We start from the raw sequence: 84,558 nt of genomic DNA, 5'->3' as shown, positions 1-84,558 counted from the left end.
AATGGGGGCTGGCAAGCGCCTACCATTAGCCAAGAGCAAGGGTGTCCGCCGTGAGGAGGAATCTGAAGGAAGCTGGAGGCAAACGCACGGCTTGAGGTATACGAATCCAATTTGAGGCGGTTGCAGTCGGATGAGTCACCAAACCATGACAAAATCCCAAGCTGCCAAAGGCTGTAGCCGTAAACTTGGGCAAGCGCGGGCGGAAAGATGACGCTCTTATCTGGGGAGGCCTGCAGAATACGCGAAGTCACTTCGTAACCATGGCTGAGAAGCCGCGCTGAATCTGCAGGAGTCAGCAGACGCCATAGTACGCAGATTGTTGCAACAATCCGCGAAAGGGCTGAACTTAAAGGAGAGAAGAGAGCGATGCGTTCGCACAAAGAGCAACGACAGCAGCCAACTTCATATGAAGGCTCACGGCAAAAAGTAGTGGTGAAGCCGCAAGGGTATGCCGGAGCGCTGAGTTCTTCGTCGGCACAATTCGACCATTCTTCTCGCGAAGGGCAGAACGACTTGCTGGAGCGAATGCTCGAAGGAAGCAATCGTCGGCTCGCTTACAAGCGAGTGAAACAGAACGGAGGAGCGCCGGGTGTAGACAAAGTGACAGTAGCTGAGCTACAAGCACACTTGTGGGAACGCTGGGAAACGGTGAAAGCCGAACTCCAAGCGGGTACATACAGACCGATGCCAGTCAAACGGGTGGAAATCCCAAAACCTGGAGGCGGGGTGCGGCTGCTAGGTATCCCAACCGTGATGGATCGCTTTATCCAGCAAGCCCTCATGCAAGTAATGACACCCATATACGATCCATACTTCTCACCGCATAGCTTCGGGTTCCGTCCGAGGAAACGCGCTCACGATGCCGTGAAGCAAGCGCAATCTTTCATCCAAGAAGGATACCGCTGGGTCGTAGACATGGACTTGGAGAAATTCTTTGACCGGGTCAACCACGACATCCTCATGTCGAGAGTGGCAAGGAAAGTTTCAGACAAGCGAGTTCTGAAACTGACTCGAGCCTACCTACAGGCAGGAGTCATGATCGATGGTCTAGAGCAGAAAACAGAGGAGGGCACGCCGCAAGGGGGTCCTCTCAGTCCTCTCTTAGCTAACATCTTGTTAGATGACTTGGACAAGGAACTAACAAAAAGAGACCTGCATTTCGTACGTTATGCGGACGATTGTAACACCTTTGTCCGAAGTAAACGGGCTGGGGAAAGAGTCATGGAATCGGTCATACGCTATTTAGAGGGGAAGCTAAAACTGAAAGTGAATCGGGACAAAAGCGCAGTGGATCGCCCGTGGAAGCGAAAGTTCCTTGGGTTCAGTTTCCTGAGTAACAAGGGAGCTACGATACGAATCGCTCCAAAGAAACTGGAACAGCTAAAGGAACGCGTAAGAGAGATTACCTCACGAACTCGAGGGATTTCAATGGAGAAACGCATAAAAGAGCTAAACCGGTATTTAATGGGGTGGATTGGCTATTTCCGTTTAGCATCTGTTAAAACACACTGCGAACGATTGGACGAATGGATTCGTCGAAGACTCCGCATGTGTCTATGGAAGCAATGGAAATTGCCTAAGTCTCGATTGCGAAATCTACGCGCTTTAGGGGTTCCAGAATGGGCGGCAAGGATGATAGCTAACTCTCGGCGAGGATGCTGGGAGATGTCCAGAAACATAAATAATGCCCTTAATCGTTCGTATTGGAACGACCAAGGGCTATTGAGTTTAGCTTCACGTTATCTGGAAATTTGTTAACCTTTAGGAACCGCCGTATGCGGACCCGCATGTACGGTGGTGTGAGAGGTCAGGGGCTAGCCGCCCCTATCTACTCGATTAGCAACGGATAGGCGAAGGGGGAACCTGACATGAAACAAGGAAGCATCATTTATCCGAATGAGCCTTGGACAATAACAGAAGAAACGCCAGCCCTAGTGAATAATCAGCGCAGCGAAACGGTGTTCGCCGTCGCGAATGGCTACATCGGCATGCGCGGCAGCTTCGAGGAGGGCTTTAGCGGTTCGGAAGGTTTGTCGCTGAACGGAACTTATTTGAACGGATTCTACGAATCTACTCCGATTCAATATGGGGAGGAAGCCTTCGGTTACGCCAAAAACAGGCAAACGATGTTGAACGTTGCCGACAGTAAGGGCATTGAGCTGTGGGTGGACGGAGAAAGGTTCGATGTAATGAAGTCAACGGTAGAAGAGTATCGTCGCCAGTTGCATATGCGCCAAGGCACCATGACACGAAGCTTGCGCTGGAAGACTGGACAAGGCAAGCTGCTCGACCTGCATATCGAGCGCTTTGCGTCTTTTGCTGAGAAGCATCTTGCCTTGATTCGTTATCGGGTTACACCGCTCAATTTCTCGGGGCCATTGCGAATCGTCTCCACCATGAACGGGGAAGTGTCCAATCAAGTGACGATGGGCGATCCTCGGACAGGCTCGGGCTTTGCAGGACAAGTGCTGTTGACGAAGGAGTTGAAGGAGAACGGAACGTATGGCGGCATGCTGCATCGCACGAAAAATACCGGATTTACGCTGGTGTCGGGTATGGAGCATGACTTGAATACAGCGTATACAGCCACAACGGTCATGCAGGATCAACGAATGGAGATGACATTCACGGTGGAGGCTGTTCAAGGAGAAGCCGTCATGTTTGATAAATTCATTTCCTATCATAGCTGTAAGGAAGAGACGCAAGCCGACTTATGGCCCCGTTCGATTGCGCTGCTAACCTCTGCCAAGGCGAAAGGCTACGTATGGTATCAGTCGCAGCAGGCGGACATTCTCGCGGAGTTCTGGAGTACTGCAGACATTTCCGTAGAAGGCGATCCGGCACTGCAGCAGGGGCTTCGGTTCAATGCTTATCATTTATTCCAATCGGTCGGCAGGGACGGCGAAACGAATATGGGGGCGAAGGGCATTACAGGAGAAGGCTATGAGGGCCACTATTTCTGGGATACGGAGACGTATGTTCTTCCCTTCTTCTTATATACAAACCCCTCTATTGCCCGTCAATTGCTGAAGTATCGCCACCGAATTCTGCCTAAGGCGAAGGCGCGCGCGGCAGAGCTGGGCTATGCAGGGGCATTGTATGCGTGGCGGACGATCGACGGAGAAGAGACGTCTCCCTATTATCCAGCAGGCTCGGCCCAGCTGCACATTAACGCGGATATCGCTTATGCTGTGAAAAAGTATGTTGAGGCGACGAATGATGACGCCTACCTACTGGAGGAAGGCTTGGATATTTTAATCGAGACGTGCCGATTTTTTGCCGATGCGGGCGATTGGATCGAAGGGAAAGGGTTCTGCCTGAATGGGGTGACGGGGCCTGACGAGTATACGGCCATGGTCAACAATAATACGTACACGAATGTGATGGTGAAAGATCAGCTCGAATTTACAGTACATTCGCTGCGGCGAATGAAAAACGACATTAATGCATGGAACCGGCTCACCTTGTGTCATCAGGTAAGCGATCAAGAATTGAATGAGTGGTCAAGAATGGCTGAGCATATGTATGTTCACCGTGCAAAAGGCTTGATCGGACAAGACGATAGCTTCTTGGACAAGGCTGTATGGGATTTTGACGGTACACCCAAGGATAAATATCCGCTTCTGTTGCACTACCATCCGATGGTTATCTATAAATACCAGGTGCTCAAGCAGGCGGATTTGGTGCTTGCCTTTTATTTGCAGGGACATCGCTTTACGAAAGAAGAGAAGCTAGCCAATTATCGGTACTACGAGCCGCTGACGACGCATGATTCTTCCCTGTCGGCCTGCATTTATGCCATTGTCGCGGCAGAGCTTGGCGAGATCGAGAAGGCGTACGACTATTTTATGCAATCGGCGCGGATGGATCTGGACGATTTCCATGGTAATGTCAAGGATGGCATTCATTCCGCCTCTATGGCCGGCAGTTGGTTGACAATCGTGAACGGCTTTGCGGGCATGCGCCATGACGAGCATGAATTAACCTTCTGTCCGACCATTCCAGCAGCTTGGAGCAGCTACGCGTTCCGAGTACAGTATCATGGCAGAATCGTTGAAGTATCGGTAACCAAAGACGCTGCGACATATACGTTAGCTGTGGGTGAGCCGATTCGGCTGAAACATGGAAATAAACCGTTCGTGCTGGAAGGCTGCATGACAATAAAATTACATTAGAATAGGAATAGGAATTTCATACCACACGAAAATATTTACGCAAATAGACCGTTTCTGGTAAGGAAACGGTCTATTTGCGTTCTATTCGGTTTTGAAGTTCGAGGAAGCCTCTCTTAGCTGCTTGGTCAATGCGTCGATCTCCTCAATCATGGAGGCCAATTGCTGCACCATAGCTGATTGTACTTGAATCGTGGAGGTTACCTGCTCAACAGAAGCAGACACTTCTTCGCCAGAAGCGGACAAGTTCTGAGCCAGCTCCATAACGTCCTCTTTGCCCCGCTTCATGTTGTCCATTTCGTAGGCCATGCCCTTGACTTGATCAGAGATGTCAACAACGTTGTTCAAAATGGCTTCAAACGCCAGCTTCGTATCGTCTACGTATTGATTTTGCTTGGCAGACACATGTTGAAGGCTTCTTACTGATCCATTTGCCTCCTGCGCCAAGCTTATGTTGTCTGTGATGATTTCCTCGATCTCGCTTGACTGCTTGGCACATAGCTCCGCCAATTGTCTTACTTCGGAAGCAACAACGGCGAATCCTTTGCCATGCTCCCCAGCTCGTGCGGCTTCTATCGAGGCGTTAAGAGCGAGCAAGTTCGTTTGTTTTGCAATCTTGCCGATGGTTTCCGTAATGGAGGCAATGCGCAAGGAGCTTTCCTCCAGCTTTGGTTGTGATGGCTGCGATTGAAGCAACTTCCTGTTCACTGTCACCATGGGTATGGATCAGCTGATTCACGACTTCATTTCCACTATGGAAGACTTCAATAATGGAATCCGTCCGCTCCTTCACAGCGGATGACAATTGATTGACAACTGCAATTTTATCTCCGAGATCACCGAACTTATTTACGATTTGCTCGGTATCAAGCGCTTGGGACTCTATAGCTTTGGCGATTTCCATGGTCGTAATCGATGTTTCCTGAATGGATATCGTCGTTTGCTTGGAGGCGGTATCCAATTCATTTGTGCTTGTGTTCAAGTGCTCAATTGAGTGATTCATTTGGGAAATCAGGCTCTTATTTTGTTCGACCATAACGGTGAAACTATCCGCCAAGTCTTTGAATTCACTCTTGTAGTTGCCTGTTGCGGCAACGGTAAGATCGCCGGACGCCAATGTCTTGAACAAGTCGGTTAGTCTTGCGATTGGCCGCGTAATCGTACGTGAGATGATGATACCTATCGTCAAGGATATCAATAGGGCAACAAGCGTAATGATCGATATGTTGGCGAATAGATCATTTAGAGGTTTCTTAATGTTCTTATAGCTGTCTTGCACCACAATTGTCCAATCTGCTTTCGGAATTTTAGAATAACGGATAAAGTATTCCGGATCCTCAATACCTCCTCGGGAGATTTGCCCCTTAACGGGAGACTGAACGACTGAATTAAACTTGTCGGATTCTACCATCTGCCCAATTGCCGAGTTATTGCTTGAGTGGAAGATGGTTCGGCCTTCGCGATCCAAGATTATGGTGCTTCCTTGCCCATTGTCGTCCGCATGCTTCAGTTGGTCTACAAAAAACGAGGTGTTTACGGTCATAATAAACACACCTTCAACATTCGCGCCATCCCCCAGGATAGGTTGTGCGAACACAACCACCTGACTGCCGGTACTTTTGGATACAATCGACTCGCTGATGAACGATTGTCCTTTCATTGCCGCTTGGAAATAGGTTCGATCCATGCGGCTGCTTCCAATGTTGTCCCGGTTCGAACTCGCAATGATGATGCCGTTCTTATCGATGAGACTGCCCGAGCTCGTTTTGAGACTATCAGCCATCAGCTTATTCGCCTTCATGAAAAGCGGATTGCGTTCAGAGAAAAAATCGGCATCCATTAACGAATGCTCCGCCCGAAGCTGCAGCAAGGAGAGGTATGTCTGATTGATAGACGCCAAATAGATGGACTGCTCCTCCAGTTGCACGGACGACCATAACCCTTCACCGATGCGGTTGGCATTCAAAATCATGTTGTTCTTGCTTTCCTTCAAAAGCATGTCGGATCCGTACCAGTACAATATGGAACTTGTTCCGATCAACATGCATACCGCCAAGGTGCTGATTAACAACGGAAGCTTTACTTGCAGTGACATATTCCCGATGTGAATGCCCCACTTCTTATGTGTTACCATCCTCGTCTCACCCCTGATGTACAAGATATGTTCCTATGACCCCTATGTAAATCCGATTTTCCATCTCTGTATATGCCTCCTTCCCAACTATTTGGAAAAATATGATCAGAAGTCTATTAATCTATTCAACGGAAAAATTTAAGTGTTTTTATATAGGTAAATTACGGTAAATGCGCGGGGTGAACACTTGAGTCATAAAGAAATAAAGAAAGGGGCGTCCCTAGTCATCTCAAATGACTATTGGGAGCCCCATTTTGCATGCTATTCGGTTTTAAATTTCGAAGAAGCTTCCTTCAGCTGCTTGGTGAGGCTGTCAATTTCCTCAATCATCGAGGACAACTGCTGCACCATAGCTGATTGTACTTGAATGGTCGAAGTAACTTCCTCAACGGAAGCCGATACTTCTTCGCCAGAGGCGGATAAGTTCTGTGCGAGCTCCATAACGTCATCTTTGTTCTGTTTCATAATATCGATCTCATGGGCCATGTCTTTAATCTGTTTGGTGATATCCATGACATTATTCAGGATCACTTCGAATGCCTGTTTTGTCTGGTCGACATATTGATCTTGCTGAGTGGATACGTTTTGGAGACTGCGTACGGAATCGTTCGCCTCCTTGGTCAAGCTTAGGTTATTCGTAATGATTTCCTCAATGTCGCTTGACTGCTGCGCACACAGTTCTGCGAGCTGTCTGACTTCGGAAGCAACGACACCGAATCCTCGGCCATGTTCACCGGCGCGAGCGGCTTCAATCGATGCGTTCAGTGCTAGTAGGTTCGTTTGCTTGGCGATTTTGCCGATCGCTTCCGTAATCGAAGCAATGCTGATCGAGCTTGCCTCTAGCTTGGTGGTAATGGTCGAAATGGAGCTGACCTCTTTCTCGCTGTCGTCATGGGCCCGGATAAGCTGGTTGATAACTTCATTTCCGGTATGGAAGACGTCAATAATAGAGTCCGTACGCTCCTTAACTGCTGACGACAATTGGTTAACGACTGCGATTTTGTCACCGAGATCACTGAATTGATTAACAATATGTTCAGTATCGAACGATTGAGATTCCATCGCTTTTGCGATTTCCATCGTGGTGATCGAAGTTTCCTGAATGGATATATTCGTTTGTTTGGAAGCAGCGTCCAATTCGTCTGTATTTGTATTCAACTGTGCAATGGAGCGGTTCATGTGGCCAATCAAGCTTTTATTTTGTTCCACCATGACCGTGAAGCTGTCTGCCAAGTCTTTGAATTCACTCTTATAGCTTCCTGTAGCAGCGACGGTGAGATCGCCGGAAGCCAGCTTCTTGAACGATTCTGTTAATCTGCCTATTGGCCGTGTTATGGAAAGCGAGATAAGTAAGCCAGCAGCTACGGACAGCAGCAGAGCGCCGATCGTTATGAGTGATATGTTCATAAATAAATGATCGAGTGGGCGCTTAATGTTCGCATAACTGTCGAACGAGAATACAGTCCAGTCTGCTCCTGGAATCTTCGAATACAGAACATATTGATCGGCATCGTCAAGATTTCCGCGAACAATATCCTTGTTTCCAGAAGCCTGGAAAATCGATTTCAGCTTGTTGGATTTGATCTGTTTTCCAGTCGCAGTCTTATCTTGTGAATGGAAGAGCGTATGGCCTAGGCGGTCTGTAATCATAATTGTGCCTACTTTATCGCCGGCCATTTGCTTCAACTGGTCCACGAAGAACGAGGTGTTGACCGTCGAAATAAAGACACCGTCTACCTTCGAGTCGTCCGCTGATATCGGTTGAGCGAATACGACGATTTGGCTTCCGTTGCTCTTCGAAGTTAAAGCGTCACTTATGGTCGGCGTTCCCTTCATGGCAGCCTGAAAATAAGCGCGATCTGCGCGGCTTTGCCCGATGGCTTCCGGAGTGGAGCTTGCAATGACGATCCCTTTCTTATCAATGAGCTGATAGGATTCCGTGCCCGTACTGCCTTGGAAACTTTGGGCCAGCAGCCTATTTGCTTCGGTGAACAAGGAATTGTCCTTCGAAAAGAAATGAGCATCATCCATAGACGACGCTGCTCGAAGATCCAGCAATGAGCGGTATGTACCATGTATTGAGGCCAAATATACGGACTGTTCTTCCAGCTTTACGGAAGACCATAATCCTTCGCCGATGCGGTTGGCGTTCATAGTCAAACTGTTTTTGCTTTCCTTCAAGAGAATGTCAGAACTGAACCAGTAAAGTATTGTACTCGTTCCAATCAACATAGCTACTACCATCGTGCTGATTAACAGTGGGAGCTTTACCCTCAGCGACATATTAACGATGCGAGAAGTCCACTTCTTCTGTGTTACCATGCTAGTCCACCCCTGCTGTTATATTTTGCGATGCTATGGTCTGCTTTTACGCGGTTGAACGTCTAATCACCTCCTTTCTGAATAGGTTGGAAAAATATGATGTTGTGCTCATTCAATCTATTAAACATATAATTTTAAGTAAATTTCTATAGGTAAATTACGGTAATCAGGGGAGGGAGGGAGACGATCTCATTCAAATGAAAAGGGCTGCCTCGTCTTGGATGAAGATGAAGGCAGCCCGCGAGGGCATTTACAGATTGGTGAGCATTTGAAAATCATATAAGTAGACGCCGGAGGAGAGTTTCGAAGCCAGGTTAGGAATAAGTAGTTTTTTCAGCAATTTTCCATCCGACAATTGGTATTGTTCAATCTTATGTATTTGGTCGGACTCATCATAGCGGAACAGGTAATAGAAAGTGCCATATACGTAGCCCATTGCATCGTTCAGATTGGATGTCCGATGGAACTTGGCAAGGGTGTTGGACTTCACAGAAGCCTTCGTATCCAGTGAGAACGAGAAAATTGTACCGTAGCCGTCTACATAATAGAGCATCTTATCCACGATGCCGATACTATTGGCGCTAAGCGAGAAATATGCATTGTCTGGCTCTTCTCCGTATGTATGAAGCGAATAGGTTGTTGCCGTATGTGTGGACTTATTAATTTCCATAAGCTGAAGATGGATACGATTGTGCTCATCTCGGGTTGAGAAGACCACGTACATATTGTTTGGTGTGGAAACCATCTTCGATTGCACGATAAGAGATCCTGTATAGATGTCCAATAGAGGATATTTCGTTTGTTGAAGCTTGTTCCCCTCTAGCTCCATCACAACTAGATTTAGCCCTTGCAGAGAGGCATGATCGGAGGTTAATGCATAGATATGATTCTCGTCGCTGCCCTGCGCCTCAACAAACTCTGGAATATCCGCGCAATTATGGTGCTGCGCATCTCCCCAGCGGATGGTAGATATATAGTTGTCATGGGTGTCAATCCCTTTGTTGAACAAAGCATAATATAACTTGCTCGAGGTTAAGTAGCCCGACATCTGTCTATACCCTGCACTTACTTTACAACGTGAAGAATATGTATCCTCAGTTCCCTTGCCCTGCTGCACATGAACCTTCTCTCTTGCTTGGATGACAATGCGATTCGAGTCCTGAAGCTGGACAGGGGCATTCCATTCCAATCCATCTCCGTTCCGAGTCTGAATGCTCCCGTCCTTGTCGATAGACAAGAAGTAAGAGTTCCCGCCGCCGATGATTTCCTGGGATAAGGAAGTAGAGTAGTAGACAAGGGCGACGGGAGGGTTATTCAGCTTGGTATTATTGTCTTGTGGAGATGATTGAGAACAAGAGATGAGAAGAGAGGAAATGACTAGGAAGACGGTATAGATAAGGATGCGTAACATAGCCTGATTCGAGGTCTTCAAGCTTCTCATCTCCGTTCCGAACAAATTAATAGCTTCTTACTGTTGTGAACATGGATGAGTCGCGAATATCGACAGGATATACACCGAGTCCGCCATCTCCATCAATATCGATGTTGGCTTTCTCTTTGAAGGCGCACCATACTAACTTGGAGCAGTTCTTGTCGCCGGAGCATGAGGTAAGACGATTCGTAGCAAAATTGTAGGAATACTTTTCACCGATACGGCCATTTGCCCAGTCAGCAGCTTGAGACCGCGCAGTTGCGCCTGCATATTCGTTCTTGAGGGTGAGAATCTTGGAGCCGCTATCTACTCGCTTATCAATGAGCTTTACTTTGCGGACTCCTGTGCTAGGGACAGACTCGACGATATAATCTGGTGTGTAGTAGATGCCTACATGGCCATGAGGGATGCCGATCGTCGAAGCGGTCTCGAAGAACACATCGCCTTTGCTGGAAGAGGCGAGCTGATAAGCTCCTTGACCTTTGTCCCCTGAGGCGATGCTCATTTGCGGTGACAGCCTTTTGGAGCTGAGCTCCTTGTACATCTGTTGGATGATGATGTTGCGTGGCTGATTAGTAACCTGGGAAGCGTAATCAATTTCGGACAAGAGCTGTTCCTTCGTCACATCAGGGTATACCCCTAACACGCGATCCAGCTGTGCTTCTTCATCTTGACCCAACGCGCCAACGGTAGTAGGAACGAACAACGTCAACAGAAGCATAACAAGCAAAATCTTTTTCATTCAAATCCTCCCATCTATCAATTGGTATACTTTCACTCCTATCATACAATCAACTTGGGAAAATATTCAATAATTTTACTAATTATTAATTTTTTTGTATTAAGGAGTTGCATTGAGCCATTGTTCGATGACATTTACGGATTGCGGAGCCCAGGCTAGTTTTAAGTGATTGAGCTTCAAGGTAACATTTCCTGCGACAGTTCCAATTCCATCCGTTGCGGAAGCACTGTTCACGAATACCACTCCATCGCTGGGCCCTGTATGCTCATTGTGTACGTTCGGAATGTTGTTTTCATTGCCAGACAGCAGGTAAGTGGCAATTGTATCTGGTATGCCAGAGCCTATAAGTTTGTTAATGAGCGATCCCTGCTGAATTGCGGTATCGATCCCATCTCCTTTCGTGAAGAATCCCGTACCTCCATAATAGGTTGTATACCAATCTTGCTCAGTTGCCGGAAGCGGGTACGTAGTGTCCCATTTTGCCAACATTTGCTTTTGCCCGGGGAAATAGTTGCCTTGAGAAGTACTGTATATGGACAGCTCGGGATGATTGCGCCAGATGCCATAACATATCATTTGTGTGTGGGGAGAAGGGGCATTGACATTGCCGCCGCATTCCGGAATGATTCCATAATTGAAGGTCCATCCGTGCCTGAATATAAAGTCCGTTCCTTTATTCGGACTGCCAATGAGAATAAGTTTTCGAATATCATTGGCATACGGAGTTCCGCCGCCTTTTGCTACGGAGGAAGCATACATCCGCGAGGCGAAGGCCCCTTTGCTCCAAGCGACAACATCAACTTTGCTGGCACCCGTTGTTTGCTTAATAATATGGATCGCATTCTGGATGTGCTCGGCGGCATAGTAATTGTCCCCATGCTTGTGACCGAATCCGATTGCAAATACTTTATACCCTTGGCTGACAAGCTGCTGCATCAGGCCTGTGCTCGGGCATGAGGAAGCTCCACATGTATTCGGCCCAAACTCATTTGGGTTAGCCCAAGCCCGGTCGGCATTGTCATTAGCGCCATGGACGAGCAGAACGGGTGTGGATTTTGCATTGGTGTCATATTGAGGTGCATAGTACAGCAAGAAGCGGCTTGAATGGGGCTGGCCAACGCCTCCGAAGAAGGTGAGCCGCTGTCCATTCTGATCTCCTCGGCCATCTGGGGGATATTGTTCCGCTGTGAACATGGGATTACTGTCCTTCCAGCGTTCTACCTTGGCCCAGCCATTGGCGACATTTGGGAATGATTGCTCCATGGCCAGCGTTGATCCGCCAGCCTGGGCTTGCGAGAAGGAGATGAGCAGCGTGCACATGAGGAGCGCGACGAAGGTCACCATGAGCTTCTTGCCATGCTTAAAACGGGACATAGCATCCTCCCTTTCCTGGACTGCTTCGAGGCAGTCCTTCATTAGTTATCGGGAGTTCGCGAAGGACCCCCTAAACTTCATTATAAAGAAAACGGTTACAATTTAGTTGCTGAGCATCAGTAATAAGTTCCCTGTACTGGAATTAGTTTTGTGTTCGGAGGAAGAAGAAGGCTCCTTGAATTTCCTGGACGCTCAATCACATAATAAAGTATGGAAAGGGGGAGCTTGATTATCCGTTACTTATACGAGTTTATACAGCACCAAGACGATTTGCCTATCAAATTATTCGTAAACAGCGTGAAGCATATCCATTTCCATTGGCATAAAGAGATTGAAATTATTTATGTTCTTCAAGGCTCGGTGGTCATGTATACGGATCAGCGCCAATATTTCCTTCATCAGGACGATATTATTGTCATCAATAGCATGTCCGTGCACAAGATTGAGCGTACGAACGAGGATAACGTGCTGCTAACGCTGCAATTCGGCCCGGAGTGGCTCGATACGAACGCGTTTATTCATTGCAATTCCAGTACGCAGACGGAGGAGAATCGCGGCAGCTATGATGTCATCCGCCATTATTTGGCGAAGATGGTCTATGAGATCAACAAGAAGGCAAGCGGCTTTCGCAGCTACACCCTGGGGTGTCTGCAGATGCTGTGCGGCCATCTGCTGCGCTATCTCTCATCAGGAACTAACGAGGCTGTCGAGGAAGATACGAAGTCGTATGACTACAAGCGGCTGAATCGGGTGCTCGAGTACATCGATCAGCATTTTAACCAGAAAATTACGCTTCAGACGATGGCGGATCAGGAGCATTTAAGCCTGCATTATTTTTCGCATTTCTTCAGCGACAAAATCGGCATCCCCTTTCAAAAGTATTTGACGCTTGTCCGTCTCGAGAAAGCACAGGCAGAACTGGCTAATACGGCCAAGAGCATCACGGAAATTGCGCTAGACTGCGGCTTTGCTAACGTTAAGCTGTTCAATAAATATTTCAAGGAAAAATACAATAGCACGCCAAGCGCATATCGTGAATCTTTCGCCCTGACCGATCTGCCGGATCCAGATCGAAAGCCGCTAACCTATGAAGAGTCATCCAGCGGAGACTATTACGAAACCGATACGATTCAGGCAATGTCTTCACTGTATCGTTACCTTCATCTCCATTCGGACGAGGGAACCGAGTCTAGGCCCGTTTCCCCGATGGCCGGAACTATATCAGCCGCTGCTTCAACGTCGGTGAACGTAATGGTTCATGCGAATGAGCAGAGCGCGCCTTTCGATAAGCATTGGAACGTCGTCACGACGGCAGGACGGGCGGTCGAGGGATTAAGAGAGGACTGGCGATGCCAGTTCAGCGGGATGCAGCGCCATTTTCCTTTTCAATATATTCGCTTCCACGGCATCTTTAATGATGAAATGATGGTATACAGCGAGGAGGCTGACGGTACGCCGATCTACAATTGGTCCTACGTGGACAAGCTGTATGATTATTTGCTTCAGCAGGGCGTAAGGCCCTTCGTCGAGCTTGGGTTCATGCCGAGTCCCTTGAGAAGATCGAATGAAACCGTTTTTTGGTGGAAAGGCAGCATTTCCCCGCCTAAGGAGCAGGCCAAGTGGGATGCTCTGATTCAGGAATTCGTACGCCACTGCATGAACCGCTATGGCTGGGACGAGGTGAGCCGCTGGTACTTTGAGGTCTGGAACGAGCCTGACTTGTCCGGCGTGTGTTGGGCAGGGACGAAGGAGGAATACTTTGCATTCTATGAATCGACGGTGCAGGCGATTAAGTCCATCTCACCGGAGCTTAAGGTCGGCGGACCTGCTCTTGGCTACGGTTCGTTATGGAACGATACCTGGGCGGAGGAGTTTTTGGCGCATTGCAGCGATCATCAGGTGCCGCTCGACTTTTTCTCCTTCCATGTGTATTCGGAGTACCCCTTCCAGAAGGAAGAGAATGATCGCCTGACCACGATCATGCCGCCGTCCTTTTATATGGAGAGCATTGAACGATTGAAAGACAAGCTCTCGGTTACGCCTTATCGCGATGTGGAACTGTTCATGACCGAGTGGAACTTCTCGCTGTATGACCGCAATCTGGTGCATGATACGGCGTTTATGGCCCCGTTCGTCATTTATCATGCGCTTACAACACTTGGCACTATGAAGGGACTGGCCTTCTGGTCTTTTACAGACGTATTCGAGGAAAGCATCGTTCCGACATCCCACTTCTACGGGGGATTCGGGCTTATTAATCGGGACGGGCTAAGGAAGCCAAGCTACTATGCCTTTGAGCTGCTGCACAGGCTTGGGGATCAGATCATTGCTCGCGGGGACGGTTATTTCGCGACAAGGCGCAGCGACGGCAGTGTCCAGCTGCTTCTGTACCATTACGTGCATGTCGATCAGCTCTTCGCAAGTGGAGATTGGTCGGAGCTGTCCGATACGAATCGATATGCCGTATTCGAGGAGAAGGGAAATAAAAGGTTCCATATCCACCTCGAAGGGCTTGTTGGGAGCTATAAAATGACAAGCTACCAGCTGGATCGCGAACACGGATCTGTGTTTGATGAATGGGTCCGACTTGGCGCCCCTCAATTTCTCACTGAGGAGGAGCTTCATTATTTGGACGCTCGAAGCGGGCCGCTGATGAATACCCGGATGATTTATGGTGTGCAGGGCTGGCAGCAAGAAGTGACCCTTCCACCTCATGGCGTGATCTTGCTTACGTTTGCAAGGCAATACTAGTCGGCCTCAGTGGCAGCAGGAGGCTTCTGTTTTTCTTATTTACAAGTGCCATGAAACGCAAAGTGCACCCCTTCTCGGAGGGGTGTTTTTTGTTGTGTAAACGGTTTCCATTCTGCAAATGCTAATTCGGTTGGGGGTAGGAGAACAAGAAACGTCCCTAATTGCAGCAAAGAAGAACAAGAAAGCGCTCTCAATCAATTCTATACTTAAGACATGACATAACCAATCAATAATATGCTGCGAAGGGGGAATATACATGGATCGTCTCATGAAGTGGATGAACGAAAAATTTGCGCCGCGTTTGGAGGCGTTTACAAACAACGTATGGGTATCTTCCATTCAGGAAGCCATTATGGTTACCCTACCTATGATTTTTATTGGATCGTTTGTTACCTTGATCTCGATTCTGAAAGACTTTATTCCGGGAATGCCGGACTTAACGCCTATAACTACATTCAGCTTCGGCCTGCTGGGGATCTTTATTGCTTTCCTAACGCCCTACACGGTGATGCAGAAGAAAGGGCGCGACAAAATCAAGCTCATTGCCGGCGCGACAGGCATCTCCTTATTCCTGATGCTGCTGAAGCCCGTCACGAATGAAGACGGAACAATTCAGTTCATTATGGAACGTTTCGGGCCTTCTGGAATGATTACCGCGCTGCTTGTCGGAGTTGCGGTGGCCGTAGTACTCAATGTGTTCAACAATTTCTCATTTTTCAAAAAGGATTCGAACTTGCCAGAGTTCATCATGGAATGGTTCGACTTCCTCGTTCCGATTGCGATTATTCTTACGCTCGGATGGGTGCTCGTATATCAGCTGAACTTCGATATCTTTAATCTGATTGTAAGCGTATTCGAGCCAGTTAACGCATTAGGCCAAACGCTATGGGGCTTCCTGCTCTTTAACATGATTGGCGTTGCGTTGTACTCCTTCGGGGTCAGTCCGTGGGTGATCATCCCAATCTTCTATGCAATCTGGATTCCAGCGATTGAGCAGAACGCAGCCCTGGTGGCGCAAGGTCTTGAACCGGTCAACATTAATACGTTTGAAACATTCTTCTCCGGTTGGCTCGGAGTAGGCGGACTTGGTGCGACCCTGCCGCTTATCATCTTGTTCCTGTTTGCCAAGTCGCAGAAGCTGAAATCGATTGGCAGGGCGACGCTTGTTCCATCTTTATTTAACATCAACGAGCCTGTGATATACGGAGCACCGATCGCATTTAACCCGATTTTGATGATTCCGATGTGGATCAACGGTATCATTACACCGATTATCGTATACTTGGCGCTAGACCTTGGATTCGCTCAGATTCCAAGCAAGGTGTTCCAGCTCTGGTATACGCCGATTGGAATCTCCACATACCTCATGTCCGGCTTCAATGGGCTTATCCTGTTGGCAGTCGTACTGGCTATCATCTTTGCCGTATGGTATCCGTTCTACAAGATTTATGACGCGCAAGAGCTGAAGAAGGAGCAGGAAGAAGCGAAACAGCAATAAAACGTAGAAAGTGGGGATATATTATGAATCAAAAGATAAAAGATTGGATGAAGGAACTAACGCTTGAAGAGAAAGCATCGCTATGTGCAGGACTGAACATGTGGATGACGAAGGGGATTGACCGCTTGAACATCCCACCGATCCACATGTATGACGGTACGAATGGCATACGCAAGACGAATAGCGATGAAGAGATGGGAATTGCTACGGAGGGAAATATTCCAGCCACGTGTTATCCAACAGGCTCTGCGATCGGGTCATCTTGGAATACAGAGCTATTGCACGAGGTCGGTGTAGCGCTTGGTGTAGAAGGGAAGGAAATGGGCGTGGAGCTTCTGCTTGGGCCTGGCATCAATATGAAGCGCACGCCACTAGGCGGCCGCAACTTCGAATATTATTCCGAAGACCCTTGTCTGTCCGGTGAGCTCGGCGCAGCCTTCGTAAATGGGCTTCAAAGTCAAGGCGTTGGCGCTTCCGTGAAGCACTTTGCCTGCAATAACCAGGAGTTCGAGAAGATGGTGACAAGCTCGGAGGTTGATGAGCGTACCCTGCGCGAGATTTACTTGAGTGCGTTCGAGCGAATTATTAAGAAGGCCGATCCGTGGACAATTATGTGCTCTTACAACCTGCTTAACGGCTCCTATACGAGCGAGAATGAGCATCTTCTGGATGACATTTTGCGCAAAGAATGGGGCTATGAAGGTGTCGTGCTGTCGGACTGGACGGCAGTCAACGATCGTATTCGCGGTCTCAAGGCAGGACTTGATGTTGAAATGCCTGGACCTGCTCATTACAATACGACTGCGATTGTAGAGGCGGTTCAGAATGGCACCTTGCTGGAAGAGCAGCTCGATAAGAGCGTACGGCGCATTCTTACATTGGTAGAACAGGTAACGGCCAATGAAGAGGAGTCGAATACGGCTGCAATCGATTATCATAAGCTGGCGAGAAAAGCAGCGGCTGAGAGCATTGTGCTGCTCAAAAATGACAACGGCATTCTGCCGATCGACCCTGCTAAAGCTCAATCTATTGCCGTGATCGGTACATTCGCGAAGAAACCGAGAATTCAAGGCGCCGGAAGTGCCGAAGTGACGCCAACGCGTGTCGACATCCCATGGGAAGAGGTGCAGAAGATTGCTGGAGAGTCTGTACAATTCAGCTATGCGGAAGGCTACCCGAAGGATGAGCGTATCGATGAGGCCATGATCGAAGAGAGCGCAGCGCTTGCAGCGAAGTCTGATCTAGCGATTCTGTTCGTCGGACAACCCGAATATGCGGAGTCCGAAATGCATGACCTTGAGAGCATCGATCTTCCCGAGCATCAGGTGAAGCTAATTCAGGCGGTAGCGGCTGCACAGCCGCGATGCATTGTCGTAACGAGCAGCGGTACTGCAATGGCGATGCGCCCTTGGGTGCAGCATGTACCGGGTGTGCTCCACTCCTGGCTGACAGGGCAAGGCTCAGGCCGTGCGATTGCGGAGATTCTATTCGGAATGACGAATCCATCCGGCAAGCTGTCCGAGACATTCCCTGTGAAGCTGTCTGACAATCCATCCCATATGCGAATCCGCGGCGAGAACGGCAAGCTGTTTTACCGTGAAGGACTGTTTGTCGGGTACCGCTACTATGACCGCAAGGAGCTTGCACCGCAATTCCCGTTCGGCCATGGATTGTCCTATACGACCTTTGCTTACTCGGACATGATGGTTTTACAGCATGACCGCCGCGTAACCGTGTCTCTGCAAGTAGAAAACACGGGAGCCGTAGCAGGGAAAGAGGTTGTCCAACTGTATGTTCACGACGAGGAGTGCAAGTGGACGCGTCCAGAGAAGGAGCTCAAGGCCTTTGCCAAGATCGAGCTTCAGCCGCATGAGAATAAGGAAGTCGTGTTCGAGCTGGAAGAGCGGGACTTCGCTTACTACAATACAAAGTACAATCGTTGGGTCGCCGAAACGGGCTATTTCAAGCTTGTTGCAGGCAGCTCTTCCCGGGATATTCGCCTGACGGAGCGCGTATTCTGTGACTTCGGCAAGGAAGAGGTGTCTTTCCACAAGTTCAGCCTGTTAAATGACTGGATCGCTGATCCGCTTGCCAAATCGGTATTGGAAAAGTGCTTCAATGAGATGAATAAGCATGTTATCGACCAGGTGGTTTTGAATGAAGGATTTGTCGGATTCTGGGGAGACTTCCCAGCGATTAAGGTTCTGCAAATGTTCGGCCAGAACTGGCTCGTTCACCGCACTCCAGATCAAGTAATAGAAGAGCTGATTGCCGAAGTGGATCGCGAGCGCCGTCAAGCGGTTCAATAAAGGCAAAATACGCCGCGGTTATTCAGTTAACTTCATAGATAGGAAAAAGGAATCCCCCATGCATGCCATCGGGGGATTTTTCTTCGTTTGCGGAATATCTATAATTTGCTTGCCGCTGTGATCGATTTCAAAAAAACGTTCGTTGAAAAGGATAATAGGGAGGAAATCCATTTGCTGAATAAGCAGGGTGTTGATACTGGGAGTAAGGGGAGTGTGGATGTGAAGACGTGTTAGAGGAGAAGCTGTATGTTGAATGCGTCACATCATCGACTTCCTGTTCACATGCTTGGCAATCTGCCGGTGGCCCGATAACAACAGTCTTTGTAATTGGAGCCAATGTATCTTTTACTTTCGCCTCATCAAGGCAATACGAATGCGCCCAGGCTGCTGGAGGCGTCAAGCGTAGTATGTCTGAGCCGAAGATGACTTCTGGAGTAGGTGCATCGAAGATTGCAATCAGATGCGTATTGTCTTGGTTCGCAACCTCATAATGCCACCAGCCTTGTGGGATATTGGCGACTTGGCCTGGCTTGATTTGATAGTTTAATAATTGATTCGTGAACGGATTAATGAGGCTGACAAGTGCTTCTCCTGCTACACAATAGACCAATTCACTCGCGTTCTGATGAATATGGGGTTCTACCGTATTGCCGCTGCTTAAATAGATATCCAGTAACGAGGCGTTGCCTAGCGTATTTAATTGGCTTACGCCCAATACGTTAATGTAGTTGTTTGCATCTTTGCGAAAGAATAAGGACTGATTCACATCATAAGCAAAATGAGCATCCGGTGAAGCAAAATCAATAGAGTTATTGGTAGCCACTGCTCATAACCTGCCTTTACAAGAATTTATATGCCATATCATATGTATTCGCCTACAAGACGTGAGCCCAAATTCTCTAGTTGGAGTGCAAACCTCAGGTAAGGTAGAATGAAGTGGTAATCTATGGATAGGTGCTAGACGCATTTATAGATACGGCTGACAAGGAAGTTGCGACAACATGGAAAAGGGAGGCATCATGATGACATATGATGTCATATGGAAACTGCTTGAAGGCGAAGGCCTTGAATACTGTACAGTTACTTTGCAGCCTGCAACGGTAATTCAAGGCAAAGTAATCTGTGCCGATGCGGATCGCTGCTTCGTTGAATATGAAGTGAAGTGCGATGCAGAGGGGGGAACTGAGGAAGTCGTGGTGCGTTACCACGAAGAACAGAAGTTAAGAACGCTCAGGCTGGAGCGGGATCATCAAGATCGCTGGACAGTGAATGGGGTAGTTCGAGAAGAACTAACAGGCGCCAAGGATATTGATATCGGTGTAACGCCATCGACCAATGTGCTGCCTATTCGGCGTTTGCAGCTCGAGATTGGCCAATGTGCCGAGGTTATGGCGGCCTGGATCTGTTTCCCCGAATTCACGGTGCAGCCATTGCTGCAATCCTATGAGAAGACAGGTGACAACACCTATATTTATCGCTCCATCGATAGCGGATATACTGCTCGTCTACAGGTGGATGCGAATGGGGTTGCTATGAATTATGAAGATCAGTGGAAGGCATTATAGGCATTCTGCAGGTACAGGCAGGGTGCTGAAGCTGGAACAAGAAGATCAGGATTAACAAGCTTCCTTAGTTTGCCTTGCTTATCGCGAAAATAGAGCAGACCCCATGTCGCTGTATGTGGCGGCAATGAGGTCTGCATACTCTCATTCATTCACTTTACTTGTTCAAGTGCTTCGTTAAATAATTGACGATTCCATCCTTCGCATCTTGCGAATATTCCCAGACCATTGCACCGCCCAGTTCATGCTCCTTAATGTATGCAATCTTAGCCTTCAAGGCCTCCTCATCTTCATAGGAGATGAAGGTATCCCCATTGAACAAGTAAGCGGCCTTAGCGGTCTCATCGAAATAACGCTTGAATCCCTTCTGATTCAAGTATTTCTTCACGATCGTGCTATAGCTCAGATCGATCTTGTCGATGTCGATAGGCTTGCCGATGGAGAAGGCGCCCTTGCTGCCCGGCTCGCTCTTGACCTTCTCCCATCCATAGGAATAGGCTGGAATGCCCAGCAGCAGCTTCTTGCTGTCTACCTCATGGGCCTTGTAGCGCTGAATAATGTCATGGACGCTCTCTTTGGCTTTGCCCTTCGCATCTTTGTACAGATTCGCATTATAGTCGGTGGTATCCGACCATCTTCCAGTTAAGTCATAGCTCATGACATTGATGTAGGAGACGTATTTCTCTATTTCCTTGACGTCGACCTTCTCGAAATACCAATCCTGCGTGCCCGCGGCAAAGGTTAACAAGTACTTCTTATGCACATGCGGGAGTCGGTTCAACTTCTCCCTCAATTCCTTCATCAGCGCTGTAAAGTTGACTGAATCCTCAGGGCGTGCCTTAATTGCCCCCCAGGCATCGAAGGCGGGATATTCCCAGTCGATATCGACACCGTCCAAATCCAGTTCCTTCACCATACTAATAATGCTTTCCGTGAACGAATAGCGATTTCCATCCATCGCAGCGTCAGAGAAGCCATCGGCATTATATCCGCCAACGGCGAGCACGAATCGAGTCTGAGGGTGCTGTTCCTTCAGCTTCGTGATTTGCTGCTTAATCCGCTCATTTTCGTCCTTGTTCTCATGGAAATAGATGTTGTTCTTATCAATTCGGGCAAATGCAATAAAGGCGATATCAATCGCTTGATCCTTCCAGTTCATTTGACTGATATCTTTCCAGATTGGAATATACACCGAAGTGATCTTCTGTTCGGCCTGACTGCTCACATTGTAAGCATAGAGAGACATTCCAACCAGCAGAGCGGAAATAAATAATTTCGTATAGAGACTGACCTTCATTCGCGCTTACCCCTTTCCACCGAACAGAACGGTAGTCATGACCTTGCTGAGATTCAACATTTTCACAAGCAGATAGCTGACAGTGAATACGGCGATAACATTGAACACGAGATTGGATGATGTCTGGAGTAGGGACGCTTCTGTTTCGGCCCTTCTCGATACGAGCAGCTCAATCAATAAATGAATGAGATAAATACTGAAGCTTGCTTTCGAAATCGAGCCAATCATTTTTTGCAGCTTGTAATTGACTCGCTCATGCAGGGTTGGTTCCTTCTCCTTAAACCAAATAAACATGGCCACAGCCATGAAAAAGGTCGTAATGGAATAGTTCCCGTAGAAGGTCTCATCCAATATCCCTAGATGTCTAGAAGCGAAGTAGGTGGCCACAGGTGTTAGGAAGAAGGAGACGATGCCTAAATTGAACAATACCTGCTTCCATTTGTCAGGCAAGCCATATGTAAATAAATAATGCCCCAAGATGAAGTAGCCGAGAAAACCTGTGAACAGCGGAATGTTCAATAGTGGGATATTGATATACTGTCCCGTCAGCTTGACGATAATGTCTGAAATGAATCGGTAGCCGATGCTAATGGCAGCCCACCAGGATAAGTAATAGCGCAAATCCCTCTCACTGCATGTCTTAACAAGCTTGCTGATTAAGGGAATCGTCATATAAATGGCGATGATCGCATACAGGAACCAGAGATGGACGTAGTTGCCGTCCGTCAGCAGCTTATAGCCGAAATCCTGCAGAAACGCGAGTGCATTCATCTTGCTGTTAACGATAACGTATTGATTGTAAAGCGCATAAATCAGTGACCAGCTGACTAGTGCGATGACGAGTGGAAGTACTCGTTTTATATAAAAATCCCTGTATGTGGTAATGTTCACCCGCAGCATCATGGCGCCGCTTATCATGAAAAACACAGGAACTGCAAATCTCGATACGGAGTTGAAAATATTGCTGACCCACCAAGACGATGTGTCGAAATCATTCGTTCTCGTCAGCAAATCTGCAGTAATATGCAGCACGATAACGGCGAGAATCGACAGAATGCGTAGTATATCTACATAAATGATCCGATTGCTCTTCCAAATACTCTCCATATTCTCCCTCCCAAATTGAACATGCGGCTTTTTATTTGTTTTATGGCCGCAATGATGGTTGTGCAGATTCAATTATTAACTAATGGTGGCTACGCCTTTGCGTTCTACGAAGCCCCAGCCCTCATCATTATCGAAGTACTTAATGGTGCCGACAATATTCAAGTACAGCAGTAGATTCCGATAAGTGAGCAGTTCGTATTGACTGAACAAGAACATATAGATATAATCTCGGAGCGAGTAGCTGCTGTCGTATTTCTTGCATAAATACAATGAGGTGATGATTTGAGCGGCATTTACGAGAACAATGATGGAGAACAAGATGAGCATTTGTGTGATACTGCCGCCGAATAGAAGCATGTTAATAAGATAGATAATCGTCGTGAACGCCGTAAGGGTTCCCAGCACAAAGCCATCGATAGCAAAAAATAGACTGACGCCTAGGCTGAACTTCTGTGATAGCTGGGACCAGTAGATCAGGATGCAGTCTACGAAAGCCTTCTGCCAGCGTATCCGCTGTTTATTGAAGTTCTTCAAATTCTCAGGGCATTCCGTATAGCATACTGCTTCAGGTGCGTAAACCAGCTTCTTCTTCAGTTGATTGGCCTTCATGTATTCATGAATCTTCAAGGTAATGTCGATATCCTCGCCAACGGTGCTGCGGAAGCCATTCACTTGAACCAGCACATCCTTGTAAAAGGCGCCAAATGCACCAGAAATAACGACGATCGAGTTGAACACGGATTGGGTTAGCTTCCGGACATAGAACCCGTGAATGTAATTGAGAATTTGGCTCTTGATTAGGCCTTTCCCCATAAACTTCTCTACGATAACGCCATTTTTCTTCTCAGCACCCTGTACAATCTTGACCGTACCGCCAAGTGCAATAATATCCTCATTGTGGAAATATTGATTGACATACTTCAATGAATTGACTTCCAGCATACTGTCCGCGTCAAGTGTAATGACAATATCCGATTGTGCGCAATCAATGCCGGCATTGAGCGAATCTGCCTTGCCGCCGTTAAGCTTATCGATCACGAAAATATGCTTATATGTAGTAGAGCCATAGATGCCCTTGATCGCTTGATACGTTAGTTTGCCGTCGCCCGTACGCTGAACTGGCTTCAAATCAAGAAGCTCATCTAAACGCTGCAAGGTATTATCCTTCGAGCCATCATTAATAATAATGACCTCGAAGTTGTGGTAATTGACACTGTTCATTGCCTCGATGCAATTTTTGATCGTGAGCTCTTCGTTGTAGGCAGGGACGAGTACGCTGATTGACTTTTCGCTCAGGCCATTATTCAATTGCTTCACCTTGCTGAACAATAACGGAACGATCGTATACAAGAGCTGAAATCCCAAGAAGATGAACGTCGTCATATAGAAAAAATACTGCATTAGTTTCACTCCTTCTCTCTCTAATTCGAACGAAACATGGAAAATCTTCCTTGCTTTGTGGTGATAAAGCGAAAAAGTGTGTAGGTGTATGTATGCGCGAGATGAATAAATTTGATGCTGCTTCAACAAAGTAGGGTATCGTGCCGTGATGATGTGGTCTAGGTGGAATAGCAGAGCGGTGTATTCAAATATTGACCAAGCGTTTATTCGTGTTTCCATCATCCTCCAATCTGTTGATTAGGCCGTATTCTACCTAATCACAAACTATCCTAATGATTACCATATGTAAAACCGCTTTAACTTTCAAGAAAACGAATACATCACTTTCAATCGTGAGCAGACGAGCATTTTTGTCATTTTTCGTGGAACAGTGAAATTTAGGAAGTCTTTAACATTGTGAAACATAAATGACATATCAAAAAGAGCCGAGTGCTTAACGCACCGGCCCTTCGTCATGAGATGATAGTGGTTATGGAACAGCTGTTATTCTGTCTTCACAGGTTCTTGCTTCACGCTAACCTCAAGCAGATCCAAGAAGAACATGAATATCGGTACTCCGAGAATCAATCCCCATACGCCGAGGAAATGCTCTGCAATAATAAGAACGGCAAACGTATAGAAAATTGGCAAGTGAACCTTCGCTGACATCAGTTTCGGATTTAAGATATACGCCTCGATCGCATGGATGACGATGACCATAATGACGACGTATAAGACCTTAATCAAGCCACCGATGGTGAAAGCAATCGCACACAACGGAATGAGTGAAATCACAACGCCCATTACCGGGATCAGCCCCAGCAGGAAGATCATGATAGCTAAGCCGAACAACTGCGGGAAGCCGAGCAACCATAAGCAGATTGTGGACAAGATGGTATTCACGATGGCGATAAGGAACTGTGCTTCAATGACCTTGCCAAATGAATATAAGAACTTATTTCCGAAATACTCCAACTCCGAATAAATGAATCCAATCTTGCTCGTTCTGAACTTCTCCGTAAATTCCATGACACGCTTCTTCTCCAGTATGAAGAACAAGCTGAGGACGAAGGAAATGATAGCTCTCGTACCCCATTGTCCAATATCAGAGACCGATTTCACGATAAAGTCGAAGCCCTTGCTCACATAGCTCGCTAGGTCGATCTTCTGCAGCGAGTCTGTAATGTATTGCATGAATTCGAAATCAAAATCGTAATTCATGAAAGCCTTTGAATTATAGAACTGAATAATACTGTTCACAAGCTGCTCAATCTGCGTAATAACTTTCGGGAAGACACTGTATGCTCCACCAATGATGGCGAGCAGCAGCACTGCATAGAGAAGCAGTACGGTAACTTTGTAATTCACCTTTATGATCTTGTTGATCCTCCGATGGAGGAATGTGTGCAGCCTGTCCACTAAGTACGTTAAGATGAACGTTATAAGGATGAGGTGGATCATGCTTCGCATTGCAAAGAGTAAGGCGATAATTACAAGAAGAATAAGGATGCGTTTGACACCAGGACCTTTGAAAAATTCTTTCACTGTTTCCATCGTAAATCTGGGGCTCCTTTGATTGTCACTTGTGAGAGCAGTTCGGTCCCTTGCCATATCTGTTAGAAGAGAACGCTCTTCCTTTCACTGTATTCAAGCATATGACATTCCATACGCGATAGCAAATGTAAGGATTCAATCTTTTACTGAAAAAAGTAAATAACTTTCTTACTTTTTTCTTAAGTAGGCGACATCACTCGGAAATATTGTGAAATTGTAAACTGACAAATGGAATATATTGCGCTAAGATGTGAAGGAGACGAGGCGATTGACATAAGAAGGAGAGGCATAAATGAGCATCCGGTGGAAAAACAGAATAGGGTTTTCGATTATTGTCATCTGCATGTTTGCAATTTTTACGTATCAATATATGGCGTCGAGCAATCAGCTGAGCACAATGAAAGAGATAAAGGAACGAACACTTCAATCAACATTGCTCGCAGATAATATGAAGCTGTCGGTCGTTCAAGTTCAGCAGTGGCTTACCGATATTGGGGTTACGAGAGCGCAGGATGGTATGGACGATGGATTCAACCAAGCCGCTAAGTATGTCTCACAGTTCCAAGCGGATGTTCAGTACTTCAAGCAGCTTCATCCAGAGCTGTCCGGCAAATTAGATGAGATTGAGGGATCGTTTAAGAAATTCTATGAGATGGGCCAACTGATGGCGCATGATTATATTGATAAAGGAACGGAAGCGGGGAACCAGACGATGGGCTCCTTCGACCAAGCTTCTGAACAAATTAACAAGCAGATGGACGACATACGGTCGCAGCAATTGGATCGTATTCAGCAGGCGATGGACGCAGTGGAGCAGGCGAATCGTTCTCATCAGTCTGTCTTATTCACTTTGCTGCTTGCAACCGTTCTCATTGCGATTACGACTGCGGTGGTGTTGACCAGATCCATCGCTCGATCTATGAAGCAGTTGAATGAATCTGCCCGTGTAATCGCAGACGGTGATTTGCGTCACCCTATTATTCGGACTACAAACGATGAGATGGGGCAATTGGCGAAATCATTTGAGAAGATGCGTGTTGATTTATCCCAATTGATTAGTCATGTTCAATCCGCAACAGATATGGTGGCGGATTCGTCAGAGCAGCTTCAGCAGTCGGTATTGCAGACCACGGACGCGACCAATCAATATTCGGAGTCGATGCATCGAATTGCTGAAGGCGCCGAAATACAAATGCGTGCATCTGCCGAGAGTGCAAGAGCAGTAGAAGAAATGGCGCAAGGAAATGCAAGAATTGCTGCAACATCTGCTGAGGTTGCTGATTCCGCTCTATATACAGAAAAATCGGCCTCAGGTGGGGATGAGCTCATTCGTCAAGCGGAACAGCAAATCGCAGCTGTTCATGAGGCGAATCGCAATGCCTCATACACGGTCGAGCAATTAAGCAAGCAATCTGCTGAAATTCAACAGATGGTAAACGTAATGACGACTATTGCTGCGCAGATTCAATTGCTTGCTCTAAATGCCTCTATTGAAGCGGCACAAGCTGGGGAGCATGGCAAGGGATTTGCTGTTGTTGCATCAGAAGTAAGGAAACTGGCAGATCAGTCTAAGCATGCGGCAGGGCAAATCGCAAGCCTTGTAGGTCAAGTGAATGAGAAGATGGATGCAGCGGTTGAAGCGATGGAAGAGAGCACACGAGAAGTTCTCCTCGGGCAAGAGGCAGTGCTGCATGCTAGGCAATCCTTCCATAGTATCACCCAATCGACGGAACAGGTTGCGTTGCAAATTCAAGACGTTTCCTCATCTACGGAAGAGTTGTCGGCAGGATCAGAGGAGGTTGCAGCTGCATTGTCGCAGTTGAGCGATCTTGCACAGCATGCATTTCAAGAAAGTGAGCTGTTATCTTCCGCATCACAGGTTACATCGACGGCTATGGAAGATATGAATCGATCGGTTACGCGATTAAACGGTCTTGCTGGTGAGCTGCAAGCTTCTGTACGTCATTTCAAGCTAAGCTAAGTGACTGGCATCGAATCGGATTTTTACCTATAATGATAGAGATTGAAGGATGAAGTGAGGGATAATACATGAGTGTAACGATAACGAAGGCATCGATGCGTCAGAATGAAGACAAGACTTATATCGGACAAGTAGTTTTCCAGTTAGAACAATTGAAATCACCGTATGAAGTTAGCTTCTTCAGCAAGAACGGGAAGGATTGGGATTACAACCTGCACTTCACAGCCCAGTCTGGTGACGAAGAAGAATTCTACGAGTTGGATGCGAAGCTCGAAGGAGACGACGATTTGTTCGATGAATTGTTGTCTGCAGCATGGGATACGCTTGAAGCACCTGCAACCGACGTATAGCATATTTGGATGAAGGCAGGACATAAGTTGAAGTGGGTAAAGGATGTGAAGCAGCAGCTTCATATCCTTTTATTTTTTTGAATGGAAGGAAGACATTTTATGAGATGGAATGGTATAATACGGAAACGTAAATGGATTCCAAGACATCACAGAAGCAGGCAGGAAGGTAATCATTGTGTGGAGGTGTAGCCTTGAGAAGGATTTGTTGCCTTGGCTTATTTCTATGGCTGACTATATCCTTCGTAATCCCTGTTCAAGCCGCAGATGTACTACACCGATTGACTCACAACGACCAAGATACGCTGCTTATTGGGCAAGTGATACGAAATGAGAAGGCAGGGGTGGCGATTCAAGTCATCTATATCGTGTCAGGTGAGCAGACGAAGCAAGACATTACAGTTACCTATGCTCAGCAAGCGAATGTGTGCTATGCATGGAATGTTGGGGATATGGCGTTATTCTCACTCGATAGGACGGATACAACAGATAGGAACTATAAGATGAAGTGGGGAAGTTATCCGCTTAAGATTGCAGAAGGTAAGGCGCTTTTGAAGGATGCACAGGTAGAGCCGGACATTGCAGCCTTGCAATACTATGTGAATAGCGGCGGAAAGTCATTATCGTTTGTAATTGATGGAGAACGGGTTCTAGGCAGGTACGACAATGGTGAGATTGTTCGAATTGCGCCTAAGCTGGATCATGCGGCCCAGAAGCATACGGAGGATGGGATTGGGCAGCTGATACGCCCTCATGAATATAATCATCAAGTTAAACAGCTGATAGACATGGATCATGTGGAAAATCGGTATACTCGCGTTATTTGGATTGTTGCAGAAATTCTCGGTTTTATCATTGCGGGTGCCCTATTACTTGGGAAGAGATAACGAAAAGCCATCAATAATGTTACCGGTAACCCTTTTGCTCGGCATATCTCGACTCAAAACAACCGGATATCACATGATTCGTAATAGATACCAAGCCAAGTTGAATTGTTCTAGCAGGGCATTGATCCTCTAGCCATCGTGGTATAAGGCTGAAGCCCAATGGATTTCTGCACAACAGATGAGAATGAGTGCATCCAGATGGTTCTTGATATAAAAAAGCCAGCAAGCTGTCTCTGTAACAGAGGAGGCCTGCCGGCTTATCTTGATCGTAGGATAAGTGCAGCAAATCTTAGTAAATCATATCATTGAAGTGAAATTAGAGATTACCACTTCTCTGATACAAGCTTCGCTTGTGTGAAGAGGAGCAGGTAGTCTCTTCCTCCTGCCTTTGAGTCGGTTCCTGACATATTGAATCCGCCAAATGGATGTACGCCTACTAGTGCGCCTGTACATTTACGGTTGAAATACAGGTTGCCGCAGTGCATATGATGGCGCGCATATTCGAGATGCTCGCGGTTCATGCTGTACACTGCACCGGTCAAGCCATAATCGGTATTGTTGAAAATATCGATCGCTTGCTCGAAGTTCGAAGCCTTGCTGATCGCCAGTACGGGACCGAATATTTCTTCCTTCATGATGATTGCTTCTGCATCAACATCTACGTACACTGTCGGTTGGATATAGTATCCGTTGCCATCGGCAATACTGCCTCCAGCTACGAGTCTGCCTTCGCCTTTGCCAACCTCAATATATTTCAGAATACTGTCGTACGCATGCTTATCGATGACTGGACCAATTGGGGCGTTCTCCTCAGCAAGACCTACACGCAAAGCTTGCGTTTTCTCGGTGACGAGTCGAACAACTTCGTCGTATACCGCCTCATGGACAATGGCGCGCGAACCGGCGGAACACTTCTGTCCTTGGAAGCCGAAGGCAGATTGTACGATCGCAGTTGCTGCTTCTTCCACATCTCCGGTTTGATCTACGACGATGCCATCCTTACCGCCCATTTCTGCGATGAAGCGCTTGATCCACAGCTGGCCTGGCTGTGTTTTAGCAACACGCTCATTGATGCGAAGTCCTACATCGCGTGATCCCGTGAAGGATACGAAGCGAGTACGCGGGTGATCAACTAAGAAGTCGCCAATCTCTGAGCCAGAACCAGGAACGTAGTTCACTACACCTGCTGGAAGGCCAACCTCCTCCAATAACTCAACGAATTTCGCTGCAATGACAGGAGAGGCGGAAGAAGGTTTCAGCACGACAGTATTCCCAGATACGACAGCTGCACAGGTCATGCCAGCCATAATGGCAAGCGGGAAGTTCCACGGTGGAATGACGATTCCGATGCCTAGTGGAATGTAAGTGAGACGATTGTCTTCACCAGTAATTGTTGTGATCGGCTGTGGACCACTGAGACGAATCATTTCCCGCGCATAGAATTCTAAGAAATCAATTGCTTCCGCCACGTCTGCATCTGCTTCTGCCCAGTTCTTGCCGACCTCGTATACAAGCCAAGCAGCATAGTCGAACTTGCGGCGGCGCATGACGGCAGCTGCCTTGAACAAATACCCTGCACGCACATCTGGGGCAACGTGCTGCCACTTGGAGAATGCTGCATCCGCAGCTGCAATTGCTGATTCTGCGAGCTCGACGCCAGCTTGAGCAACATGGCCCACAATTTGATCAAGGTCGCCTGGGTTCGAAGAGGTGCTTCGCTTCTCTGTCAAGATTCGCTCGCCGCCGATGACCAATGGGTAGGTATTACCCAGCTGCTCACGCACTCTGAGCAATGCTCCTTGCATTGCCGTGCGATTGCCCTCTGCTGTGAAATCCGTAAATGGCTCATTCCGATAATCGATTACTGTCATCTAGATGACCTCCTTAACGAATGGATACTTAGTAATATGGAGTTGAGTGCTGTCAATTTGTATGAGATGGATCTGCTATAGCATGCAGGATGCTATGCCTTAAACATCGATTTGAGAACGAACCCGACGTTCGCAGGACGTTCTGCAAGTCGGCGCATGAAATATCCATACCAGTCATTTCCGTATGGGACATATACGCGCATGGTGTAACCTTCGTCAGCAAGCTGCTGCTGTGCTTGAGTCCGAATGCCGTATAACATTTGAAATTCGAATTGTGTGCGTGGAATATTGTGAGTTTGTGCGATTTGTTTGACGTGATCGATGATGTGGTCGTCGTGTGTGGCGATCGCGGCATAATTGCCGTTGGCTAGATGTTGTTCAATGATGTGGATGAAATTGCGGTCGACATCAACCTTGTTCGGGTATGCAACCTGTGGTGATTCTTTGTATGCTCCCTTAACCAGCCGCAGATTGGGTTTGTAGCGGTTAAGATGTTCGATATCCTCGCTGCTCTTGTACAGATAAGCCTGAATGACAAGGCCAACCGTGCTGCCGAACTCTTCGCGAAGCTGATTGAAGATGTCGATGGAAGCTTCGTTGCGAGCGTAGTCTTCCATGTCGATGCGCACGAAGTTATTATGACGGCGAGCAGTATCTAGGATGGCGCGCATATGATCCATACAGAGCTGTTGCGAGATGTCCAAGCCGAGCTGAGTTAGCTTGACTGAGAGATTGGACGTAACTTGATGCGCTGCTATTTCATTTAAGGTGCGGATACAATACTGTGCTGATTCTGCTGCTTCCTCTTTGGTGGAAATAAACTCGCCAAGATGGTCGAGCGTGGCTACGATTCCACGATCATTTAATTGCTTAACCGTTGTAATCGCTTCCGAAATTTGCTCTCCCGCGACGAATCGTTTAGCGCCAAATCGCAGTCCGTATTTCTTCGCTGTGCGATTGGCCAGCCGATTCTTCGAGAGAAAGAGAAATGCATTGCGCATGATTGCCTCCATGGCGTGCAGCTTCCTCTCTTTACTGTAATGGTATTTTTACATTCTTCTCATTCGCAATACGTTCATTAGCACTGGAATAAGTGTTCAAAAATTATACACAAATACAATTTATGATTAATTATAATCACATCAAGCGCATAAAGTAAATCATTATTTTAGCATCATATGGAAAATGGGTTGGGCTCTACATGTGCACGGAACAGGTGTCTATTTGTGTTTTCGTTGCTTTTTCCCACTCTTTTTGCCATAATTTAAGAAAAAATAGAGAAGAATCGGTGATAGAATGCTAGAGTCGCAACAAATACAATCATGGCTCGAAGGCGTGTTGAAAGCGACGAATGATGCAGTGACGATTGTTGATCCTGAGGGTACGGTGATCTATTGGAATGGTGCCGCTGAGCGTACGTATGGCATTGAGCGGACTGTCATCGTAGGGCGGAAGATCGGAGACTATTTCCAACGGGAATCGATTATGCTGCTGCAAGTGATGGAGAGCGGACAGGAAGTGCGCGAGGTCTATCATGAACCGCGTCCGGGGATGCATGTGATGATCAATGCCATTCCTGTATTCGATCAGGATCAGGAGCTTATGGGCGCCATTTCGATTGAACGGAATGTAACGCAATATGTGAAATTGAGCGCAGAGATGGTCAGCCGTCCAAGTGAAGAGGGAGTGACGACAGCCTTACTGCCGCTGTCCGCGGAGAAGCAGAGCAGTCTAGGCGCCCTGGCTCGGATGAAGTGTCCGCTGCTGCTAACCGGATCTGCAGGAGCGGGGAAGAAGTCGGTTGCGAAGTGGATGCATGCTCACTGTGGTCGTGAAGGACAGTTCGTCTATGTAAGCTGTAGTGGGATTCCTGCAGGTCTGCTGGAGGCTGAATTGTTCGGCTATGAGGGTGAGCACCCACGAATAGGCAAGCTTGAGCTGGCGCAGAATGGAACCTTGTATTTGAAGGATGTGCATATGCTTCCGGCTTCGGTGCAGGAGAGGTTAATAGAAGCACTGCAAGAAGGTCAATATGTTCGGTCGGGAGAGATGGAATCGAAGGAAGCCGTCACGCTCGATGCGCATGTGATAGCCTCGATTCCAGAAGAGAACGGTGAGTGGGCTGGATCTGAGCGGGAACAATCTGCTCAATTGTTGAAGGAGATGTACTATGTGTTTCAGATCGAGCATATTCCTTCTCTCATGGAGCGCCAGCAGGAGCTTCCTGAATTGTCACGCTTCTACTTAAGTGAAGCTGCGGAGAAGGTTGGCGCGGCTATACCGAGTCTAGGTGCGGATGCAATGGCGGCGATAACGTCTTATCGTTGGCCCGGCAACATGGCGCAATTGGCCAATGCGATGCAATATGCGCTAGCGTCTCATCTAGGGCGCGGCGGAGACGGGGTCATTGCTGCTCAGGATCTGCCCGACTATGCCCGGCTTACGACACTGAATGAGTTGACGCAGCCCGAACTCCCGCTGAGCGTTCATTCGGAAGAGATGGAACGAGCGCTTATCTCGGAGACGCTGCAGCGAACGAAGGGCAACAAGGCCAAGGCAGCTAGACAGCTCGGCATATCGCGCGGAGCGTTGTATTATAAGATTAGGCAGTATGGACTGGAAGGTTCATAGCATTACAACTGCATCATAGAATAGACATCTTAGATAGAGATAGGAACAGGTGAGACATCATGAAATTAGGATTGGCCTCATTCCAATGGCTCGTATTTATTTTGGCGGGAAGCCTTGTTGCTCCGCTGGCTGTTGGACATGCGTTTGGATTTTCTCCGCAGGATATTGCGGAATTTATGCAGCGCACGTTTTTGATTATCGGGATATCAGGTATATTGCAGACGATGTTCGGTCATCGGCTGCCGATTATGGAGAATCCGGCTGGTTTATGGTGGGGCGTCTTCGCAGTCTACGGCGGCCTCATCGCGGCAGGAACAATATCGCTCGAAGGCGGACTGCGGCAGCTGGAGATGGGGATGCTGATTGCAGGCGCGCTCTTCATTATCATTGCTGTGCTGCGCTTAACGTCGGCAATTGGCAAGCTGTTCACACCGCTTGTCGTAGGGACGTATCTGCTTCTGCTTGTTGCACAGCTTAGCGGATCCTTCATGAAGGGAATGCTCGGAGTTGGCTATCGTGCCTCTACACATGTAGAGCTTCAGGTTGCGATTCCCGCAATTATTACATTATTGTGTGCCATGCTGCTGCCGCGGAGTTCGAAGGCCTTTTTGCGCAACTATTCTGTGCTCATTAGCTTGTGTATTGGTTGGCTGCTGTTCTATCTGCTCGGCATCACAGAGCCTATACAGCCTTCTGCTTCATGGGTATCAGCGCCTATGCCATTCGCTTGGGGCCTGCCTGAACTGGATTCTGGCATCTTGATGACGTCCTTGTTCGTCAGTCTTCTTCTCATTGCGAATATGATGACGAGCATTCGCGTCATGGAGGGTGTGATGGATAATTCAGGAAAGACATCCAAGCCTGTCAATTATGATCGTACAATGCTGATGATGGGTGCGAATACAGGCTTAGGAGGCATTTTCTCCGCAATGGGATGTGTTCCGATTTCAGGGACAGCGGGCTTCATCATGACGACTCGAATTTATGAGCGTCTGCCATTCGTTATTGCCTGTGTGCTCATTGCAGGGATTAGCTTCTTTCCGCCAGCGACGGCCTTTTTTGCATCGATTCCCATGCCGGTAGGGTATGCAACGATATTCATTCCATTCGCTTCTATGGTCGGATTGGGATTGAAGGAGTTCCAATCGATTCCTATGAATGAGCGCAATCGCTTCATCCTCGGCGTATCTATTATGATGGGGATTGGCTGTATGTTCATCCCGGCTGAAGCAGTTGGGCAATTGCCAGGACTGCTGAAGACTATGGCGAACAACGGATTGATCGTAGGCATGATCCTGTGCATGGCGATGGAGCAGGGAAGCCGCTTGCTGGATCGTAGAGCGGGTAGAACACAGAAGGAAGAATCGTAGGAAGAACAACTAAATTTATCGAAAAGAAAGGCGTCAAATTGGATTTGTCGCCTTTTTCGTATTATAATAGATTGGCAAAATAGGGAAATGGTATATTAGTTCACTTCATCGTTTTTCATTGTTAGAAAAATGAGGACACCCATCATGAATGTCGTCAGTCGATCCGCAGGGAACAAGCCATTCCACTCTGAGGACATCCACATGCCGAACCATTCGCCACCGATTACCTGAAAACCTAGGAACCACACGCACAAGCCAAGAATAAGACCCACGATCGACACGTTCTTCGCTTTGTGGAAGGATTCTGCATCTGCATGCAAGTGGGAGAACAGGCGAAGTGATCCCCAGATGCAAATGAATGCGACAGCTGCCTCTGTGATGATAATCGCAATATAACCAATATGATGAATCGCCGTTCCCGTTATGGCGCGGTACATAATGTTGTTATCGGGAAATGTGGTGTCCATACTAAGCACATGCTTCACGAATTGGAAGTTCGTATTGTAATCTGTAATATTGCCGAAGGCGACGAGGAACACATACAGCCCGAAGAACATCACAGCTAATGCTTTGGTAAAGCGGATTAACACACCTGTTGAGAGATTCATAGCTGTTACCCCTTTTCTATGTTTTTCTATGTAATGATTTAACAATACTACTATAGCACCCATGAATATGTTGTCAAACGTTCATATTGGTGTGCGAAAATATCAAATTGCGAGACATACATCATTGGCACAGGGAGAGGTTTCAATCGACATGGAAGCTCATAAACAATCACTTATTCATCAATTGAATCTTGCTGTACAATCAATTCGTTGCATCTTGGAACAGGTAACAGAGCAGCAGTTGGATTTGCAGCCCATGGCTCATAAACGTTCTTTACGAGACATGCTCGCTCATTTGACTCTCATTTGCGCGGCCGATCTGCATATTATGAACGAAGCAACTCAGACCGATATGGATCGTTTCTATGAAGAACATACACCACATACAATCGAAGAAATGAAGGAAACGTTGGCAGACGCTCACCAATCATTAGTCGAAGCGATGCATTCATGGTCGGAGGAGCAATGGCTTGAAGTCAAAACCGCGTATTGGGGAGTTGCATATTCGCGCTTTGAGTGGATGCTGGAAATCATCCTTCATTTGGCGCATCACCGGGGTCAGTTGTTCACCTTGCTGTGTGAGCATGTGGGGGAGCCTAAGATTGTAATGTTTGAATAGATGGGATTGGAGGCATTACACCATGGGTGGGACTGAGAAGATGATAGAGCTGAGATCGCTCAAGCTTACAGATGGTTATGATATTTACGAGATGCTGCAGGGGATCGGCCCAGGTGAGAATGGCTTCGTCAATAGTGCGTACGGCATAAGAAGAGGCCAATTCCGAAGCTACCTGAGACAGCACTGGAATATATCGCAAGGGATAAATCTAATGCCGCAATATGTGCAGCAGACGATATATTGGCTGTATGTGGACGGTCGACCGGTTGGATATGGGAAGCTTCGGCACAGATTGAATGAAGCGCTGCTTGAACGAGGCGGTCATATTGGCTACGTCATCCGGCTAGATGAGCGAGGCAAAGGATATGGAACGCTCTTACTCCGTGAACTTGTTCGTGAAGCAGCGGGACTTGGGTTGACAGAAGTGCTGTTGACAGTCGATGAAGATAATCTTCGCTCACGAAGAGTGATTGAAGGCAACGAGGGCGTATTAAGCGACACCAAGGATGGAATTTGCAAGTATTGGATTACGATCAAGACGGGGTAAGTTATCAGCCTTATCAGCCGGGGTTATACTCAGAGTCAACAGATAAAGGAGCAGGGGACTGCATGGGCGTAGGAGGATTCAATGAGCCAGCATCAATGTTCAATCTGATGTCTACGATCTTCCCAATTTTCATTGTTCTGTTTATAGCTGTCTTCATCTTTGTGATTATTAAGGGTATTATGCAATGGAACTACAACAATCAACAGCCTGTTCTAACTGTGGAAGCGAAAGTGACGGATAAGCGAACAGAAGTGTCCAATAGTCATCACGCGGATCATCACAGCCATTATTCAACCCATTATTACGCGACGTTCGAAGTGGAGAGCGGGGATCGGATGGAGTTCCATGTGAAGAAATCGGACTACGGATTGCTGGCCGCAGGAGATTGCGGAAAGTTGACATTTCAAGGGACGAGGTTTTATGAGTTCGAGCGGTATCACGTTCGTTGAGAGAAGGATGGTATCATACGCGCAGCTAGACGATACAGTGGGCATGGAACTAGCGAAATGATGTTGGAGCAGCTATCATATAGAGAGACAGACAGAATAGGAACTTTGCAAAGGATGATTGTACATGTGGTGGATTGGAGCGGGTGCGTTCATTCTTATCCTGATTATTGTGATTTCAACGATTGCAGTGAGCCGGTATGCTTTCCGTCAGGTAACGATGTGGGAGAGAAGCACGCTGGACAAAGCATTTGACGCGGTTGAAGGGTTCTGCTTGATGAGCAGGCAGGAATTCGCTGAAATGGCCAAGGAAGATGTATTCATCACTTCGGAGGACGGTCTGACGCTGCGCGGGTACTATATCGAGCCCTATCCAGAGCGCAAGAAAGTCATGATTATCGTCCACGGCTATACGGCAAATCATATTATTGGATCGCAATTTATCCGTCTATTTACCGAGGAAGGCTATAATGTGCTCCTCGTGGATCAACGGAGCCATGGGCGAAGCGAAGGGACGTATGCAACGTATGGCTACTATGAGCGTCAAGACCTCGATCGGTGGGTTGCATGGGTACGTGAACGAGTTGGTCATGATGCCTTCATCGGTCTTCATGGGCAATCGATGGGTGGAGGCACAGTACTGATGTATGCAGGCATTAATAAGCATGCCAAATTCATCATTGCGGATTGCCCCTATTCGGACATGGAAGACTTAATGAAATATCAAATGAAGGAACTGAACCATGTTCCGCATTTTCCATTTATTGCGCTGTTGGAACGGAACTTGAAACGGATAGCGCAGTTCTCGATGAAGCAGGTGAAGCCGATTCGAGAGGTTGCGAACAAGGACATCCCTCTACTGCTGATACACGGCAAGGCAGACACATTCGTGCCAACACGGATGAGCGAACAGATCTATCAAGAGAAGACAGAGGGATTAACGAAGCTGGTTATTATCGACGATGCTGTGCATGCGAATGCATACCCAACCGATCGTCAGAAGTACGAGTCTGCTGTGCATGAGTTCCTGAAGGAAGTTCAGGATCAATATGACGAGGCGGGAGTCAATGTGTGGACAGGAAGCAATGCAAACGGAGCATGAAGCGCTGGGATTGGGATTGACGCTAGGTGAATTTATAAATAGCTCCACTTCATATCGATGAAATGGATGAAGGATGACTGTATGATGCAGTTATCCTTTTTTTTGTCTTCAATTGACAAAAAACGATGGTAAACATGTTCATAGAATGGAGGATATCGGAAATGAAAACCAATATCTATGTGACAGCAGCTGAAGTGAAAACCGATGTCGAATCTTTGAAAAAAATAACACTAGTAAGCATATAATTATAGTATAATATAGGCTACCACATGACAAAAAATAGCAGATTTCGATCTCCGCAATCGGGACTCCTTAAGGAAACTCACCATAGAAACGAACCCCCGAACGGTATCCTGACTATATTTCATCCTGCTGCATTCCTGACATTATTCCATGCAATCCTTGAATTTCACGTTTTTGATCGAGAATGATGACCCATCAGTTAGGAGCTTGCTTCTAATTAGGTAGGAGGGTTATCTCTTCATCTCTTCCTATTCTTATCACTTGCCATTCGCATTTTGGTATTGGCTTATATTTTGCCAAGGAGGGATGCCTGCTAACGATGAACACAGGTAAGATGAGTAATTAGGCAAGAGGGGGGATATCACCGCAGCGAAACAGACAAAAAACAACAAGAATCAATAATAAACAATATTATTCGTTGCGATTCCACAATGTAGGTGTTAGTATGAAGTCAATTACAGGAAAATCAAACCAATTTTAGTGCAGGGCATTCATCATTTTCATATGATATCGAGGAGTGTGTTCTATGAAAAGAAACATGTTCAAAGTACTGATCCTATCATTAATGGCTGTAGTTCTTGTTGCAACAGGCTGTTCAACAAGCGGCAAGTCATCCTCAGGCAAGGCCGCCGTAGACAAGGGGGCAATTGCTGATCTTCCACAATCGATTAAAGACAAAGACATAAAAATTATGGTTATTCGCAAAATCGGCGGTGATGACCATACCGCACAGTTTCTAGCTGGAGCCAAACAAGAGGGCGAATCGCTGGGCTTCGTAGTAGATACCTTCTCCGCGAATAACGATTCTGCCAAATTTCATGATGCGATCGCTCAAGCGATGGATAAAAAATATGACGGCGTTATCATCTCGCACGGTGATGATGCGGCAACGGTTGAAGATGTGAAGAAGCTGACGGAAAAGGGAATCCCGGTCGTTACATTTGACTCTGTTCCAGAAGTGTCTTCGGTGAATGGGGTAACCATGACATCACAGGATGATGGCCAATTGGCAAGTCTAGCGCTAGACAGCTTGAATAAGCAGCTTAACGGCAAAGGGAATATTGTATACCTATGGGTAGATGGATTCCCGCCAATGGTAGCTCGTAACGGAATCTATCAGCAATTTTTGAAAGACAATCCTGGTATTAAGGAAGTGGAGCGTTTCGGTGTGGCTGCAACAGACACATCTGTTCAGACACAGAATGCTGTTGCAGCGATGCTGACGAAGCACGGCAAAGGGGAAATCGATGCGATCTTCGCAACATGGGACGCGTTCGCAATTGGAGCAGCACGGGCGTTGAAGGAAGCGGGTCGTGAAGAGGTTAAAATCTACGGTATCGATGTATCGAATGCTGATCTGCAGCTCATGCAAGAGAACAACAGTCCTTGGGCTTCCACGGCGGCAGTAGATCCGAAGGTAATTGGGGCAGTCAATTTGCGCTTGCTGGCGAAGAAGATTGCTGGTGAAGATACGCCTCCGAAATATGATTTGAAGCCGACTTTGATTACTCAAGTTCAATTGAACTCCATAGGTGATGCTGTCAACATGGAGAGCCTGAACAAGATTATTCCGGGCTGGGGTGTAAGCACGGACTTCGAAGAAGACTGGATGAAGGCGCTTAAGAAGGCTAACAAGGCGCAATAACAGGTCGAAGCTAGTCTCGCACAGTGACAGCGAACAGGCAAGCGCCGGATCAGACAACTGGTTAGGCGCGCGAAGCGCTTGCCTGCTCATCGTGAACAGGGGGTCAGGGAGATGGGGAAGACGAGCAAGATACTCCTGGAAATGAAGGATATCTCGATAGAGTTTCCCGGTGTACAAGCGCTTAAGAACGTTCATTTTACAACAGAGACGGGGAGTGCGCATGCGCTGATTGGCGCTAATGGGGCAGGGAAGTCTACTTTAATGAAGGCATTGTCCGGTGCGTATAGTCACTATACCGGGGAAATCTGGATTAATGGTGAAGCGGTGACGATCCGTTCGCCGCGTCAGGCGAAAAACCTAGGGATTCAGATTGTCTATCAGGAAGTTGATACTGCGCTGATTCCTTACTTGACAGTAGGCGAGAATATCATGTTGGAAGATATGGTTCATGATATGGGGCCGAAGCAATGGATCAGATGGAGGAGACTTCATGATTCCGCTGGGCACATATTGAAGCGAATGAATGTTCAGGTACCAACCAAGAAACTCGTCAGTGAATTAACACTGGCGGAGAAGCAGATGGTGTTAATCGCGAGAGCCATCTCTACGAAATGCCGCTTTCTTATCTTGGACGAGCCTACAGCGCCGCTAAGTCATGCAGAGACGACTGAACTGTTCCGCATTGTACGCGATCTGAAGGCGAACAATGTAGGGGTTATCTTTATTTCTCACCGCTTGCCGGAACTGTTCGAGATCTGCGAGGATATCACGATCATGCGCGACGGGGAACTCGTGACGAAGATGAGGATTGCGGATACCACCCCTGTTGAGACGATTGAATACATGCTGGGCAAGAAGCTTGGCGAGCAGTTCCCAGGGCGTGCATCTTCCATTGGAGGCATGCATTTTGAAGTTAGCAATCTATCTGACTTTCATAAGATTGCAGATATTCATATGCATGTGCGCAAAGGGGAAATTGTCGGCGTCGCAGGATTGGTTGGAGCGGGCAAGACGGAATTATGCAAAGCGCTGTTCGGGGCTTCCGAGATTCAGTCGGGACAGCATAAGCTCGATGATCGACCGATAACCATTCGCAATTCACATGATGCCGTGAAGGCAGGAATTGCGCTTGTTCCCGAAGAGCGGCGCAAGGAAGGGATATTGATATTTGAATCTGTCGTGCATAACATCTCGGCAGCGAATCTATCGAGGTATTGCAAGTGGGGGCCGTTCCTTCAATTTCGCAAAGAAAGAGAAGAGGCAAGAAGGCTTATTGAGGAACTCGGCATTAAGACGCCTAGCGAACATACGAAAGTGCAGAATTTATCGGGCGGCAATCAGCAGAAGGTTGCGATTGGAAAGTGGCTGCTGGCTGATGCGGAAGTATACATATTTGACGAGCCGACCAAGGGTGTGGACGTCGGGGCGAAGAAGGACATCTTCGAGCTAATTACGAGGCTGGCGGAGCAAGGGAAGAGTGTAATCTACGCCTCCTGTGAATTGTCGGAAATCGTAGGTATTACGGATCGTGTGTATGTGCTGTACGACGGACAGATTGTGAAGGAACTGCACACGAACGATACGAATGAAGAGGAATTATTGTTCTATTCAACAGGAGGTAAATAGGTATGAGCATAATTCGGCGTAGTCAAGCTCAAGGACAGACACCCAAGTCGTTTGACTTTTTCGATTTTTTATATAAATACGGCACCATCATTACAATCTTGCTATTGATCGCTGTGTTCGGAACGCTGTCAAGCAGCTTTTTGCTGCCGTCCAATATTATTAATATTTTGCGTTCGATCTCGATTGTAACCATTATTTCTATTGGGATCACGATCTCGCTTGCGGTAGGCGGTTTTGACCTGTCCGTTGGTTCCGTCGCCTCGCTTGCAAATGCGATCGTTATTTCTATGTTCGTATGGCATTCGCAAAATACATTCATCTCGATCATTGCTGCGATCCTGGTATGTCTGATTGCAGGTGTAGTGAACTCGTTCATGATTGTGAAGGTGAAAATACCGGACATGCTCATGACGCTGGCAACGATGTTCATTATACAAGGCTTGGCGCTTACCTATACAAGAGGGGCGACTGTCTCGCAAAATATGGTGATGCCGGATGGCTCGTTCGCAACGGGGAAGATAAGTGCTTTATTTGCTAAGATCGGGCAAGTTCCTTGGATTATTGTCATAATGCTCATTGTAGTCGCTGTTGTGCACGTATTCTTGAACTATACAAAACATGGCAGATATATGTATGTAATCGGGGGAAATATGGAGGCGGCGAAGCTGTCAGGAATCGCCGTCAATAAGTACCGAGTGCTTGCTTATATTCTATCAGCGGGGTTCGCAGCGATTGGCGGCATTATTCTCGCTTCGCGTGTTATGACAGCAGAGGTGAATGCTGGTGCGCCGTATTTGATGGATGCAGTAGCGGCAGCCTTCATCGGCTTCTCCGTAGCAGGTGCTGGGAAACCGAATGCGTTCGGTACATTCATTGGAGCAATCCTGATTGGGATCTTGCAAAATGGTCTTGTCATGATGTCGGTTCCATACTATGCGATGGACATCGTGAAGGGGACGGTGCTCGCATTTGCACTGGCATTAACGTATTACAAGAAAAAATAAGGCTTACGGGAGGGAAAAGGAAGGAATGAAATATACTACGTACTTTACAATGCAAGAAGCAGATGTAATCGACTATGCGTTAACGAAGCTGGATGTATTCTCCGAAGATGCGAGCTTGACCTGCAAGGAGATTGGGGACGGCAACTTAAATTACGTGTTCCGGCTCGTCGATGAGCAGTCGAAGCGTTCTATTATCATTAAGCAAGCAGGCCCTGTAGCACGGATATCGGATGAATTCAAGGTATCTCCTGACCGCAATCGCATCGAAAGCGAGATTCTGAAAATCCAAAATGAGCTTGCACCTGGACTTGTCCCGGAAGTATACAACTATGATCCGATCATGAACTGCTGTGTAATGGAGGACTTGTCCGATCATGTCATTATGCGCACCGCGTTATTGAACCGGGAGCAGTTCCCTCTGTTCGTGGAGCATATTACGACATTTATGGCGAACACGTTGCTGTTGACATCTGATGTTGTCATGAATCATAAGGAGAAGAAAGAACGGGTTAAAACATTTATTAATCCCGACTTATGTGAGATTACCGAAGATCTTGTATATACGGAGCCTTTCTACAATTGTGCGAGAAACGATGTCTACGAGCCGATTCGTGAATTCGCAGCTAAGCATTTGTGGGAAGATGAAGCGTTGCTGCTGGAAACGGCGAAGATGAAGTTTGAATTTATGACGCATACTCAATCTCTGATTCACGGCGATTTACATACAGGATCAATCTTCGTGAAGCAGGATTCGACCAAAGTGATTGATCCGGAGTTCGCTTTCTACGGGCCAGCAGGATACGATGTGGGCAATATTATTGCAAACTTAATCTTTGCCTATGTGAATGCAGAATGTACAATGGAAGCGGGCGACTTGAAGGAACGTCATATGGAATGGATCATTGAAACGATTCAAGACGTTGTTGACCAATTCCAAACGAAATTCTTATCCTTATGGTCAACATCTGTTCTAGATAAGTCAGCTTCGTATCCCGGGTTCGATCGATATTATCTTGATCTGATTATGAAGGATGCAGCGGGTGTTGCGGGGCTCGAATTGTGCCGTCGCACACTCGGCATCGCGCATGTGAGAGAGATTGCATCCATTGCTGATGCTGATGCAAGAGAGCGTGCTGAGCGGATGTGTCTCATCATGGGCAAGCAGCTCATTATGGATCGTTCTGACATGAAGCGAGGCAGTGACTATTTCCGTATCATCAGTTCAAGCAGCGAGATGTACAGCCGATAGAATGGGAGGGTGGAAGGATGAGTCAAGTGAACAGCAGTCAAACAGTCAGCATGATATCGTCAGTTCGGTTAGAGGATGAGAAGAATACGCTAATCATTCTAGATCAGACACGTCTCCCAAATGAAACCGTATATCTCGAGCTTCAGAAGCTCGAAGATATTTGGGATGCTATCTATCATTTGAAGGTGCGAGGTGCGCCTGCTATCGGCATTGCGGCGGCATTCGGGGTATATTTGGGTGTGAAGGGATCCCCTGCGGACACGTATGAGGAATTCTTCGCAGACTTCGGCAAAGCGAAGCAATACTTGGGTTCGTCGCGACCAACGGCAGTGAATCTGTTCTGGGCGCTGAATCGTATGGAAGCAAGGCTGGAACAGGTGCAAGAACGCTCTGTTGCTGAGATTAAGGCAGCGTTGAAAGAGGAAGCAGAAGCGATTCGCGCAGAGGATGAACAGGTATGCGAGAGCATCGGCCGCTATGCATTGTCTCTGCTTCAGCCGAACTGGGGCATCTTGACACATTGCAATGCGGGGGCCATTGCAACAGCGAAGTATGGAACAGCTCTTGCACCTATCCATCTCGGCCAAGAGCAGGGCTATCAGTTCAAGGTATACGCAGATGAGACGCGTCCATTGCTGCAAGGGGCTCGCTTAACGGCCTGGGAGCTTAAGGAAGCAGGCGTGGATGTAACGTTGATCTGTGACAATATGGCATCTATCGTTATGAAGGAAGGCAAGATACAAGCTGTATTGGTCGGCTGCGATCGAGTGGCGGCGAACGGTGATGCAGCGAACAAGATTGGCACTTCTGGTGTGGCCATCCTGGCAAAGCATTATGGCATCCCGTTCTATGTATGCGCGCCATTATCTACGGTGGATTTGGAGTGCCAGACAGGCGACGATATTCATATCGAGCTGCGTCCTGACAGTGAAGTAACGAGCAAGTGGTATGAGCAGCCAATGGCGCCAGAAGGGGTTAAGGTATACAATCCTAGCTTCGATGTGACCGATCATTCTCTCATCACAGCAATCATCACGCAGCATGGCATTGCTTATCCGCCGTTTGCAGATTCTCTGCCAGAGATGTTCCGCAAGGAAGCTGCGTCTAAGAAGGGTTGATCGACTGCTTAAAGTAATCGAGTTTATATAATGAGACGAATCCGTATCTAAACAAAAATCCCCTGAGTGCAAATCGACAACGAACAAGGCGATTTGTCTGTCAGGGGATCATTTATTGTACATGTATTTATTCGCATTCGTATAAGGAGATCCCCTTCGTGCTAGTGACCTCATGCCATGTTTCATCCAAACGCTGATCAGTAACAATGGTGTGGATTTGATCCAAATCACAAATACTTGCGAAAGAAGTTCGGTCGAATTTCGTATAGTCCGCAGCTAAATATACCTTGTTTGCCCGTTCTGCGGCAATGCGCCGTACCTCAGCTTGTTGTTCATTGGAGTCTGTCAGTCCATGCTGGATGCTGACTGATCGGCCGGAAATGAATGCCATATCGAAGAAATAGCTCTTCATATTCATTTCCGCATTTCTGCCCAGAGCCGACATGGAACTGGAGGATATACCGCCGCCAATGACAACGAGATGCACTTGTGGACTGTCCATCAATACATTAATAATTTTAATTGAATTGGTTACGACCGTCAGACGCTGCTCTTGAATCTGTTGTGCGATGTACAGCGAGGTGGTAGAGGCATCTAAGAAAATAGAGTCGCCGTTTGAAATAAATTGAGCGCATTGCGCTGCAATTCGCTTCTTGCCATCAACATGGATATGTTCACGGAGCTGGAAATTGATATCATTTTGAACACCATCAGGTATGTACGCACCTCCATAAGTTCGAGTCAATACGCCTTCCTCCTCTAGTTGTTTCAAATCTCGACGAATGGTCTCCTCCGTGACTTGAAATAGTGAAGTAAGCTTGGCGACCGTAACGCTCTTCTCCTCTTGGATGATATCTTTAATTTTCGCTTTTCTCGTAATAGGCAGCATATTGTCCGTTCTCTCCGCTTATGTTTGATTTTAACTCCATTATATCATATCTCCTCTCTATAGCTTGCCAACTTTATACATAAACAATCCACACAAAACAACACAATACATTGACAAAACGGATATAAAGTACGAATATTAAATATATGGCATACGAGGATTCAAACTTTAGATATAAGCCTCTTTATGTTTGATGTGGAGACAAGCCAGAGACACAGGGGGTGTGAAGGATTGAATAAGCTGCAAGCTAACTCAGATACGGAAATGAAAGAACTCATCTGTGAAATCGGTAGAAGGATGTATGCACGGAATTATGTGGCTGCAAATGATGGGAATATTACGATGAAGACGGAAGCGGGTACCATTTGGGCGACACCGACAGGGGTAAGCAAGGGCTATATGACACCTGACATGCTGGTGGAGATGGATATGCAGGGTAATGTTTTGTCGGGTACATACAAGCCTTCTTCTGAAATTAAGATGCATTTGCGAGTATATCAGGAGAACTCGGAGGTACGTGCTGTTGTTCATGCGCACCCTCCAGTGGCAACGGCATTTGCTATTGCGGGGATTGATCTGGATCAAGCTATTTCTCCCGAGGCAATTGTTAATCTGGGACGAGTAGCCGTTGCGCCCTATGCGACACCAGGTACGCAGGAGGTTCCCGATTCGATTGCCCCATATTGCAAAGGATATCATGCTGTGCTCCTAGCGAATCATGGTGCATTAACGTGGGGGAGGGATATGACAGAAGCCTATTTCCGAATGGAATCGCTAGAGCATTATGCACTGATGTACATGTATGCGAGCAGGTTGCTTGGCCGCACGAATGAATTGTCAAGTGAGCAGGTCGCGGAACTCGTAGACATACGAAGCCGGATGGGCGTTACAAGCGGTGGAAATCCATCGTTAAGGCGGCGGGAGGAAGACACCCTCTTCGATCGACTTGCGGATAAGATAGTAGAACGAGTGTTATCCAAATTAAATTCGTAGATATGCGTTTCATCGAGACAGATCCCGAAGTCGGCAAGGTGAAGGGATTACTAGAAATTCAGGATGGATTTTGATTCTAATTTCAGACACATACAGCCCCAAAGAATAGTCACAATCCATGCAGCTGCATCGGATGCGATATCTTTGGGGCTGTTACTTTTTCTAAAGGGAGATATTTATTGTTTTCGCTGACTCATTCCATTCCACAGTGCTTGGCAATGCATCACGAAGCAACTGAAGTGGAACCATGAACTTGCCTTTGTATACAATCATGGGAGCCGTAAGTTTATTAATCGTTCCGTCAATGGAGAAGGTGTAATGGTTATGCTTAATTGGGACAATCACTTGCCGTTCCGATGAAGATATGTAGATTTTGTTGTCTTTAACCGAATAGTTTGCTTGTAGTGCCTTTAAGGTATCGATAAGTGGAAGCATAAGCTGGCTGTCATGGCGTACAGCCTGAATAGGCAGTTTAGTTGCTTCCTTGTTAAGAGTGATGGCAGCAGCTACTTCCGTGACGACAGGTTTGTTTTCTTTTGCCTGTTTATTAGTTGTGTTTGTTGTGTTACCAGGTTTAGCGTTGTTTTTGTTTTTTGTTGTTGATTTACTAGATGATGAAGATTTGGAAGAGTTGGATGATTTGGATGACGAACTCTTCTTAGAAGAAGACTTAGATCCACCATTGTGATAGTGGTATTCCCCATACTCCAGTCCCCATTTTTCGCAATTCGTTCTACACGTATGACCCCCGTTGCTATCTGTTCGGCCAGGGTGTGCGATTGAGATCGATGAGAATGTCGTCATCGCAACGATACAAGCAGTACTTACGGCTATCAGCTTACTCCATCTTACACGTTTCATCGTGGTAACCCCTTTCTATTCGCATAGGTATTATGGATCAATTCTATTATAGTTCCACCACCTCTTAAGAACTAGGAAATATTTGAGAAATGACGAGATAGGTCAATGATTATCGTGTTTTTTGCCATTATGCAATTTCGAATGGCTGTGAGATAATGAGATGTAGAAGCATCTGCAGCAGGGGAATCCTGCACGGATAGCGTAAGGATGACGAAGGGGAATGACGTTCATGGCGGGCATAAATGAAAGATTAATGAAGCAACTTGAATTTGTGAAGGAATTGGATAAATTAAAGAAGGTGTTTCGTCGTTCGTATTTGCTTGATGGAAGCCGCCATGAGAATGATGCCGAGCACACATGGCATTTGACAGCGATGGCAATGCTGCTGCACGAATATACAAGTGAGCGTAATATGAATTTGCTCCGTGTGCTCAAAATGTTAATTATTCATGATGTGGTCGAGATTGATGCAGGGGATACCTTTGCATATGACGCTGAAGGCAATGCAAGCAAGTTCGAGCGCGAGTCAAAGGCGGCCAAGCGGTTGTTTGGCATCTTGCCAGAGGATCAGAAGCTGGCGCTAACACAATTATGGACGGAATATGAGCAGCGTCAGACACCGGAAGCACAATTTGCAGTTGCACTTGATCGTTTGCAGCCGCTGCTTCACAACTATGTGACAGAAGGCAAGTCGTGGAAAGAGCATAAGGTAACGAGTGAGCAAGTGTTGGCGCGGATTCAAGCAATCCGAGATGGGGCTCCGGAACTGGGGAAGCTAGCAGAAGAACTCATCCGCAGTTCGGTGGAGAAGGGATACTTGGCTAACTAAGGTGTCTAGCATCAAACCATGAATAAAGGGGGAAGGAGCGAGCGAGTATGCATCCTTCCCTCTTTCCTCTTTGTTCATCTAGACATAGAGAACCCAGCAATTGCGGGTTGCACTCGAATCTTCCAGCTTCCATCCATTATGCTCATAGTATCTATTGAAGCTGGACTGAATAGGGCAGACTGATTCTATCGGATGAGGAGCAAAAGTATCCAGCATTTGTCGCAACAGATGCTGCCCCCTGAACGGTTCCGCTACAGCAAATTGATAGAGAGAAATGCGCTCACTCCCTTTGCGAGGGTAGAACCGCAATGCTCCAGCCAAGCGCAGGCCGATGACGGCGACAAGCAGCTGCTTGCGCTTAATTGCAGCAGCAACCCCATCTGGACAGCGAAGCTCTCCGCTTGTCAACCCATCATGGTGCAGATCTATTCTTTCATTGAAGAAATGCGTAATTGCGCTCGTTTCTTCCCATTTTGCCAGTCGTATGTACACCGCAATCCCATCCTCAATATTCTTTACTATTTGCCAACCAGAACGAACACGTTGTGATCTGGAGCTTCCATGACGGCAACGTGTCCGGATTCGGTAGGGAACGGTTCTCGAATCCAATGAATATCATTCCGCTCTTGCAGCTTCGCATACGTCTCTCGTACATCATCAACGAGAAGTTCGATATCGATTTCTTTCAACTCAGGGTTGTTCTGCAGCACAAGCTCTGAGCTGCGTTCATCTGGGAAAGACAACCCCACAATTGTCCATGGTTCCCCATTTGGAAGAGGGCGTGTGATCGTCCAACTCTCTTTTAACCCAATTGCGGTGTAGAAAGCAACGGATTCCTCTATGTTGGCAGTATATAATGCGGCACATTCCATTTTTCGTATCATTCTATTTCCTCCTTGTATCTCGTACTGCTCATACTGTACCATCTAACTATGACAAATGATGTCATGGTTATGAAATCGTTTTACGATAGGGGGAGTCTTGGACATGAACAAATCCCAGCGACTCATTGAGTTGATGATGATCGTGAACAAGAAGCAGCAGTTTACCGCGCGTGAGCTGGCGGAAGAAAGTGGTGTATCGGTACGGACAATATTGCGGGATTTGCGCCAATTAGAAGAGCTTGGTGTTCCTCTATATACGGAGTATGGACCTAGGGGCGGGTTTCGTTTGTTGAAGGAGAAGCTGCTTCCGCCGCTGACATTTCTGGAGCAGGAGGCGTTTGCTATCTTTTTCGCCGTTCAGCTGCTGCAAGAATATAAGACAATCCCATTTGGCAAGGATACCACGAGAGCGTTATCGAAGTTCTATCAGGTGCTGTCTCCACATACACAAAAGCAAATCGACGCGATGAAGCGCTGTGTACGATTTTGGGTTCCTCCTCGTGAACAGGATATACCGCATTTGCAGCAATTGCTGCATGCTTCGCTCAACAATAAGGTGATCCAGATCCGTTATGCTTCCATCAGAGGAGAGGAATTGCGCGACATCGTCCCAATCGGCCTATATGCCCATAATGGATATTGGTATTGCCCAGCCTACTGTATGGAGCGGAAAGGGTATCGGTTGTTCCGTGCGGATTGCATGCTTGAGGTGAGCGAGGTAGAGCAGCATACGGTACCTATGTTAGAGCTAATGAGCTTGGAAGAGTGGTTCGAGCCTCCCCAACTGAAGGACGATGTTGTTGCCATTTATGTTGAATTGACGAAGCTTGGGGTTCGGAAATGTCAAACCGATCCATGGTTGGATAAGTCGCTGACTGTGCGCGAAGATGGAACGGGTGTGATCAATCACGTGATCGCGGCGACTGAAGTAGGCTATTTGGCGGACATTCTGTTTGGAATGGGGACAGATGCGCATGTCATCGAACCTCCAGAGATTATAGAGTTGATTCAGCAGAAGGCGAAGCAGTTAATTGCACAATATCAACACTAAGAGAGGTACACTATGAATCTCTATTACCAGTCTATTTGAGGGATATTCTGGGGTTAAACCCCGTCTTTGGGCTTATTGTAATTGTGTGATCCCAATATATACTAAACAGAGAAGTAATAGATTTGGAGTAAATTTGGTAGGAATAACGAATTAATAGAGTGTTATTTCACATAAATTGACAATAATAGTCAAATGGTGCTAGAGTTGACTTATCACTACGTGCTGGTGTGAGAGGTGCCTTAGCTTATGATACTTACCGTCTCTTTTGGAAGACAAGGCCGTGAGTGGTTCGATATTGATGTAGCGGATGATTGTACAGTAGTTCAGTTGAAGGCAATACTTGGACTGAAGCTATTCGGAGAACCACCGAAGAATCATATGCAATATATATTGGAAGTCAAGCAGCCAGAAGGATTATGGAGTACTGTTCCTGAGCAGCAGCGTTTGCTGGAGGCAGGTGTCCGTGAAGGGGCATACATTCGCGTACAGCGAGCGTTCTCCACGACTACAGATTCAGCACCATCGTTTGGTCGCCGAGCATTGTTCCAACTCGATGAGGCTGATGAACATACCGAGTAGTCGTGACAAGAGGAACGAGACGAGGAGTTGTTCAATGTGAACGTGATGTATCAGAGATCGCCTCGCATTAAGCCGGAATTACCAGAGGAGAAGCTTGAGATATTACGGCCTCCTGCTGAACCGTCGCGTCCGACGTTCTCTATCGTTACACTGATTATTCCGATTGTGATGACCTTGGTCAGTATCGGATTCTACATATATATGTCCATGTCAGGGAAGATGGGCAATAGTAACTATATGATGTTTCAAATGATTACCATTTCGATGATGCTTATGTCTTATACGCTTCCATTTTTCTTGTATTTGAGCAACAAAAGACAGTACGTGCGCAAGCAGGCGGAACGAAGTCAGATGTATCTGGCTCAATTGGAGAAGCATCGCCTGGAGATTATCGAGAAGCAACACGAGCAGCGAGCAGCGATGTATGCGATTCATGGTGATCCAGATGTGTGCCATCAAATTGTGAAAAATCGCAACAGCAGCCTGTGGGAACGCGGGCCTTTTGATGTTGATTTTATGGATGTTCGCATTGGCACCGGAGAAGTGCCTTTTTATATGCCAATCATTACTCCGCGAACCGATGGCTACGAGAAGGATCCGCTTATCGAGGCGGCTCATAAGCTCGAACAAGATTCTCGCAGTGTAGATGAGGTTCCAATTACCTTGCCGTTGTATGAGTCGAAGGTAGTCGGAATCGTTGGAGACAGAGCTTCCGTTATGGAAGCAGTACGGATTGTGATTGCTCAGCTGACGACAAGGCATTCGCCTGATGAGGTGAAGCTAGCTGCGCTCTACAATGAGCAGGAAGCAGAGAATTGGGGCTGGCTGCGATGGCTTCCGCATACATGGAATGATGATCGCACACAGCGTTATTTGGCTGATCGGCGTAGTACGGCGCATCAATTGGCTGATCAATTGTATGGAATTCTAAATCGTCGCAAGAGTTTCCAGACGACCGGCGAGAAGAAGAAGCAGCTTCCCATTTATGTTGTTCTGCTGCAGGATAGCCAAATGATCGAGGAAGAGCCGCTATATCCTCTTCTATTAGAAGAAGCGAGCCGAGTGGACAGCTGTACCCTAGTGCTGTCTGATCGCAAGGAGCGGCTTCCGATGCAATGCCGCCTTATTGTAGAAGTCGGTGCAGATACTGCTGTATCTACGCAAAAAACGGATCAGGAGGGGATCGTTCAGCATTCCTTCCATATGGATCATTTATCTGCTGACAAGATCGATACGCTGGCAAGATATATGGCGCCGATTCGCTTGAAGCGTTCGGCTGCTTCAGATCTTCCACCCGTTCTAACGTTGTTCGATATGTTCGGTGTAGAACAAGTTGAGCAATTGAAGCTGGTGGAACGCTGGAATCGAAATCGATATCCAGATACATTGCCAGTGCCCGTAGGTGTGCGTGCTGGTGGCAAGCTGGTGTCCTTGAATCTCCATGACAAGATTGAACGCAAGGGGCATGGTCCACATGGACTTCTCGCAGGAACAACAGGCTCAGGCAAAAGTGAGGTTATTCAGTCGCTAATTGCTTCACTGGCAGCTGAATACCACCCTCATGATGTGGCCTTCATGCTGATCGACTACAAGGGCGGAGGAATGTCTAATACGTTCGAGAAACTTCCTCATGTCGTAGGAACCATTACGAATCTAGACGAGAGCCTGATCGAACGTGCACAGGTATCGCTTCGTGCTGAGCTGATTCGCAGACAACACATCTTGAATGATGCGGGAAACATGCAGCATATTGACGAGTATTACAAGTCGCCGCTTCGCTATCAGAATCCGCTGCCTCACTTGATCATCATCATTGATGAATTTGCTCAGCTTAAGAAGGAGCAGCCAGAATTCATGGATGAGTTGATCAGTATAGCAGCTATTGGACGTACATTAGGTGTTCACTTGCTGCTGGCGACTCAGAAGCCTGCCGGGGTAGTGGATGAGAAGATATGGAGCAATACACGATTCCGCATCTGCCTTCGTGTTCAGAGTGAAGGCGATAGTCGGGATATGCTCAAAATTCCGAATGCAGCTTGGATTACGCATCCGGGGCGCGGGTATTTTCAGGTGGGCAGTGACGAAGTGTTCGAGGAGATGCAATTCGCATGGAGCGGTGCCCCTTATCTAGTAAAGTGTCAGGAAGGTCAGCCGCTGCGAATTGAAGTGAGCGAGGTTCGTCTGAACGGGAAGATGGAGGCTTTGCTGCCTAGTGATACACTATTGTCGGCCTATGACGAGCAAGATCAGCTGAAGCAGCTTCAAGTATTCATTGATGCTGTTGCCGAGGCGGCATGGTGTGAGGGAATTAATCGATTGCAAGGGCCATGGCTCGCCCCGCTGCCACAAGAGCTAGGACGCAGTGAATTGTTCAAGCGTACACGGACGTTGTCAGGTGTTACCGGTGATTCTAAGGGAATACAACCAATTGTAGGCTTGCTGGATGACGTCATGAACCAACGGCAGGAGCCGCTTGGCATCGAAATGGATCATGAACATTGGGCAGTATACGGAATGCCAGGAACGGGAAAGACAACATTTGTGCAGACACTTCTTATGTCTCTCGCTGAGCAGTATGAACCTGATGTCTGGCACGGCTATGTTGTGGATATGGGGCGTATGCTGAAGGATTATACTGACTTGCCTCATGTGGGCGCGGTAATTGCAGGTGAGGATGAAGATAGACTCAAGCGGCTGTTCCGCTATCTTCTAGCGAAGGTGAAGGAACGAACAGAGATGTTGTCCGAAGCCGGCGTCAAGACGATTGCTTCTTATCGGCAGGTAACACAGCTATCGGTGCCGAATATTGTTGTTATCATTGACGGGTATTTGAATTTCCGAACTTCCTATCCGGATGAGAATGAATGTTTGGAATATTTGCTTCGAGAAGGCGGCAGCTTGGCCATTTCATTCGTGATTACAGCCAATCGCGTAACCGATATTTTTGACAAATTCCGTAGCAATATATCGAATGCGATTTCGTATGAATTAGCTGATCCAAGCGACTATTACTTTGCTGTGGGCAGACCGGCTAGAACGCCGGCGCGGCTGCAGGCAGGTCGCGGACTCATTAAGCATAACGGGGTACCGATCGAATTCCAGACTGCTTATCCTGCGGATGGGAACAATGATGTAGAACGTGTTCTTCAGTTGCGTTCACAGATTCGATTGATGCACAATTCCTGGCAAGGGGCTGCAGCCCCACTCATTCGCAGCTTGCCTGAGCGTGTGCGTCTTAGTGAACTGCTGAAGCTGCACGACGATTCATACGAGGAAAGCGAGATCATAGAAGCGGAGCAGCTGCAATGCTCGGAACGGTTGCAACCCGTGCCTGTTGGCGTGCGCACAGATGATTTGGAGCCATATCTGGTCAATTTGAAGGAAGGTCCTCACTTCGTCGTCGCAAGTCCTATGGAGAGCGGCAAGACCTCATTCCTTACGAGCTGGATGCTGTCTTTGGCTTATCATATGTCTCCAGAACGTTTGCATATCTATGCGATTGATGTTCGATATGGGGACAATGGCGTTGCTTCGCTAAGAGACTTGCCTCATGTAAGGGAGATTGTAACAGAGGAAGAGCGAATTCCTGGATTCATTCAGCAAGTATATGATCAGGTCGCGTCCCGAAGTAAGGATGGAGGAGATCCAATCCTACTGCTGGTTATGGATGATGCAGATATGCTGTGCAAGCAGCTCACAGATTACACGGTCAAAGATCAACTGTCTGCGATCGTACGCCAAGGTCGGGATAAAGGGGTACATCTCGTATTGGCAGGGGTTCCGTCTGATTTTCCAACCTTCGGGGTGGACTGGTTTAACGATGTCAAAGCATCGCAAGCTGGATTTTTATTTGGGACGATTGATGCGAATGATCTGTCCTTCTTCCGAATCCCGATCTCAGAGTCGCAGTCTTCTGGTCCTAGTGGGTCGAAGGTGCTTCCTCCTGGTCAAGGATATTTTGTTAGACGTAAATTTACAAAAATAAAGACAGCAATACCCTACGATGAAAAATGGACTCCGGCCGCATGGACAACACATATAGATAAACGTTGGAAAGTGCGGGTCTGATGGGGGGTGGACACATTGGTGACGAGTAACGAACCATATCTACAAGCGCAAGATGGCAGAAGTGGTATTGAGCTTCACGTAAAAGAATTGTATTTTCTTGCTGGAATCATTGGATCTGATCGCTTGCTTGGGATCGAGGATCCATTTCGGGGCTATCTAACTGAGGAAATTGCAGAAGAATGGAATAAGGTCAAAGCTGCGCTGCTGCGCAAGGGATACTTAACGGAAGAGCCTGGAGGCAGAGAACTGGCTATGCCATCTCACGTCTATTCAACGGTAGCGGTAACGGGATTGGCAAATCGATCCTGCTGGGTTCGGTTTTCAAATGCAGCAGATGAGGGGCCTAATCGCGAAGTATACGAAGGCTATTTTCATTTTACGAATGAATTAGTCATCGAACGAGCACAGAAGCGGCTCCAACCGGAAATTTGCTCCTTTCGAGAATATGACTCGACGAATGAGGCATGTTCCGTCATTGTGAACCGTATGAACTGGGCTGATCAGCCGGAAAGTGAGATAACCGCTGTTATGTTGTCCAAGAGGCATTTCCATAAACTGTATGAGCATGCGGCTGAGCTTACCGTAGAGCAAATGACTAGTCAGCTAATGACCTTCGATGGAGAGGAAGCGGGAGCAATGGCCCTGGCGCATTCGCTGAAGCATCGTACCGCAGAAGGGGAGCTCTTGTTTCTTGTGTGGAATGAGAAAAGCTGGGATGTACAGGGAGCTGCTTTTCTCGTCGGAGGTTCCCGCAATTGGCTTATTCGGCAAAGCTCCAAAGGCGATGAGGATTGGCTGACTGCCACATTAACAACAAAGGAACAACTAGAAGGCCTGTTAATCGAGTGGGAACGCCAGCATTCTATAGAAGAAGGAAGGTGACATCGTGCGCATTATCGTAACGCCGGATGCGCTTCGTCAGGGGAGCCGTCAGTTGCAGGCAACAGCGGAGCAATTAAATGCGATTCAATCGTCATTGGAACGTTCTCTGCAGACGCTGGAGTGGGAGGTTTCTATTAAGGCTGCGATCGGAGAAAAATGGCAGCAAGCTTCTCGGTTATCGGCTCAAATACATACGCTTTTGTTTGATTTAAGCCAGCAGCTTCAGTCCAAGGCGGATCAGTTTCAATCAGCTGATCAGCAAGCGCACCCGATTCTAGGCCATGCCTATCAAATCGGTTCGGCGGCGTCATTATATTCAACGATAGGGATTGGGGGGGCATCACTGATTATCCCTGCTCTAGGGACACGGGTAGGCGCCATATCGAACCCAAATGCGGTTGTTCGGGCGATTGGCACACAAGAGGATAAAGGTTCAGGCGGTTGGAATTGGAAGCCAACGACTCCTGAAATGTATGGCTATGGAAAAGACGGATACCGCATGATCAATATGGCGAAGAGCGGGTTCAATGTGAATGTTCGTGGAGACGGCTATGTGACAATCAGCGGTGCAAGATCGAAATTCGCACTGTCTGAGGGGATTCGAGGAACGAGATATGCGGCATCGAATGCAGCGAATCATGCAAATGTGTGGAAATTCGTTGATCCAGTAGTTGCAGCAAAGGAATCGCTCTCTATCAAGGGATGGAGTGCCAAGCTTGGATATGCGGGGCTTGCATACGATACAGGTACCGCAGTCATGACGGATTACGAGAAGGGTGGCCCTAGTCGTGCAGCTGCCAGTACTGTTGTGAATGGATCAATCGGAGTAGGTACCATGGCAGCGAGTGCTGCCGTGGGAGCCTGGGTAGGTTCAGTCGTTCCTGTTGCCGGCACTATTGTAGGGGCAGGTGTAGGGCTAGCAACAGGAGCTGCTATCTCTATGGTTACGGAGGTAACCATTAACGGCAAGTCTATCAAGACCCATGCGGTTGATGCCGTTGACACTGTGGTGGATACCATGACTGATACCGTTGCGAGCGGAACGAAAGCGGCAACTGAAGCCGTTCAAGATGGCGTTAAAGCGGTGAAGAGCGGTGCAACGAAGGCTGCTGGCAAAGTCGTGAATAAGGTTTCAGATATGTTCGGTTCAGTAGGTAAACTGCTGCCTAGTTGAAGCTATTAAAACGGGTCTAATAGACTGACCTAATTTATGACATAGGAACTATATTATGATATTTATTTATCGCTCTGTAGGATCAGAATACTGCTCATGTTATTTGTATATTGGTTAATATGATCAGCTCGTCGCATCGCGTGTGCAGGTTCGATAAGAATTGTAGGATGCAAGAGTAGAAAGGGAAGGATGAATTATGGGGAATCAGACTGAACAACAACATGTTGGGAATGGAGAGGATGCATTGCTTCCACTCGGCTCTATCGTACTGCTGCATGAAGGAAGCAAAAAATTAATGATATATGGCCGCAAGCAGCTGCAGCTCACTACGAACCGTTTGTTCGACTATTTGGGAGTCATATATCCTGAAGGGTATATTGATGAGAACTACTCCTATTTGTTCAATCAGGAAGACATTGAAATGATTGTCCACGTTGGCTATACCGATGTGGAAGAAGAGCAGTTCCAACTCGTACTTCAGAGCGTTCCTCAGGCTCAGGAGTCCACATTTTAGAATTAGGACTGCAGACTCTTTTAAATTTGTAATAGATTTCATGTACAATTATGAATAGAAATATTTGCATAATTTATTTGTCGTTCAAATGTCTATGTCTACCAAAAGGAGGAACAAACATGGCAGGTCGCATTTTAATTACACCGGAACAGGTTGATCAAGTGTCGAATCAATTCAAGCAGGGTGGAGATCAGAGTCAACAGATCGTAGCTACCCTGACACAGGCTATTCAAGGAATGGAAGGTCAATGGGAAGGGATGACGAAACAGCGCTTCTTCCAAGAATTCCAAGAAGCAAGCAAGCAGATGCAATCCTTCGTTCAAACCTTGAACACAATTAGCGAAGAATTGAAGGCTATTGCGCAGAAGTTCCGCTCTGTGGATGAACAGCGCTAATCGTTCAATTCTTACTTGAATACAAAGAGGAAGCCGGGCGTAGGACACTCCCGGTTTTTCTTACATCATACAGATGCATCATCTCGGGAGGATAGGAATTATGTCATTTCAGCCACAATCAGGAGATACGATCATTATTCAAGATATCGAATATCGGTTCGGCGAACATCCGGCAGCTCCTGGCCTCGTATATGCGCAGGCTGGCAGACAGGGTGTCATCTATCAGCTGCTTCCAACCCGAGGAGATGCTGTAGAGGCAAAGGCGCTCAAAGTGTTCCATCCGAAGTATCGTATCCCTGCGATGGTATATCAATCTGAGCTGCTCGAAACCTATAGTGAGCTTCCAGGACTAAGCGTGTGCAGTCGGAACGTATTGACCCCTGAGAAAAACGGAGGACTTATCCAGAAGAGCACGGATTTGCTCTATGCAGTGGTAATGCCGTGGATACATGGCCCGACGTGGCTGGATATCGTTGCAGAACATAATCGGCTGACACGCCAAGACAGCCTGCAGATTGCCAAATCGCTGGCACGAGTATGCTCCGGTATGGAGCAGCGAGGTCTGGCACATTGCGATTTGTCTGCGCCGAATGTCATGCTTCCGTTTTTCTCGGAAGTTAAGCAGAGTTCGAAGGCATTATCGATTGAACTGGTAGATGTGGAGCAGCTCTATAGTCCTAAGATGGATCGACCGGATGTGCTGTTCAGTGGCTCTCCAGGATATGCTGCACATCGTGCGCTGCTGACAGGGATGTGGAGTGCATATGCAGATCGATTCGCAGGCAGCATTCTTCTTGCAGAGATGCTTGGTTGGTCATCTCAGCAGATCGTGGATAAGGCATGGGGCGAGAGCTATTTCGACCAACGTGAAATGCAAACCTCTTGCGAGCGTTATGAGGGATTGAAGCATGTATTAACAGAACGATATGGCGGCAAAGTATCGGATCTGTTCTCACGCGCTTGGGAAAGCCAGGATTTGAGCAGTTGTCCGACCTTCGGTGAATGGTTGATTGTGCTTAATGGCGTAGACGAGGAAGAACAGATCGTTATGGACATTAAGCAGCAGAATGCGCCTGAAGGAACGCAAGCGATTCATGAGCAGCGTTCAGAGGATAAAGCGATAGATAAAGAGGCGGAAGGATGCACAAAGAATTCTGCTGTACAACCCGATGCAGTATCCGCCCCCCTTATTCCTGCTCGGGCCGATGTTGATCCGGATGTGGTCAATCGCCTGTTCCGGCAGGCAAGAGAACTAGAAGAGCAAAATCAACTGCAATGTGCCTTGGAAGTGTACCGATCGGCTCATCATTTTGTTGAGAAGGAAAGTCCGATGCATATTGAGCTGGCTGCGGCGATTCAAGACTTGGAGCAGAAGCTTGCAAGGGAAGCAGATCAAATGCCACGGTCTAAGGTCAAGCTAGGGAAGCGAGCGATTGCGATCATTAGTGTAGCGTCAGCACTCCTATTGCTTGGCTGTGGAGCTTTTGTGGTGAATCAGATGAACGAAGATGCGGTCAAGAAGGCTGCGGAAGAACAAGCGCTGCTTGACGCGAAGACTCAACAGTTGAAGGCGGGAGAGGAACGGAAGCAGGAAGAAGCAAAACGGCTTCGTGAGGAAGAACAGCGCAAGGAGGAAGCGCGCAAGCAAGAGGAACAGCAACGCAAGGAAGATGAGCAGAAGCGCATAGAGGAACAGCAGCGCATCAAGAAGCTGGAGGAACAGAAGAAGAAGGATGCGGAGCGGAAACGCCTGCAGGCCCAGTATGATCAACAAGAGCAATATGAGAAGTATGTGGAGTGGAAGAAGAATCGGGATGAACAGCTGAAAATAGAACAGGCTCGCGAGCAGGAGCGCAAACGGCTGGAAGCGGTACAGGCCGCACAGGCTGCGGAGAAAGCTGCTCAATTAAAGAAGATTCGCAGTCGTGATGTGGTACTGCTGATTGCCTCTTACAATAAGGCGTATAATGCACTATCAAGAAATAATGTGAATAATGCTTCAAAGTATGCATTAGAGTTTACAGAACGGTATGAAAAGGATCCAGACTACTTCAAAAATGTAGGCAAGGTGGGGACGAGGGCCGGACATATTTATAAGTTCTTGAATGATACGTCCTATATGCTGCCTGATATTTAGCGCGGATCAGGCACGATTGAAATAACATGCTATGAGGTGAATTGGACGGATGAACTACACGATACAGGCTTCACAGCGCACGCCTGCACTTCTCATCTATTTAATTGATATCAGTGCTTCCATGAATATGACGATGGCCGGAAGACGGCGAATCGATGTGGTATATGAAGCATTATCCCAAGCGATTCGACAGATGGTATTCCGTTCTACGAAGGGAAATCGTCTGACACCGCGCTATCGCATTGCAATATTGGCCTACAGTGACGATGTCTATGATGTGCTGAATGGCATCAAGGGAATTGACGAAATTGCAAGCATGGGGGCATTGCCGGATTTGACGCCGGTTCGCTTCTCTGATGCAGCCAAGGCGTTCCTTCAGGCAGAGAGACTGCTGGAGGCCGAGCTGCCTCATATGCAGGACTGCCCTGCTCCGCTAATTTGCCATATGACAGATGGAGTAGCTACTGGGGATGATCCAGCGCCAATTGCTAGGCGGATTATGCAAATGAGTGTGCCGGATGGCAATGTGCTTATCGAGAATATATTTATTACGGATCACATGTTGGATACACCAATTGAAGAACCCCGCAGGTGGAAGGGGATCGTGCAGGATACCATTCTTACCGATGAACATGCACAGAAGCTGCGAAGCATGTCTTCGATCTTGCCGGAAAGCTATCGTGAGATGTTGGTGGAGGCGGATTATCACCTCTCATCAGGAGCCCACATGATGCTGCCCGGAAATTGTCCAGAGCTGGTCTCGATCGGATTCCAAATGTCTGCCGCTACTCCTGTGCGTTAATTGATTCCTAACGAAGGGACTTCACAATGAGGAGAGATTGCAGGAAGCTATTCAATCTCCGTATGCCTATTGTACAACGATACAGCTTGGATTACGTAAGAAAGGCAGGGTGAATCCGATTGAGTCTGACATCCTTTCACTACCGTTGTTCCCAACAGGTGGATCAGCCGTTAATGACGATCGAGCAATCCTCTTTTCGCTGTAGATTTGCTTACGCACGAGCGGGAGAGACGGCGCAATATAAGGATAACAATCAAGATTATTTGGCCTTTCGCATAGATGGTGGTTCGCTCAGCTTTGTATTATGCGATGGGGTCAGTTTGAGCTACCAAGGAGATTTTGCTGCGAGGTTTCTAGGGGCCCATCTATTGGACTGGATTGCTGTTCAGTCTGAATTGAATGCCAAGTCTTTGCATGCTTATCTGGATTCTCTACGTGATGCAGCAGCTGAGCAAATGTCTGGGCTGCCGATTCCCTCGGGACTCCCTCCACTTGTGAAGGAAGTATTGGAAGACAAGAAACGAATCGGGAGCGAGGCGATGTTCACCTGCGGGCGGATCGATGGCACTGATGGAACGGATGAAGCAGAGCCGTATAGTCGAATATGGCTTGCATGGCATGGGGACGGGCGACGTCGGTTATGGCAGCATGGACAAGAAAGCTGCAATCTGTTCGAGACTTCCAGCTCAAGTGGAGAACGGTGGTCAGTCTATCGTGGTCTCATCGGCGGAAGAGCTCATACCTTGCACCACCATATTGAAGGCAATGCACCCTTTCGGCTGATGGTGTATACCGACGGGTTATCCGAATTGGACAGCCTGCCGTATCCGCCTGCAGACGAACTGCTTCGCCACAAGCTGGAGCATCGAAATGGAGAAATGCTGGAGGATGATGTGTCTCTGCTCGACATAAGCTGGTCATCTTGCGGAAAATAAGGAGATATGACAATATATCACATGCCGAACGCTTGCGAGTAAGGTATAATCGTAGCAAAGGAAATTTGAAGCTGGGCCTCTCTTGTCTATCTGCAGATACAGGTGACGAACTGCAGTGCTCGACAATGGGAAATAAAGAGACGGCATCCGAGCTGAGGAAGGTTGCCACATGAAGAGAAAACACGCAGATCGCTACGATTGGAAACGGATTTTGTCCAAGCAGTTCGCGCTAACTGAAGTAGATTCTCCGGAATTTACAGGCTACATCTCTCTGATTAAATTCAATGCGGTGCGGCAGCCGTTAACAGTGACAATGGACGGGAAGAGAATAAAGCTCGTAGATACAGGATATTGCTGGATGCAATATTTCCCCTTGCATGAGCATTATTCCATTACGACTGTATTTGATGAACAGGGAGAGGTCATGCAGTGGTACGTGGATGTTTGTGAACCGGTCGGAACGGATGATCGGGGCATCCCCTATTTCGACGACTTGTACTTGGACGTTGTGCTGCTGCCATCGGGCCATATCTTCCTCTTGGATGAAGATGAGCTGGAAGAAGCTCTGGAGTGGGGACGCATTACCCATGATCAATACAGCACAGCTGTGAAAGAAGCTTCCCGACTCGTTCATGAAGTGAAGGAACACCCATTAGTTAGACGAAGTAAAGAGGACTTTATAATGATGCAGCAATTGTTTGTGCCATGAGAGAAGACTGATATCAGTCTTCTTTATTTCTTTATAGCACTTGTTCGCATTTCTGCATAACTTGACCCGTATTTAGATCCTATCTATAACTGGAAATTATTTCGTATTGGTATGCAGTAGGCTAGTCTAGTTCTAGTCACCATAAGCCAACCAATTTTCAACTCTCATTTGACCAAGGGATGGGTGTGGGTTGAAACTTTTTCCATACCTGATGCGTCTAAGATATGTACCTTGCAGTTTGGTTGATACAGAAGTGAACAGCCTATTCTTCGTTGAGCTGCGGGTATGGATATACCAGCCCAACAGCAATTGTCATGTATGCGCTCACACTGGCCTTGCTTCTTATCGCTGCTGCACTCACATTGAGCAAATAGGAAGGAAACGTAAAAAGAGAGTATGTCAGTCGGACATGAAAAGGGTGGGGTCAAATGCATTTTCCAGTTGTATATTCTACATTATGCGAGCAAGCACTTAAGGAATGGATAGAAGAAAATTATGCTGTAGGCAAGGTTCAGCGGGTTGAATTTTTGCTGCGCGGAATGAACGATACCTATAAGGTGCATGGCGATGACGCCCTGTATATTTTCCGTGTATATCGTGGAGATTGGAGAAGACACCAGGCAGTGGTTGAATTTGAAATGGATTTCCTTCTTCATCTACAAGCTGAGGGGATATCCGTATCCTCACCGATTACGGCATTGAATGGGGAACGTGTTCATCCGCTCCAAGCGCCTGAAGGTATTCGATTTGGCGTCCTGTTCACCTATGCTGTGGGAGAAGAACGCTCAATCGACAATGCCGACATTAGCCGATTGTTCGGACAAGCAGTAGCGCAGCTGCACAGTGCAGCAGATACGTTTACAAGTTCATATGAGCGCCCTGTTATGGATCAGCATTATCTAATCGATAAGCCGCTGCAGGTGATTGCTGACCGAATTCAGCATAGGCCCGAAGATGTTCAGAAGTTGATGGCCATTGGCAGCGCATTGAAGGAGCAAATTACACAGTTCTCATGTCTGGATTGGGGAGTGTGCCACGGGGATTTGCACGGAAATACCAATATTAGTTACAGCGGCGATCAGACGTATACTCATTATGACTTTGACTTGTGCGGTTATGGCTACCGCGCTTATGATATAGCAGAATTTCGCTTGGCTCGAGAGGTGCGCTTAGGTAATGATCCTGGAAAGCTGTCAGAGTTGTGGGACGCATTCCTAGAGGGCTATCAGTCTGTACGTCAACTTAACGAAGACGATATTCGAGCAGTTCCCGTATTCGTTGCTGCACGTCAGTTGTGGTTAATGGGACTATGTCTCCATGATTTACATATTGTCGGAAGCATCGATTCGGGCGATGATTTTATTGATGAGAAGATGGAGTATTTCAACTCGCTGTCTGTTGAATTCGTAGGTCGTCTATAATAAGTTCATCGATAGAAGGAAGTAAACAAGCGACTTAGCAACTTAGGAGGGACATCATGAATGTAAAGAAGCTGCCTAGAGAGCAGAAGGAAAAATGGATAGAGGATTTGAAGCAGTATTTTGAGACAGAGCGTGGAGAATCCCTGGGCATGTTCGAGGCAGAGGAGCTTGTTGATTATCTACTGAAGATGTTCGAGCCGTACTTATATAATCAGGCTATCGAGGATGCGCGTGCGATGTTGGAGCAGCGTATGGCTGGCATTGAAGAGGATCTATATGCAATGAAGAAATCGGAGAAGGACAGCAGATAATCATGCCTTTTACCTTCGTACATCCACTGTATGCTGCACCTGTTCAGCGTCTTGCGCCGCAATACTTAAGTGTGACGGGGCTAGTTCTTGGAAGCATGGCACCTGACTTTGAATATTTTATCATGCTTGAACCGTACCAATTGATGGGCCATACGTGGAAGGGATTGCTGTTGGAAGCAATCCCTCTGAGTGTATTGTTTGCTTTCCTATTTCATCTCATCATGAAGGAGCAGCTTGCTCGTCATTTGCCCTCGTACTTCGAGCTTGATCGGCGATCCTTGGCGTTCGTCTCTACCTGGCGATTACCGTCAATTGGAGCGTGGCTGCTATTTATCCTGTCGGTTTCAATCGGATTTGGTTCTCATGTCTTGGTGGACAGCTTCACCCATCAAAGCGGATGGGCCGTTCAGCAGTTGCCTCAGCTTCAAGCAACCGCTGTCGGTATCCCAATCTATAAATGGATTCAGCATTCCTTATCCATGGTAGGACTTGCTGTTGAAGTGTATTGGATTTATCGAATAGGCAGACAAGTGTCCCCTACGCTTCTGTCTTCTCAGCTGCAGCGTGTGCCGAGCGCAAGGAAGCGTACCTTCTGGGCAATTGTCGTACTCGTCGCAATGCTTACTCTTATGGCTAAGCTATTATTCAGCAGCCGAACGAATTGGATCGGTATCCTAGTTGTTGCACCATTCTCTGGATCGTTACTAGGTCTATTATTGGCTGCCATGCACGCGAAATGGAGTGGAAGAGGTTCTCATCATCCCAAGTAGAGGATGAACTCACCTGTAGAGGAGGGAGTCAATTGCAAATTCGAAAAGCGATGGCTGGCGATGCGCCTGGTATTGCACGTGTTCATGTTGACAGCTGGCGCACTACCTATCAAGGGATTGTATCAGATACTTATTTGTCAGGCTTATCTGTACAAGCTAGACAAAATATGTGGGAACATGCAATAGGACATTTGACAGCTGACAAGTGTATATATGTCGCAGTACAGGATACTGAGGAAATCGCTGGTTTTGCGATGGGTGGCCCAAGCCGGAGTGAACAATTTCCGGATCGAGCAGAATTATATGCACTCTACTTGCTGTCGACCGTTCAAGGACAAGGGCTCGGTAGCAAGCTGGTTTCACACGTGATGGAGCATTCGAAGTCGTTCGGACATACGAATATGTTGGTGTGGGTTTTGAAAGGGAATCGTGCTCTTCAATTTTATCGTCGTACCGGTGCAATAATCGTCGGCGAGAAGGAAATTGAGATTGGTGGAGAACCGCATACGGAAATCGCTATGGAATGGAGACAACTGTCGTTATAACAGGCAGATATCCGACTACTCCGTTGTGAACAATCGCTCACCACACACGGGAAGCGGGACAGATTCTACATTATACATAAGTAGGTGATTTGCAATGGCTTCAACGATACATTATCAATTGAAGAAGTTGGAAGGTTCCACGGCATTATACGCTTACGCTACGGAGACAGGCGAGGAGAAAGGATTGTTCGAAGTCGACTTTGTGGAGTATGAACGGATGTGTGAGGAAGGGCAAGTACCTTCGATTGAGGATACGGTTTATTTAATACGCAAGAGTGAGCATGACTCTAACTTTTATGGGGGAATACGTGTGTTTTTCCACCTGTACAAGCATTATTTACAGCATGGTGCATATGCCCAGGAATATGGTCAGATGGCGTAAGTTGCATGCTCATGAATCCACACACAAACTCTGTCCTTCACTTGATTCAACCATGCAGGTGAGAAGTGAGAGACAGCTTAGAGGAGGACAATTGTCTTGGAAGCACTCATTATTCCTACGGAAACTCGTAACATCCCACTAGATTTGCTGCTGCTTGCTGATCCGGAAGAAGCTGCCGTGAATCAATACTTGCATCGCAGTATCGGTTATACATTGAATGTGAATGGAGAGACGATTGGAGCTGTACTTCTGCTTCCGACGCGCCCGCACACCCTTGAGCTTGTGAATGTGGCGGTTGCAGAAGAGTGGCAGGGCAAGGGCTATGGAAAGCAGCTTGTACAGCATGCCATTCAGTGCGCTCGAGAGCTTGGTTATCAAGTGCTGGAGGTAGGTACTGGGAACTCCAGTCTGTCACAGCTCGGCTTATATCAGAAATGCGGCTTCCGTATTTGCGGAATCGATACCGATTTCTTCGTCATTCACTATGATGAACCGATCGAAGAGAATGGAATTCCTTGCGTAGATATGATTCGTCTCCGCCTTATCTTGTAAACGTGTACTATAATGGATAAATAGATAGATTTGCATTTATCCATACGTTGATAAGAGTGGGAGCGTGTTACCGATGAATCATTTTACCGATGAAGAAATTCGCATCATTCGAGATCAGGCCTTGACCATTGAACAAGAGGGGAAGCTTCCCCAGCAGCTGCTGCAATGGATTTATGAGCGGGGATTGTTCAAGCTGTTCGTACCAGCTGAATTACAGGGGAATATGACAGAACTTCCCGAAGCGTTGAAATGGTTCGAGCATACGTCCTGGATTAATGGCAGCTTCGGCTGGCTCGTAACGATTGGCTCTGGAGGCGGCTTCTTTGCACCATTTATGACGCCAGAAGTGGCGAAGGATGCTTATACGAGGAAGGATGCGGTTGTAGCAGGATCGGGGCATCCAAGCGGCACGGCTGTGAAGGTTGAGGGCGGATACCGGGTGAATGGGCGCTGGAAGTTCTGCAGCGGCTCCACATATGCGACTGTGTTCACCGCCAATTGTGTGGTTCAAAAGCATGCCGAATCGGATACTGGAGTGGAATCTGCAGCGGAGCCGGTCATTCGTTCATTCGTATTCTGGCCGGATGAAGTCGAGATCGTGAAGGATTGGAACGCATTTGGCTTGAAGGGTACAGAAAGTCATTCCATTGTCGTACATGATGTATTTGTATCTGATGAACGAACCTTTAGCATTATGGAGCCAAATGGTCTTTACGATAACCCGATATACAGCTATCCGTTCCTGCCTTTTGCAGAAGCCTCGTTCGCTGCTGTAAGCATAGGGCTGGCAATGCACTTCCTGGAAGAGGCACGAAATATTGCGGAGCAGAATCGCGCTGTATGGGAGAATGCTTCGGTGAACCGTTATGATTCTATATCGAATAAAATCATCATTCAGAACGAATTGCTGACGGAAGCGGTAAGTGCGTTCTATCAGGCTATCGAGAAATCGTGGAACGAGCATACACAGGGCACGGCACTCACGGACACGGATGTACAGGAAGTATCACTTCGGTGTAAGGAAGCTGGACAAGCAGCCTTATCATCGGCCAATGCGCTTTTCCCGTACTTGGGCATCCATGCAGTTATGGAGGATGCGCCAATCAATCAAATATATCGGGACTTGCAGACTGTCTGTCATCACTCATTGTTAGTGAAGTTTGATTAAGTAAGAGGCATATATCACTTCCAGGATAGCTTGGAAACGACATGAAAAAGGCAGAGTAGAGGTAGGAGGAACGTCTCCTGATTCTCTTCTCTGCCTTCATTGCTTGGGTCTGAAATAATTGGATACATCCTAAACGAGATGGCAGGCTACATAATGACCAGGCTTGGCTTCACGGAATTCCGGTACAGCAGCCGCACACTGCTCAGTTGCCGCGGGGCATCTCGTACGGAAATGACAACCGCTCGGTGGATTGATTGGACTTGGGAGTTCACCGCTTAACACAATTCGCTCCTTCTGCGCCTCGATATCTGGATCGGGAACAGGAATGGCGGACATGAGCGCTTGCGTATAAGGATGAAGCGGCTCATTGTAGAGCGTCTCACTATCAGTCAGTTCAACCATTTTGCCCAAGTACATGACGGCCACGCGATCGCTAATATGCTTGACCATGGACAAATCATGGGCGATGAACAAATAGGTGAGTCCAAGCCGAGCCTGCAGATCCTTCAGCAAGTTAACGACTTGCGCTTGGATGGACACATCAAGTGCGGAGATCGGCTCGTCACAAATAATGAGCTTTGGATCTACGGCAAGCGCGCGAGCGATGCCGATACGCTGTCGTTGGCCGCCTGAGAATTCATGCGGATAGCGAGTAGCGTGATCTGGATTCAAGCCAACAAGATCAAGGAGATCTTCGATCTGTTTCTTCTTTTCTGCGCGGCTCGCAGCTAGCTTGTGAATGTCGATAGCTTCTCCAATAATATCAGAGATGGTGAGCCGCGGATTAAGCGAAGCGTACGGATCTTGGAAGATCATCTGCATTTCTCGGCGCACCGCTGCCATCTGCTTGCGCTTCAGGCTGTAAATATTCGTTCCATTGTAGATTGTCTTACCGCCTGTCGGCTCGTAAAGGCGCAGGACAGTTCGTCCTACAGTGGACTTCCCGCAGCCGGATTCACCAACCATACCGAGGGTCTCACCCTTATGGATGGTGAAGTTGACATCGTTAACCGCTTTTAATATATTGCCGCGGCCTAGATTGAAATACTTCTTCAATCCCTGTACTTCAAGCAATGCCTCTCTGCTCATCGAGCCACCTCCTGCGCCAGCGGATGGAGAAGCCAGCATTTCGCTTGATGCGAATCGCCTACCTTCGTTACTTCCGGATCGTAGGACATGCAGACTTCCATCGCTTCATTGCAGCGAGCGCAGAACCCGCACCCTGCTGGCGGCTTAATCAGATCTGGCGGTGTGCCGTAAATCGGAATAAGCGGCTCCTCCTTCTTCTGATCCAGACGAGGCAAGGAACGGAGCAAGCCCTTCGTATAAGGATGCTGTGGATTTTTGAATATATCCCATTTCGTTCCGGTCTCAACGATTTTACCAGCATACATAACAATGACTCGGTCGCATAGATCAGCGACAATTCCGAGATCATGTGTAATTAATATAATGGATGTGCCCATCTCCTGCTGCAGCTGTTTCATAACGCGCAAGATTTGAGCTTGTATAGTTACGTCAAGCGCTGTAGTCGGTTCATCTGCGATTAGCAGGGATGGTTTGCAGGCAAGTGCGATGGCAATCATCGCGCGCTGGCGCATTCCTCCCGAGAATTCATGCGGGTATTGCTGGAAGCGAGAAGCTGGATTCGGAATGCCAACCATAGACAGCATCTCGATAGCCCGTGCCTTCGCCTGTGAAGCGGTCATTTGTTGATGCTTCATTAATACTTCAGTAATCTGTCGACCTATCGTCATCGTCGGATTTAATGAAGTCATGGGATCTTGGAAGATCATGCCGATGTCCTTGCCGCGAATCGATTGCATGTCACGTTCTTTCAGCTTCAGAAGATCATTTCCCTTGAAGCGTATCTCGCCTTGCTTCACCTTGCTAGGTGGGCTTGGCAGCAGCCGCAATATCGATTGCGCCGTAACACTCTTGCCACAGCCGGACTCGCCTACGATCGCCACGGCCTCGCCTTGATTCACATGAAAATTGATACCGCGTACTGCCTTCACCTCGCCGCCACGGACGTGGAAAGAGACGTGAAGGTCGTTGATTTCCAATAAAGGCTTCATATTCGTCATCCTCCTCGTCTACTTTTTCATCTTCGGATCGAGTGCATCACGCAGTCCATCGCCAAACATGTTGAATGCAAGCATCGTCAAGCTGATAAAGAATGCAGGGAATGCGATACGCCATGGATAGACGGTCATCGCCTTCAATGCATCGCTAATCATCGTTCCCCAAGAGGCAGCTGGGGATTGTACACCAAGCCCGAGGAAGCTAAGAACCGCTTCGCCGAAGATCGATACAGGAATTGCTAAGGTTAGCGTAACGATAATCGGGCCGAGTGAATTTGGAATCAGATGCCGGAACAAGATCCGTGCTCCCGATGCGCCGAGAGAACGGGAGGCAAGGACGAACTCCTGATTTTTGAGCTGCATCATTTGCCCGCGCACAATCCAGGCCATATTTATCCAGCCAGTGAAGCACAGCGCCAATATAATAACGCCAAGACTTGGTTCTAGTACTACTACCAGTAAAATGGCGACAAGAAGGTCAGGAAGTGTGAATATAATTTCAGATGCCTTGTTCATGATTTCATCGAGTTTGCCTCCCACATACCCCATTATGCCGCCATATATGACGCCGACAATCAGGTTAATGAGGGCTGCGGAGAAGCCGACGATAAGTGAAATACGAGCGCCCATCCAAGTACGGGCGAACATGTCGCGGCCGAGATCGTCCGTGCCGAACCAATGCTCTGAGGAAGGTGGCAAATTCGTCTTGTCCAAATAATTGGTTTCGTAGTCATAAGAAGTTAACATTGGTCCGATGATGGCCATAATAATGAGCAGAACAAGAATAACGAGGCCTGTCATTGCTGCCCAATTACTGCGCAATCGAAGCCACGAATCGCGCCAAGCGGATATACTCTCGCGTTCGATCGCCTCCGCCGCATGTTCGTCGATGTTCGCTTTTTTGAATTGCTCGGGCTTGATAGGGGGCTGCTGCAATGGATTCTGTTTGTTGTAGGTAATCATGCCGCTTTCTCCTTTCCTTTGGCAAGCTTAATGCGAGGATCGATAACACCATAAGCCAAGTCAGTAAGGAAGCGAGCCACCATCAATATAACGCCATAGAACATAGTGATCCCCATGATGAGAGAATAGTCGCGGTTCGTAATACTCATTACGAATATTTTACCAAGACCACCGATTCCGAAAATATGCTCCACAATGAATGAACCGGTAACAATACCTGCAGTAAGTGGGCCAAGATACGTAACAACAGGCAAGATTCCGTTGCGTAAAATATGTCTGCGCACAATGACACCGGCAGACAGACCTTTGGACTTGGCTGTCTTAATATAATCAGAATGCAGAACCTCCAGCATACTGGAGCGAGTTAATCTGGCGATGAAAGCAATCGGTAGAGCTGATAGCGCAATGGTGGGCATGACATAGGTGAGGGGGCCAGCTAGTCCAAAGACGGGCAGCAGCTTCAGTTTTACCCCAAGCACGTATTGCATAAATGAGGCAAGAACAAAGCTGGGGACAGATACGCCAACGACAGCGAGTACCATGGAGGACGTATCAATCAGCTTGCGATGCCGCATTGCTGCAGCAATCCCGAGTCCTATCCCGATCGTGACGGCTACAATTAAGGCACAGATACCGAGCTTAAGTGAGTAGGGGAAGGATTCGCGGATGGCCTGAACGACTTCACGATCCTGCATTTTCATGGAAATACCAAGATTACCTTGAACGAGCTTGTTCAAATAAACGACATACTGTTCATATAATGGCTTGTCGAGTCCATATTGCTCCATGAGCCTTGCACGTATTTCTGGAGGAACGGCTTTCTCTGACAGAAATGGGTCGCCTGGGACAGCCTTCATCAATAGAAAGGTAAGTGTAGCCAGAACCCATAAGGAAATGATGAGATACATTAGCTTGGTAAGGACATAGCGAATCACATTCCACCAGCCTCCTGAAGGATAATTTCAACCTATAATGCTAAAGTCGGGATACATATGAACATTGCCTGCATATGTACCCCGACTATTTACATGCTCAATGTCACGATCGATCGATTAGTGTTCTGCAATATAACCGCGAGTGAAGTTTATTTGTCCTTGGTAGTCGATAAATACATTTTTGACGTACGGCTTCTGTAAATGAACATTTGTATGATAGAAAATCGGTATGATCGCCATATCGTCTGCAATCAGCTTCTTCTCAGCTTGCTTAATCAAGTCCATACGTGCATTTGGATCCACAGAAATCTTCGCATCTTTCACCAGTTTATCGAATTCAGGATTGTTGTACCCAATATCATTATTGCCGCTGCCAGTCGTATAGAGATCGATGAATGACATTGGATCATTATAGTCTGTCGTCCAGCCGGCGCGAGCGACTTGATAGTTCAATGCCGTCCGGTTCTTTAGGAAGACACCCCACTCCTGATTTTCAACCTTTACTTTCAGTCCAAGCGTATTTTTCCACATATTCGCGACGGCTTGAGCAACTTTCTTATGCATTTCATTGGTATTGTGAGTGAGTGTAAATTCAGGCATTTCTGACAATCCGGATTCCTTCAAGCCTTTTTCGAGAAGAGCCTTTGCTTCAGCAGCATCTTCCTTGAAATAGGCGCTGTCATCAGATTCATTGCGATACTCATCATTTATCCCTGCGATACCTTTCGCAACAATACCAAATGCAGGTGTTTGACCACCAAGCGTGACTTTCTCAACAATTTGCTTACGATCAATAGCCATTGCCAGTGCCTTGCGAATATTGACATTGTCGAATGGCTTCTGCTTATTGTTGAACAGGTAGTAATACGAGGAAGCAATACCTTTGATTTGAAGCTCATCTGGCTTCGACTCCTTCAGCATCGCAATTTGGTCGACCGGAATTTCACCAGTCGGCTGACCTGCGAATTCAAGTGCTCCTGTTTCATACATGCTGACTTCGGTACCAGGATCCTCGACAATTGTAATTTGTACTTTCGTAAATTTGATTTCATCTTTTGCATAGTAGTGTTCGTTTGGAATCAGTTCAAGTGAGTTTTGATGCTTCCAGTCTGACATTTTGAATGGGCCGTTCGATATGATAGTACTTGCCTCAGAAGCCCATTTCGAATCGCGGGCATCCGTGTGTACAGGGAAGTAGGATTGGAAGGAGAGTAAGCTTAAGAAGTAAGCAGTTGGTGTCGTAAGTTCGACTTCCAACGTGTAATCGTCAGTGGCTTTTACTGCTACGGAATTTGGATCCGTGGATTTCTTCGTGTTGTAATCTTCTGCACCTTTAATGTAGTACAGCTGATAGGCATATGGTGGAGCTGGCAACATCTTAGGATCGAGAACACGTTTCCAAGCGTTCTCGTAATCTTTTGCTTTTACAGGATCGCCGTTCGACCATTTGGCATCTTTGCGGAGATGGAAGACATACTTCGTCTTCGTAGCATCTTCTTCCCAGCTCTCTGCGGTACCTGGAATAACTTTGCCGTGCTCATCCAATCGTGTGAGCCCTTCAAAGATATGGCTCAATACTTGGAAGGAAGTCGTATCCTGAGATGTACCAGGATCAAGGGAAGGAGGATCACTCTTCATGTTGAAGCGGAAGGTCTGATCTGAGGCGAGTGCCACGTCCTTGTTCTCTTCTTTTTTCTCACCTGTCCCGCTGTCGCCAGGTTTCTGAGTCTCGCTCGGCTTGGACTCAGGGGCAGGCGTGCTGCTGCTTCCGCAAGCGCTTACAAACGCACTTATTGCCAGTAAAAGCGTCAACATAAGCATCATGGATCTACGTTTCATACGTGTACAGTTCCCCTCTCAATGGAATAATCGTTTACACCATACGCCAACCTTACTAGATGCAGGTCAGAGGAGATAATTGACACCTGGTTTGTACCATATACTACCATAATGTTAGGTGTTCGTCTTTATCTTTTTCGATGATTTTATAAAAAATTTATCAAATTCGTAACGATTACCGCATTGACAGCTTGCTAATTAAGGTACAATTAACTGTTAGAACACTTTTATCAAGGGGGAAGACATATGAAGCCCATACGAAATTCAGCCAAGGCAATCATCATATACGACGGAAAAGTGCTGCTTACGAAAAACAAGGATCAGGAAGGATTCTTCTATCTGTTCCCAGGTGGTGGACAGGAACATGGAGAGCAGTTAAGTGATGCGTTGAAGCGGGAATGTATGGAAGAAATAGGTTGTCATATCCGTGTGCACGACCTCACGTATGTTCGTGAGTACATAGGTAAAAATCATCAATTTGCAGAATGGGATGCCGATGTCCATCAGGTTGAATTTTATTTTGTCGCTGAACTTGATGAGCGTATTCCACCGACAGAGCAAGAGGCTCAGATCTTTGCAGGAACGAATCCTGACGAGTATCAGGTTGGTGTAGAGTGGGTTGCCTTATCAGCGCTTGATCACATTCGAGTTTATCCTGCACAATTGATACCCAAGCTGCAGGGTAGAGGGGAAAAAGACGTCTATATGGGAGACACGAATTAACATATACGCTAACGTTTTAACCTTCGGTATTTAAGAATAGCGTTGAAGGCTAGATCTGGGATGAGGAGCTCGATAGAGCTGCCTTATCCTTTTTTAATTGGCAGAAGATTGCTGCTTGCGCAATGCAACGACTCCAACTATAATGATAATGATTATCAATATCAATTTTTGTACATAAAAAAGTTGGAGGTTATATACATGAGCACATTGTTAATTTATGCGAGTATGACAGGGAATACAGAAGAAATGGCGGAAGCTGTGGCCGAAGGCGTCAAAGGAACTGATGAGGAGCTTACGATGAAGGAAGTCATGGATGCCTATGCATCGGAGATGGCAGAGTACGATGGAATTCTGCTTGGCGCGTACACATGGGGGGATGGTGAACTGCCCGATGAATTCCTTGATTTCTTCGATGAGATGGATGATGTGGATCTGACGGGCAAGAAGGCGGCCGTGTTTGGTTCTTGTGATTCTTCGTACGCACAATATGGTGCAGCAGTGGACATTCTCATTGAGAAGCTGCGTCAGCGAGGCTGCGAGGTTGTGTTGGATGGCTTGAAGGTAGAATTGACGCCTAAGGCTGACGAGAAGGAACTGTGTAGACAATTCGGGAATACTTTCGTTGGCAAGCTTCGTTCATAATCAAGTCTAGTTCTACCTATGTTATTTCGCAATCATCCAAAGCGATAATTCTAATAACAGCATCTAAAACAGACATCAGCTCGTGCCCTTATTGAAGGTGACGGGCTTTTTGTCTTTGTCACGTTGAAGAGATAGAGAAAGAGATAGAGATAGAAATACGGCATGGTTAGACAATAGCGGGCAGTTATGGCATGATCTTGTGTAGAAGAATAAGGTGAATCCCAGATCCATAAGGAGGGAAATCATGATGCGCAAGACAGAGCTGTTCTTTCCCGTTCCAGTCCTAGAGACAGCCCGTACACGTATGAAGGAAATGAAGCTTCAGGATGCTGAGGATATGTTTGAATATGCTTCTGATGAAGAGATTTCGCGGTTTGCAACATGGCCTGCTCACCAGACGATTGCTGATTCGCAGCGTTTTCTGAACTGGATTATCCAGCGTTATAGTCGCGGAGAGATTGCTCCGTGGGGAATTTACTGCAAGCAGTCGGAGCGGCTTATCGGCACATGCGGCTTTGGGAATTGGAATCAGCAGCATGCACGTGCCGAGATCGGCTATGCGTTGTCCAGATCCTGCTGGGGACATGGCCTCATGACAGAGGTTGTGAACGAGGTGATTCGTTATGGATTTACTTCGATGAAGCTTGTACGGATTGAAGCTAGATGCTATCCAGATAATACTGCCTCGATACGCGTGTTGGTGAAGTGCGGTTTTCAACAGGAGGGAGTGCTTCGTAAGCATATTTTTGCAAAAGGGCGCTACGAGGATGTTCTTTTGTTCTCCATTATTAACGAAGACTTGTTGGATGGGCAGCAAGCATAAAAAAGAGCAGTACAGGTAGGAACAGCCCGTATTGCTCTTTCTAGATTTCAAATCTATCCGCTCTATGGAATTATTGCTGCGTATATCATCCAACCTTCTACCAATTGTTGAGCAGGGTAACGGTTTTCGTTTTGCTATCCCAGTCAAATTGATAAGTAAATACATTCTGCAGAAGACGAAGCGGGATAAAGGTTTTATTGTTAATAATTTGAGGGAATGTCGTGAGCACCGTATCCTTGCCATTCACCTTCATCTTGCCAGTTAGTGAACTCCACGTAATATCTGATTTGTCCCCTTCAATATATACAGTATGGCTGTATGATTCCCATCGTACCTTCAAATTCAAATGCGTACTTAGATCCTTAATAGGGATATATGTCAGCCCATTCTCGATCAAGGCGTCATGGGATAAGGTATTCCCATCCGTATCTACCACACGTACGACCGGAATCGGAGTCGGTTGCATTTGAACCTTATGCGCGGCACCATCACCAGCATAGGCGAAGCTTGAACCAAGCAGTGTTATAAGTAGACAGCCTACTAGAATGGATAGGCTGTATTTCAATGTACGAGTAACATCTCTCATGTAAGCCCGAAACCCCCTTTAACAATAATAACGATGATAGAATGAAAAAGTTGCAACATTTAAAAGTCTTTTTTGATCTGGACAAGTACGGAAACGACGTGAGAAAATAAAAAACATGATTCTAAGCTATAATTGGTATAACAACGATTTCCTGTGGGGGAGTTCACGTTGGATAAAATTATCATCATCTCCTTACTAACTATGCTTATCCATTTATTTGAGACATTGTCCTATGCGGTTCGCTACGCGGGCGTACGTACAGGTAGACTTGCAGTTGCTCTATCATTAACCGGCATAATTGTCCTTGTATCTCGTACTTCGAATTTGCTTCAGGGCCCAATGACAGGGAAAATTATCGATTATGCAAAGCAGCATCCGGAATTTGATTTGGAAGGCCAGTTCCGTATTGTAATCGGCTCATCAACGGTAGGAACGCTGCTGGCAATGCTCTTTTTTCCAACGGCTGTCTTGATTGCAACTAGAGTGATACGTCATATGGAAGTGTCAGGCTCTATACCGAAATTGATTTCATCCGTATCCCTCGATCAGATTCGGCATGTGAAGCATCATCTGCGAACGCCAACATGGAACATGCTCCGCTCGCTGCGGATCATGGGAATTCCGAAGCGCTTGCTGCTATTGAATTGTCTGGTCACCAGCATCTATACGATCGGGGTTCTGGCAGCACTGTACGCATCTGCTTTGAATCCAGAGTATAGTACGGCCGCCTCGCAATCATCTGGACTAATTAACGGACTAGCTACGATCATACTCACGATCTTCGTCGATCCGCAAATGGCAATGCTTACCGATCGCGCAATGGGCGATGCGACAGAACGGAATCGCTTAGGTAAAATATTCGCGCTCTTGATGTTCTCAAGAGTGGTAGGTACGATTATCGCTCAGTTGCTGTTCTATCCAGCTGCTGCATGGATTGCTTGGGTCGTTCAAGTCATCTAGGTGATGAACTCGCGTTCGACAAATTGTCATTACCCATATTTATGAAAAATGAACCGTTCTTCTCCGTGAAACCCAGCGAAATACATGCCTGCTCAATGAATCAAAGGGCAGGTTTTTTGTTGTTGATTTCTTGCAAATAGGTTCCAAATCTATGATGTAAAATGGTAGAAAGGGGCACGTTTCTAACTTACATTCTGTTTTTCTTGTAGATCTGCGTTGAGAGGTGTTGTAATCCGTCGATTTATAGTAATATGAAACTAGTTTATTTTTCCAATGATAATAATGGAATAGGAGTGCTCAATTGTTTATGGTGGGGAAAGATCGCCCAAGTGTGATCGTGTTAGGCGGTGGTATCGCCGGCATGAGTGCAGCGCACGAACTAATGGAGCGTGGATTTCGCGTCTCTGTGTATGAATGGAGAACCATTCCAGGAGGCAAGGCACGAAGTATGCCGGTTCCCAATTCGGGGACGAATGGTCGACCAGATTTGCCAGGAGAACACGGATTCAGGTTCTTCCCAAAATTCTATAAGCACGTTACGGACACCATGAAGCGTATTCCCTATCAACGGCCGAACAGTACCGAGAGATTAACCGTATTTGATAATCTAATCGAAGGAACGAACTTGGGACTTGCCTTCTTCAATCGTCCTATGCTTCCTTTTCTTACTGAATTCCCGCAAACGATACGCGGCTGGCGCACACTGCTTAAATCACTATTCGATAATAAACTTGGTTTAAGTGAGAAGGACGTCGACCGTTATGTGAACTGTCTGTGGCAGGTTCTGACTAGCTGTGATGAACGCCGGCTGCTGGATTATCAGCGTGTAGCATGGTGGGATTTTCTACAGGCGGAGAAGCAGTCAGCGGAATTCAGACACATTTTCACTGGCCTAACGCGTATATTGGTCGCAGCACGGGCGAAGGAAGCGAATGCCTGCACAGTAGGCACGGTAGCTGCAACCGTAATGCTGGATATGGTGCTGCCAGGAGGTAGTGCGGATCGCTTGCTGAACGGCCCTACCAATGATGTGTGGATCAATCCTTGGCTGACTTACTTGAGACAGGGGGGAGTCGACTATCGCTTAAGAGCGAAAGTTGAACATATTCATTGCAAGAATGGCCGGATTCAAGGCGTGACCATTCAAGAAGAAGGCCGCTCCCACATTGTAACCGCAGATTATTATATCGCAGCACTGCCCGTTGAGGTGATGGCGGAACTGATTACGGAGGATCTAATCGAGGGTGATCCATTGCTGGGCGGACTGCCCGAGCTAGCGAAGAACGTGGAATGGATGAACGGCGTCCAATTTTATTTGAAAGAAGATGTCCCTATCATCCATGGTCATGTCATCTATATGGACAGCCCTTGGGCATTGACTTCCGTATCCCAAGCTCAGTTCTGGCCGCATTTCAAGATGAGCGATTTCGGCAATGGGGATGTGGCAGGTATCATCTCGATCGATGTATCGGATTGGAAAACGCCTGGTATTGTATTCGGGAAGCCGGCAATGCACTGCACTAGCGAGCAAATTAAGATAGAAGTGTGGGAGCAGCTGAAGCGGAGCTTGAATCAAGGTGAGACCATACTGAGCGATGATATGATTGTGCATTGGTATCTCGATGAAGATATTCAATTCCCGAACCCGCATGAAGCGATCAACATGGAGCCGCTGCTCGTGAATCATGTCCACACGTGGAACTTGCGGCCGAATGCATATACAGCAATTCCGAATCTGTTCCTTGCGTCGGATTATGTTCGAACGAATACAGATTTGGCTACGATGGAAGGGGCGAATGAGGCTGCGCGAAGAGCGGTCAATTGCATCATCGAACGATCGTCGATCGATGCCCCACCCTGCAAAATATGGGATATGTATGATTATCCATTGCTATCGGCATGGCGTTCCAATGACCGCTCCCGATTCCATAAAGGGCTTCCATGGAACGGGAAAATCATTGGCTGACTCGAATGCTCAACGTTCAAGGCATTGAATCGATAGGGAAAGGAATAATGATGTTGATCCATTCCATATTAGCGCATGAATTCAAAGGGCTGCTCTATATTATGAGCGCAAGTCTTATGTTTCTCATCATCACGCCGAAATTCATGTTCGCTCATTACCGTCGCAAGCTGTTATTTATCTTTATCTTATTTTTGCTGACTTGTTTTTATATTGGGTATGAAGATATCGATCCATTGCTGTACGGGCTGCACTTAACTCCAGTGTCTCTTGCGCTGGCTGCTCTGTTCGAGGGTTTGCTGCCAGGGATATGTACATGGTTGGCATTCAATCTGTGCACATTACTATACTTGCAGATTTACTCGGTACCGACAATCATTGGTTCCACGATGATGCTCGCAGCTGGACTTATCCTGCACTATAAGCAGGTGCTGCAAAGTACCTATTTGAAGATTTTCCTCATGTCGCTGCTGCTGATTACGGTATATTTAGCTGGCTATCTGTTCTTCTTCGATCAATGGGATCAAGTGCAGGGAGTAGAGGTGGTGATTGCTGTCATTGGAACCTATTTGTCCTCGATGTATGTAAGCTACATCTATCATCATGTCAAAAATCAGGAACGGATGCGGGAAGAGCTTTTTCGTGCTGAGAAATATCAAGTTATCGGTCAGCTAGCCGCTTCAATTTCTCATGAAATTCGTAATCCACTGACAACTGCACAAGGCTTTCTACAGCTTATGAACCGTAAAAACTTGACCCCGGAACAAATTCAGACCTATCGGAATTATGCAGCTTCCGGCATTGAACAGGCGAATTCGATCATTACAGATTATTTGAATTACGCCAAACCAACGGTCGAGGTGGCTCGTCCGCTCTATGTTCAGGAAGAACTAGACACCGTCGTGCCCATGGTATCTCCACTTTGTTTACTGTCGAAGGTGGAGGTAGTTGTCCAGCATCTATCTCAAAAACCGATGTACATTATGGGAGAGTCGAAGAAATTCCAGCAGTCGCTGCTAAACATAATGAAAAATGCAGTCGAGTCCATGCCGGATGGAGGTACGTTGAAGGTTACCACCTGGTCGGATAACGAGGGAGTGCATATTCATATTAAGGACACTGGGGTTGGCATGAGCGATTATCAAATTAAACGAATTGGCATGCCATTCTATACGACGAAGGAGAAGGGAACAGGGCTCGGTCTAATGGTCGTTATTAGTCTGGTGAAATCGATGAACGGCACAATATCGTACTACAGCCGCCCAGATGAGGGCACTACTTGTGTATTGCAATATAAGCAAGTTCACTTGTAAGGGCGGAATATGGTTTTGCAAGTCCATAGAATGGCGAAACATACAACAAAGGACATTCATCTAGATATTACTGCTGCTAGAGAATGTCCTTTTGTGTGAACAAGTTATTAGGTTCAGTGATCAAATCGGTTAAGACATCAATTCGACCGTATCTTCGTCATCTGTGCACACGAGCGGCGATAGCTGATTCGCAGGTTCGTGAACAATCCACAGCTCGTGCAGCGCACGAGTACAGCCGACATACAACAGCTTCGCATCAAGCAAGCTGCATGGATATCGATGCTCATCGACGTCAAGAACAAGAACCGCATCGAATTCCAAGCCTTTGGACAAGTATACCGGAAGAACGGATATTCCGCCTTCGTATTGCTGCTCGTTGCCATCAATCAGGTGGATGCTGTGCTTCAGTTCTCCTTCGATATTTGCATGGAGTGCTGCGTGCAATTCTCTGGCTTCATCCGCTGTTCGAGTCAATAAAGCAATCGTATTATGCCCATTGTCTTGGAAATCAGTGATAATCTGCTTCAGCTGCTCTGCTCTCTCGTTCGCCTTGCTGCTGACAATACGAACCTTCTGACCGCTGCGGAATACCGGAACGGCCAACATGTCTGTTCCTACACCTCGATCTAGGATGACGTTCGCGAACCGGATGATTTCCATCGTCGAACGATAACTGCGTGTTAAGGCGAAGTAATCCGTTGCATCCGCTTCGAACAGTTCTCGCATCTCTGACCAGTCGTGAATACCAGCATACGCATGAATCCCCTGTGAGAGGTCGCCTAAGATGGTGAAGGAGTGGTTTTTGGCAAAGTGGTCGAGTACTGCGATTTGTAAAGGCGAGAAGTCTTGCGCCTCATCGATGACAATATGATCGTATCGATACTCAGATGAAATCCCGTGCAAGCGGGAATGCAAATAGAGCAGTGCTGCCAGATCCTCGTGACGAACCACTTTTTTCTTCAAATACGCTATGGTTTCTTTGCGCACGGGCTCTGGAATGACGATGCTGCTATCGCTATCCGTGTCGCCCTGTTTCTTCGGTTCGAACAGGGAGCGATACATTTCCCATGTATCGAGGACAGGCCATTTCTTCATATAGGCTTTGAGACGCTGCGTTGATAGCTTCTTCTTATCCTTCAGCATTGTCTTGGAGTGTTCTCGCTTCAGTTCCATCTGAATCCAGCGCTGAATACGGGCCATAACGCGCTCCTTGCGCTTGGCCGGCTCGTAGGAGCGATACTCCTCATGGAACCAGCTGTATATGGTTGCATACGGGAGGACGGTTCCGTCCCAAGGAAAGAAGTCGCCGCTTGGAACCGCGTTCTGCTCGTACTCCTTCATAAGCTGATCCATATGAGACAGCAAGGAGAGGGAGCCTTTGAATCGTCCCGAAACGTGATCGTCAAGAACTGGACGCGAATCCAAGGAACCGTACCATTTCTCGACTTGCTCCATCGGAGATGCGAGTGTTACGGATAGCTGCATATCCATTACCGCCAAAGCCCATTCAGGGAACGTCTGCTGCTGGATGTTGCCGACACCCAGTTCAGGCAAGACATCGGATATATAGTTCAGGAACATGCGGTTGGGCGCAAAAATCATCATCTTCTCGGCACGAATCTGCTCCTGATATTGATAAAGCAAATAAGCAAGGCGGTGCAGAGCAACGGTCGTCTTACCGCTACCAGCGACCCCTTGTATGAACAAGGCAGTGTTCTTCGGAGCGCGAATGATGCGATCCTGCTCCGCTTGAATCGTAGATACGATATCGCGCAGTCGATTGTCCTTGTTCTCTCCTAGTCGGTAGACGAGAAATTCGTCTGTAACATGGCTTTCGCCTTCGGAGCGATTGTAGGTATCGACGACTCTTTGCAATTGTTGTCCGCGTATCGCCAGGTTGCGCTTGAGATGCACGATGCCCTCGATAGGGCCGTCTAATGAATCATAAGATACCGGAGCGGTACCTCCGGAGAAGGAATAAAATAAGCTCGCAATCGGGGCTCTCCAGTCAATCACGAGCGGGTACGCTTCATTCTCGACTTCTGCACTGCGATGAACGCCTCGTTTGCCGACATACAGCTTGAGTGCTTCATCCTTGCCGTTTTCTTCGAAATCGATTCTTCCGAAATAAGGCTCCTTACGGGCTTGAGCCAAGCGTTCTTCCTGCTGCTTGCGGTTGTCCTCTAATACTTGCAGCGTAAAGTCGTGCCCAGTATAAGGGGCTACATTATGAACTTTGTCGTATTGCTGCTCGATGATGTCGAGCGTGTCTTTCAGACGGTGCTGCTCTTCTTGAAAGGCACTTTGAAACGTGTCGCTCACCTTCAGTTACCTCCTAAGAAAGGATTGTGTGATCTCTCCTACTTCTTTGTTGAAACACATCAAAATATGGAAAGAGAAGAACTAATATATCATATTGACCCTGAAAAAGCAATGAAATTTCGATGATACATCGCAGCTATTGCTTGACGAGTAGGCTATGTTCGTCATAATGTACTGCTCCGAGCCATATATAATGAGACAGGAGAGTGCTGCGAAGACGAGCCTACAGCTGAGAACGAAGCGATTATGATGTATGCGCCATTGTTGAGAAATGGTCAAGGGGACATCACTGTTAATGTATCATCTGAACAGTAGCGTATTTCAATATAGGAGGGATGACATTTTAATGAAGCATTCCAAGCGATTTATTCTCTTATGTGTAGTGTTTATCGCCATGACGATTCTGCTGAGCGGCTGTATGCCTGGAGACGGTTCGTACACGGATCAATCACCAGCAGGTTTCTTCTGGGGGATCTGGCATGGCTGGATTGCGCCGATCTCGCTGATTTTTGGGCTTTTCAAGGATGGAATCCGTGTATATGAGATCAATAATACAGGCTGGTGGTATGATCTCGGATTCTATCTTGCGATTGTCGGCGGTTTTGGAGGGTTTGCGTTCAGTCGGAGAAAAGGAGATCATCATTAGTAGACAGTAAGCTAGTTGTCGATGTAACGGTAAAAAGGATTCTTTGCATGTTGTCATGCGAGGATCCTTTTTTGTTTTGATAGGAGTAGTAATCTGTCAAAATGGATTACATGACAAAAATGAAAGGAAATTGTAAGGCATAACAATGGTTACATTTCTTCATACCCAGTAAAGTATGTGGTACAGAACAGGTAAGCGAAGGAGTGTAATTAGCATCTATGTTGGAAGTCAGAAATGTATCCAAAATATATGAAGGCAAAGTGTCTTACAAAGCACTTTCCGATTTGAATTTATCGATAGGCAAGGGCGAATTCGTCGGCATCATGGGGCCATCCGGAAGTGGTAAGACGACTTTCTTGAACGTGGTGTCCACGATCGATAAGCCGTCATCAGGAGAAGTACTGATTGGCGGCAGCAATGCACACGCTCTTAGTAAGCGTAAACTAGCCTTGTTCCGTCGCAGAGAGCTTGGCTTTGTGTTTCAGGATTTCAATTTGCTGCAGACTTTGACCGTGAAGGAAAATATTATTTTCCCATTGACGCTGGAGAATGTCAGCATTAAGGAACAGGAACAGCGTGTAAAAGTGATTGCGGACAAGCTTGGAATCGGACATATTCTGGACAAGCGCACCTATGAAATTTCGGGTGGTCAATGTCAACGTACTGCGATTGCGCGGGCAATCATCCATCAGCCGAAGCTGCTGCTTGCGGATGAGCCGACTGGTAATCTGGATTCCAAGTCAGCCAAGGACGTGCTTGAAATGATGGAGAAGATCAACAAGGAAGACGGCACCACGACGATGATGGTTACCCATGATGCATTTGCTGCAAGTTACTGTGACCGCGTCATCTTCATCAAGGACGGTTCGCTGTACCAAGAGCTGCACAAGCATGATGAACGGCAAGTATTCTTCCAAGAAATTATGAATGTCTTGTCAGCATTGGGGGGAGCGGAAGATGAACTTTCGTCAGTTCGCGTT

73 protein-coding genes are annotated in these 84,558 nt (G+C 47.1%); 48 read left to right on the top strand and 25 right to left on the bottom strand.

The annotated features are described in order from the left end of the window. Positions 1-366 precede the first annotated feature (366 nt). Complete coding sequence (gene ltrA, locus BBG47_RS07910) at positions 367-1,758, top strand: group II intron reverse transcriptase/maturase (RefSeq protein ID WP_065291281.1); 1,392 nt, start codon at positions 367-369, stop codon at positions 1,756-1,758. Between the two features lie 110 nt (positions 1,759-1,868). Further along, positions 1,869-4,175, top strand: a complete 2,307-nt coding sequence (locus BBG47_RS07905; RefSeq protein ID WP_065291280.1) for a glycoside hydrolase family 65 protein — start codon at positions 1,869-1,871, stop codon at positions 4,173-4,175. 81 nt (positions 4,176-4,256) lie between these two features. Here BBG47_RS07905 and BBG47_RS30640 read toward each other — a convergent pair whose 3' ends face one another. The 6 genes from BBG47_RS30640 to BBG47_RS07880 form a co-directional block, all read right to left on the bottom strand. Further along, on the bottom strand, positions 4,257-4,823 hold the full coding sequence (locus tag BBG47_RS30640) for a methyl-accepting chemotaxis protein (protein WP_254659779.1): 567 nt from the start codon (positions 4,821-4,823) through the stop codon (positions 4,257-4,259). Then, positions 4,756-6,306: a cache domain-containing protein gene (locus BBG47_RS07900; protein ID WP_254659778.1), complete on the bottom strand. Its 1,551-nt coding sequence runs from the start codon at positions 6,304-6,306 to the stop codon at positions 4,756-4,758. The genes BBG47_RS30640 and BBG47_RS07900 overlap by 68 nt, the downstream gene beginning before the upstream one ends. 261 nt (positions 6,307-6,567) lie before the next feature. Next, the gene (locus BBG47_RS07895; RefSeq protein ID WP_083189151.1) at positions 6,568-8,628 is read right to left on the bottom strand and encodes a methyl-accepting chemotaxis protein; all 2,061 of its coding nucleotides are present in this window, start codon (positions 8,626-8,628) and stop codon (positions 6,568-6,570) included. Between the two features lie 250 nt (positions 8,629-8,878). Then, positions 8,879-10,060 (bottom strand): hypothetical protein, encoded by a 1,182-nt coding sequence (locus BBG47_RS07890; protein WP_254659777.1) that lies wholly within the window; start codon positions 10,058-10,060, stop codon positions 8,879-8,881. A 25-nt stretch (positions 10,061-10,085) separates the two neighbouring features. Further along, positions 10,086-10,802, bottom strand: coding sequence for a YiiX/YebB-like N1pC/P60 family cysteine hydrolase (locus BBG47_RS07885; RefSeq protein WP_065291279.1), 717 nt, complete (start codon positions 10,800-10,802; stop codon positions 10,086-10,088). 99 nt (positions 10,803-10,901) lie between these two features. Beyond that, complete coding sequence (locus BBG47_RS07880; protein WP_083189149.1) at positions 10,902-12,176, bottom strand: esterase/lipase family protein; 1,275 nt, start codon at positions 12,174-12,176, stop codon at positions 10,902-10,904. Positions 12,177-12,401: 225 nt separating this feature from the next. Here BBG47_RS07880 and BBG47_RS07875 point away from each other — a divergent pair, with 225 nt between their 5' ends. The 3 genes from BBG47_RS07875 (at position 12,402) to BBG47_RS07865 (ending at position 18,734) form a co-directional block, all read left to right on the top strand. Further along, positions 12,402-14,927, top strand: a complete 2,526-nt coding sequence (locus BBG47_RS07875; RefSeq protein WP_254659776.1) for a GH39 family glycosyl hydrolase — start codon at positions 12,402-12,404, stop codon at positions 14,925-14,927. Positions 14,928-15,183: 256 nt separating this feature from the next. Continuing rightward, the gene (locus BBG47_RS07870) at positions 15,184-16,425 is read left to right on the top strand and encodes a PTS sugar transporter subunit IIC (RefSeq protein WP_065291278.1); all 1,242 of its coding nucleotides are present in this window, start codon (positions 15,184-15,186) and stop codon (positions 16,423-16,425) included. 23 nt (positions 16,426-16,448) lie between these two features. Further along, positions 16,449-18,734: a beta-glucosidase family protein gene (locus BBG47_RS07865; RefSeq protein ID WP_065291277.1), complete on the top strand. Its 2,286-nt coding sequence runs from the start codon at positions 16,449-16,451 to the stop codon at positions 18,732-18,734. A 127-nt stretch (positions 18,735-18,861) separates the two neighbouring features. Here the strand turns inward: BBG47_RS07865 and BBG47_RS07860 are convergent, their stop codons facing one another. Further along, positions 18,862-19,557 carry a cupin domain-containing protein gene (locus tag BBG47_RS07860; RefSeq protein WP_065291276.1) on the bottom strand — a complete coding sequence of 232 codons (696 nt, stop codon included), beginning with the start codon at positions 19,555-19,557 and terminating at the stop codon, positions 18,862-18,864. Between the two features lie 196 nt (positions 19,558-19,753). Here BBG47_RS07860 and BBG47_RS07855 point away from each other — a divergent pair, with 196 nt between their 5' ends. Further along, positions 19,754-20,299 carry a putative glycolipid-binding domain-containing protein gene (locus BBG47_RS07855; protein ID WP_065291287.1) on the top strand — a complete coding sequence of 182 codons (546 nt, stop codon included), beginning with the start codon at positions 19,754-19,756 and terminating at the stop codon, positions 20,297-20,299. A 154-nt stretch (positions 20,300-20,453) separates the two neighbouring features. On the opposite strand, the gene BBG47_RS07850 is transcribed toward BBG47_RS07855, so the two are convergent. From BBG47_RS07850 to BBG47_RS07835, 4 genes are all read right to left on the bottom strand, one after another. Further along, positions 20,454-21,593, bottom strand: coding sequence for a glycoside hydrolase family 18 protein (locus BBG47_RS07850; RefSeq protein ID WP_065291275.1), 1,140 nt, complete (start codon positions 21,591-21,593; stop codon positions 20,454-20,456). A gap of 6 nt (positions 21,594-21,599) precedes the next feature. Then, positions 21,600-22,700, bottom strand: a complete 1,101-nt coding sequence (locus BBG47_RS07845) for an acyltransferase (RefSeq protein ID WP_065291274.1) — start codon at positions 22,698-22,700, stop codon at positions 21,600-21,602. 75 nt (positions 22,701-22,775) lie between these two features. Beyond that, the gene (locus BBG47_RS07840; RefSeq protein WP_065291273.1) at positions 22,776-24,101 is read right to left on the bottom strand and encodes a glycosyltransferase family 2 protein; all 1,326 of its coding nucleotides are present in this window, start codon (positions 24,099-24,101) and stop codon (positions 22,776-22,778) included. Between the two features lie 483 nt (positions 24,102-24,584). Continuing rightward, the gene (locus BBG47_RS07835; RefSeq protein ID WP_065291272.1) at positions 24,585-25,634 is read right to left on the bottom strand and encodes an AI-2E family transporter; all 1,050 of its coding nucleotides are present in this window, start codon (positions 25,632-25,634) and stop codon (positions 24,585-24,587) included. A 292-nt stretch (positions 25,635-25,926) separates the two neighbouring features. Here BBG47_RS07835 and BBG47_RS07830 point away from each other — a divergent pair, with 292 nt between their 5' ends. The 3 genes from BBG47_RS07830 (at position 25,927) to BBG47_RS07820 (ending at position 28,849) form a co-directional block, all read left to right on the top strand. Beyond that, entirely contained in the window at positions 25,927-27,615 is a 1,689-nt protein-coding gene (locus BBG47_RS07830; protein ID WP_065291271.1) for a methyl-accepting chemotaxis protein, read from the top strand. Between the two features lie 68 nt (positions 27,616-27,683). Then, positions 27,684-27,965, top strand: a complete 282-nt coding sequence (locus BBG47_RS07825) for a hypothetical protein (protein ID WP_065291270.1) — start codon at positions 27,684-27,686, stop codon at positions 27,963-27,965. A 191-nt stretch (positions 27,966-28,156) separates the two neighbouring features. Next, positions 28,157-28,849 carry a hypothetical protein gene (locus BBG47_RS07820; RefSeq protein WP_065291269.1) on the top strand — a complete coding sequence of 231 codons (693 nt, stop codon included), beginning with the start codon at positions 28,157-28,159 and terminating at the stop codon, positions 28,847-28,849. A gap of 323 nt (positions 28,850-29,172) precedes the next feature. Here BBG47_RS07820 and pruA read toward each other — a convergent pair whose 3' ends face one another. Both pruA and BBG47_RS07810 read right to left on the bottom strand, forming a co-directional pair. After that, the gene (pruA, locus tag BBG47_RS07815) at positions 29,173-30,720 is read right to left on the bottom strand and encodes an L-glutamate gamma-semialdehyde dehydrogenase (RefSeq protein WP_065291268.1); all 1,548 of its coding nucleotides are present in this window, start codon (positions 30,718-30,720) and stop codon (positions 29,173-29,175) included. A 92-nt stretch (positions 30,721-30,812) separates the two neighbouring features. Further along, a complete protein-coding gene (locus BBG47_RS07810) occupies positions 30,813-31,733 on the bottom strand; it encodes a proline dehydrogenase family protein (RefSeq protein WP_065291267.1) in 921 nt (306 codons plus the stop codon). 283 nt (positions 31,734-32,016) lie between these two features. On the opposite strand from BBG47_RS07810, the gene BBG47_RS07805 reads away from it, so the two are divergent. Together BBG47_RS07805 and BBG47_RS07800 are read left to right on the top strand one after the other, a co-directional pair. Next, positions 32,017-33,351: a sigma 54-interacting transcriptional regulator gene (locus tag BBG47_RS07805; RefSeq protein WP_065291266.1), complete on the top strand. Its 1,335-nt coding sequence runs from the start codon at positions 32,017-32,019 to the stop codon at positions 33,349-33,351. Positions 33,352-33,410: 59 nt separating this feature from the next. Next, the gene (locus BBG47_RS07800) at positions 33,411-34,721 is read left to right on the top strand and encodes a purine/pyrimidine permease (RefSeq protein WP_065291265.1); all 1,311 of its coding nucleotides are present in this window, start codon (positions 33,411-33,413) and stop codon (positions 34,719-34,721) included. Between the two features lie 95 nt (positions 34,722-34,816). On the opposite strand, the gene BBG47_RS07795 is transcribed toward BBG47_RS07800, so the two are convergent. Further along, on the bottom strand, positions 34,817-35,329 hold the full coding sequence (locus BBG47_RS07795; RefSeq protein ID WP_065291264.1) for a DUF2165 family protein: 513 nt from the start codon (positions 35,327-35,329) through the stop codon (positions 34,817-34,819). Between the two features lie 151 nt (positions 35,330-35,480). On the opposite strand from BBG47_RS07795, the gene BBG47_RS07790 reads away from it, so the two are divergent. From BBG47_RS07790 to mtnA, 9 genes are all read left to right on the top strand, one after another. Beyond that, the gene (locus BBG47_RS07790; protein ID WP_065291263.1) at positions 35,481-35,948 is read left to right on the top strand and encodes a DinB family protein; all 468 of its coding nucleotides are present in this window, start codon (positions 35,481-35,483) and stop codon (positions 35,946-35,948) included. Positions 35,949-35,970: 22 nt separating this feature from the next. After that, positions 35,971-36,495 (top strand): GNAT family N-acetyltransferase, encoded by a 525-nt coding sequence (locus BBG47_RS07785; RefSeq protein ID WP_083189148.1) that lies wholly within the window; start codon positions 35,971-35,973, stop codon positions 36,493-36,495. Then, complete coding sequence (locus BBG47_RS07780) at positions 36,471-36,944, top strand: DUF2500 domain-containing protein (RefSeq protein WP_254659775.1); 474 nt, start codon at positions 36,471-36,473, stop codon at positions 36,942-36,944. Before BBG47_RS07785 ends, BBG47_RS07780 begins: the two co-directional genes overlap by 25 nt. Before the next feature lie 124 nt (positions 36,945-37,068). Beyond that, on the top strand, positions 37,069-38,043 hold the full coding sequence (locus tag BBG47_RS07775) for an alpha/beta hydrolase (RefSeq protein WP_065291261.1): 975 nt from the start codon (positions 37,069-37,071) through the stop codon (positions 38,041-38,043). A gap of 769 nt (positions 38,044-38,812) precedes the next feature. Beyond that, entirely contained in the window at positions 38,813-39,931 is a 1,119-nt protein-coding gene (locus BBG47_RS07770) for a sugar ABC transporter substrate-binding protein (protein ID WP_065291260.1), read from the top strand. Positions 39,932-40,042: 111 nt separating this feature from the next. Then, positions 40,043-41,557: a sugar ABC transporter ATP-binding protein gene (locus tag BBG47_RS07765; protein ID WP_065291259.1), complete on the top strand. Its 1,515-nt coding sequence runs from the start codon at positions 40,043-40,045 to the stop codon at positions 41,555-41,557. Positions 41,558-41,559: 2 nt separating this feature from the next. Then, complete coding sequence (locus BBG47_RS07760) at positions 41,560-42,561, top strand: ABC transporter permease (RefSeq protein WP_065291258.1); 1,002 nt, start codon at positions 41,560-41,562, stop codon at positions 42,559-42,561. A 25-nt stretch (positions 42,562-42,586) separates the two neighbouring features. After that, complete coding sequence (mtnK, locus tag BBG47_RS07755; protein ID WP_065291257.1) at positions 42,587-43,810, top strand: S-methyl-5-thioribose kinase; 1,224 nt, start codon at positions 42,587-42,589, stop codon at positions 43,808-43,810. 17 nt (positions 43,811-43,827) lie between these two features. Then, positions 43,828-44,928, top strand: coding sequence for an S-methyl-5-thioribose-1-phosphate isomerase (gene mtnA / locus BBG47_RS07750; RefSeq protein WP_065291256.1), 1,101 nt, complete (start codon positions 43,828-43,830; stop codon positions 44,926-44,928). A 127-nt stretch (positions 44,929-45,055) separates the two neighbouring features. Here mtnA and BBG47_RS07745 read toward each other — a convergent pair whose 3' ends face one another. Beyond that, positions 45,056-45,817, bottom strand: a complete 762-nt coding sequence (locus BBG47_RS07745; protein WP_065291255.1) for a DeoR/GlpR family DNA-binding transcription regulator — start codon at positions 45,815-45,817, stop codon at positions 45,056-45,058. 264 nt (positions 45,818-46,081) lie between these two features. Here BBG47_RS07745 and BBG47_RS07740 point away from each other — a divergent pair, with 264 nt between their 5' ends. Further along, positions 46,082-46,810, top strand: a complete 729-nt coding sequence (locus tag BBG47_RS07740; RefSeq protein ID WP_065291286.1) for a class II aldolase/adducin family protein — start codon at positions 46,082-46,084, stop codon at positions 46,808-46,810. 162 nt (positions 46,811-46,972) lie between these two features. On the opposite strand, the gene BBG47_RS07735 is transcribed toward BBG47_RS07740, so the two are convergent. Beyond that, positions 46,973-47,614, bottom strand: a complete 642-nt coding sequence (locus BBG47_RS07735) for a stalk domain-containing protein (RefSeq protein WP_397376495.1) — start codon at positions 47,612-47,614, stop codon at positions 46,973-46,975. Positions 47,615-47,900: 286 nt separating this feature from the next. Between BBG47_RS07735 and BBG47_RS07730 the strand changes: the two genes are divergently transcribed. Then, on the top strand, positions 47,901-48,500 hold the full coding sequence (locus tag BBG47_RS07730) for an HD domain-containing protein (RefSeq protein ID WP_065291253.1): 600 nt from the start codon (positions 47,901-47,903) through the stop codon (positions 48,498-48,500). A 78-nt stretch (positions 48,501-48,578) separates the two neighbouring features. Here the strand turns inward: BBG47_RS07730 and BBG47_RS07725 are convergent, their stop codons facing one another. Beyond that, a complete protein-coding gene (locus BBG47_RS07725) occupies positions 48,579-48,992 on the bottom strand; it encodes a GNAT family N-acetyltransferase (protein WP_065291252.1) in 414 nt (137 codons plus the stop codon). 26 nt (positions 48,993-49,018) lie between these two features. After that, complete coding sequence (locus tag BBG47_RS07720; RefSeq protein WP_065291251.1) at positions 49,019-49,384, bottom strand: VOC family protein; 366 nt, start codon at positions 49,382-49,384, stop codon at positions 49,019-49,021. A 103-nt stretch (positions 49,385-49,487) separates the two neighbouring features. On the opposite strand from BBG47_RS07720, the gene BBG47_RS07715 reads away from it, so the two are divergent. From BBG47_RS07715 to BBG47_RS07630, 18 genes are all read left to right on the top strand, one after another. Then, positions 49,488-50,435 (top strand): helix-turn-helix transcriptional regulator, encoded by a 948-nt coding sequence (locus BBG47_RS07715; protein ID WP_065291250.1) that lies wholly within the window; start codon positions 49,488-49,490, stop codon positions 50,433-50,435. A 246-nt stretch (positions 50,436-50,681) separates the two neighbouring features. Then, positions 50,682-51,014, top strand: coding sequence for a hypothetical protein (locus BBG47_RS07710; protein WP_021253121.1), 333 nt, complete (start codon positions 50,682-50,684; stop codon positions 51,012-51,014). Between the two features lie 36 nt (positions 51,015-51,050). After that, a complete protein-coding gene (gene essC, locus BBG47_RS07705; protein WP_065291249.1) occupies positions 51,051-55,082 on the top strand; it encodes a type VII secretion protein EssC in 4,032 nt (1,343 codons plus the stop codon). Positions 55,083-55,100: 18 nt separating this feature from the next. Continuing rightward, a complete protein-coding gene (locus BBG47_RS07700; RefSeq protein WP_083189152.1) occupies positions 55,101-55,964 on the top strand; it encodes a hypothetical protein in 864 nt (287 codons plus the stop codon). Positions 55,965-55,968: 4 nt separating this feature from the next. Then, a complete protein-coding gene (locus BBG47_RS07695; protein WP_065291248.1) occupies positions 55,969-57,138 on the top strand; it encodes a WXG100 family type VII secretion target in 1,170 nt (389 codons plus the stop codon). Between the two features lie 196 nt (positions 57,139-57,334). Continuing rightward, positions 57,335-57,652 (top strand): DUF4176 domain-containing protein, encoded by a 318-nt coding sequence (locus BBG47_RS07690; protein WP_065291247.1) that lies wholly within the window; start codon positions 57,335-57,337, stop codon positions 57,650-57,652. Positions 57,653-57,771: 119 nt separating this feature from the next. After that, positions 57,772-58,047, top strand: coding sequence for a WXG100 family type VII secretion target (locus BBG47_RS07685; RefSeq protein ID WP_021253116.1), 276 nt, complete (start codon positions 57,772-57,774; stop codon positions 58,045-58,047). Between the two features lie 100 nt (positions 58,048-58,147). Then, positions 58,148-60,184: a hypothetical protein gene (locus BBG47_RS07680; RefSeq protein WP_065291246.1), complete on the top strand. Its 2,037-nt coding sequence runs from the start codon at positions 58,148-58,150 to the stop codon at positions 60,182-60,184. A 49-nt stretch (positions 60,185-60,233) separates the two neighbouring features. Next, positions 60,234-60,986: a vWA domain-containing protein gene (locus BBG47_RS07675; protein WP_065291245.1), complete on the top strand. Its 753-nt coding sequence runs from the start codon at positions 60,234-60,236 to the stop codon at positions 60,984-60,986. Between the two features lie 119 nt (positions 60,987-61,105). Next, the gene (locus BBG47_RS07670; protein ID WP_139070690.1) at positions 61,106-61,921 is read left to right on the top strand and encodes a hypothetical protein; all 816 of its coding nucleotides are present in this window, start codon (positions 61,106-61,108) and stop codon (positions 61,919-61,921) included. Between the two features lie 169 nt (positions 61,922-62,090). Continuing rightward, on the top strand, positions 62,091-62,630 hold the full coding sequence (locus BBG47_RS07665) for a DUF402 domain-containing protein (protein ID WP_065291243.1): 540 nt from the start codon (positions 62,091-62,093) through the stop codon (positions 62,628-62,630). A gap of 428 nt (positions 62,631-63,058) precedes the next feature. Further along, complete coding sequence (locus tag BBG47_RS07660; protein WP_065291242.1) at positions 63,059-64,051, top strand: phosphotransferase; 993 nt, start codon at positions 63,059-63,061, stop codon at positions 64,049-64,051. A 56-nt stretch (positions 64,052-64,107) separates the two neighbouring features. Then, complete coding sequence (locus tag BBG47_RS07655; protein ID WP_065291241.1) at positions 64,108-64,362, top strand: DUF2164 domain-containing protein; 255 nt, start codon at positions 64,108-64,110, stop codon at positions 64,360-64,362. 2 nt (positions 64,363-64,364) lie between these two features. Further along, positions 64,365-65,132 carry a DUF4184 family protein gene (locus BBG47_RS07650; RefSeq protein ID WP_065291240.1) on the top strand — a complete coding sequence of 256 codons (768 nt, stop codon included), beginning with the start codon at positions 64,365-64,367 and terminating at the stop codon, positions 65,130-65,132. A 32-nt stretch (positions 65,133-65,164) separates the two neighbouring features. Next, positions 65,165-65,677, top strand: coding sequence for a GNAT family N-acetyltransferase (locus BBG47_RS07645; protein WP_083189145.1), 513 nt, complete (start codon positions 65,165-65,167; stop codon positions 65,675-65,677). Positions 65,678-65,771: 94 nt separating this feature from the next. Continuing rightward, positions 65,772-66,059: a hypothetical protein gene (locus BBG47_RS07640; protein ID WP_065291239.1), complete on the top strand. Its 288-nt coding sequence runs from the start codon at positions 65,772-65,774 to the stop codon at positions 66,057-66,059. Between the two features lie 96 nt (positions 66,060-66,155). Next, positions 66,156-66,611 carry a GNAT family N-acetyltransferase gene (locus BBG47_RS07635; RefSeq protein ID WP_065291238.1) on the top strand — a complete coding sequence of 152 codons (456 nt, stop codon included), beginning with the start codon at positions 66,156-66,158 and terminating at the stop codon, positions 66,609-66,611. A gap of 73 nt (positions 66,612-66,684) precedes the next feature. Beyond that, entirely contained in the window at positions 66,685-67,779 is a 1,095-nt protein-coding gene (locus BBG47_RS07630) for an acyl-CoA dehydrogenase family protein (RefSeq protein WP_065291237.1), read from the top strand. A gap of 129 nt (positions 67,780-67,908) precedes the next feature. Here BBG47_RS07630 and BBG47_RS07625 read toward each other — a convergent pair whose 3' ends face one another. The 5 genes from BBG47_RS07625 to BBG47_RS07605 all read right to left on the bottom strand — a co-directional run bounded on the left by BBG47_RS07625 (position 67,909) and on the right by BBG47_RS07605 (position 73,600). Further along, positions 67,909-68,868: an ABC transporter ATP-binding protein gene (locus BBG47_RS07625; protein ID WP_065291236.1), complete on the bottom strand. Its 960-nt coding sequence runs from the start codon at positions 68,866-68,868 to the stop codon at positions 67,909-67,911. After that, positions 68,865-69,857 (bottom strand): ABC transporter ATP-binding protein, encoded by a 993-nt coding sequence (locus BBG47_RS07620; RefSeq protein WP_065291235.1) that lies wholly within the window; start codon positions 69,855-69,857, stop codon positions 68,865-68,867. The genes BBG47_RS07625 and BBG47_RS07620 overlap by 4 nt, the downstream gene beginning before the upstream one ends. Before the next feature lie 18 nt (positions 69,858-69,875). Beyond that, the gene (locus tag BBG47_RS07615) at positions 69,876-70,826 is read right to left on the bottom strand and encodes an ABC transporter permease (protein WP_065291234.1); all 951 of its coding nucleotides are present in this window, start codon (positions 70,824-70,826) and stop codon (positions 69,876-69,878) included. Further along, the gene (locus BBG47_RS07610; protein ID WP_065291233.1) at positions 70,823-71,761 is read right to left on the bottom strand and encodes an ABC transporter permease; all 939 of its coding nucleotides are present in this window, start codon (positions 71,759-71,761) and stop codon (positions 70,823-70,825) included. The genes BBG47_RS07615 and BBG47_RS07610 overlap by 4 nt, the downstream gene beginning before the upstream one ends. Before the next feature lie 117 nt (positions 71,762-71,878). Next, on the bottom strand, positions 71,879-73,600 hold the full coding sequence (locus tag BBG47_RS07605) for a peptide ABC transporter substrate-binding protein (protein ID WP_065291232.1): 1,722 nt from the start codon (positions 73,598-73,600) through the stop codon (positions 71,879-71,881). 246 nt (positions 73,601-73,846) lie between these two features. Between BBG47_RS07605 and BBG47_RS07600 the strand changes: the two genes are divergently transcribed. From BBG47_RS07600 to BBG47_RS07590, 3 genes are all read left to right on the top strand, one after another. Continuing rightward, entirely contained in the window at positions 73,847-74,323 is a 477-nt protein-coding gene (locus BBG47_RS07600; RefSeq protein ID WP_065291231.1) for an NUDIX domain-containing protein, read from the top strand. A 198-nt stretch (positions 74,324-74,521) separates the two neighbouring features. Further along, on the top strand, positions 74,522-74,965 hold the full coding sequence (locus BBG47_RS07595; protein WP_065291230.1) for a flavodoxin: 444 nt from the start codon (positions 74,522-74,524) through the stop codon (positions 74,963-74,965). Positions 74,966-75,209: 244 nt separating this feature from the next. Then, positions 75,210-75,788: a GNAT family N-acetyltransferase gene (locus BBG47_RS07590; RefSeq protein ID WP_251482882.1), complete on the top strand. Its 579-nt coding sequence runs from the start codon at positions 75,210-75,212 to the stop codon at positions 75,786-75,788. Positions 75,789-75,885: 97 nt separating this feature from the next. Here the strand turns inward: BBG47_RS07590 and BBG47_RS07585 are convergent, their stop codons facing one another. After that, positions 75,886-76,374, bottom strand: coding sequence for a copper amine oxidase N-terminal domain-containing protein (locus BBG47_RS07585; protein ID WP_065291229.1), 489 nt, complete (start codon positions 76,372-76,374; stop codon positions 75,886-75,888). A gap of 168 nt (positions 76,375-76,542) precedes the next feature. Here BBG47_RS07585 and BBG47_RS07580 point away from each other — a divergent pair, with 168 nt between their 5' ends. The 3 genes from BBG47_RS07580 to BBG47_RS07570 all read left to right on the top strand — a co-directional run bounded on the left by BBG47_RS07580 (position 76,543) and on the right by BBG47_RS07570 (position 80,610). Continuing rightward, positions 76,543-77,334, top strand: coding sequence for a lipid II flippase Amj family protein (locus tag BBG47_RS07580; protein WP_254659774.1), 792 nt, complete (start codon positions 76,543-76,545; stop codon positions 77,332-77,334). A gap of 307 nt (positions 77,335-77,641) precedes the next feature. Beyond that, positions 77,642-79,300: a hydroxysqualene dehydroxylase gene (locus tag BBG47_RS07575; RefSeq protein ID WP_065291228.1), complete on the top strand. Its 1,659-nt coding sequence runs from the start codon at positions 77,642-77,644 to the stop codon at positions 79,298-79,300. Then, a complete protein-coding gene (locus BBG47_RS07570) occupies positions 79,276-80,610 on the top strand; it encodes an ATP-binding protein (RefSeq protein ID WP_254659773.1) in 1,335 nt (444 codons plus the stop codon). Before BBG47_RS07575 ends, BBG47_RS07570 begins: the two co-directional genes overlap by 25 nt. Before the next feature lie 129 nt (positions 80,611-80,739). On the opposite strand, the gene BBG47_RS07565 is transcribed toward BBG47_RS07570, so the two are convergent. After that, the gene (locus BBG47_RS07565; RefSeq protein ID WP_065291227.1) at positions 80,740-82,932 is read right to left on the bottom strand and encodes a HelD family protein; all 2,193 of its coding nucleotides are present in this window, start codon (positions 82,930-82,932) and stop codon (positions 80,740-80,742) included. A gap of 346 nt (positions 82,933-83,278) precedes the next feature. On the opposite strand from BBG47_RS07565, the gene BBG47_RS07560 reads away from it, so the two are divergent. Both BBG47_RS07560 and BBG47_RS07555 read left to right on the top strand, forming a co-directional pair. Continuing rightward, positions 83,279-83,578 (top strand): hypothetical protein, encoded by a 300-nt coding sequence (locus BBG47_RS07560; protein ID WP_021253091.1) that lies wholly within the window; start codon positions 83,279-83,281, stop codon positions 83,576-83,578. A gap of 218 nt (positions 83,579-83,796) precedes the next feature. After that, a partial coding sequence (locus tag BBG47_RS07555; RefSeq protein ID WP_044355020.1) for an ABC transporter ATP-binding protein occupies positions 83,797-84,558 on the top strand: 762 nt, incomplete at its 3' end.

It is taken from the genome of Paenibacillus sp. KS1 (assembly GCF_001680695.1).
Lineage (GTDB): Bacteria > Bacillota > Bacilli > Paenibacillales > Paenibacillaceae > Paenibacillus_B > Paenibacillus_B suaedae.
The sequence above is the reverse complement of the archived record's forward strand: the minus strand, read 5'-3'. Positions and strand labels throughout refer to the sequence as shown.

Bases quoted from the DNA above. Each gene is read 5' to 3' on its own strand.
- BBG47_RS07595 (WP_065291230.1), top strand. From the start codon at position 74,522: ATGAGCACATTGTTAATTTATGCGAGTATGACAGGGAATACAGAAGAA.
- BBG47_RS07620 (WP_065291235.1), bottom strand. From the start codon at position 69,857: ATGAAGCCTTTATTGGAAATCAACGACCTTCACGTCTCTTTCCACGTC.
- BBG47_RS07675 (WP_065291245.1), top strand. From the start codon at position 60,234: ATGAACTACACGATACAGGCTTCACAGCGCACGCCTGCACTTCTCATC.
- BBG47_RS07785 (WP_083189148.1), top strand. From the start codon at position 35,971: ATGGGTGGGACTGAGAAGATGATAGAGCTGAGATCGCTCAAGCTTACA.
- BBG47_RS07880 (WP_083189149.1), bottom strand. From the start codon at position 12,176: ATGTCCCGTTTTAAGCATGGCAAGAAGCTCATGGTGACCTTCGTCGCG.
- BBG47_RS07630 (WP_065291237.1), top strand. From the start codon at position 66,685: ATGAATCATTTTACCGATGAAGAAATTCGCATCATTCGAGATCAGGCC.
- BBG47_RS07585 (WP_065291229.1), bottom strand. From the start codon at position 76,374: ATGAGAGATGTTACTCGTACATTGAAATACAGCCTATCCATTCTAGTA.
- BBG47_RS07605 (WP_065291232.1), bottom strand. From the start codon at position 73,600: ATGAAACGTAGATCCATGATGCTTATGTTGACGCTTTTACTGGCAATA.
- BBG47_RS07850 (WP_065291275.1), bottom strand. From the start codon at position 21,593: ATGAAGGTCAGTCTCTATACGAAATTATTTATTTCCGCTCTGCTGGTT.
- BBG47_RS07720 (WP_065291251.1), bottom strand. From the start codon at position 49,384: ATGATACGAAAAATGGAATGTGCCGCATTATATACTGCCAACATAGAG.
- BBG47_RS07745 (WP_065291255.1), bottom strand. From the start codon at position 45,817: ATGCTGCCTATTACGAGAAAAGCGAAAATTAAAGATATCATCCAAGAG.
- BBG47_RS07730 (WP_065291253.1), top strand. From the start codon at position 47,901: ATGGCGGGCATAAATGAAAGATTAATGAAGCAACTTGAATTTGTGAAG.
- BBG47_RS07900 (WP_254659778.1), bottom strand. From the start codon at position 6,306: ATGGTAACACATAAGAAGTGGGGCATTCACATCGGGAATATGTCACTG.
- BBG47_RS07680 (WP_065291246.1), top strand. From the start codon at position 58,148: ATGTCATTTCAGCCACAATCAGGAGATACGATCATTATTCAAGATATC.
- BBG47_RS07795 (WP_065291264.1), bottom strand. From the start codon at position 35,329: ATGAATCTCTCAACAGGTGTGTTAATCCGCTTTACCAAAGCATTAGCT.
- BBG47_RS07625 (WP_065291236.1), bottom strand. From the start codon at position 68,868: ATGAGCAGAGAGGCATTGCTTGAAGTACAGGGATTGAAGAAGTATTTC.
- BBG47_RS07665 (WP_065291243.1), top strand. From the start codon at position 62,091: ATGAAGAGAAAACACGCAGATCGCTACGATTGGAAACGGATTTTGTCC.
- BBG47_RS07560 (WP_021253091.1), top strand. From the start codon at position 83,279: ATGAAGCATTCCAAGCGATTTATTCTCTTATGTGTAGTGTTTATCGCC.
- BBG47_RS07805 (WP_065291266.1), top strand. From the start codon at position 32,017: ATGCTAGAGTCGCAACAAATACAATCATGGCTCGAAGGCGTGTTGAAA.
- BBG47_RS07600 (WP_065291231.1), top strand. From the start codon at position 73,847: ATGAAGCCCATACGAAATTCAGCCAAGGCAATCATCATATACGACGGA.
- BBG47_RS07570 (WP_254659773.1), top strand. From the start codon at position 79,276: ATGGAACGGGAAAATCATTGGCTGACTCGAATGCTCAACGTTCAAGGC.
- BBG47_RS07905 (WP_065291280.1), top strand. From the start codon at position 1,869: ATGAAACAAGGAAGCATCATTTATCCGAATGAGCCTTGGACAATAACA.
- pruA (WP_065291268.1), bottom strand. From the start codon at position 30,720: ATGACAGTAATCGATTATCGGAATGAGCCATTTACGGATTTCACAGCA.
- BBG47_RS07660 (WP_065291242.1), top strand. From the start codon at position 63,059: ATGCATTTTCCAGTTGTATATTCTACATTATGCGAGCAAGCACTTAAG.
- mtnA (WP_065291256.1), top strand. From the start codon at position 43,828: ATGAGTCAAGTGAACAGCAGTCAAACAGTCAGCATGATATCGTCAGTT.
- BBG47_RS07830 (WP_065291271.1), top strand. From the start codon at position 25,927: ATGAGCATCCGGTGGAAAAACAGAATAGGGTTTTCGATTATTGTCATC.
- BBG47_RS07615 (WP_065291234.1), bottom strand. From the start codon at position 70,826: ATGATTACCTACAACAAACAGAATCCATTGCAGCAGCCCCCTATCAAG.
- BBG47_RS07840 (WP_065291273.1), bottom strand. From the start codon at position 24,101: ATGCAGTATTTTTTCTATATGACGACGTTCATCTTCTTGGGATTTCAG.
- BBG47_RS07845 (WP_065291274.1), bottom strand. From the start codon at position 22,700: ATGGAGAGTATTTGGAAGAGCAATCGGATCATTTATGTAGATATACTA.
- ltrA (WP_065291281.1), top strand. From the start codon at position 367: ATGCGTTCGCACAAAGAGCAACGACAGCAGCCAACTTCATATGAAGGC.
- BBG47_RS07760 (WP_065291258.1), top strand. From the start codon at position 41,560: ATGAGCATAATTCGGCGTAGTCAAGCTCAAGGACAGACACCCAAGTCG.
- BBG47_RS07735 (WP_397376495.1), bottom strand. From the start codon at position 47,614: ATGACGACATTCTCATCGATCTCAATCGCACACCCTGGCCGAACAGAT.
- BBG47_RS07650 (WP_065291240.1), top strand. From the start codon at position 64,365: ATGCCTTTTACCTTCGTACATCCACTGTATGCTGCACCTGTTCAGCGT.
- BBG47_RS07640 (WP_065291239.1), top strand. From the start codon at position 65,772: ATGGCTTCAACGATACATTATCAATTGAAGAAGTTGGAAGGTTCCACG.
- BBG47_RS07765 (WP_065291259.1), top strand. From the start codon at position 40,043: ATGGGGAAGACGAGCAAGATACTCCTGGAAATGAAGGATATCTCGATA.
- BBG47_RS07895 (WP_083189151.1), bottom strand. From the start codon at position 8,628: ATGGTAACACAGAAGAAGTGGACTTCTCGCATCGTTAATATGTCGCTG.
- BBG47_RS07870 (WP_065291278.1), top strand. From the start codon at position 15,184: ATGGATCGTCTCATGAAGTGGATGAACGAAAAATTTGCGCCGCGTTTG.
- BBG47_RS07690 (WP_065291247.1), top strand. From the start codon at position 57,335: ATGGGGAATCAGACTGAACAACAACATGTTGGGAATGGAGAGGATGCA.
- BBG47_RS07685 (WP_021253116.1), top strand. From the start codon at position 57,772: ATGGCAGGTCGCATTTTAATTACACCGGAACAGGTTGATCAAGTGTCG.
- BBG47_RS07710 (WP_021253121.1), top strand. From the start codon at position 50,682: ATGATACTTACCGTCTCTTTTGGAAGACAAGGCCGTGAGTGGTTCGAT.
- BBG47_RS07810 (WP_065291267.1), bottom strand. From the start codon at position 31,733: ATGGAGGCAATCATGCGCAATGCATTTCTCTTTCTCTCGAAGAATCGG.
- BBG47_RS07590 (WP_251482882.1), top strand. From the start codon at position 75,210: ATGATGCGCAAGACAGAGCTGTTCTTTCCCGTTCCAGTCCTAGAGACA.
- BBG47_RS07770 (WP_065291260.1), top strand. From the start codon at position 38,813: ATGAAAAGAAACATGTTCAAAGTACTGATCCTATCATTAATGGCTGTA.
- BBG47_RS07575 (WP_065291228.1), top strand. From the start codon at position 77,642: ATGGTGGGGAAAGATCGCCCAAGTGTGATCGTGTTAGGCGGTGGTATC.
- BBG47_RS07775 (WP_065291261.1), top strand. From the start codon at position 37,069: ATGTGGTGGATTGGAGCGGGTGCGTTCATTCTTATCCTGATTATTGTG.
- BBG47_RS07825 (WP_065291270.1), top strand. From the start codon at position 27,684: ATGAGTGTAACGATAACGAAGGCATCGATGCGTCAGAATGAAGACAAG.
- BBG47_RS07790 (WP_065291263.1), top strand. From the start codon at position 35,481: ATGGAAGCTCATAAACAATCACTTATTCATCAATTGAATCTTGCTGTA.
- BBG47_RS07655 (WP_065291241.1), top strand. From the start codon at position 64,108: ATGAATGTAAAGAAGCTGCCTAGAGAGCAGAAGGAAAAATGGATAGAG.
- BBG47_RS07835 (WP_065291272.1), bottom strand. From the start codon at position 25,634: ATGGAAACAGTGAAAGAATTTTTCAAAGGTCCTGGTGTCAAACGCATC.
- BBG47_RS07800 (WP_065291265.1), top strand. From the start codon at position 33,411: ATGAAATTAGGATTGGCCTCATTCCAATGGCTCGTATTTATTTTGGCG.
- mtnK (WP_065291257.1), top strand. From the start codon at position 42,587: ATGAAATATACTACGTACTTTACAATGCAAGAAGCAGATGTAATCGAC.
- BBG47_RS07740 (WP_065291286.1), top strand. From the start codon at position 46,082: ATGAAAGAACTCATCTGTGAAATCGGTAGAAGGATGTATGCACGGAAT.
- BBG47_RS07865 (WP_065291277.1), top strand. From the start codon at position 16,449: ATGAATCAAAAGATAAAAGATTGGATGAAGGAACTAACGCTTGAAGAG.
- BBG47_RS07885 (WP_065291279.1), bottom strand. From the start codon at position 10,802: ATGAAAAAGATTTTGCTTGTTATGCTTCTGTTGACGTTGTTCGTTCCT.
- BBG47_RS07855 (WP_065291287.1), top strand. From the start codon at position 19,754: ATGATGACATATGATGTCATATGGAAACTGCTTGAAGGCGAAGGCCTT.
- BBG47_RS07715 (WP_065291250.1), top strand. From the start codon at position 49,488: ATGAACAAATCCCAGCGACTCATTGAGTTGATGATGATCGTGAACAAG.